Origin of the sequence: Hymenobacter negativus, assembly GCF_017571495.1 — a bacterium.
Classification (GTDB): domain Bacteria; phylum Bacteroidota; class Bacteroidia; order Cytophagales; family Hymenobacteraceae; genus Hymenobacter; species Hymenobacter negativus.
This window is the reverse complement of sequence record NZ_JAGETZ010000004.1, coordinates 56820-169364: the sequence shown is the minus strand read 5'-3', so window position 1 is coordinate 169364 and position 112545 is coordinate 56820. Positions and strand designations below refer to the sequence as shown.

Here is a 112545-nt window from a genome sequence, read left to right as displayed (position 1 = left end):
GAGCCGGGGCGACCAGTTTTTCTTCGTCAACAACCGTTTCATTCGCTCAGCCTACCTCAACCACGCCGTGCTAGCTGCTTACGAAGGCTTGCTGGCCCGCGATACGCATCCATTCTACGTCCTGTTTTTGGAGCTCGACCCCAAAACCATCGACATCAACGTGCACCCCACCAAGACGGAAATAAAGTTCGAAGACGAGAAAACCGTCTATGCCGTGGTGCGCGCCGCTGTGAAACAAAGCCTGGGTATCCACAATATTGCGCCATCGCTGGATTTCGATGGCGACGTAAATTTTGCGCCTATTCGCCCGCTACGAGGTGGCAAGCCTGGTGCCGAAACCGAGGAAAACCTGCCCGTGGTAACTCCCCTGGCCCGGGCCGCTAGCTCCGACGGCTACCGGCCCGATGCCTTGGCGGATGCCGCTGCTTCAGCGGCCACGCGTCCGCCTGCTGGCCCGTCCGGCTTCGCCAATTTCAATTCTGATACCCGCCGCGACGGTTTTGAGCGCCAAGCCCCGTCCCGCCCCACCGAGCAGGCCCGCCGCGAGCTGGAAGCCTTTTACCGCGAGCTGGGTCAGCCCGTGCGCGAGAACTCGGGCGTTGATTCCGTCACGGTCCGTAGTTTCGAAACGGCTGTGCCTTCTGCGCCGAAAGAGTCGTTAGCACTTAATAATGCCACGCCCGAAGCTGCTACTCCTGCTGAATTGTCTCTGGGCCTCACTGTGACCGAAACGGCCACCAGCCGGCCCGCGCCAGCCCGTGAAGGCGGTAGTGGGAGCCGTGCGTTGCAGGTGCAGCAGCGCTACGTGCTGGTGCCTGTGAAGTCGGGCGTGCTGCTGATTGACCAGGAAGCAGCCCGCGAGCGCATTCTTTACGAACAGTACCGGCAGGAACTGGGCCGCGCCGTGGGGACCTCGCAAACGCTGCTGTTTCCGCGCACCGTCACGTTCACGCCCGCTGATTTTGCCGTGCTGCGCGAACTGACCGAACCGCTGCACGCGCTGGGCTTCATTTTCAACGAGTTCGGTCCCAGTACCATTGCCGTGGAGGCCATTCCGGCCGGCATGCCACCGCAGGATGAGAAGGACCTGTTGGAAAGCCTCATCGAGCAGTTCCGCAACACGGCGGGCCCGCTTAAGCTCGACCAGAGCGAGAGCCTGGCCCGTGCCCTGGCCCGCCGCGTGGCGGCCAGTACCGCCGGAACCCGCTTGCCCGAAACCGAGCTCAACGCCCTCGCCGACCGCCTTTTCGCTTGCCAAACCCCTGGCTACACGCCCGACGGCCGCAAAACCCTCGTCCTGCTGGATGGTCAGCAGCTGGCCGATTTCTTCCGTAAGTAATGCCCGGCCGCGTGGCATCTAATTTCGCTTCATGTTCAATCTCACCCCTACGGTTCGCAACCTGCTTATTGCGAATGTTCTTTTTCTAGTCGCCCAAAACAGTGTCCTGCCGCTGCTCACGCAAATAGGTAGCCTATACCCAATTGGCTCGCCCTACTTTTTCCCCTGGCAGTTCTTCACTTATATGTTTCTGCATGCCGGCTGGGGGCATCTTATTTCCAATATGTTCGGTCTGATATCCTTTGGGCCGATGTTGGAGCAGCGCTGGGGGGCGTCACGCTTTCTCACTTTCTGGTTGATTTGTGGGGTGGGTGCGGGCCTACTTTACGAAGGCGTGCGAGGCTACGAGCTGCACAATATGGAACAGGCGCGGCAGGAGTTTCACCAGTCGCCGACCGGCGGCGACTTTGCCAACTTCTTCCATTCTTATTTCCCCGATGCGACTGGCTACGAAAGCCTGGCTGGAGCTATGGAGCGCAATCCGCAAAACCAGGAATACATAAATTCGGCAATTACGTCGGTAGATGCCGCTGTCAGCGAGACCATTAATTCGCGGGGCGGTGGCATGTTGGGCGCTTCAGGCGCTTTGTTTGGTATTCTCTTCGCCTTCGCCTATTTATTTCCGAATACCGAGCTCATGCTCCTGTTTTTTCCGTTTCCTATCAAGGCTAAGTACTTCGTGTTTTTCTACGCTATGTATGAGCTTTACAATGGCGTCCACCGCACGCCCGGCGACAATGTGGCCCACTTCGCCCACCTCGGCGGCCTGCTCATTGGCTTCATCGTGCTCAAATTCTGGGAGCGTGGCCGGGAACGGTTTTATTAGCCGGCGGTTGTTACCGCAACGGCTCAGCATCGGCGGAGTCCTTGTTAAATTCGTTGTTTCCCTCTAATTCGCGCTACGTGCCATGAGTATCGTTCAAGATATCCGTACTGCCTTCAGCCGCCGCGATAATGCGCTCGTTCAGCTCATTTTGCTGAATGTGCTGGTGTTTGCAGCCGTGGTGGTGCTGGAAGCAATTACTTACCTGTCGCAGGCGCCGGTGGTGCTATTCCAGGTTATGCGCCAGTTGGAGCTATCTGCTAACCTGGGCGTGCTGCTCCGGCACCCCTGGACGGTGCTGACCTATGCCTTCACTCATAAGGGTTTCTTTCATATTCTGTTCAACATGCTGAACCTCTACTGGTTTGGACAATTGCTGCGGGAATATCTGGGCGACCGGCGTTTGGTCAGCATCTATATTCTGGGAGCGTTAGCAGGCGCGGCGGTTTTCCTGCTGGCTTACAGCCTGATTCCGATGCTGCAACCGGCAGCGGCAGCGGGCCAGTCGGTATTGGGTGCTTCGGCGGCCGTCACGGCTATCATTGTGGCAGCGGCTACGCTGCTGCCCGACTACACCTTTATGCTGATTCTCATTGGCCCGGTAAAAATCAAGTGGATTGCCGCCGCGGTGGTCTTGATTTCATTGGCGGGTATCAACAGTGGCAATACTGGTGGGGAAGTAGCTCACCTTGGCGGGGCCTTGCTAGGCTTTGTGTTCATCAAGCAGCTACAGGCCGGCCGTGACCTTGGCCGCCCGGTGCAGGCGGTGGGCAACTGGTTCAGCAATCTTACCAGCAGCCGGCCCGCCATGCGCGTGAGCAGCACCACCCGCCGCCCCGAGCCGGTAACGGCTTCCTCAGCTGGCAGCGCCAAGAAACCCGCCGCCCCTGGCCAGCCTCTGCAGGATGAGATTGACACTATTCTCGACAAAATCTCGCGCTCCGGCTACGAAAGCCTATCGAAAGAGGAGAAGCAAAAGCTCTTCCGCGCCAGCCAGCAGTAGCAAGCATTGGTGCCGGTTCATTGACGAGCTACAAACTCGCCTTACCCGTTGGCCGCAGTTATGCGCTTCGCGCTAAACTGCGGCCAGCGCGTTCATGCTTCAGCCGAACCGTATAGAGCATTAGGCGCACCGGTGGCTCAGAACTCCCGCAGCCAAGCTTTAGCTAGCTCAACATCCTGAAAGAGACGTATTTCAAGCTGCTTATTTGCACGAGTCACCATCTCCGCGGCCGAGGCTTGCCCAAAAATACCGGGCGATACAATGTGTGCAAAACGTTGCAGTCCCAGCGCCAGCACCTGTGGCGTCCAGTGCTCGGCAATCCATTCATTGGCAGCACTCCACGACCCTATCACCGCCCGATTATCATTGAGTATGCGTTGACAGGGATGGGCTTGTAGCATTTCGATAGTTGCCAGGCAGCCTTCAATTACTTTCTCAGTGGGGAGCGCACCTATCCAGTTACTATAAATCCACTGGTTAGCCTCATCAAATTCGACGGTCAAATACACTTTGGCAAGTGAATTGGTGAGTTCTTTTCTCATGAAAGAAGGGCCAGGTCAGGTAGGAATATTACAAGGTATACATATTATTTGGGGTGCGGTTGTTCTCTGGATAAGCAGGCATCTAATACTAGCAAGCAGAGCATTTGTGGCTCTATTAACCTGTAGTAGAATTTAGTAAATCTCGTACTTAATATCAGGGCGGTTATGGGTATAGAAATAGGCGTAGTTGGCACACATCTGCTCCCAGCTGGTTTCGGTGGCGAATTTCTCGTGCATTACGTCCTCCCAGGCTAACCGCATCTGGCGGGCGCACACCAGTGGGCGCACCTGCCCTACGCCCGTGCCCAAGCCTGGTATGGCCAGGGTTTTTACTTTCTCCCGTGTGGGCTCACCGCTAAATAGTCGGCCGTAGCGTACCAGTATTAAAATGGCCTTCATGGCCTGGTAGACATTGGGGCCCCGTGTGATGGTCATGGGCGTGCGCATGGTGGGCGCGGCAATCAGGTAGGGGAAGTCGGCATGGCCCGTCGGAATTATCTCGGCCTGCCCGACTAGCAGCTCCCCGTAATATTTCTCGCGGATGACGCGCTGCAGGTCCTTTTCCAGGTGCCAGCCCAGGTTTTTGGAGATGGCAAAATCCAGCCCTCCGTTCATGTAGCCGAAGCTGTTGGCGGGGCTGATGAGCGCATCAGCCGGGTAGTCGAAAATGGAGCCAAGGCGGACCGTGACTTGCGGCACATCGGCAAAAACTTTTTCCCAGGCGTCGGTTACTTCTGGGTTGGTATCAATCAGGTTTAGGTGCATGAATAAGATTTAGCCCACAAGGTACTGGCTTGCGGGCAGAATGCAGCCAAAAAAGGGCCGCCCCGCGCAAAGCGAAGCGGCCCAATAAGCCAAAGCAAGTGCTTCAGGAATTATGCTGGTTGAGCAGTGCTCATTTTGTCAAGGGCGTCCATTACCTCTTTCACGTGGCCGCGCGAGGTTTCCAGCAGCGCTTTCTCTTCGTCGTTGAGCTGCAGTTCAATCACGCGCTCAATGCCATTTTTGCCTAGAATAACCGGGGCGCCCAGGTATACACCGTTGATGCCGTATTCACCTTGTAGCTCTACGCACACGGGGAATACACGGCGCTGGTCGCGCACAATTGCTTCCACCATTTGGGCCGCCGCCGCGCCGGGCGCGTACCAGGCCGAGGTGCCCATCAGCTTCACCAACTCGCCACCGCCTTGGGCAGTGCGCTGCACAATGGCGTCAAGCTCCTCTTTGCCAATCAGTTCGGTAACCGGGATGCCGCCGACGGTGGTGTAGCGGGGCAGGGGTACCATGGTGTCGCCGTGGCCACCCATTAGCACGGCCTGAATGTCTTTCGGGCTCACGTTCAGGGCCTCGGCCAGGAAAGCGCGGTAGCGGGCCGTGTCGAGGATGCCGGCCATGCCGAACACCTTTTCGCGGGGCAGCTTCGAGGTGAGGTGCGCCTGGTAGGTCATCACATCGAGCGGGTTGCTTACCACAATGATGATGGCGTTGGGCGAGTATTTCACTACCTGCTCGGTCACCGATTTCACGATGCCAGCGTTGGTCGAAATCAAGTCGTCGCGGCTCATGCCGGGCTTGCGGGGCAGGCCCGAAGTGATAACCACCACATCAGAATCGGCGGTACGAGCGTAGTCGCTGGTCACACCCACCGTGCGCGAGTCATAGCCGATAATCGGCGCTTTCTGCCAGATATCGAGGGCTTTGCCTTCGGCGATGCCTTCCTTGATGTCGACCAGGATAATTTCGTTGGCAATTTCACGAGTGGCGAGTACATCAGCGCAGGTTGCGCCCACGTTGCCGGCTCCGACTACGGTAACTTTCATTGGGAGGAGTATTGGATGAGAAAACGATGTCGGCCGTAAAAGTAAGGCCGAATGCAGGTTGTGCGGGTAGTAAATCCGTGTTTTTCTGGGACGGTTGATACATTGCCCGTTTGGCTACATGCGCTGCACGGTGAGCACCCGCTCGGTGCTGTCTTCCACCTTAAACCGGTCGTCGACGCGCCAGCCCACCACCCAGCAGATTTTACCATCGGCGGAGGTGAGCACGCGCACTTCGTCTTTCAGGTTCAGCGGCACTTTCTGGTCGATGAGAAAATCGCTGAGCAGCTTTTTGCCCTTCATGCCCAGCGGCATGAACCAGTCGCCTTCCTGCCAGCGGCGCAGCGTGAGCGGAAATTTAATCTTGTCGGCATCGAGTGCGGCTGTGCTTTTCGAGCGCGGAATGATGAAGTGCTTGGCATCATCGTGCAACTCGGCTTTGAGGCGCATGCCATCGGCCAACAAGTCCGTTTGGCCCGCCGCCAGCTGGAAAGTGCCAAACTGCGTGAGCCGGCGGGGCGTGATAACCAGATTCTCACGGTCCTTCACCAGCCGGTGCGTAGGCGAGTCGAACCGTCGGCCCGACTCGCTAGGGAAGGCCGCCACAATGTCCTTCACCATCAGCCAGGAAAAGCCAAAGGGCCGCAGCATCTCATGTAGCACCAGCGTGGTGGCAGCCGTTTTTTGCAGCGTGGCGATGTTCAGGTAGGTCACTTCGGCATCGTCGCGGCGGGCCTGGGCGCTGGTTTCCTCCACGTAGCGGCGCACGATTTCCTCGGCACCGCCCACGCGTTCGGCAGTGCCGTGCATGGTCTGGTCAAGATTAGGGTTGATTTCGCGTAGTACCGGCAGTACCTCGTGGCGCAGCAGGTTGCGTTGGTATACGGGGCTGTCGTTGCTGTCGTCTTCGCGCCAGCGCAGGCCGCGTTCCACTAGGTAGTCGTGCAGGTCATCGCGCCCCAGGCCCAGCAGCGGCCGGATGATGTGGCCATTCTTCACCTGAATGCCGTGCAGGCCGGCCAAACCAGTCCCGTGGGTCAGGTTCAGAATCATCGTTTCGGCCTGGTCGCGCTGGTGGTGGGCTGTGGCAATGTAGGCCAGGCCCTGCACCTGCCGCAACTGCTCAAACCAGCGGTAGCGCAGGAAGCGGGCGGCCATCTGGGTCGAGATGCCTTCCTGCTCAGCATATTCCTTGGTGCGGAAAAACTCAGCAAAGTAGGGGAGGCCATACTGCTTGGCCAGCTTGCGCACAAACTGCTCGTCGGCATCAGCATCTTCGCCGCGCAGGCCGAAATGGCAGTGTGCCACAGCCACCTGCACGCCTATGCGGTGCAGTACATCGAGCAGCACCACCGAATCGAGCCCGCCGCTCACGGCCACTAGAATGGGGTCGTTTTCGAGGGAAAACAGGTTGTGCTCTTCAATGAACTGGCGGACAGATTCTAACATAGGGGAAGCCAAAAGCAGCTGTTGGCGGATGTGTGCGAGCAGCTGAAAGAAGTAAAAAGTAAAATCAGGAAACGGCAGGTAACCACTCCAAGATGCCTTGCAGGCGCTGAGCTACAGTCAGGTCGCCGCGTAGCTCCAGCACCGGACTGGTAAAACGTCCCAGCCAAGCCGTGTGGTTAGCCAACGTGCGACTGCCGCCACAGGAACCGTCCTCATAACCCGCCGCCCAGGTCAGAAACGCCTGGGCTTGCGCAGCCCGGTCAGGAATGGCAAAAATAACGTCGCCGTAGCGCTCCTGCTCGCGCTGTTGCAGCCGGGCCAGGCGCACACCTGGCGGTAGCCACAGAAAAACCACGCCTTCAAAAGCCGTCAGCCAATGCTCGCCCCAGCCCACGATAGAGCCGCCCAGAATCCAGGTTGGGTGCCGGGCCAGGTCTGCGGCGAGGGCTGCGTCGCGCTCTGCTACTGGGCGTCGCACGGTATAAGGCGGGTCGGAAGACACCCAGAAATAGTCGTCGCTGTCGAAATAGGGGATTCCGAGTGCCTCGCTCAGTGCGTGGCCCAGCGTGGTGACGCCCGCGCCGGATGCGCCGAAGATGTGCAGTTTCATAAAGAAAGCAGAAGAACTAAATGGTCGTGGGGCACTATGCCGCAAAGATGGCCGTTAGCGCGGGCCCATCTGTACCTTTGCCTGCCGAATGTCCCTCTCCCGCGTCTTTTTCCTTCTGTTGTTGCTGGTGCCGCTGCTGGGGCGGGCTCAAACCCCCACTGCTGCGCCGGCCCGGCCTGCACCTGCGGTCTCGCGCTCGGCGGGTACTACGCCACCGGCCAGCAGTGGGTCCCCAATCAAGCTGCTCACGGCTGGCGAGTTGGTGGGCGGTGACTTTAATGGCGTGAAAATCCGCAAGCTGCTGACCAACGTCAGCTTCCAGCAGGACGACGTATTTCTGTACTGCGACTCCGCCTATCAGTACCTCGACCGCAACCAGGTAGAAGCCTTCAGCAATGTGCGGGTGGTGCAGAACGACACCATGACCATCACCGGTGACCACGGTTTCTATGACGGTGCCAAGCGCACTGCCCGCATGACCGGCAACGTGGTGATGCGCGACCCGCGCATGACCCTGACTACGCCAGCCCTTGACTACGACCTGAACCGCAAAAGCGCGTCGTACACCGAGACCGGCCACCTAACCGACCCGCAAAACACGCTTGATAGCCAGCAGGGCTTCTACGATACCAATACCAAAGTCTTTGTTTTTAAGCGTAATGTGCACCTCGTTACGCCCGATTCGGAGTTAAACAACGACACGTTGCGCTATAACACGGTGAGCAAGGTGGCCACCTTCAACGGCCCCACGCGCATCAAGGGCAAGCAGGGAAACCTGTATGCTGAGGCCGGGACTTACAACACCAAAACCCGCGTCTCGAACTTCCAGAAAAATGCCAAAATCGACACGCCCAACTACTTGCTGGGTGGTGACCGACTGATATATGACGAGGTAAAGCTCTATGGTGTGGCCAATGGCCACGTCTCGCTCACCTCCAAGAAGGACAACCTAGTGCTGCGCGGCGATGCCGGCAAGTACTGGCGCGGCCTGGGCCGCACCAAGCTCTACGGTGGCCGGCCAGTGGTGCGCAACATCGGCACCCAGAAAGACACGCTATACATGGCCGCCGATACGCTCATCAGCATAGAGGCCCGACCCGGTCAGACCACCACACGCAACATCCTGTACGCCTTTCCGAAAGTGCAGATTTTCCGGGGCAACCTCCAGGGAATCTGCGACTCGCTGACCTACGACCGGCAGGATAGTATCATTTACCTTAATCAGGACCCAGTATTGTGGCAGGCTAAAAATCAGCTGACCGCCGACTCGATACAGATTCGCTCGAGGAAGGGAAAGGTGGATGAAATGCGCCTCTATGCCAATGCATTCGCCGTCAATCAGGACACGCTCCTGAACTTCAACCAGACCAAAGGCCGCAACATGATGGCCTACTTCCGCGACAATAAAATGCGGCGCGTGGATGTGCTGGGCAATGCCGAAAGCATCTTCTACGCCCTCGACGGAGACACCGTGACCACCGGCATGAACCGGGTGCTGTCGGCTAATATGCGCCTGCTGTTTGTGGACAGCAAGCTGAATAAAATCACAGTTCTCACCAATCCGGACGCCAAATTCATTCCACCGCATGAGCTGAAGCCGGAAGACGAGCGCCTGAAGGGCTACACTTGGCGCGCCAAGGAACGACCCACCCGCCGCCAAGTGTTGGGCAAGCAGTTTGATGACCGACCGGTAAAACGCAAGCCCACCAAGAAAAAGGCTGCCCCAGCCAAGTCGAAGAGCAAAACCAAAACACCCGCCCAGAAACTTCCGGCTAAAGCGGCAAAGCCCGCTGCCCAACCCGCCGCGCCTAGACCTGCAGCCCCCAAGTTGCCGGCTGCCGCCGCAGCCAGCAAGCGCTAGCTGCAACCTTTGAGCCACCGGCGGTACTCCTTTGCCGGGCGGACTCGACCCAACCGCCGGCCGGCTTGCCTCCGCCGGCTCAAATCGTTACCTTTGCACCCCTTATGCCGATTTCCCGCCTCACGGTTCTGTTTCTGCTGATTAGCACGCTCGTTTTGGGCTCCTGCGCCAGCGGCTACCAAAAGTTGCTGAAAAGCACCGACGTCAATAAAAAGTACGAAGCTGCTGTCAAGTATTACGACAAGGGCGACTTTTTCCGGGCCGGCACACTGCTCGAAGACCTCATTCCGCTACTAAAAGGCCGCCCCGAGGCTGAAAAGGCTCAGTTCTACTTTGCCAATACGAACTACAAGCAGCGCAACTACGTGCTGAGTGCGTTCTATTTCAAGTCATTTACCGATACCTACCCCAACTCGGAGTACGCGGAGGAGGCAAACTTCCTGCACGCTAAGTCGTTGTTTCTGGACTCGCCCAGCTACGAGCTCGACCAAACTAATACGGTTTCGGCCCTCGAATCCATCCAGGATTTCCTGAACCGCTACGCCGAAAGCAAGTACAAGGCGGAGACCGAGAACATGGCGCAGGAGCTTCAGAAGAAGCTGGAAAACAAAGCGTTCGAAAGTGCCAAGCTGTACTACCAGTTGCGCTACAACCAGGCCGCCGTGGTGGCTTTGACCAATTTTCAATTGCAATATCCTGCTTCAGCCTATGCCGAGCAGGCTGCTTTTCTGCGCCTGACTGCCCAGTACGCCTGGGCCCAGGAAAGCGTAGAATCGAAGCAACGGGAGCGTTTCCTCGAAGCCGTGAACTTCTACCAGCAGTTCATTGATAGCTACCCCAAAAGCAAGAACCTAAAAGCTGCGCAGGACATGTACGACGTCAGTCAAGCAAGCCTGACCAAGCTAAAAGCGACTCCGGCCGCTGCTTCTAACTAACTTTAGTTGTCTGTTGCCAGTTGTTGGTTGCTCGTTTTGTAACCAACCAGTAGCCCCGGCCAGAAGCTGACAACGGACCCCAAACGATTAGCAACTAAAAATATGCCCATGAAACCCAATCCCAACACTCCTTCAAGCTCCATCGTGACGCGCAACATCGCCGACATCACCGGTGACAACGGCAACGTGTACGAAGCCATTGCCGTGATTTCGAAGCGCGCCAACCAGCTGTCGATTAAACTGAAAGAGGAGTTGAACGACCGCCTGGCCGAGTTTGCTTCTACCGTCGACAACTTAGAGGAAGTGTTCGAAAACCGCGAGCAAATCGAGGTTTCCAAGCAGTACGAGCGCATGCCCAAGCCCACCAGCCTGGCCATTGAGGAGTTCCTGCAAGGCAAAGTCTACTACAGCACGCCCGAGCCGGAAGAAGTGCCAGTCCCCCGCGAGCTGTTCTAAACGGCTGGCTGCTTATCAAGCATGCCTACGCAGTTATAGTAAAAGAACGTCATGCTGGGCGCAGCCGAAGCATCTCTCCCGCAACAGTAATTGGTTACTTTGCACCAGAAGATGCTTCGACTACGCCCGGCATGACGTTCTTTGTTGCGTAAAAAAGCTTCGAATCAATGCCTGAAATCAGCCAGCAATTAGCCGCAAGCAGCCTCGCCAGCCGGCGCGTCTTGCTGGGCGTGAGCGGCAGCATTGCCGCTTATAAAGCCGCGCCGCTCACGCGGCTGCTGGTAAAAGCCGGGGCCGAAGTACAAGTTATTCTCACCGAAGCCGCCATGGCTTTCGTTACGCCGCTCACGCTGGGCACCCTTTCCAAAAAGCCCGTCCTGACGGGCTTTTTGCGTGACGCGGCAGCTGGCGAATGGCATAACCACGTTGAGCTGGGCCTTTGGGCCGATGCGCTGCTGATTGCACCCGCCAGCGCCAATACCATCGGCCAGCTGGCCAACGGCCTGTGCCCGAACCTACTTTGCGCGGTGTATTTATCGGCCCGCTGCCCGGTATTTCTCGCCCCAGCCATGGACCTGGATATGTTCGCACACCCGGCCGTGACGCAGAATCTGGCGCGGCTGCGCAGCTTCGGCAACCGCGTTTTCGACTCGCCCAGCGGTGAGCTGGCCAGTGGCCTCAGCGGTGCCGGGCGCATGCTGGAGCCGGAAGACATTGTGGCGGAATTGGAGCAATTTTTTAGAAGTGCTGAGGGTTGAGAACTTCTTGTTGAGTAAGAAGGTAGCTTCGTCGACACTTAACAGTTTTACTTACAAAGTCCTCATTCGACTCAACATTCAATCCTCAAAACGCAGCCCATTCATAACTGATGCACGTTCTCCTCACTGCCGGCCCAACCTATGAGCCCCTCGACCCGGTTCGTTTTCTTGGCAACCGCTCGACGGGTAAAATGGGCTATGCGCTAGCTGCTGCCTTTGCGGCAGAAGGCGCGGAGGTGACGCTGGTGAGCGGCCCCAGCCATCTGCCAGACCCCGCCAGCCCGCGTATTCGCACGGTGCGGGTGGAAACGGCTGCTGAGATGTTTGCCGCCGCTGCCGAAGCGGCTCCTGCGGCTGATGTGTGGGTATTTGCTGCTGCCGTGGCCGACTACCGGCCAGCGCATGTGGCTATTGAAAAGATTAAGAAAACAGGCGAAACCCTGACGCTGGAGCTGGTGAAAAACGTGGACATTGCTGCCACACTCGGTCAAAGCAAGCGGGCTGAACAATTTGCGGTCGGTTTTGCGTTGGAGACTACAAACGAGCTGGCTCACGCACAGGACAAGCTGCATCGAAAAAACTTCGACCTTATTGTCCTGAATTCCTTGCGGGATGCGGGCGCAGGTTTCGGGCACGACACCAACAAGGTGACTGTGCTGGATGCCGCCGGCCAAATCGTTAATTTTGAGTTGCAGTCCAAGGCCGATGTGGCCCGTGGACTGGTTAGCCTGATTCTGGCCCGTTTGGCCCCAACTAGTTGATAACCATGTTGCGAAAAATACTCGCGGCTCTGCCGATGTTCGCCCTGCTGCTGGCTGGTCCTGCTGCCCAGGCCCAGGAGTTGATGGCCGAAGTGCGCGTTTCAACCGAAAACGTGACCATTTCGGACCCCACCATCGTGACGCAGATGCAGAACGATATCCGCAACCTGCTCAACACCCGTGCCTGGACCAACCAGGCCTACCGGCCCGAAGAGCGGATTAAGGTGAAAATGTTTATCGGCATCACGGCCATTCCGCAGAACGGCACCTACAACTGCACCATGCGTCTGATTTCGACGCGCCCGGTGTACGGTACGGGCTATGATACCAACGTGGTCAGCCTCAGCGACCGGAGCTTCAACTTCAATTACTCGCCGCAAAACCCGCTGGATTTTTCACCCAACAGCTTCGTTTCCAATCTGTCGTCGCTGATTGGCTACTATGCCTACCTCGTTATTGGGCTGGACCGTGACACGTTCTCGCGTCTCGGCGGTACTCCGTATTACGAGCAGGCCCGCACCATTGTCAGCTACTCGGCCAACCAAACCCAAACCAACGAGGCCGATGAAGGCTGGCGCGGCACCGGCTCCCGCGAGCGTCATTGGCTGCTCGACAACATCACCGACCCGCAGCTGGAAGCCTTCCGCACGGGCCTGTACGATTATTACCGGCAGGGCATGGACGTCTTCATTGAGAAGCCTGAGCAAGCCCGGGCCTCGGTGATGACCGCGCTGACGGGCGTGCAAAAAGCAGCGCTGACGCGTCCGGGAACCTTATTTGCCCGTGCGTTCTTCGATGCAAAGTCTGACGAGATAGCCAATATTTTCCGCACCAGCCAAGACCAGAGTCAGAAGCAGCAACTGGTGAGTATGCTGACCGAAGTAGACCCTACAAACTCGGCGAAATATCAAACGGTACTTAAATAAATGGGGAGTGAAGAATGAGGAGTGAAGAATTGCTGACGTAGGCATATTCAATTCCTATTCTTCACTCCTCATTCTTCATTACTTATAATGTTAGTCGATTTACGAATTAAGAATTACGCGCTGATTGAGCAACTGGAGTTGCGTCCATCGCCGCTGCTGAATATAATTACGGGCGAAACCGGAGCGGGCAAATCCATTATGCTGGGCGCCATTGGCTTGCTGCTGGGCAACCGCGCTGATTCGCGCATGCTATTCGATACCGAGCGCAAATGCGTGATTGAGGGGCAATTTGATATTGCAACGTATCACCTGCAGGATATTTTTGAGGCCGAGGATTTGGACTACGATACGCACTGCATCCTGCGACGTGAAATCAGCCCGAATGGGAAGTCGCGCGCATTCGTCAATGATACACCCGTAACGCTGGAGGCGCTGCGAAAAATCGGAGCCAACCTGATGGATATTCACTCGCAGCACGACACGCTGCTGCTGGGTGATGGCGTTTTTCAGCTGAACCTGCTGGATTTGTACGCGGGTTTGGTGCCGCAGCGCACCATGTACAGCAGCGCTTTCCGACAGTACCGCAAGCTGGAAGTTGACTTGCAAACGCTGGAGAGCCAAGCGGCGCAGGCGAGTAAGGAGCTGGACTACAACAGCTTCTTGCTGAATGAGCTGGAAGAAGCTCGGCTAGATACCGAAGACCAAGATGCGCTGGAGCAGGAGGTGAAGCAGTTGGAGCACGCCGAGGAAATCAAGTATAAGCTGAGCCAGGCGCTGCACGGCCTGCGCGACAGCGAAACCTGCGCCACTGGCACCATGAAAGAAGCATCGATGCTGCTGGGCCAGGTAGCGAGCTACGCCGACAATTTCAAGGAACTACGCGAGCGCCTCGAAAGCTGCCTGATTGAGCTGCATGACATTGCCGACGAAGTAGAAACCGCCGAGCGCCGTACCGAGGGCGACCCCGCCCGCGCCGAGGAATTGCAAGACCGTCTCAACGTGCTTTACACCTTGCAGCGCAAGCACCAGGCCCGCGACCTGCCCGCCCTTATTGCCGTGCGCGATGGCCTGCGTCAGAAAGTAAGCTCGGTGCTGAACCTGGACAAGGAAATTGCCCGGCTGCGCAAGGATTCGGATGCGGCGCTGGCGGCCGTGACCAAGCAAGGCGGCAAGCTTTCGGACAGCCGCCGGAAGTCGTTCCCGAATTTTGAAAAGCAGCTGGGCTTGTTGCTGGCCGATTTGGGCATGCCCAACGCCCGCATTGTGATTCAGCACAACACCGGTGCGCCCGCCACGAGCGGCATCGACGTGGTGAGTATCCTGTTCACAGCTAATAAAGGCGCACAGCCGCAGACGTTGAGCAAAGCTGCTTCGGGCGGGGAATTCTCCCGCCTGATGCTATGCATCAAGTACATGCTGGCGGATAAAACGGCTTTGCCTACGATTGTATTCGACGAAATTGATACCGGTATTTCGGGCGAAATTGCGGTGAAGGTGGGCCGTATGATGCAGCAGATGGCGCAGAAGCACCAGTTGGTGGCCATTTCGCACCTGCCGCAAATGGCGGCGGCTGGCGACGTGCACTACTTCGTGTATAAGGAAGACCGTGCCGACCGTACCGTGAGCCGCATTCGCGAGCTGAACCAGGAGGACCGGATTAAGGAAATCGCGCACATGATTGCGGGGGCCAAGCCGAGCGAAAATGCCTTCCAGAGTGCCCGCGAGCTGCTGGCGCTGCGCGGGGAAACAGTAGCTGGGTGACCGAGTGACTGAGTGAATTGCTAACTTGCGCTGGAATCCAGGACGGCCCACGTGCTGTCTGCCATCACTCAGTCACTCATTTACTCAGTCACTCAATGGCTAATAACCTCCTCGCCGGCAAAGTCGGTATCATCTCCGGCGCCCTCAACGAGAAATCCATTGCCTGGAAAGTAGCCCAGCGCGCCCACGCCGAGGGTGCCCGCTTTGTACTCACCAACGCGCCGCTGGCCATGCGCATGGGCGAAATCAACAAGCTGAGCGAGGAATGCAACGCCCCCATCATTCCGGCCGATGCTACCTCGACGGAGGAGTTGGAGAAGCTGTTTGCCGGGGCGCAGGAGCAGTTGGGCGGCAAACTTGACTTCGTGCTGCACTCCATTGGCATGAGCCCGAACATTCGAAAGGGCAAGCACTACGGCGAGCTGAACTACCAGTGGTTCCAGCAAACGATTGATATTTCGGCGCTGAGCCTGCACAAAATGCTGGCCGTAGCTGAGAAGCAGGATGCTTTCAACGAGTGGGGCAGCGTGGTGGCCCTGAGCTACATCGCGGCCCAGCGCGCCTTCCTCGACTACACCGACATGACCCAAGCCAAAGCTATGCTCGAAAGCATTGCCCGTAGCTACGGCCAGCGCCTCGGCAAGCTAAAAAAAGTGCGCGTAAACACCATCTCGCAGTCGCCCACCAAAACCACGGCCGGCACCGGCATCAGCGGTTTCGATGCATTCTACGAGTTCGCCGACAAGATGTCGCCCCTCGGCAACGCCCCCGCTGAAGCCTGCGCCGACTACTGCATCTCGCTGTTCTCGGACCTGACCCGCTACGTAACCATGCAAAACCTGATGCACGACGGCGGTTTCAGTACCACCGGCATCTCGGCCGAGATTGTGGAGTTGGTAAGCGCGGCCGCTGGCGCGCAGGAATAGTTTTTACTTGTTGTGAGTACAAAAAGCCCGGCCGCTTGGTCGGGCTTTTTGCATGTGGTGGGGTGCCGGCAACAAGTCGTTACAGAGACTTGGCAAGACATCGCAAAGGTCCGGCAAGTGATAGCAAAGGCGCGGCAAGGTGTTACAAATACCAAGCAAGACGTTCACTGACTAGCGCAAGAGGAGGATGGCACTACGAACAAAGTGGACCTTTGCCGGCAACGATTGCGCAAAAAGAAAGTGCTTTTGGCGGAACGGGCCATTAGGTTTGCATCATCCAAACCCGTTGCGCTATGAAGAATCTGTTGCTGCTTGTGCTGCTGAGTGGCCTGTCCTTATGCCGCGCCTTTGGCTATGATTTTGTGGTGGCGCAGGATGGCAGCGGAAAGTTTCGCACTGTGCAGGAGGCATTCAACGCTGTGCCTGATTTTCGGAAGAAAATCACGACCATCTTCATTAAAAAGGGCATTTATAAAGAGAAACTGGTGCTGGCCGGCTCAAAGCAACTGGTGAAACTCATTGGCGAAGACCGGGACAAAACCATCCTGACGTACGACGACTACAACCAGAAGAAAAACATTTTTGGGGAGGAGAAGGGTACGTCCGGCTCGGCCAGCCTATACATCTACGGTACCGATTTTTCGGCTGAGAACCTGACGTTTCAAAATTCGTCGGGGCCGGTGGGGCAGGCGGTGGCCGTGTGGGTCGATGGCGACAAGGCAGCCTTCGTGAACTGCCGGTTTCTGGGGTTTCAGGATACGTTGTATACGTATGGGCGCGGCAGCCGGCAGTTTTATAAGGGCTGCTACATCGAAGGGACGGTGGATTTTATCTTCGGCTCGAGCACGGTGTGGTTTGAGGATTGCGAGATTTTCTGCAAGAAAAGCGGCTTTGTGACGGCCGCCAGCACGCCCGACACGGCGCGCTTTGGGTACGTATTCAGCCACTGCCGCATTGGCGGCGATGCCCCGGCGGGCAGCTTCGCGCTGGGCCGGCCCTGGCGGCCCTACGCCAAAACCGTGTACCTGAACTGCGAGCTAGGCGCCATGATTCGGCCCGCCGGCTGGGACCCCTGGGATAAGGAATCGAACAAGAAAACGGCTTACTATGCCGAGTATCTAAGCCGGGGCCCCGGTGCGGCTCCTGACAAGCGCGCAACCTGGTCGCACCAACTGACAGAGGCCGAAGCCAAAACCTATACCCGCGACAACGTGCTACGCGGCTGGCAGCCGCTGGGTAATTAAACAGTTTTTCCAATGAAATTATTGAGCCTCACGCTCTGCCTAGCGGCCTTTGCCGCCCACGCTCAAACGGCCCCCCAATCCGGCCCCATCACCGTGGCGCAGGATGGCAGCGGCACCTACCGCACCGTGCAGGAAGCCGTGGATGCGGTGCCCAACCAGCCGCAAAAAACAATCACCATCTTTATCAAAAAAGGCACCTACCGCGAAAAACTGGTGGTACCAACCCTCAAAACCCACATTAAAATGGTGGGCGAAGACGCGGCTACCACCATCCTCACCTTCAATGACCATACCGGCGACGCGGCCGGGCACAATACTTATACCTCGCATTCGGTGCTGGTGCAGGCCAACGATTTTTCGGCCGAAAACCTGACCTTCGAAAACAATGCAGGCTACACGGCCGGGCAGGCGGTAGCACTGCACGTGGAGGGCGACCGCTGCACCTTCCGCCACTGCCGGGTGGTGGGCAATCAGGACATTCTCTTTCTGGCTACCGACCGTACACGCCAGTATTTTCAGGACTGCTACCTCGAAGGAACTACCGATTTTATTTTTGGTGCCAGCACGGCCGTGTTCGACCATTGCATTATTAAGAGCAAGAAAAATTCGTTCATCACGGCTGCCTCTACGCCACCGCAGCAACAGTTTGGCTTCGTATTTCTGGGGTGCAAGCTGACCGCCGACACGGCGCTGGCCAAGAAGGTGCACCTCGGCCGGCCCTGGCGGCCTAGTGCCAAAGTGGTGTACCTCAATACAGAAATGGGTAGCCACATTGCCCCCGCTGGCTGGGACAACTGGAAAAACCCGGAGAATGAAAAAACGGCTTATTTCGCCGAGTACAACTCCACCGGCCCCGGTGCCAAGCCAGCGGGGCGGGTAGGTTGGTCGCACCAGCTTACTGCCAAAGAGGCCAAGCAATACACGATAAAGACCATTTTTGCAGCCAGTGAGCCGTGGGTACCCGGAAAATAGCGGAAAGGTCGTTGCGAGGCGTAGCCGTAGCAACCCGTCTTCCCAACGTGACTAGCTCCAAGATGTGAGAAAGCCCCAATACGGTACCGTATTGGAGCTTTTTGCTTTCAAAAAACGTTTGCTACATTATCGAGCTAGTCGCATTGTCGGGACTGATTGCTTCGTCGTGCCTCCTCACAATGTCAGCTTTGGCCTTAGTACCCCCGGCTCAAGTCTACCAGATTTTCGAATGGCTGGCCAGTGCGCAGGTTTTCCAGGTTGCGGAGCAGCACATCCACCTTGCTCTCATCTTCGAAAGCCTGGCCGCCGCCGGTATGCTGGGTAAGCAACACGTTGGGCAGGCCCCAGAGCGGGCTGTCCAGGGGCAAGGGCTCGGTGGCTGTGACGTCGAGCAGTGCGCCGCCGAGGCGCTGGTTTTGCAAGGCGGCGATGAGGGCGGGCTCGTCGGTAGTGTTGCCGCGGCCTACGCTGGCGTAGATGCTGTCGGGGCGCATGGCAGCAATTAGCTCGGCGGAGAAAAAGCCGTCTGCGCTGCCGGGCAGGGTATTGATGACGATGTCGGTTTCGGGCAGGGCGGCCAGCAGGTCTTCTTTGGAGTGAAGCTCGGCCTGTGGCGACGTACGGGCCAGAAACTGCACCAGGCAATCGAAGCCACCGAGTTGCTTACGTAGGGCTTGCCCAATGGCTCCGGCTCCTAGTACTACAACGCGCTTGCCGCGCAGCAGGCCCGAGCGGTTGCGCACAAACGCGCCGCCCACCCATTTCTTCTCTGCTTGCAACACGGCCAATTCGGGGAGGTGACGGTAGAGGGCCAGCAATCCGCCAACCATGGTTTCGGCGCAAGGCCAGGCAAAAAAATCACCCATATTGGCAGTTGGCACCGCTACATCTACCTTCCGGTAGCGCTCGAAGCCTGCTGAGTCGATTTGCCAGAACTTCAAGCTGGGAGGTGTACCAGCCTCAAACCAAGCTGGTGGCGGGTTGCCGAGCAGGACATCAGCCATTTGAAAGGCCGCTTGCTGCTGCTCAGGTGCTAGGTCGGGGCCGAAAGTCAGGGTCCAGTCAGTGGGCCGCTGCCGCTGCAAATGGGCCCGGGCAGAGGTACTAAGGGGAGAATAAACGAAGAGATGCATAAAGAGGCCGCAGTAGGTGCGGCGGCTGGGATAAGGACGAGGTTGCTATACGGTAGTTGCGTGCGCGGGGACTGCAAAGCTGGCTTTAGACAAAGAAGGGCCAAATTTTGAGCTTTTCTGTATTGGGCGCTAACAGCCAATGCAATGACCGGTGCCAGTGTTAGGGTTGGTAAACAGCGCAACTTTGAGAAAATATAGCTTTCTTGCGCGCCCACTGTTTTGAGCATAGCCGCAACAGCTTATCATACAAAGTTTTTTCGCTGGTGCTGTCCTTGCTTCCTTTCTGATTCGCGTGAGATTTGCTGTTTCTACCCTTGCTGTAGCTCTTGCGCTTTGGATGGTGCCGGGCGAGCAGCTGCTACTGGCGCAGAAGCCAGCTTCGGCCCAGCCCACGACAATACTGTTTGTTGGTAATAGCTTTTTCCATGGCAAATACCAGCCGGTACTGGCCTACAACGCAGCCCATGTCACGGATGAGAATTTTGGCCTGCCCGCCGGGCATCCGCGCTGCGAAACAGCTACCGGTGAGTCCGTGGTGTGGGGTGGAATCCCAGGAATTTTTCAGCAGTTTACGGAAGAGGTTGGGCTGAATTACAAAGTGCATTTCGAGGAAATCAACGCCAAGCCCCTGCAATACCACTACGACCACGCCTTGTCCGTTATCCAGCAGCCGCACTGGAACACGGTGGTGCTGCAGGAGTACAGCACTGGTCCCGTGCCCACTCGCCACGGCGGCCACCCCGCCAGCTTCCGCACCTCCGCCACCCGCTTAGAACAAGCCGTGCACACCGCCAACCGCGAAGCCAAGGTATTCCTGTTCCAAACCTGGCCCCGCGCCGACCTCACATACCCCAGCGGTACGCCCTACGCTGGCCTGCCGCTGGACTCAATGGCACAGGAACTACACGCGGCGTACTACGGCCTGCTGCGGGAAAACCCAGGTTTTGCGAGCGTAGCACCCGTCGGCGATGCCTGGTTGCGTGCTGTGCAAAGCGGCGTGGCAATGCCGAATCCCTATGCTCCTGAAACCGGTAAAATCGACCTGTGGGGTGCCGACCATTACCACCCCAGCAACTGGGGTGCTTACCTCACAGCTTGCGTCCTTTTTGGCGAAATCACGGGCTGCGACCCACGCACGCTGGGTGCCACCGAGCAAGCTGCCACCGCCTTGTGCATTGCTTCCGCCGAAGCTACTGCTCTGCAACGCATTGCCTACGAACAAATACGCATGGCCCGGCCTACAGCTTTTTCTGCGGCAGCGCCCGTCCGTTAACATCGCCGTGCACTGGGCTACGCCGTAAGGCATTGAACACGCCTAAAAAGAAAGCCCGGCCAACTCGGCCGGGCTTTCTTTTTAGGTGAAATGAGACGGCAGCGGGGCCGGGTTATTTCGCGCTTTCGTTGCCGTCAACGGGCTCGCTTTGCTTGTGCACCTGAGCAGCGACCAGCGGGTCGGGGGTTACTTTGCTCATGCCCACCTGCACGTTGTTCATGAAGCCAGAGATGATGCGGCTTTCGCCGTTCATCAGGGCTTTATAGCCGTCCTTGGCAACGTCGGCGGGAGCAGCGCCACCGCCTTCGGCCACGTTTTTGGCGCGGGTCATGTCGGCTTTTTCGAAGAAGTCGGTTTTGGTGAGGCCGGGCAGCAGGTTGGTAATGGTGATGTTGCTGTCCTTGTTTTCCTCCTGAATGGATTCAGCGAAGGAGTTTACGAAGGCCTTGGTGCCGTGGTAAACGGCTTGCAGGGGGCCGGGTAGCTCGCCCGCAATGCTGCCCACGAGCAGAATCTTGCCTTCGTTGCGGGCCTTGAACTCCTGCAGGTACAGCTTGGTAAATACCACATAGGCTCCAATGTTGAGCTGAACGATATCTAACTCGCGCTGGATGTCAGTGGTGTCAAAGGTGCCGTACTGACCCTGGCCGGCGTCGTTCACCAGCACGTCAATAGTGAGGCCTTTGCTTTTGATTTCGTCATAAACTTCAAACGGAGCTTCGCGCTTAAACAGGTCCTTGGCAATGGTAGTGACTTCGATGCCATACTGCTGTTGCAGCGCAGAAGCTGTTTGGTCTAGTCCGGACTGGTCGCGGGCTACGATGACGAGGTTGTACTTGTCTTGCGCAAAGCAATTGGCCAGCTCGCGGCCAATGCCGCTGGTGGCGCCCGTAATGAGGGCAGTTTGTTGGGTTGCCATAAATATGGAAAGGGTTAGGAATGGACTAAATCCTAACGCAGGCCACGCAAATGAGTTATTGTCGGGCTTTGAGTAGATGATTGCAGGATGACGGGTGCCTGCCTATTTAGCGGTGATAAGCTCTTTCGCTACACTCAGCCTGACGGGGGCGCAGTCATCTCCCAACCGGTCCCGGCCGCTGCCGAAACCACCGTTGCATCGCCCGCCCGCAGCTTTGTTGTTGCTACTCGCACGCGCACCATATTTTCCTTTAGCTGGATTTCCACCTCGTAGTAGCTGCCAAAAAACCGCACGGCCTGCACCGTGCCAGGCGCCCCCTTGGCATCGGCCGCACCAAGGCGGAATTGCTCGGGCCGCACCAGCAGCGCGGCGTCTTTGTGGTGGCGTTTGCCTGGGTGCAGGGCCCGGCGGTCGAAGCCGCGCACCAGGTTATAGTCGCCAAACAGCGCAGCGGTGGCTTCGTCTGCGGGTTGGTGATAGAGCTGCGTCGGCGGGCCTTGCTGCACCAGCCGGCCCCGGTGCAGTACCACTATTTCATCAGCCCAGGGCAATACGTCGGTGGCGTCGTGCGATACGAGCAGGCAGGTGATGCCCAGCCGGGTGCCCAGCTCTTCGATGATGCTTTGCAGGATGCGCTTGTGGGTACGGTCGAGGTTGGAGAAGGGCTCGTCCAGCAGCAGCAATTGGGGCGCGCCAAGCAGGAGCCGGGCCAGCGCCACGCGCTGCTGCTCGCCGCCGGAGAGCTGGTCGGTGCGCCGCTGGGCCAGGTGGGCAATGCGGCAGAGGGCATACACGGCCTGGGCTTCGGCTTGGGGACGCTTGTTGGCATAGCGCAGCACCTGCTCCACGCGCAACGAGTGCGGTAAGTCGGATTTTTGAGAGAGGTAGGCCACGCCAGGATGGCCAGGCACCAGGGTTTCCTGCGGCCCGCGCACGCGGCTGCCGTTGGCGTGTACCGCACCGGTGCTGGGCTGAATGAGGCCGGCCACGATTTGCAGCAGGGTGCTTTTGCCGGCTCCGCTTTCGCCGGCCAAGGCTAGCTTCTGCCCCGGCTTTTGGGAAAAACTAATGGGCTGGAGCACGGAAACGCCGTTTTCCTGAAGGCTGATGTTGGTGACAGTAAGAATTTCCATGCAGGGCAAAGAACGCCACAAAGCCGGCACCAGTCGGAGCAGTTGGTGCCGAAAAGTGTTCGGGCTACAAAGCCTGCGCTGCGGTGGTGCCGGAGGTTCGGGGCAACTGGTATCTTAGCCCTGCTGCTCGCCCACGCTTTCCAGCAGCTCAGTTCCTATGCTTTCTGAGAACCTGGCTGATTTTACGCAGAAGTCGAAGTACCTGCCCGATTTAGCGCCCGATGTGGCTTTCCTGATAAAGCCGGACTTCTTCTACGGCTCATTCAACAAGCCGGAGCCCAACGATATGCGCGACAAAGTGGTGAAGCTTTACCAGCCCCGGCAGACGCGCAGCGGGCACCTCGTGCTTAGCGCTGCCGCGCTGGGCCACGAAGCCGAGCTGGTGCGCTACTACATTTCCATCGTGAAGGCGGCCACGCAGCACCGCAAGCAGCTCAAGGACCAGACCCATTATTTCTGGATGCGGCCTGTGCTGCTCAGTCGGGGCGAGGTGTTGCTCTCGTTTCCGTGGTACGACACGTTTCCTGAAAGCGCCTCGTTGCTCAAGAGCCTGCTCGACCCCATTCCCGAAGGCCTGCTCTACAACGACATGGAGCAGGGGTGGACCGGCGCGGCCTACGCCACCGCCGACCGGGTGTATTTCCTGGAAGGCGACGAAGGCGGCCGGGTGCACACCGCCTGCCACACCGACCGCGCCCGCCTGCAACAAGCGGCTACCGCTGCACTGGCCCGCACCCGCCAGATAATGGAAGTACTCGTCAAGCAAGTGGGCCAGGACTACTGGCGGTTTGGCAACGGGAAATAGTGAGGCCTCATCGCGCCTCCGTAACGCGGTGGTGAATGGCGTGGGCTACATCTTGGCCTCGCTTGCTTTCAGCAGGGCAATGTTCTTCTTCTCAATCTCCGTCAACAAGCGGCTGACATCTGTTGTGGAGGGGTCGTACCAGTCTTGCTTTTTGAAGTGGGCCAGCATGCCATTGGCCGTGGAGAAAATATAGCCGTAGCGGGCAAATACCTCGTTGCGCATCAGTACCAGCTGGGCCTTGCTGTACTTGTTAAGGGCAGCTACCTGCAATACTTGATAGGATGCTTGCGGGTATTCGCCCTGGTAGTAGTCTTTTATTGGGTTGGATTTGGTGCCAATTTCGGCCTCGCCTTTGGGGGCAGCGGCGCGCCCGTATTGATTTATTTTTAAGCCGTTTTCGTAGTTTCCCTCGGTCAGGACGCGCACAAATTCGCCAGACATTTCGACGGAACGGAATTTGTTGCCTTCAATCTTCACGTTGGTTAGGTTTTTATAGGAAAACCGCCATTTTTCTACGCCTTTGACTCGTACCCAATCGCCGGATTTTATCTGGGCGGTTACTATTCCTTCGCTTACGGCGAGGGCCAACTCCGACTCGCCTTCGGATTCTCCGAAGTGATAGACGCCTTCGAAGCTTTTGGGGGTCGTTGCCAGCCAAGGCTTGATGTTTTTTGCCGGTATTTTTTCCGAACCAACTACAGCCTGCCCGAAGGCCCGACCCGTACCAAGGAGCAAGAATAAATAGAGAAGTGCCTGTTTCATAGAAAGGCGGGTGAGAATAGCGTGGCACAAATATGCTGCGCTATCTGTGAACCCGGGGTTGGTACCGTCGGGCTTGCTACCCTAGCAGTAGCTGCTTGCCGGGCTTCTCCTGGTGGTAGTCGGCCATAATCTGGTGGAGAATCTGCATGTCTCGGGGGCAGGACTGGGCGAAGGTTTGCCAGTGCTGCAAGACCACACAATCGGGCATTTCGACTACGGCAATAATGGCGTCCCAGAAAGCGTCCCAACTCACGCCGTACCAGTCCGGAAAGCCCAACTCGCGTTTCATCGTCATGTGAAAAGCGGCTTTGGTGTCGACGTGGGTGAGGTCGATGGTCATGGGTGGGTGCCGGCAGGAAGATATTATTCCGGCTCTGCCAGAATACGCTGTTTCTCTTTTTCGTATTCCTGCGGGGTGAGAATCTTCTCATCCAGCAGCTTTTTGTTTTCGCGCAGGCGTTCTGCGCGGGGCTTGTCAGTACGGGGCTTGGCCGAAGGAACGACTACCGGGCCAGGCTGCTGAACGGGCGATAACGGTTTTAGCTCGTACGAATGCACGGGCTTGTACTTCATTGTCCACAGAAAAGGCACCAGCACAAATACACCGCCAATGATGGCCCCTACGTCGGCCTGCTCGTCTCGCGAAAAAGACGTGGTATACGTTTCAAACCCTTCTTTCTCCATGCGCACGGAGGTAGTGCTGCCCACAATCTTCGTGTCGGAATGCCGGTACGGCGTCGTTCCAACTGACTCGCCATCGACGTAAACACGTGCCCCAACGGGCATCGATTGCAGCACGGTCGTGCTGCTGCAGCTGCTCAATAGCACTGTGCCGGATAGCGACAAAGAAGCAACTAAACGGCAGCCGAAAGAAAATTGGACCATGAAAACAGTAGTAGGAATTATGTGGATGGCGTATTGGCCGCAAATCTATGAGCCTCGCAGCAGAGTGACCGTGGCACGTCAAACGCCAGGTCTACTTGCATGGCAGTAGAAGCATTGCATCCACGGCGAAAGCAGTTACGAGTTATGCTGTATTTGCGCCAGTACAGCGGCCATAGGCGGTTATCGCCTCTTATTCAGCCAATGCGTATTGCCCCAGCTACTCAGCCAATAATTCCTGCCGGGCCCACCGGCGCCAGTGGGGTCAATGTCAAAAAAGCCACGTATTGCTTCACCAGATTCAACTGCTTCGGGACGGTTTAGGAAATAGACCAAGCAGCTCAGCATCTTGCTGAAAGAGGAAAATATAATCTCTCCAAGGCCATTCAAATCGTCTACTGATTCGTGGTCGTATACCCGAATTGGAAACTCATTATTAGTAACCGGGTAACGCGCATCGAATACCAACGGATTGCCAGCACCACTGCCATCTGATGCAAAAGGATAAAGTCCCTGGCTAATTAAATTCCCGCCGTAGTTCAGCTGATTTCTTAATTCTTCTAGCGGCTCATTAGGCAAAGAAGCCGGTAACTGGGCAATCAGACAGTCACCATCGCAAAAGAAGAAAGCCTTGTGCCAATCAATAAAACTGGGTGGTAATTGAATTTGATATGCTTCTTCAAGCTGTTGATAGTCTTCATTCGTCAAGGTGCCTCTGATTGGCTTCCATTCAACCCAGCCTTCGTCATCTTCGGGCCCTGCCATCATATCAGGCGACATTCCCTCCGTATAGACTGTCGTCATTCCCGCCCGCCAGTAAGCAGTGAAAAAATCAGCAGTGATACTGTGCATTATGCTTGGATGTGTGAATTAAGGCAAGACATGCGGGTATTCTAACGAAGTTGTGTTAAGCACCTCGTCAAGCAAGTGGGCCAGCATTTCAACCACAGCAATAATGGCATCCCAGCTCACGCCGTACCAGTCGGGAGAGGTGCAACTCGCGCTTCATCGTCGTGTGAAAAGCAGCTTTGGTGTCGACGTAGGTGAGGTTGATGGTCATGAGGGTAGGCTTCATTTGAAGCAACTACTATTTAGAAGTGTTATCTGTCAATTCAGCCTCTGTAATCTGCTTCCTTAATGATTCAAATGCCAGATATTGAATGCTTCCTGAAACATGATTTTTCTTGCCAATGGCTAAAAATTGCTTGGCTTGCTGGTACTGTTTTAGTTTAAGCCGAATCGAAATTATTTCTTTTACCTGCTCTAAATCGTTGTAATCAGGATTAGCTAATAAGTGAGAAAGCCGCTTTCTTATTCTCTGTAATGCCTGACATGAATCGCAACGCACCCGCTCAGCTTGCACCCAAAACACTAGCTTCTCATAGTAGTGAGCTTGCTCTTCTTTTGAAAATTGAAACGTTATGCCACAGTCACGGCAAACTATCTGTTTGTCGAAATAGGCAAAGTGAGGCGCGATGTCGCAGAACAATTGACGCTTGGGTTTGCCTTGGAATGCACGTTTTTGTTGCAGGCAGACATCACAAGCCCAATCAACTTTATTCTTTTGCGCATCAAGCCAATACAGGTTGCCAATTATATCCCCCTTTAAGGTGCAGTAATACTTTTTCGGCACATCGTAGGCAATCTGACTGATAAATACAAAACATTCAGATTCAGGGCGCAACTCGCCGCAGCATGGACACTTGAGTGAATTAAGTTTTCCTGCTTTTTTCATTTTAGACTAAACGACCAATGCAATTCTTAAGCAAAAGGTACACTTATTCTTTAAAGTAATGAATAACTTCTCACGAAGCCGTGTCCAGCACCTCGTCCCCGTCATCGGCCATGGTCTTGGCCAGCTTCTCGATATTTAAGCTACGGGCCGAGGCGTCGAAAATTTCGCGGTAGGTGCCGTGCTTGGCGTAAAGCTCGTCGTGGGTGCCGCTTTCCACCATGTGGCCTTTTTTCATGACGTAGATGCAGTCCGAATCCACGATTTGGGCGAGGCTGTGGGAGATGATGACTACCGTGCGGCCCTGCTTGATGGCATCAAGCGAGTTCTTGATTTGCTCGGTGGCGATGGCGTCGAGGCTGGCGGTGGGCTCGTCGAGGAAGATGATGGGCGGGTTTTTGAGGAAGAGCCGGGCAATGGCGATGCGCTGCTGCTGGCCGCCGCTGAGCTGCTGGGCGTCGGACTCGTACTGGCGCGGCAGGTCCAGAATCTGGTCGTGCAGGTAGGCCTGCTTGGCGGCGGCTTCAATCTGGGCCTGGGTGGCGGTGAAGTCGCCGTAGCGGATGTTTTCTTCGATGGTACCCTTGAAAATGTGGTTTTTCTGGAGCACCAGGCCAATTTCCTGGCGCAGGGCGAAGGTGTCGTACTGCGCCAGCGGGTGGCCATCGAGCAAGATGTCGCCGCTATCGGGGCGGTAGAACTGGCAGAGCAGGGTGATGATGGTGCTTTTGCCTGCTCCGCTGAGCCCCACCAGCGCGGTGGTTTTGCCGGCCTGAATGCGGAGGCTCACGTCGTGCAGGGCGGCGGTGCCGCTGGGGTAGGTGAAGTTCACGTTGCGCAGCTCGAACTGGCCGCGCAGGTTTTCGCCGGGTTCGAGTTGGCCGGGGCGCTCGCGCTGGTCGTCGGCGTCGAGGATGGCGAAGAAGCCTTCGGAGTAGGTGAGGGCCTCATTCATCTCGTCGTAGATGCGGTGCAGCTGCCGGATGGGCGCCGACACGTTGTTGAACAGCAGAATGTGGAACATGATGGCCCCGATGGAAATCTGGCGGCCGAGCACGAGGTAGGCCGTGAGCACGATGATGGCCACCACGCCAATCTGCTCGACGAAGGTTTTGAGGCCGTCGAAGCGGAAGTTGGTTTTGCGGGTCAGGAGCTGGGCGCCTTCGAGGCGGCTTTGCACACTGGCCTGCTTCTGGCCTTCGTACTGCTCACGCACGAAGCTTTTGATGACTACAATGCTGTCGATGATGCTGATGAGGCCGTGGTTTTTCTCCTCACGCAGGCGCTGCAGGCCGCGCCGCACGCCCTGCAGTTTCTCGGCCTGCGCGTAGCTGAGCCAGAAATACACCGGCAATACCGCCAGCGCCACCAGCCCCACCCACTTGTTATTCAGAAAAATGACCACCAGCGCCACAATGGCGTTGGCGAAAAGCGGCATGATGTCGATGAAGAAGTTTTGCACCAGCTTCATAAGGCTCTCCACGCCCCGGTCGATGCGGGTTTGGAGCTTGCCGGTCTGGTTGCCGTCGTCGGAGAAGAAACCGAGCTGGTAGCTCAGAATCTTGCTCACGGCCGTTTGGGCCAGCACGCCGGAAATCTGGATGCGGATTTTCTCGCCGTAGTATTTCTGCCCGAACTGGATGAAGGTGTTGATGATTTCCTTGCCCAGCAGCAGCCCGCTCACCCAGGCCAGCAGGGGCCAGCCCTCGGCCAGGCCCTGGCCCTTGTCCAGCATGCCTTGCACGGTGTCCACGGTGTAGCGCAACACGAAGGGGTTGACCTGCGCGGCCAGCGAGCCCACTAGCGTGAGCAGTAGCGTGGCAATAACGAGGCGGCGGTAGGGCCGCACAAACGGCAGCAGGCGTTGGATAATTTGCCAAAGGCTCATCTAGGGTCGGGCTTGGGTGGAGCCGGTTAGACGAGTGAGGTGGTGGTGGGGTTGGCTATTCTATTTTGCCCACGTCCCAACCATCATATAATTCAACACCACAATGAGTAGCCAATTCATTAAACGCAAGGTTGCGCCTGTGAAGCTTCTCAGGAGTTAAGGTATCTATTTTGGAAACTTGAAGTACCCAGTCCCCACTATCTGCTTGATGGATTTCTTCAATTCGATACGAACTCTCTTCTAATTCAAAAAGTACATCAAGCAGCTTGTCCCTGTCTTTGTCAAAAAAGAAAAACCCCCACTTTAGAGCAGAGCTTGTATTCCACCCGTCTGCTTCCATTTTGTGAAACATCTCTTTCACACTTTCTAGAGAAGCATTCATACACTGAGTTCTATTATTAATCGATAGTTTGTGGTGGCGCAAAATAGCCAGGCATGTCACCTCCGAAATTTATAACTGTGAGTAGGCTTTGAACAGGATATTGCAAATCATCCTGATTGCATCGGTAGTCTTCAAATTCACCATACTGTTTATAAGGCGAAATGTTGAAGCCTTCTTCAATATCATTGTACCAGATGATATTTCGACCGCAAATAGCGACTACCCAAAAGCCGCCGCCTTCTTTGCCATATTCCGGCCCTATCCACTTCTCTGGAAATATCTTAATAAGCTCCCAGAATCGTTGAAGCTCACTATTCATTTCTTCTTCTGCACGAAGAATCTGGTTGTATAATGCTTCGAGTGTGATGGGCTCCCAAATCATGTTGTGGCGTTTTTAGAAGAATGAAGCTACGAGCCTTGTGTAACTAGGCATCTGCTGTTCCAGCCTTCCACTCCCGAAACCGTCGGTCCAGCCGCTTGCTGAGGATGTCGTAGTTTTCCCAAGTGTCTTTGACGTGATAGATGCTGGGCAACTCCTCGGCGAGGGCAGCTATGTAGTCTTCGAAATAAGTGGGGCCGCTGCCTTGGGTCACGTAATACTGCTGCGTGAAAGCCAGGCCTTCCGCATTCAGGTCGCTTTCCCAAAACTTCTCGTCGCACGCTTGGGACAGAAAGTCGCGGCCCGTTATTTCCCGGTTTCTGACTTGCGTCAGAAGTTGCTCCGAAGCTTCATCCTCGTGGTGAATCTCACCTTCCAGGTAGTTATTAATTATCCAGGCGAGGTACATGCCGATGTGGGTACCCCCGTTTTCGTCCGGTAAGTCGTTGGGAAAGTCCCCGCCGTGGTGCCAATCTGCGCGGTCAATAGCCATTTTCTTTCTGAATTAAATTTCGTACTATTTAAATGTAGTCAGTGGTATAACGAGTCAATAAATCATACATGTTCCTGCTCTTCAATCGGTCGGCTCGGTGCCGGACCAGAGAATATTATAACTCGTTCATGGATTTGCCGAACTGAATAGCTGTTTTATAGCCGAATAAGGAAAATAATAATAGCAGCCGATGCCAAAAAGTATAGCCCCGCGGATTTATAATCCTTATTGAAAATAAATATAAAGAGGAGGATTAGGTTGACGATAAGTCCAATAAATATAATAATGAGCATGTAGACGGCTAACCCATACTGGTTGCTGTTTTGCTTCCCGACCAGATACACGATAAGTAATAAAAGCCCATTGAGTAAAAAGGGGGTAAGGTATTTAAGCAAGGGCATGTTATTAATGGGTGCTATATGGTTAATCAGCAACCTATGCTGAAATCTCATGCATAAGCGATGCGCTTAAATACCTGCCAAAACATAACGGCTGCCTAAAGCAGCCAGATGACCCGGTCCCGTTTTGCCGCTGAAGGAGTCTCCTTATCAGAGGTTTCAGGCACAAGGTACGCGTGCTAAGCGCGCGCCAGCAGCTCCGCCAGCGCGGCGGCTTCGGTTTCATAGGCTTCGGCTTGCAGGCGCAGGAGGTGGTATTGGGCAGCGTGGCTGGGCTTGAAGCGGCGGGCCAGGGAGGGGAGCCACCGGCGAATACTGGCGTTCAGGTCCCCGTCTTCCGGGACGGGGGGCAGGAGGGCGGCTGCGGCTTCGAGGTCGGCTAGGATGGTGGGCAGGGCCTGCTGCCAGCGGCTGGCGTACACGGCCCGCGCCGTGAGCTTCATAAGTTCGAGGCGGAGGCCTTGGGCCCTGTGTAGACACACTTTGCGGCGGAATGCCAGGGGGGCAGCCTCTGGTGCGGGAGTAGTGGCGGGCAGCGGCTCATCGTCGGGCGGGAGCAGGGGCGGGGCGGGCAGGTGCCGGAGTAGGGGAAACAAGCGCAGGCGCAGGGCCAAGGTGAGGTCGCGGCGGCCGGCTTCAATGTGGCCGATAATGGCCTTGCCCACATTCAAAAACATAGCTAACTCCTGTTGGCTGAGGCCAAAGTAACGGCGCACGGCCCCAATGGGAGTTTCGGTGGAAAGACGTCGGTGGGTCATGAGGCTAGGGAGTGGCTGTAGACTTATTTTTAAATTTCTGAAAAAAGTCTACAGCCAGGCTCATCCGGCTGAGTGTAGGCGAGGCATCTTTACAACAGTAGTAAATGATGGCTTCTGGCAGTAGAGCTGCCTCGCCTACACTCAGCCGGATGAGCTTTTCCCTTACCGGCTTTCCTTACCCAGACCCATGTTTTTTCGATTTCCCCCGGCGGCTGTTCCAGCCCACGATTCTTCTTTCATCACAGGGAAAGCCGAAGTTTTTGCCAAGCTTAAGATTGAATCCAAGGCGGGCAAGCGCACGGTTTTTCTGACTGAGCACACCGTTATTCTGGTGAATAGGGGCGTGAAGCTGCTCCATTTTCCAGGGCATACCCTGGAAGTGGGGGCCCAGCAAGCGGTGCTGCTGAAACGGGGCATTTACGTGATGGCCGAGTACATTGAAGAAGGCCTGGACTTTGAGGCCTTGCTGCTTTTTATGCCAGCCCGGCACCTGAGGTCCCTGGCCTTGCCCGCGGGCCGGCCGCGCCCACCGGCCGAGGCACCCCCGTATCTGGTATTGCCGGCCGATGCGCTGGTCCAGGACTTTAAAGCCCAACTGCGGCGCTACTTCGACCAGCCCCGGCCGGCCCCCGACCACCTGCTGCCGCTGAAGCAGCAAGAGCTGCTGTTGCTACTCAGTGCCGCCGCTCATGCGCAGCAGCTAGCCGATTTTGTAGCCGAAGCCCTGCGTACAGAACCGGCTGCCCTCGACTTCATTGTGCGTACCCACTTGCTGCAACCCGTGACGGTGGCCGACCTGGCGCAACTCTCCAACCGCAGCCTGGCCTCGTTCAAGCGGGATTTTCAGCGGCACTACCACTGTCCGCCCCGGCAGTGGCTAAACCAACAGCGCCTGGCCCACGCCCGGCTGCTGTTGCAGGACGGGCACAAGCGGGTGGCCGAAGTGGCCCAGGAGTGTGGCTTCGAGAACACCTCCTACTTTATCCGGATTTTCAAAAAGCAGTACGGCCATACGCCGCAGGCCCTGCGAGCCAAAACGGCGATGGATTGAGCTATTTGGGCTATTCCTGGGCTTTGGGGGTCGGGTAGTTTTGCTTTCTCAAAAACAAAACCATTCCGCATGAAAATCTTACTAATTGGTGGCCACGGCACCATCGGCAAACGCGTGGCTGCCGCCTTTGCTGGCACGCACGAACTCATCACGGCTGGCCGCAACAGCGGCGACGTTCGGGTGGACCTGGCATCTGAAGCTTCCATCGAAGCCATGTTTCAGCAGCTCGGCTCCGTCGATGCCTGCATTTGCACGGCCGGCACCGGGTACTACGGCGACTTCCACACCGTGCGCCAGGCCGACCTGATGCCGGGTATTGAAGGCAAGCTGCTCGGGCAGGTGAATCTGGTGCTCATTGGGCAGCGCTACCTGGCCGCCAGCGGGTCTTTCACCCTGACTTCTGGCATTGCGGCCGAACACCCGGCCCGCAACGGAGCCGCCGTGGCCATGCTCAATGGCGCCCTCAACAGCTTTGTGCTGGCCGCCGCGCAGGAGCTCCGGCACGGCCAGCGCATCAACGTGGTGAGCCCCGGCCTGGTAGAGGACAGCCGGGAACGGTACGGCGCCCTGTTTCCCGGCTACAACCTGGTGCCGATGCCCAAGCTGGTAAATGCCTACATCCTCAGCGTGCAAGGAGCCGTGAATGGCAAGATTCTGAAAGTGTATTCCTGAAGCGGAGGGCTAATGGGACCCATTTCGGCGCGGCTGAAATAGGGCAACTTACTCAGCAGCGGTTTGCGTAGAATTCCCAATTTACCGCTTTTGCTCTTTGCCCATGGCTACTGTTATTACCCGCATCTGGCACGGCCTTACGCTGGCCGAGCATGCCGATGCCTACCTGCACTACTTGGAAGAGTCCGGCATTGCGGATTATAAAAACACCCCCGGCAACCTGGGTGTGCAGGTGCTGCGGCGGCTGGAAAACGACCGGTGTCATTTCTGGACCGTCACCCGCTGGAACAGCTACGAAAGCATCAAAGGCTTTGCGGGCGAACAGTATGAGCAGGCCCGCTACTACCCAGAAGATGCCCAATACCTGCTCGAATTCGAACCCACCGTGCTGCACTGTGAAACGTTCGAATTCTAACGCCTTGCTTCATCGGCAGCCTTTCGCTGCTCCCATTCCCGCAATTGCCGTTGCGAGGCCAGGCCGCGCCAGCCGCGCTCCAGCACCTCACGCAGCACGTGTGGGCTGTAGTGTTGGAGCCATAAGGCTACATAAGGGTATTTCCGGAAATGCTCGGGCAGGTGAAACGTTTCGGGGTAGGTTTCCAGGAAATAGTCCCGGTGCTCGAACCCCACATGAATCGGGATAAATTCGCCGCTTTCGTGCAGCCGGCACAGCAATTTGCCCCGCACCTTGATGCTTGGCGTGTCGTTGTGCGACAGGCTGTCCTCAGCGCCGGGAAATAGCAGCGCTGCCTGGCGAATGGGTTCAAAAAGGGCGTGGTCGAGCATGGTGAGGCGAAAATATTATAGCGAGGTAGCGCTACCCACCAGCTCCAGCAGCCGGGCGCGGGTCACGGTTTGGTTGTTCCAAAGCATGGGGTCTTCAAATTCCAGCAAGGCCAGGCTGAGGTCCGACTGTTGGGCCAGCCAGGCCACGAAACCGACGCGGTCGGCAAACGTGCGCTCGGGCTCCAAGCCTCCTTCCCATACGCTGCCATAGCGGTACTGGCCCTCCACCACGTCGAAGCCCATGCCACAGTAGGCCGGGTGCCCGTAGTTGAACCAGCGGCCCTGGGCCAGCGCCTCCGCCACCTGGGCGGCCAGCTCGGGCCCAAAGGAAGCCGGCGAAAGCTCCCGGCGCAGGCGCTCGCGGTAGGCGCGGTCCTGCTCGGCCTGGGCCGTTGCTTTGGCGGCTGCGGCCCCTGCCTCTTTGGACACGCTGGTATGCTGGTAGGTAAACACGGCTTGGCGCAGGTTCACGAAGATGGTCAGGAAGCCAATACCGCCCGGCGTTTCGGCCGCGTACTGGTTCAGCAGCGCCTTTAGAGGTGGCAGAATAGGGTAGACGTTGATTTCCTTGCCGCTTTGGTGGTAGCCCCAGGCGTTGTAGAGCACTTCTCCAGGGGTGGGTTGCATTGCCAAATACCCGCCCCAGCACTCAGCCGTAGCGAAAAGTTCCGTCAGCGCCTCGTTGAGGTCGGTTTGGTTGGGCGTGAAGTCGGTGCTCATCGTACGAAGTCTTCCAGCCGTTGCCGGGTGAGGGTTTGGTCGCCGGGCGTTTCTTCCACGTTCTTGCCGCTGTGGTGGTAGCCCGAAATGCTGACCAGGCCCGCGCCACTGGTGAGCCGTAGCTGCAGGCGGCCACCCCGGCAGCCAGTTGCCTTGAGTTGCTGGGCCAGCAAGTCGTTGACGCGGATTTGGGTGGGAGTGAAGTCAGGGTTCATTGTCCTGAAAACGGGATTGGAGGAATTCAGCTATTGCAGAAAAGCACTTAGGGCCGGGGTAGTTGGGCATGGCCGGCTCAACCCGTTGCCGCCAACCTTTCAGCCGCTCCCTGCGAATAGCCCTAAAAATACGCAACACTCATGCCCTACGTACGCTTACTGCTTCCATTGCTACTAGTGCCACTGGTCGGGCGGGCCCAGGTGAAAGTTAGCCCCCTGGCGCGCACAGCCGTGCCAGCTACCCTGCGGCATGCGGGCAAAGTGGTGCAGGCCCTTCGTTACACCGACCGCACCGGGACCTACACCGTGCTCACCACCGAAACTGGCCCCGTGCCCGCCGCCAACCCCGACGACGGCCAACAGGCCGACCTGTACGCCTACCAATACCAGGTGCCCACCAACGGCGCGCCCACGCTCAGCTGGCAGGTGCACGACTTCGTGCCCGACTGCCCGCTGGACCTCGAAGCCCGGTTCCTGCCCGGCAGCCTCACCGTGACCGACCTCGACCAAAACGGCACGGCCGAAGTCTGGGTGGTGTACCGCACCACTTGCCGAGGCGACGTGAGCCCGAGTACCCAGAAAATCATCATGCGCGAAGGCGCGAAGAAGTACGCCGTGCGCGGTAACAGCCGCATTCAGGTAGGTGCCAAGCAGTACGACGGCGGCGACTATAAACTTGATGCGGCATTTCAGGCAGCTCCGCCCGCATTTCGGCAGCAGGCCGTGAAGCTGTGGCAGCGGTACATGGGCGAGAAACTGGAGTAGCGCGATTAGGCCGTAGGTTGAAGTAACCAGCACAAGGCCGTCATTGAGCAGCACGCGTGCTGCTCAATGACGGCCTTGTGTCGGGCAATTACCGCCGAATTATTTGCCGTACACGCTGGTCAGGTACGTTTTCAAATCCATCGGCTTGCGGCCGAGCAGCTGCTCAAACGTGGTGCTGGGCATCGCAAACTCGCCGTTTTTCATGGCTTGGTGCATGCCCAGCAGTAGGTTGACAAACGGCTCGGGAACCTGGTGCTGGCGCATGCCGGCCGCAATTTCCTCACCCGAAACGGACACGTATTCCACTGGCTGGCCGGTTACTTCGCTCAGCGTGGCGGCTAGGTCCTGGAAGGAATAAGCAGGGCCGGGGGCAATGTCGTACACCTGGTTTTCGTGGCCTTCGGACGTGAGCACATTGGCCAGGGCCTCGCCCATTTCGGCGCGCAGGCCGTAGCTCACCTTGCCATCACCTGCCGAGGAGTAGAGCTTGCTGCTGGGCAGCTTGCCTTCGCCCACCAGCATCGGAATGATGTCGAGGTAAAGCGTATTGCGGAAAACGGTGTAGGCAAGGCCCGAGGCACGCAGGTATTCTTCGGTGCTAAAATGGCTGGGCGAAGCATTGAAGGCCGATTCTGGCGACGGGTTGACGATGCTGGTGTAAATCAGGTGGCGCACGCCGGCCTGCTTGGCGGCGTCAATCACGTTGCGGTGCTCACGTATCCGGGCGTCGTTTTCCAGTTCGCTGCTGGAAATGAGTACGACGGTTTCGACCCCCTGAAAGGCAGCAAGTAGGGAGGCGGGGTCGTTGTAGTCACCGGTGCGCACCGTTAGGCCCTGTGGGAGCGTACTGGCGGCTTTTTGTGGGTCGCGCACTACGGCGACTATTTCGGTGGGTGCTACTTTGGGCAGCAGGGCATTGATGGTGGCGAGGCCGAGGTGGCCGGTGGCGCCGGTGATGGCAATCATACAGTTGGATGTTAAAGGGCCAATAGTTACTTTTGGTAACCCAAAGGTATTTGGCCCTATTGCCACGGCGCAAGAAGGCATTTATTTCTGCTTAAGGCACATGGAAGTAACCGTTGTTGATGCTCAGACCGCTGAAGTTCGGGCGGCGGCCAAAAAAATTATCACCGTCCCTCCCGACAGCTTTGCGCTGTGCCCCGTGCGTGACATTCTGGACCGCATCGGCGACAAATGGTCCCTGCTATCCATCCTGCACTTGGGCAGTACCGAAAGCCTGCGCTTCAACGAATTGCGCAAGCGCATCGACGGCATTTCGCAGCGCATGCTCACCGTCACGCTCCGCGGCCTGGAGGCCGATGGACTGGTGACGCGCACCGTGTACGCCGAGGTGCCCCCGAGGGTGGAGTACGCGCTAACGGAACTGGGCCAGAGCCTGCTAGGGGCGGTGATTCAACTGGGTAACTGGGCTGCGGTACACGCGCCGGCCATTGCCGAAGCCCGCCAGCGGATGACCCTTGCTGCTGCGTAGGCAACGGCGGGGTTATGGCTGAGCCTGCACAAAATCGAGCAGCCGCTGCAGGGTGATGGTTTGGTTGTCCCAGTACCACGAGTCGGCTTCCTCGGCCCGCGAAAGCGAATGGTCAGACTGCTGGGCCAGCCAGTGCGCAAATTTCTCACGGGTGCTGAAGCAGCGCTGCGGCTTCTCCATGTAGTGACCGTCCCACACCTCGCCGTAGCAAAACTGCTGGTTGCGGTAGTGGAAGTCCATGCCGCAATAGTCGCGGTGGGAAGGCGCCAGGGTGCCGCCCCGCGCCACGGCGTCGGCTACTTGCTGGGCCAGGTCGGCGCCGTAAGGCGTACGGGAGCGGGAGCTGTTTTTCTTGGCCATCAGGTCCTGTTGTTTTTCGAGGGTTACGGAGGCAGTCTGCTGCGCCTCGGTGGTAAGTTGGTAGGTGCAGCGACCCGTAAGTACGTTGATATCGATGGTGAGGCGGGCGGTGCCGGTCGGGTAGCCGGCTTCGAGGTAGTCGCCCAACAGTCGATTGAAGATGCGGTCGTTGAATTCCCAGAAGAACACCGGCTGGCCGTTGGTCCGCTCGCCGGTGAGGCTGAGTTGGGCGGCGGCCCCGGTCACGATGAGTCGGCCGCGCACGCAGCCAGCCATTTTCAGCCGGGCAATCAGTAGGTCGTTGATGGGGCGTTGGGCGTCGGTTAGGGTGGCCATGAGCAGTGGAAAAAGAGGCGCTATCAAACTTCGACAATTATTTTTAGCCCGGAAAGAGGCTGGTAACTGTAACTTTTTTTGGGGAGTTGCCAGCGCTGCCTTCTTGCTCATTGTCAGTGGTTCCAGCTCATGGGTTGGTCGATTGCTACATCGAAGCGGTCGAATAAAAAGGGGAAGAGGGAAATAATTTGGGTCTTTCTGAGGTTAGTAGTGCAGTAGCAAGCCGCTGCCGATGGCGAAAACCGCCGTGCATGAGTACCACCATTTTCACCTTTTCTATGCTGCGTACCGCTTTGTTGTTCCTCTGCATGCTGGGGTTCTTTGCCTCCGAAATTCAGGCCGCCCCCGCTGCGGTTTCCACTCGTCCACTACACCGTCGCAAGCCCATGGCTGGCAATTACCGGCCGGTTTACAAACTCTACCGCGGCCACAGCCGGCGTAAGAATGGTTTCCTGGGACTGTTCCAGCACAAGCCTTCGGCCCGCCACGCCACTGGTACTCCAAAGTCGAAATCGCACCGCGGTACGTTGTAACGAAGCCCATTCTCCTGATTTGATTTTGTTGCCAACGGCTGTTCCTGATTCAGGAGCAGCCGTTCTTTTTTGTGAGGTACCCCCAAAGCTGTGCTTCGCTCCGAGTTGAATGATTACCGCCAAGCCGAAGCGTAGCATTGGGATACTAAAACTCGGTGCGGCCATGCTGTTGCAACGGGGCCAGTTGGCTGGCCGTAAAGCCACAGGCCTTCACCACCAGCTATATGGATAACAACTTCCCCGCACCGTCGGCCACCGGCGAGCCGCTCAGCCGCGTCGACGGACGCCTGAAAGTGACCGGTCAGGCCCGCTACGCTGCCGAATGCCAGGTGCCGGGCTGCGTGCATGGTGTGCTGGTAACCAGCAGCATTGCGCGCGGCCGCATCAAGCGACTGGATACCGCAATGGCTGAAAAAGTCCCCGGTGTGCTGGCCGTGGTATCGCACCTGAACGCGCCCAAAGCGCCAGGTTATCAGAGTCCGCAAACCAATAAAAACCCGCGCGTGGAAGGCCAGGAATTTCGCGTGTTTTACGACGACCAGGTTCATTTCAACAACCAGCCTGTGGCCTTGGCTGTGGCCGAAACGCTGGAACAGGCGCAGTACGCGGCCTCATTGGTGAGGGTAGAATATGAAGTGGCCCAGCACCAGACCAACCTGGCGCAGCACCTCGCGGCCAACGTGACTCCGAAGCAGGAAGCCAGCTACTCGCGCGGCCAGCCCGATGCTTACAAAACGGCCCCCGTGCGCGTGGAGCAGGAGTACCGCACGCCCATGCAGGTGCACAATCCCATGGAAATGCACGCCGCCATTGCGCTCTGGGAAGGCGAAAGGCTAACCGTGTACAACAAAACCCAGGGGCCCAAGCTGGCGCAAGGCGACCTGATGCGCATGTGGCAGCTGCCGGCCGAAAGCGTGCGAGTGCACTCGCACTTTGTGGGCGGGGCATTTGGCGGTTCATCGCGCATCTGGCCGCCCGAGATGGCCGCCATTATTGCCGCCAAAAAGCTGGGCCGTCCGGTGAAAGTAATGGGCCGGCGCGACCACGAGTTCAACATGGTGGGCTACCGGCCGCAATCCATTCAAAAAATGGGATTAGGCGCCACGTCCGATGGCACGCTAGTGGGCATCACGCACCAGGCCTACGGCAACACATCCCAGCACGAGCAGTTTGCCGAGCGCATTGTCCACCCCACCAAATCGGCCTACGCGGTACCCAACCTCAACACCAGCTACCGCCTCGTGCCCCTGGACCTGAGCACGCCCTGCTGGACGCGCGGCCCCGGCGAAACCAGCGGTTCCTTCGCCCTGGAATGCGCCATGGACGAGCTGGCCGTAGCCCTGCAACTGGACCCACTGGCCCTCCGCCTGAAGAACTACGCCGAGCGCGACCCCGAAAACGACAAGCCCTGGAGCAGCAAGCACCTGCGCGAATGCTACGAGCACGGCGCCACCCGCTTTGGCTGGAGCAAGCGCACGGCCGCACCCGGCTCCATGCGCACCCCCGATGGCTACCTGCTGGGTTGGGGCATGGCCACGGGCATCTACAAAGCCGAGCGCAGCCCCGCCACCGCCCGCGCCCGCCTATTACCCGATGGCACCCTGCTGGTGCAAAGCGCCACCGCCGACACCGGCCCCGGCACCGCCACCATCATGACCCAGATTGCGGCCGACGCCAGCGGCGTACCCGCCGCCAATATCCGCTTCGAGCTGGGCGACTCGGCACTACCCGAAGCACCGCTGCAGGCCGGCTCGCACACGGCTACGTCAGTAGGCTCGGCCGTGCACGAGGTGTGCGCGGCGCTGAAAAAGCAGCTGTTGGAGCTGGCCGCAAGGATTCCCGGCAGCCCATTGGATAAGGCCACGCCAGCGGAACTGACCACCGAAAAAGGCTTCATCGTGTCAGCGCGTAGGCATGGACGGCGCCTGAGCTACGGCGAGGTGTTGAAGAGGCATCAGTTGCCCGCGCTGGAAGTAACACAGAAGGCGGAAAAGTCACCGGAAATGGAGAAATATTCCGGCAAGTCCTTCTGCGCCAACTTTGTGGAAGTGCAAGTGCATCCGCTCACCCGCGCCGTACGCGTAAGCCGGGTGGTATCGGTGGTGGACGCGGGCACGGTGCTGAACGCCAACACCGCCCGCAGCCAGGTGCTGGGTTCCGTGGTGTGGGGCATTGGCCTGGCCCTGATGGAAGATGCCCGCCTCGACCACCGCTACGGCCGCATCGTGAACCACGACCTGGCCGAATACCACGTCCCCGTCAACGCCGACATTCCCGCCATCGAAGTCGAATTCATCAACCAACCCGACCTGCTGCTCGACCCTATCGGCGCCAAAGGCTTAGGCGAAATTGGCCTGGTCGGTTTCCCCGCCGCTGTAGCCAATGCCGTATACCATGCCACTGGCAAGCGGGTCCGGGAATTGCCGATAACACCCGATAAGTTGATTTGATATGCACTGCGCTCGGTAGACGTTCCTCTGACCGTCAACCACCAAAAAAGCCCCGACCAACCGGTCGGGGCTTTTGCATTTCAGGTGATTCAGAAGGGCTTAGTTTTCGGTTTTGACCTTTACGCCATCGGCCTTCACCTTCAGTTTGTCTTCTTTGGCTTTGATTTTCTCGCCGTCTTTTGTCTTGGCTTTCAGCTTGTCCACATCAGCGCCGGCAGCATCCATGCCGGGACGGCCACCGCCGCGGTTCATGCGGTTGCTTTCCATGCTGGTGTACTTCGTGTACTGGTCGGCAGTCAGCACTTCTTTAAATTGGGCATCGTACTTGGTGCGGTTGGCTTGCATTTGCTCGCGCATTTTGTCGCGGTCGCCGCCACCCTGGCCACGCATGGCCTGCATTTCTTGGGCGCGAGCGGCCTGAATTTGCTGCACTTTGGCGGCTTGGTCAGGGTTCAGACCCAGTTCTTTGGTCATGCGCTCGGTTTGGCGCTTAGCCATCTCGTCGGGCGAGCCTTGCATGCGGCCGTAGCCGCCGCCACCGCCTTGCATTCCGCCACCATCAGGGGGGGACGTTTGGGCTGCCGCCGTTCCAATGGTAAGGGCAAAAGCTGCCAGCAGGGTCAAAAAAGAGGATTTCATTGAATTAGAGGGAAAAGTGAAGAAAAAAGAAGCTAAATCTCCAGTGATATGGGCACCAAGACTCATACGTTAGCGGTGGTCATTCCGATGAGCTTCTTCCCAGCGGGCTCGTTCCTGGGGCGTCACCTTATGGTTTTGCCGAAGCCATAATTAAAGTCCTTGTCATTGTGGTCGTTCAGCCGGTCATAGGGGCCTTGCTGCACGGGCCGGTCATTGTATCTTACCATTGCAGGAACGGTTGCAAATGAACTGGTTGCTAAAAAGCTGGCGACGAATAGGATGGAAAAAAAGGAGGTTTTCATAGGATATTGGGGAGGACGATAAAGGGCAAACCAGTGGCGGTAGCTTGCTAAACAAGAGGTGAAAGCGCTTCCGCCTTGCCAGGAATGGTGCAAACCTGCGACCGAAAGCAGGCGATAAAAAGTAAGGTGGACCGAGCTAGTGGAATCATCGACCAAACCCACTAAGTAGTGGACGAGCCTGGCTGGCTGGGCCAGGGGCGCCGGGCGGGGAGGGCCCGGCGCCCGCTTGGCTTAGCGGCGGCCGTCGTAGCGGTGGGCGGCTTCCCAGCGGGCGCGCTCTTTATCGGTCACGCGGTGGTTGCGGTCGTAGCCGTAGTTGAAATCGCGGCTGTTGCGGTCGTCAAATCGGTTGTCCCGACGGTCATCCCGACGGTCATCGCGGTGGGCGGCTTCCCAGCGGGCTCGTTCCTGGGACGTCACGCGGTGCCTCTTATCGAAACCGTAGTTGAAGTCTTTGTCGTTGCGGTCGTTCAGCCGGTCGTAAGGCCCGTGGTTGTCGAAGGGAAAGGCAGCGGGCGCAGTAGCAAACGAAGGAGCAGAAACGAACAGCGTAGCAGCGGCGAGGATGGAAAACAAAGTGGTTTTCATGATTTCTGAAAAGTGAGTGGTGAGGAATTGAGAGATGCTTTGGGGTTCGGCTGCGGCCGGCAGCGGGCCCTGAAATGGGAGAATCGACTCGTTCTGCCAGGGTATTTGCAAAGCATCGGCCACAAGCGGCCCGGAAATAAACAAGGTGGACGGACCGGCCGGAAACCCCGACCAGCCCGCCCACTTTGCGGACTTATTCCCTCAAATTGCCGTTTCCCACAGCTTCAGCTATTACTCCACCAATCCCAGCGTACGGGTAAGCCCGTTTTTGGGAATGCTCAGCTTGAGGCTCTGGTCACGTTTTTCGGACCGCTCTTTGCGCCGGTCCAGCAGGGCCTGCACCTTGCCTTTGCCATCGGGGTCGCGCGTGAGCAGCACGCCGGCTACGTCCGAGAGCAGCGATACTGCCCGGGGCACGGGCACGCTCACCTGCTGGTAGTCGTCTGGTGTGGGCGGTTTGGCCGTCTGCGCCCTGCCACTGGCTGCTTTCAGGAGCAGCGCAACCAGCAAGACGAACAGTTTTTTAGTTGACATTGGAAGAGGATGGACGCTACAAAGATGCCGCCCAATGCCGTTCCGTTGCCCAGCTATCCTAGTTTTTCCTTGAAAAGACGCAACGTGCGCTCCCAGGCCAGCTTGGCGGCCTCCGCATTGTAGCGGGCGGGCGAGGTGTCGTTGTTGAAAGCGTGGTTCACGCCTTCGTACACGTAGAGCTCATATTTCGTGCCGGCCGCTTTCAGGGCTGCTTCATAGGCGGGAATGCCGGCGTTGATGCGCTGGTCGAGGCCGCCGTAATGCAGCATTACAGCGGCTTTTATCTGGGGCACGTCCTCGGCTCTGGGCTGCTGGCCGTAGTAGGCCACACCGGCGTCCAGCTTCGGGTCGTGCACGGCCAGTTGATTGACCAGGCCGCCGCCCCAGCAAAATCCCACGGCCCCGGTGCGGCCGTTGCAGTCGGGCCGGCCGCGCAGGTAGGAGAGGGCGGCGAGGTAATTATTCAGGTTTTTGGCGGCATCAAGCTGCCCAATTAGTTCGCGGCCCTTGTCTTCATCGGCCGGCGTACCGCCAAAAACCGACAGCGCATCTACGCCCAGCGCTAGGTAGCCCGCCTGGGCCACGCGCCGCGTCACATCCTTGATGTGGGGCGTCAGGCCCCGGTTTTCGTGGATAACAACCACGGCGCCGCGCTTTTTCTTGCCCTTGGGCTTGGCCAGGTAGCCTTTCATGGTCGCCCCATCGCCGGGCCAGCTCACTTCTTCGATGTCCAAATCATCAGCTTCAGGCGCAATGGTCGTGGCCGCTGCATAGCCTGGCTCCAGCACCGAAAGCGCCGAAAAGGCCAGTGCCGTGCCGCCTGCCAGCTTGATGAGCCGCTCCATAAATTCCTTGCGGGTGAGCGGGGCGTGGGTGTATTCGTCGAAAAGATTGATGATGCGCTGGTCCATGAGGCTAAATGTAAAGAGTTTGGCAACAACCAGCCGGCCTGATTTAATGGCTCAGTACTTATTGCAAAGCAGCGGCGGCCTTCAGTGACAAGGCCCGTAGCGTTTCCACCGCACGTACAGCATCAGCCATGGCCACAAATACATGGTCATGATAATACGCGGCCACCATGTTGCAGCTGATATTTTCCTGACCCAAGGCGGCCGCGACTGCGGCTGTCAGGCCCACGGCCACCAACGACGAATGCACTGTCAGCGTCAGCCAGGCCATGATGTGCTCATAAGGCAGGCCGTAAGTGTCGGCTGCCTCGCGGGCCATTATCAGGGTAAGCCCTTCAGGCTCCCGGAATGAGCCTAGTACCATCTCGGCTGGAATAGCAGGCGGCGAGTGAGTCGTGCAAAACACGTATTCACCTGCCTGAAGCACTGGCTGCATGGTGGCCAACAAGCGGCTCAGGTCGTTTTCACCCGCCATTACTCGTCCTCCCGGTTAACCGTGTCGGGGCTGAAGGCGGGTACGCAAATCGACCAGTATTCGCACTCTTCCTCAAACGGATTGGAATACCGTACCCGCGCACCCCCTTTAATGAGCAAGGCCTGCCCGGCCTGCAATTCTACCACGTCGGCATCGATTTCGAACCGCTTCCGGCCGCGTACTACAATGGTGATTTCATCGAAGCTGGGCGTTTGGTGGGGTTCGCTCCAGTGTGGCGGGGCTACCATGTGGGCGAGGCTATAGGCCGTGGTGCTAGTGCTGGCAGCACCCACGTGCTCTTCAATGAGCTTGCCGTCGGTGGTGGGCACGACGAAAGGAGAGGGGTTGAGGATGTAGTTTTTCATGAGATAGGGGTTCTGAAAGTTATTTTATCAGCGGATGAATCACCCTCCGCTTGGACTTCACTCTGTCTCCGGTGCGCTTGAAGCGCGAAGCCAAGAAGAGGATGTATCAGCAATGCCTTAATGGAAATCGTCAGGCTACTCTGTTGCCGGCATCAGGCGGTACGAGATACTAAACCTACGGCTTAACCTTCTCCAGCAACTCAAAAAGCCGCGAATTATACTTCCATACAAAGAAATACGGCGTCTGTACTGCGCCAAACCGCACCCGGATGCGCTCGACGCCGGGTAGCATGCTGCCTTCGAAATCGAAGCAATCCAAGCCCAGTATCTCACTGGCGTAGCAAATGCACTCCCAGGCCAGGAGCACGCCCGCGCCGCTGGCGCGGAGGGCTGGGTCGTCGCCGGCGAGGAGGTAGTAGGCTGTGGTATTGTCCCAAATCAAGTAGGCCACCGAATGCACCCGGTCCTGCTCATCGACGGCGAAAAATAACTGACGGGCCTGCTGCGCCGCCAACGCCGCGTCGAGGCGACGGAACTGGGCTTCCGAATAGGGGGCCGGCAACCCCTGTCGGGTAAAGCTGAGCTGATTGACGGCGTAAAAAGTAGCTAGCGGTAAGTCGTGCACCACGCGCACTTTTTGCCGGGCCAGCCGGATATCCCGCCGGATGCCGGTGCCCAGGCCTGTTTCCACCTGTGCCAGGTTGCGCAACTGGTGCAGGCGGTAAGTATAGAAAGTGGTCTGGCGAAACTTCTCCCAGTAAAAAGGCAGCCAGTTGGTCGTCGTGGGGTAAAAGTTCTGCTTGAAGGCCGCAAAATCGGGTAGTTGCTCAATCAGTTGCTTTAGCAACTCATGCTCCTGTGGCAGCCGGCCCCGGAACTCAGGCAGCATATATGGCCCCAGCCACTTCAGAAAGAGTGGCATCGTGACGTACCGAAACGGTCCTTTCTGCTTACAGAAATAAGGTAATGCGGCCACCACGCGGCCTTTTTCTGCGGCCAGCACCACATCCCAGGTGCCACCTTCGGCGCAGGCGTCCAGGTACCACGGCTGAGCAAACACCGGCACATCAGGCGCAGTGCGGCAGAAATCGTGGTAGCGGGCTTTGGCAGACATTACCAGTTACTTAGTGCCTGCACAGGGACCGGGCGTAGTGGTGCGCACGCCCGCGTTGGTGGCGGCGCAAGGGTTGGCGTAGGTCTTGCCATCGCAGCCGCACACGGGGTTGTATTCCATGGTGCAGATTCCCTGCGGGTTGATTTTGCTTGGGTCGATGCAGTCGGTGGTGGCCGTGGGTACAGCGTGGCGCTGGCAGGCGCCGGCCAGGAGCAGAACTGCGCCCAGAATCCAAGATGCTTTCATAAAACCGGGGTGGGTGAGGGGCGAATCTACGCTGCTTGCCCCATATTGCCCCGTTATAGAAGGGTAGCAGCGCCGAGATATAGCCGATTACGGAAAATTTACCTTTAAGCTCAACCCCTGGCAATGCCCTCCGTATAGTCAGCCAGAATAAACGCTGCCAGAACAGTGCCCTTGGGTATTACTTTGGCCCCGCGCTTCCTCTAGCCCATCTTTCAACCCCCGTTCACCCTTCATTACCCTATTACCATGTCGTACCACGAAGAAGACAACAACGCCGGTAAAATTCTCCTCGCTGCTCTCGCCGGTGCCGGCGCGGGCATCATTGCCGGCATCCTGTTGGCCCCGGACAAAGGCTCGGCCACCCGCGAAAACTGGAAAGGCGCTGCCTCCAAATACAGCGGCCAACTTGGCGAGCAAGCCACCAAACTGGGCTCCGACCTTGAAGCTAAATTCAAAGAATACGCCGGCAAACTCGAAGACCTCGGGGTGTCGCTGCCCGGCAGCAGCCTGAAACTGAAAGGCAACTGGGACGAAATCAAAGGCAAGCTGAAGCAGCAATATGCCCAGCTGACCGATGAGGACCTCACCTACACCGAAGGCAAAGGCGACGAGCTGATTGGCAAGCTGCAAGACAAGCTTGGCAAAGGCAAAGCCGAAATCACCAAATTGCTGAACGACCTGTAAGCCATTGCAAGATGACTTGCTAATAAGCCCCGCGCCACAAGGTGCGGGGCTTTTTTGTATCCAAACCCAGCGAGCCAGTTTCCCGTTATCGAATAAATAAATTCTTCCATTTTCCTGCAAAATCATGAAAGACGACAAAGGCAAAGTCATTTTCTCGCTCATCGCTGGTGCCACCGCAGGCATCGTTGCTGGCCTGCTGCTCGCCCCCGAAACCGGCGATGATACACGGGCCAGCCTGCGCAAGTCCGTCACTAAATGGGGTGGCGACCTCAGTAAGCTTGCCAAGGATACCTTGGCTAAAGCAAAAGGTGAAGCCTCAGGCCATACTAATCCGGATGCTGCCGTGAGCGAAGACAAGGAAGCGGCCGACCGCCTGCTGCAAGGCCTGGGTTCCGGTACTCCCTCCGCCGCTCAGAACTACAACGAAGACGACCCCGACTACGACGGATTCGGCGACGATGCCCGGCACCAGCCCCGGGCATAGAACCCGTAAAATATTTTTGCGCCAGCTGTAACCCGCTTACCAACACGTGCGTAAAACTCCTTACAATCGCCTTGAAAGAAGGCCGAAACGAATTACCAGTAAAATTGCCGGCCGTAGGAGCTTCTACTGAAATTGGTCAAACAATCCAGTAGTAAAATCAGACGTTCCATCGCAAGCTTCTGTTAAAAACGACGGTTTGAAGGGTAAGGAGATTGTAAAAAGAAAAGCCCCGCACGACATTTCGTGTGGGGCTTTTTGATTTTTAGGCTGTTACGTATACCTGCTAACCTGCGCTTGCGAGCCAAAAGTCCTTGGTTATGCCGACCTTCGGTTCGCAAGCGCAGGTTAGCAGGCGGTTTCTACTTCTCTTCCTTTTCTTTCTGCACGTTCTCCGGCTTCATTTGCGGGAAGAACAACACATCCTGAATGGAGTGCGAGTTGGTCATAATCATGCTCAGGCGGTCGATACCGATGCCCAGGCCGGCCGTAGGCGGCATGCCGTACTCCAAAGCACGCAGAAAGTCATCGTCCAACACCATGGCCTCAGTGTCGCCGCGCTTGCCCAGTTCCAACTGGTCCTCGAAACGCTTGCGCTGGTCGATAGGGTCATTAAGCTCCGAGAAGGCGTTACAAATTTCCTTGCCGTTGCATACGGCCTCAAAGCGTTCTACCAGGCCCGGGTGGTCGCGGTGCTTCTTGGCTAGCGGCGACATTTCCACCGGGTAATCAGTGATGAACGTGGGCTGAATCAGCTTGGGCTCCACATGCTCACCAAAGATTTCATCGATGATTTTAGACTTGCCCATGCTCGGGTCAACGTGCACGTTCAGCTCCTGTGCGGTTTCGCGCAAGGCTGCTTCGTCCATCGCACCAATGGCCTTGCCGGTGTACTTCTCAATGGCCTCGAACATGGTGTAGCGCTGCCAGGGCCGCTGGAAGTTGATGAAGTTTTCGCCCACCTTCACCTCGGTCTGGCCGTGTAGGGCCATGGCTACGCGCTCTACCATTTCCTCTACCAGGTCCATCATCCAAGCGTAGTCCTTGTAGGCCACATAGAGCTCCATCTGGGTGAATTCCGGGTTGTGGAAGCGCGACATACCTTCGTTACGGAAGTCCTTGCTAAACTCGTACACGCCATCAAAGCCGCCCACAATGAGGCGCTTCAAGTACAACTCGTTGGCAATGCGCAGGTACAGCGTCATGTCCAGCGTGTTGTGGTGCGTGGTGAAAGGGCGCGCCGCCGCACCGCCGTAAAGCGGCTGCAGAATCGGTGTTTCCACTTCCAGGTAACCCTTGTCGTTGAGGAAATTTCGCATCGACTGCACCAATTGCGTGCGCTTGATGAAAGTGTCGCGCACCTGCGGGTTTACCACCAGGTCCACGTAGCGCTGGCGGTAGCGCTGCTCGGGGTCGGTGAAGGCGTCGTAGGTCGTTACCTCGCCGGTTACTTCGTCTACCACGCGGCGTACTACTGGTAGCGGACGCAAGGCTTTCGAGAGCAGCTTCAGCTCTGTAACGTGTACCGAGGTTTCGCCAACCTGCGTTTTAAACACATGTCCTTTCACGCCAATAAAGTCGCCTAGGTCAAGTAGCTTCTTGAATACGACATTATATAGCGTCTTGTCTTCGCCGGGACAGATTTCGTCCCGATTGATGTAGAGCTGAATGCGGCCCGACGTGTCCATCAACTCCGCAAACGAGGCCTTGCCCATCACCCGCGACGACATCAAACGGCCTGCCAGCGTCACTTCCTGGAAGTTATTCAGCTCCGGATGGTAGTTGTCGTGAATTTCCTTGGCGTAAAACGTCACGTCGAACAATTCCGACGGATAGGCCTCGATGCCCAGCTTTTCCAGTTCTTCTAGTTTCTGGCGGCGCTGTATTTCCTGTTCGCTCAGGTGTTGCATATGAATGTCTGACCACGGATTCGCTCGGATTTTTCGGATTCCACGGATTTTGTGAACGGTTTGTTCAGCAAAATCACGTTGCCTACGAGAGCAAAAGGAGACGTGGTAAATAAAAGTGAACCACAAAAGTACGGCACGAAAAAAGCCGCTCCGAAATCGAAGCGGCTTTCCGTTCACAAAATCCGTGGAATCCGAAAAATCCGAGCGAATCCGTGGTCCAGGTTACGCAGCCATGCGGTACTGTGGAGCCTCGGCGTTGATAGCCGGCGCGCTCGGCGGTGTGGGGGCCAACACCGGCTCGACGCGGGTACGCAACCGCTCCTGCACGAATCCTGCTTGCAAATGCACGGGCAACTCTGCCACCAGCTGGCGGTAGCGCTCTAGGCCCAAAGCCTTGGCCACATACGTTTCATGGATGCCGTTGAGGTAGCTCACAATGTTCAGCAGCGAACCATGGAAAAGACGGAAGTCGATATCTGCTTCCACATAACGCTCAATTTCGCGGCTGGTCTGCGAGATGCGCAGGCGGCCCAGCAAATCGAAAATGGTCGTGTAGCCCAAGCGCCAGGTAATCTGCTGCCAGTGCGAGGCTGTCCATTTATCGAGCGGACGACCGGTCTTCTGGCTGCGAATGGCCGTGTTGGGGTTGGCCTGCACCTGGGCGCGGGTCCACTGCGCTTTCATCTTGCGTGTGGTGCGCAGGAACTGACCAATTTGGGCCTGGGCATCAATCTCCTTGCTGGCGATGTGCAGCCCGGCCTTGTAGCCTGCCAGCGGCAAGCGGTGAATGCTAAAGTCTCCATAAGCCCCAGCCGCATAAAATGATACCGGGCGCGGATAAGCACTCTTCACCACCAGCCGGCCTACCTCCCGATGAATCAGCTGGCTATTGTTGGAATGCACGCCGGTGGTATACAAGAAAGCCTGCAAGCCCGACCAAATGGCGTGGTACGCCTGCGGGAACGTCCAATGCAGGGCATTGCGCAGGAAGTTTTCATCGCCCAGCTCAGCCGTGGCACGCAGGGCATACTCAGTACTCCAACTGGTGTGGAGTAGCTTGGTAATGGCTGCCACGTCGGCATCGCTCAAGTCGGCCGAGTGGCTGCGGAAAAATGGAAGATTCTGCAAGCCGCCCAGCAGGTCCTCGTTTTCCTGAATGTGATAGTTAATAGCAAAGAAATAGTTGAGGAAAACCTGCGCCGGAATCGACTTGCGCCAGTTTTCATCAGCCAGTTTCTGCTGTTGCTCGTCGCTGATGGCCTCCACCTGCGGGTTGAGCGGAATGATGCGGGTTTCCTCTTTCGTAGTCATGACAGGTAAACGTCAGCAGGCACGGTTTAAGTTTCCTTATTGCTAATATTTTTGTCAAATTTTACTAAGTAAATAAGTATTGATTGTCAGTGGTTTGTATTGAAATAGCTCTGTTTGGTTAGTTATTAAAACAGAGTGCTGTTTGCTAATGGTGTTGACGCAGCTAGTTAGCACAAAAAAACGCTCCTGCTCAATCAGAGCAGGAGCGTTTGCAAGAAGCTGAATCGCGAAGATTACTTGCCTATCTCATCCTGAATCACGGCCACAGCCTCGCCAATGGTGATGTCCTTCTTCAGCCCTTTGGTAAATCGAGCAGCCCGGTTCACTTTTAGCGTGTCGCCATTCACAGCGCGTACGTCAGCAGTTAGCGGCGAGAATAGAAGGGCAGTAGCCGTTTTCTGAGCCGCTTCATAGCGGTCCGAAATAGCTTTCGACTGTTGCTGCTCAGCGCGGTAGGTACTCATCTTCAACGATACCGTGGTTTCGTCTTTGCGCTTACGCATGCTGTTCACCATTTCATCCATCACCTTGAAGCTGGAATTGGTTGCTACGCGAGCCTTGCTGCTGGCACGGAGCTTATCAAGATTTGGCGCATCAGCCCAGGAGCGGTAGCGAGCTGGCTGAATCTCATCCCATTTCAAAGGATAGTCCGACTCTTTCTCGCCCTGGTCAAGGTAGGAGTAAAGGTCTGGCACCACAATATCGGAAGCCACGCCTTTAAACTGAGTAGAGCCGCCGTTTACGCGGTAAAATTTCTGGGTGGTGAGTTTAAGCGAGCCAATGGGTTTGATGCTGTTCAACTCCGTTGGCAACGCGTCGTCGAGGTCGAAGATGCGCTGCACGGTACCCTTGCCATAAGTGCTAGTCGAGCCCATGATGATGCCACGGTGGTAATCCTGGATAGCAGCAGCCAGAATCTCTGAAGCCGAAGCACTGTATTTATTTACCAGAATCACAAGCGGGCCACTGTATTGTACACGCGGGTCGTTGTCGGTCAGCACCTGAGTACGGCCCTGGCCGTCGCGCACCTGCACCATCGGACCGCTTTCCAGAAACAGGCCAGCCATTGATACGGCATCGCTGAGCGAGCCACCGCCATTAAAGCGCAGGTCCATCACAAGGCCTTTCACTCCTTCGGCATTGAGCTTGGCCAATTCCTTCTTCACATCATCGGAAGAGCTACGGCCGCCATTGTCGTTGAAGTCGGCGTAGAAGCCGGGCAAACGCAGGTAGCCGATTTTCTGCCCTTTATCAGTAATAACCGACGACTGCGCGTATTTCTCATCCACTACCACTACGTCGCGGATGATGGGAATAATTTTGGTGCTGCCATCCGGCTTTTTTACTGTGAGGCGCACTTCCGAGCCTTTCTTGCCCCGAATCAGTGTCACCGCCTTAGCGGTGTGCCAGCCTTCGATGCTCACCGGCTCGGCAGCGCCTTGGGCTACCCGCAGAATGGCGTCGCCCTTTTTTAAGTCCCCTTGCCGGGCCGAAGCCGAGCCAGGAATAATCTCCTCAATATAAATCAGACCGTCTTTTTCTTTAAGCGTCGCCCCAATGCCTTCAAAACGGCCGGTCATTTCATAGTCGAAGTCCTCCTTGGCCTTGGGCGCAAAATATTCGGTGTGGGGGTCGTAGGTATTGGCAATGGTGTTGGCGTAGGTTGCCAGGCGCTCATTGGCATCAACATCCTTGAGTTCGTCGAACTGCTCGTCGTAATACTTCAGCACACGTTTGCGGGCTTCGGCTTCCATCTGGGCAGGCGTGCGTACGGGTTCAGCCTCGGTGGGTGCGGCGGCATTGGCAGCAGCCGGGGCGGCAGTAGCAGTGGTTGGCTTGGCTTCCTTCGCTTTTTCCTGAGCCTCCATCATTTCCGAAACGCGGCTTAGCGTTTCATACTTCAGCAACTTGCGCCATAACTCACGCTGGGCCGCTTTATCGGCGGGGAAGGCCGCTTTCTCAAAGTCTGTCTGGAAGGTTTCATCCACAGTGAAGTCGAATGGCTTAGCCAACAACTCACGGTAAAGACCCTGCATTTCCTTGGTACGGTCAGCCATCAGCTTGGTGCTGAGGTCGAGGAACTCGTGGGTACCGCCCTTTACCTCGTCATCGATACGGGTCTGGTAGCGCCGCAACTGCTCCACATCAGTAGCCAGCAGAAACTGTTTGCGGTAGTCGAGGTGCTTCAGGTAGAGGTCAAATACGCGTTTAGAAAAGGCGTCGTCAACTTTTTCGGGCTGGTAATGGGCGGCCGAAAGGCCTTGCAACATGGTGCCAATCAGCACCTGGTCCTTGGTCGGAACCGCCGAGTCGGACCGGCGCAGGAGCCGGTATGAAGCCAGAACAAACACGGCTGCCACTAAAAAAGCGTACAGCCCGACCTTCAAGCGGGGAGAAGACATCAGCAAAAAAGAAAACAGGAAGTGAAAACCAAATATACGGAGAGTGCGAAGCAACGCGAGCACTCATTCTCTACGGCAAAAACGCCACTGGGGGTAAAATAAGTGCCCAATTTCACCCCGCTCAGCTACTTCAATAAAACAGACCAGCCGACTAGGAGTTGGGTTGCAAAAAAAGAGCCTTTCCCGACTGGGAAAGGCTCTTTGAAACTATGCAGGCCGAGGCCTGAAGGTCAGACTAGTACTTATAAATCTTGTCGCCGTTGTTGCGACGGAACTCGTCTTCAAAGTATTTGGCGTCTTCTTCGTTGCGGGGCTTCACACCCATTACGATGCCACCATTCTTGATGCCGCTTTCGTACTCAGCAGCATGCTCTTCGGGAATACCCGAGCCTACCAGAGCGCCTACCAGGCCACCGGTGAGGCCACCAGCACCAGCACCGGCCAGTGCGGCTGCCAACGGGCCAGCAATAATCAGGCCCAGACCGGGCAGTGCTACCGAAGTACCGATAGCAGCAATGGCACCAATGACAGCGCCAGCCGTGCCACCAATGGCCGAGCCTACGCCTGCGCCTTCCATGGCTTTATCGCCGAGGTCGGTATGGGCGGTTTCATCACCGAAATGAGTTTTGCGGGTTTCGTCCGACATGAGTAGGTTCACATCGTCCTTGCCATATCCACGCGAATGCAGCGACTGATAGGCCTTCTCGGCGCTGCTACGGTCGCGGAACATGCCGGTCATCGTGCTGCCATCGCGGTAGGGCTCGCCAGTTACAGCATGGGCTGCGCTGTCAGCAGTGTTTTGCACACCATCGATGGCGCGGCCTACGACGGCACCAGCCGTGCCTGCTACTGCGGCACCTTTTGCAGTGGCGCTGAAGTCATCGCCGTCAACATTATTGGTAGGGTTAGCTGCTGAAGCACCCGAAGCCGAATTAACACCCGTGCCCGACGTAGAGCCAGTACCGGCATTGTAGCTCGTGCCTTCATTGCTGAGGCCAGTGCTGTTGCCGAGGCCGGTGCCAGTAGTGCTAGTGCCATAATTAGCGCCAGCGCCGGTACCAGAATTTTGCGGGTTGTTCGAATCGTTGGTATTCATGGGAATGGAGTTGAAATGTGAAAAAGAAATCAGCGTTTCCAGCCGATATGTGTCCCTTAACGGGGCCTATTCAGCAGGGGTTACGCCAAGCCCAAATTCTATTTCACCGTGTTAGAATACTATTGAAACGCAATATAAACAGCCTTAGACGCCGTAAAGCCGTGTTGCACACTTGCAACACGGCTTTACGGTTGGGTTTAATGTATAAAATTGTAAATCAGGCGAATTGCTGGAAATTAGCCTCGTCGCGCCAAAAGGCGCGGCATTCGCTGATGAGGTTTTTCAGGAATTCCTCGTCCTGCTTTAGGCTACGCCATTCGCCCATGCCCATTTTCTCGCAGAGCTTGTAAAAATTGTCACCTTGCCCTTTTGAGCCTTGCACCTTTACAAGCGCACTGAGAGGTGGCCGGCCAGCTTCGAATTCCGCTGTTGAAATCTCGGCGAGCATTTCATTGAGGCGAGATTTTTCGTGAGAAATTTCCAGGTTGAGTCCCAACTCAGCTTCCTGCACTAGCGTGAGGTAGCTTACGGTTCCGGTTTGTAGCCGGGAGTAGCGAATTAAGTACGTGCGAATACGACCAATCATGGCAGGGTTACAAGTGAATAAAAACCGTTTTGGGGGCTGAAAATTAGTGATTTTTAATTGCGAAATCCTACATGTCGGAAACGTTTACACTACTAATTTTTGGCCCAGCGGCTTCTACCATACCACAATCGTTCCTAAATTCTACGAAGCCCTTTTTTAGTGCCAAAAAATGGGCTTTGGGCACCTTTCCAGGCTATATAATTTCGGTGCCGATTGTACAGAATTATTGCCATTTATATCCACAGATTCTCTTCAGAATTCCTTGTTTAGAAAAGACAGACTTTCTTCAGAATTAATGGCTTTTACGGCGCTGAATTTCTTTTTGAATAAGAAGGAATTCACGACTGCTCTGACCCGCAATTGCTGTATTCTCATCGGCCCGGCGTAACAAATAAGGCATTACCGCAGCTACCGGGCCATAGGGTAGGTATTTGGCGGTGTTATATCCGGCATTGGCCAAGTTGTAAGTCAAGTTATCACTCATGCCATAGAGCTGTGCAAACCACATGCGCGGGTCGTTGGGTGTGAGACCGGCTTCCTGCATCAGCTGGGTGAGGAGGAGTGAGCTGGCCTCGTTGTGAGTTCCGGCGCAGATGCTGATGCGGTCGACGTGCTGCACGCAGTAGCGTAGCGTTTCGTCATACAACTCGTCGGTGGCCTGCTTGGTGGGATTGATGGGGTTTTGGTAGCCACGCTGCTTTGCTACGCGGGCTTCCTTTTCCATATAAGCACCGCGTACCAACTTGGCCCCAATATAGTAGCCGGCTTCAGCAGCAGTATCGTGAGCGGCTTTGAGGGCATCGAGGCGGTCGTGACGGTAGAGCTGGTAGGTGTTCCAGACAATGGCTTTCTGGCGGTTGTATTTGGCCATCATGTCGTAGGCCAGCAGGTCAATGGTGTGCTGAAACCAGCTTTCCTCCGCATCAATAAACAGACGGACGCCGTGTTGGTGAGCGCGGGCGCAAATGGCTTCTACCCGGGCTATAGCGCGAGTGTGGGCAGCTTCTTCGGTAGCGGTGAGTAGCTGGCCGGCCTGAATCTTCTCCAGAATGGCTACATCGGCCACGCCGGTTACCTTAAAAACCGAGAAAGGAATGTGCTTGGAGCGGTGAGCTTCCTCAATGGTGGCCAGAATTTCGTCGCGGGTATGGTCGTAGCTCTTATCGCTGCCTTCTCCTTCTACCGAGTAGTCGAGGATGGTGCCGATGTTGTATTTGCCCAGCTCGGCTGTGACCAAGCGGCATTCCGCAATGGTTTCACCACCGCAGAATTGCTCAAAAATACTGTGCTTGATGAGAAACTTGGTGCCGGGCAGGTGCCATTTCAGGGCCGATTTCATCAGGCCGCTGCCGACTTTTACCAGGCTGCCGTTGTTCATGGCGGCAAACAGGGCATAAACTTTACGCAGCTGCGCATCGGATTTGGAAGCGAAGGCTACGCGGGTGTCTTCGAACGAAATGGGTGGGGCTTGAACGAGAGGGACGGAGGGCATGGCAAAGACTCTTTGGTGGGAAGCTGGACCGTACGCGACGGACCGGCGAAGGTAATCGGTAAACAACGTTTCGAGGAAACGAGTTACGTTTGTCCTACTTTCTGGTCGTTTGGCCGAGAAAATTCCCAGTCTTGTTCGTCCGCGTGATGCCTGCTACCCCTAATACGTTCTTTACCCGCCTTTTGGCTCAGAAAGGACAACCTATTCTCATTGCCGGACCCTGCTCGGCCGAAACCGAAGAGCAGGTGATGACTACGGCCCACGGGTTGAAGGCGCTGGGAAAAATTGACTTGTTTCGGGCCGGCATCTGGAAGCCGCGCACCCGGCCGGGCTCGTTTGAAGGCATGGGCACCGTGGCTTTGCCCTGGTTGCAGCGCGTGAAGGCCGAAACGGGTATTCCGACGGCCATTGAGGTTGCCACGCCCCGCCACGTAGAAGAGGCCTTGGCCCACGGCATCGACGTGCTTTGGATAGGTGCCCGCACCACCGTAAATCCTTTTGCCGTGCAGGAGCTGGCCGACGCACTGGCCGGCACCGGCGTGCCCGTGATGGTAAAAAACCCGGTCAACCCTGATGTGGCCCTGTGGGCCGGTGCGCTGGAGCGCATGGAACGGGCCGGGATTACGGATTTAATGGCCATTCACCGGGGCTTTAGCACGTTTGCGCCCAGCCGCTACCGCAATGCGCCGACCTGGATTCTGCCTATTGAGCTGAAAACGCGTTTCCCACACATCCCGCTGATTTGTGACCCCAGCCACATTGGCGGGCGCCGTGATTTGCTGCTGCCAATTTCCCAAAAGGCTTTGGATTTGGACTACGATGGCCTCATTATCGAAACCCATCCCGACCCGGACCACGCCCTGAGCGATGCTGAGCAGCAGGTGACACCCCAGCGCCTGGGCGAAATCCTGAACGAGCTGAAATACCGCTACCGCTCTTCTAACAACGCCGACTACCTTAACAAAGCTGAGGAGCTTCGCTTGAAAATGGACGTGGCCGACCGCGAAATCGTGGAGGCGCTGGCCCGCCGCATGGCGCTGGTAGAAGAGCTAGCCGAATACAAAAAGGAAAACAACGTGAAAATCCTGCAATTCGACCGCTGGCAGGAAATATTCAATACCCGTACCGACTGGGCCTCTAAGCTGAATGTAAACGACAAGTTTGTGGCCGAACTCTACAAGCTCATTCACCTGGAGAGCATCCGCAAACAAACCGAAGTCCTGAACGGCCGACCCCAGGTGGATGGCGTGACGCACTTAGGCCCAGGTTTGTAGAGCATAATAGCGTAGGCTAAGCCAGACTTAGGGCAGGCGCTGATACGTATCAACGGGTGCATCGCAGGGGCCGCCGTAGTCGAGTACAAGCGTGGTGTCGGTGAGCGTAACGGCCGCTTCCCGCTGACTGGCCGAGCCGGTGAAGCGGAGTCCCGCCGCTGGACTACTGGCTCCACAAAAAGACGTTACCAATGTATTGGAATAAGTACCACTATTTACAGGTTGCCCATTGCTATAAAAGGTAAAGCCGCTGGTTGTGAACGTGATGACTTCATTTGGCAAAGGGCCTGGCATGCAATAGCACTGCCGATTGGTGAGCTGCCACGAGCCCACGAGGCCAGAATCAGCCTTTGGCTCCTGTTCTTTTTTGCAGCCACTAAGCCAGGCGGCCCCTATTAGTAATGCGGAAAAAACTGTGGTTCGGGTCATTGGGAAATGAGGAGAAACGTGAAAGGAATTATAGCCGCCTAGTAAAAAAGGATTGAATGCAGTCTTGACCACCGACCCCTTGCAATGGTTGCGCCGGGTGTGCGCATGCCACAACTTTTTGTGCCGACTTTTGCCCTATGGATAATTCCGTCATTATTGGCCCCGAGGCCCTGCCTGCGCTGGGCGAACTATTGCATCGCCCGGCAGTGAGCCGCGTTTTCGTATTGGTCGACGGCAATACGGCCCGCCAGTGCCTCCCGCTGCTGGAGAAGCAACTGCCTGCTGACTATAAGCTCATTGAAATTCCGGCTGGCGAAGAATATAAAACCCTGGCTAGCTGTGATGTATTGTGGGGAGAGCTAACTGAGCAGCGCGCCGACCGCCACGCCGTGCTGGTAAACCTGGGCGGCGGCGTAGTGACGGATTTGGGCGGCTTTGCGGCAGCCTTGTATAAGCGTGGCATTCGCTTCGTGCAGGTGCCTACCACATTGCTTGCGCAGGTAGATGCCAGTGTGGGCGGCAAAACCGGCGTCGACTTTCAGGGCTATAAAAACCAGTTGGGCGTATTTCAGGAGCCGGCGGGCGTGTTCATTGAGCCCAGATTCCTGCAAACCCTGGACCCGCGTCAGGTCAAATCCGGTTATGCGGAAGTCATCAAGCACTGGCTCATTGCTGATGCCGACGCCTTCAACACCAACCGCCGCCTGGGCTGGCTGACCGATGACTGGACGCCCATCATCCGTGCCTCGGTGGCGCTCAAGCAGCGCATTGTGGCCGAGGACCCGCTCGAAAGTGGCCCGCGCAAGCTGCTCAATTTTGGTCACACTGTGGGCCATGCCTTGGAAAGCTACCTGCTGACGCAGCCCAGCCGTGAAATTCTGCACGGTGAAGCCGTAGCTGCTGGCTTGGTTTGCGAAAGCTGGATTTCGGTGCAGCACGGCTTGCTTACCGCTGAAGAGCTGGATAAAATCGAAACCTTCGTGTTTTCGGTGTTTGATAAAATTCCATTCGTCAGCCTCGAAACCGAAGCCATTGCGGAATTCGCGCTGCAAGACAAAAAGAATACGGGTACAACAATTAACTGCACGTTGCTCCAAGGCATCGGTACCGGCGTATTTGACCAGCCCGTGACCCTGGCGGAAATTGCCGAGTCGTTGCGCTATTATCATCGCCTGCAAGCGTAGCGCAAGCTCTCACCTGCTCCCGTCAGAATATTCTGAACCCTCAAAAGCGCAAGCAGAAGCCTGCGCTGCTATTCTATGTACCTCACTTGGACTGGCGGCCCGCTAAGCGGCATCGCCCAACTCCCAGCTTCCAAAAGCGAAGCCAATCGTGCCCTCATTCTGCAAGCCTTGGCTGGCGGCGGTACGCTCGATAACCTCTCCGATGCGAATGACACGCAGCTCATGCAGCGTCTGCTGGCCATTGCGCCCAATGCTACGGAGCTTAGCGCCGAAGACGCCGGCACCGTTATGCGCTTCCTCACGGCCTATCTCAGTGTGACGAACTGGCGCGGCCGTCTCACGGGCACTGCCCGCATGCAGGAGCGCCCCATTGCCGTGCTCGTTGATGCCCTACAGCAAGCCGGGGCCAGCATTTCCTACTTAACTAACAAAGGCTATCCGCCGCTGGAAATTGGTGGTTTCACTAGCACCAAAACCACTGGCGCGCTCACTGAGTTGGCCGTGCGCGGCGATATCAGCAGCCAGTACATTTCGGCCTTGCTGATGGTGGGGCCGTACCTGCCCGGCGGCCTGCGCCTCACCCTGACCGGCCACGTCGGCTCACGGCCTTACATCAATATGACTGTGGCCTTGATGCAGCTTTTCGGCGCTAATTGTGTTGCCGAAGGCGACATGCTTACTGTCCAGGCCGGCACCTATTCGCCGACCAACTACACCATTGAATCGGACTGGTCGGCCGCCAGCTACTGGTACTCGCTGGTAGCGATGGGGCCGGCCGGCTCTGAAATTATGCTGCCTCGCCTGCGCCGAAAGTCTTTGCAGGGCGACCAGGCCATTGCGGAAATAATGACGCATTTCGGCGTAGAAACTTCCTTCTTGCCCAATGCCGTGCATTTGAAACAACAGCCACTTGCGCCGCAGAGTGAAATACAGACGCTGGATTTCACCGATTGCCCCGACCTCGCCCAAACTGTAGCCGTAGTAGCCGCTGCCCTCGCGCGTCCTGTTGACATGACGGGTCTGGAAAGCCTGCGCATCAAGGAGACCGACCGCATCGCGGCTTTGCAAACCGAGCTGGCCAAATTTGGCGGCGACTTGCGGGAAGTAGCAGCAGGCCGCTTCCGGGCCGAGTCAACGGATTTCGCGGTAGATAATCAGACTGTCGCTACTTACCACGACCACCGTATGGCCATGGCTTTCGCACCGCTGGCCATGCGCGGCCCGCTCAACATTGAGGCCCCCACGGTAGTGAGAAAGTCGTATCCGCAATTCTGGAAAGAATTAACAAAAAGCGGTTTCGTAATTAGCGAAGCTGACTAAAATAAGCCGCTGATTTCCGGAGCCGGCTGCCATACCAGCTAAATAATTCGCCATCCACTATTTCGACTTGAGCATCGGGACAAATAGCCTGAAATTCGGCAATATGCTTGTTGCCAAATGGGTAAGGCTCGGAAGACAGCAGGATGCGGTGCGGTGCGGCAGCCGCTAGTTGTTCGGCCGTTATTTCCGGGTACCGAGTTTGCAAGGCAAAGGCATTGGTGAAGCCAATCCGGCATAGCATGTCATCGATGAATGTGCCTTGAGCAGCAACCATGTATGGCTTGCGCCAAATAAAATAAGCAACTGTAACAGGTGCTGCCTTGTCTTGCGTAGGTATTAGCGTTGAAAAAGAAGCATCGATTTCGGCTGCTAAACCTTCTGCCTTTTCTTTCGCGCCTGCAATAAATCCGACCCGGCGAATCATATCCAGGGCGTCTGGCAGATTGTTAATGTCGCTCAGCCAAACGGGGAATTTAGTAGCTAATTGCTCAATCCCGGTTTGATAGTTTTCCTCTTTATTTCCGATAATTAAATCCGGTTTGAGAGCAGCTATTTTCTCGAAATCGAAATTCTTCGTGCCGCCAATTATGGTGGCATGCATACGTGCTTCGGCAGGATGAATGCAAAACTTAGTGACGCCAATTACCTTCTTGCCCAATCCCAAATCAAATAGCAGTTCCGTTTGAGATGGCACCAGCGACACAATACGTTGGGGCGGAAACGGTGTCTCCACGCGCCGCCCCATTTGGTCAGTTACATTGAGGGGAAGTCTGAGCCACAGATTTTGCGGATTGGTCGGATTCATCGGATTTTGTAGAAGACTGGATGGCGTGAATTAAGCAGTCAGGTCAGGTTAAAAAAGCGTTAAAGAAAAAGCCCGCAAGCGCGGGCTTTTTAATGTAAATCGTTCACTAAATCCGATTGATTCAACCAATTCGCAAAATCTGTGGCTCAAACAAAGTAGCGAAAATCCTGACCATTCTCAATGCGCAGCAGGGTTTCGTAAATCAACTTGGTTACACTTTCCACATCGTCTTTATGCACCGTTTCTACGGTGGTATGCATGTATTTCAGCGGTAGCGAAATCAGCGCCGAGGCCACACCCGAACCGGAGTAGGCAAATGCATCCGTATCCGTGCCAGTGGCGCGGGTAGCGGCAGCTCGCTGGAATGGAATATCGGCTTGTTTGGCCGTTTCGATGATGAGGTCGCGCAGATTGTTTTGCACGGCCGGACCATAGGTAATTACCGGGCCTTTGCCGCAGCTGATGTCCCCAGCCGTCTTTTTCTCATACATCGGCGACTGGCTGTCGTGCGTTACATCGGTGATAATTGCCACGTCGGGATTGATGCGGTGTGCCACCATTTCGGCACCGCGCAAGCCTATTTCCTCCTGCACTGCATTCACAATGTAGAGGCCAAAGGGCAGGGTTTTATTGTTCTCCTTCAACATGCGGGCCACTTCGGCCACCATGAAGCCACCCACCCGATTGTCGAGTGCCCGGCCTACGTAGAACTTGTCATTGAGCACCGTGAATTCATCCTCAAACGTGACCACACTGCCCACGTGAATGCCCATCTCGGCCACTTCGTCGGCGCTGCTGGCGCCGCAGTCCAGAAAAATGGTTTCGATGGTTGGGGCCTTGTCCTGTTCCACCTTGCGCACGTGAATGGCGGGCCATCCAAAAATGCCTTTCACAATTCCTTTTTCGCCAAAGATATTTACCCGTTTGCTGGGTGCTACCAAGGCATCAGAGCCGCCGTTCCGGCGCAGGTACAAGTAGCCTTCTTTGGTAATGTAATTCACGAAATAGGAAATCTCATCGGCGTGTGCTTCGATGACGACTTTGTATTTCGCTTCGGGATTAATTACCCCAACCACTGTGCCGTAAGTATCCACGAAATACTCGTCGATATACGGCTTGATGTATTCCAACCACAGTTTTTGGCCTTCTTTTTCGAAGCCGGTAGGGGAAGGATTGTTGAGGTAGTTTTGGAGGAAGGTGAACGATTCAGGGCGCATACGCGAGAGAAAAAATAATTAAATCGATTTGCTGGCCAGTGTACGAAATCCAAGCCCGAGCAATGCACAAATGCCACCGCCTATCAACCAGTAGCGACTGGCCTTGTGCGGATTAGTGCCAATATCGGGGTTGCTATCGGCCAGTGAGTGCCAATCGCCGCTCAGTAGTGAGCCGAGTGTAATTAGCACCAACAGCGCAGCCAAAAGCCACCGGCCCGCCTTAAACCGCAACAGCAGGCCCACTCCCAAGGCAAAGGCACCTATGCCCAGTAGAATATTGCCGTTGGCCTGCCAGTTCATGTGGTTGAGCTTATAGCGGAATGTTACCGTGCTTCTTACGTGGCATGGTATCCACTTTGTTTTCGAGCATCTTAAATGCCCGAATCAATTTCTGACGCGTTTGCGAGGGCAGAATAACTTCATCTACAAACCCGCGGTGAGCAGCACGGTAGGGGGTAGCGAATTTTTCCTGGTATTCGTCCACCTTTTCCTGGAGCTTGGCTTCGGGGTTCTCGGCTTGGGCAATTTCGCGCTTGAAGATGATTTCGGCCGCGCCTTTGGCACCCATTACCGCGATTTCGGCCGTGGGCCAGGCGTAGTTCATATCGGCCCCAATGTGCTTGGAGTTCATCACGTCGTACGCGCCGCCGTAGGCTTTGCGGGTAATCACGGTGATGCGCGGCACGGTGGCTTCGCAGAAAGCATAGAGTAGCTTGGCGCCGTTGGTAATGATGCCGCGCCACTCCTGGTCGGTGCCGGGCAGGAAGCCAGGCACATCTTCCAGCACCAGCAGCGGGATATTGAACGAGTCGCAGAAGCGCACAAAGCGAGCAGCTTTGGTGCTGGCATTGATGTCGAGCACTCCTGCCAGTACAGCGGGCTGGTTGCCCACAATGCCGATGCTACGACCGGCCAAGCGGGCAAAGCCGACGACAATATTCTCCGCGAAATTCTGGTGTACCTCCATGAACGAGCCCTCGTCGATGATACCTTCCACCACCTCGCGCATATCGTAAGGCTGGTTGGCATTTTCGGGAATCAGCTTGTCAAGTACCGGGCGGCTTTCATCGCCATTGGCCTCGTAGGGCTGGCGTGGTGCCGTTTCTTCGCAGTTCTGCGGCATGTAGCTCAGCAGCTGCTTGATGTGGTTGATGGCCACCACCTCATTCGCGCAGCTAAAGTGCGTAACGCCGCTCTTGGCCGAATGCGTGCTGGCCCCGCCAAGCTCCTCGCTGGTCACATTTTCGTGGGTCACAGTTTTCACCACGTTGGGGCCGGTCACGAACATGTAGCTCGTATGCTCCACCATCAGAATAAAATCCGTAATGGCTGGCGAATAGACTGCGCCGCCTGCACACGGTCCCATAATGGCCGATAGCTGCGGGACCACGCCCGAAGCCAGCGTATTCTTATAGAAGATGTCGGCATAGCCGCCGAGGCTCACTACACCTTCTTGGATGCGGGCCCCACCGGAGTCGTTCAGGCCAATGACGGGCGCGCCATTCTTCATAGCGAGGTCCATGATTTTGACGATTTTCTCGGCGTGGGTTTCGCTCAGCGAGCCGCCAAAAACCGTGAAGTCTTGCGAGAAGACATAGACTAAGCGGCCATGCACTGTGCCGTAGCCCGTTATCACGCCATCGCCGAGGTAATGTTCCTTGTCCAGACCAAAGTCCTTAGAGCGGTGCATTACAAACTTGCCAATTTCCTCAAATGAGCCTTCGTCCATCAGCAAGTCGACCCGTTCGCGGGCGGTGAGCTTGCCTTTTTTGTGTTGGGCATCGATGCGAGCTTGGCCGCCGCCAAGGAGGGCTTCTTCGTTTTTGCGGGCCAGCAGTTCAGTTTTGGAAAGGTGGGCGTGGGCGTGTGGGTCGGGCATGGGTAAGGGTTAGCGCGCGGGTGGGAATGATGCGCGGGAATGAGTAGTTCAAAGGTAGGTTATCGGTAGATTATGAGCCGACACCCTTTTGTCGGGCAGTGGTTTCGGGACGTCGAGCGGTAGCTCACCATCTGTGAAAATGTGCGCCTACGCCAGTCATCAATTAATTCCGCTGCACATCGGCAACTACTATTTTGCCCGTCGCAGCATCGACCTCGGCAAAAGTGCGAGTCCCAACCACTACAAAAAGCGTTTTAGGGCTGAGGGTCACTTTCCGAATCTTGTGCTGTCCGACGATGGTAGGGCAAGCCTCTACCACGTTGGCTTTCCAAACCAGGCGGTTGCCTTGGTAAGCCGAAAGCGACTTGTCATCGGTCGAAACCAAATAAACTTTACCATCCGATAGCGCTTTCATACCGCGTATCGTGGCCGAAGGCTGGAAGGCGGGATTACCGGTTCCGGCCTCGGGCTGGAGTGTAACAAGACTCGCATTATAGGGCAGCTCGGGCTTCTGATGTTGCGCCAGCGCGATACCAGGGAGGAAGAGGAATAAGCTGACTCTTAGAATCTTCGTGATTTGCTTGCTCATTGCTTAAGGTGTAGGTGAGAACAGGGTATACCACCAAGATATAAAAAACGGCTGGCTCCCTTGCGGAAACCAGCCGTTTCTAGTTGCTGCGAGCAGCTTACTTCTTTGTATCAGCGTCGGGTGCTTCCGGCTTGTCGGCCGGGCGCTCGTCGCTGGCAAGGTTCTGGGCCTCGCCGCTCTTGCTTACGGCAAAGGTCAGTTCCTCAGCACCTTCAGCATAGTCTGCGGTGATGACGTCACCGTGTACTACCTGGGCTTTGAGAATCTCCTCAGCAATCGGGTCTTCGATGTATTTCTGGATAGCACGGTTCAGCGGACGGGCACCGTATTTCGGGTCGTAGCCTTTGTCAGCCACGAAATCCTTAGCAGCTTCCGTCAACTCAACACGGTAGCCCAAGGCCTGCACCCGCGAGAGGAGCTTGCTGAGGCTGATGTCGATGATGCGGTGAATGTCCTTTTTCTCGAGCGAGTTGAAGACAATAACATCATCCAAGCGGTTCAGGAACTCGGGCGAGAAGGTCTTCTTCAGGGCATTGGTGATGGTGCCTTTAGTCAACTCGTCCATGTTCTCCTGACGGGCCTTGGTGCCAAAGCCGATGCCGGCGCCGAAGTCCTGAAGGTCACGTGCCCCAATGTTCGAGGTCATGATGATGATGGTGTTTCGGAAGTCCACCTTGCGGCCGAGGCCGTCGGTTAGGATGCCGTCGTCCAGCACTTGCAGAAGTAGGTTATACACGTCTGGGTGCGCTTTCTCAATCTCGTCGAGCAGGATAACCGAGTACGGTTTGCGGCGGATTTTCTCCGTCAACTGGCCGCCTTCTTCGTAGCCTACGTAGCCGGGAGGCGCGCCTACCAAGCGCGATACGCTGAATTTCTCCATGTACTCCGACATGTCGACACGCACCAGCGCATCTTCTTTATCGAAGAGATAAGTGGCAAGCACCTTAGCCAGCTCTGTTTTACCCACACCCGTCGGGCCGAGGAATACGAACGAGCCGATGGGCTTCTTGGGGTCTTTTAAGCCAACGCGAGTACGCTGTATGGCTTTCACCAACTGTTTGATGGCTTTGTCTTGGCCAATTACTTTGCCTTGCAACTCCTCGTTCATGTTGAGGAGTTTCTGGCTTTCGTTCTGGGCCACACGCGAAACAGGGATGCCGGTCATCATGGCAATAACCTCGGCCACGTTCTCCTCTTTAACCGTGTAGCGCTTCTTCTTGGTTTCCTCTTCCCACGACTTTTTAGCCGTGTCGAGCTGGTCCAGCAGTTTCTTCTCGGTGTCGCGGAGCTTAGCGGCTTCCTCGTATTTCTGCGATTTCACCACGCGGTTTTTCTCGCCTTTGATGTTCTCAATCTGCTCTTCGAGCGTGAGAATATCCTCGGGCACCACAATGTTGTTGATATGCACCCGGGCACCAGCTTCATCAAGAATGTCGATGGCCTTGTCTGGCAGGAAACGGTCGCTCATATAGCGGTCCGACAGCATCACGCACTGCTCAATGGCCTTATCGGTGTACACCACGTGGTGGTGGTCCTGATACTTGTCCTTGATGTTGTGCAGGATTTCGATGGTTTCCTCGGGGGTGGTGGGGTCCACCATCACCATCTGGAAACGACGGGCCAAAGCACCATCTTTCTCGATGTACTGACGGTACTCATCCAGCGTGGTGGCGCCGATGCATTGAATCTCGCCGCGGGCCAAGGCCGGCTTGAACATGTTGGAAGCATCCAACGAGCCAGAAGCACCGCCGGCGCCAACAATGGTGTGCAACTCGTCAATGAACAGAATCACGTCGGGCGACTTCTCCAGCTCGTTCATCACGGCCTTCATGCGCTCTTCAAACTGGCCGCGGTACTTGGTACCTGCCACCAGCGAAGCCAAATCGAGGGTCACAACGCGCTTGTTGAAGAGCACACGGCTTACTTTCTTCTGGATGATGCGCAGGGCGAGGCCTTCGGCGATGGCCGTTTTACCCACGCCCGGCTCACCAATGAGGATGGGGTTATTCTTTTTGCGGCGGCTCAGGATTTGGGCCACGCGCTCAATTTCTTTTTCCCGACCTACGATAGGGTCTAGTTTATCGTCTTCGGCCAACTTAGTGAGGTCGCGGCCGAAGTTGTCGAGCACCGGGGTGCGCGATTTTTCGCCGGGCTTCTTGGCAGCACCAGCACCAGCAGCGCCACCACGGCCACCACCGGGGCCGGAAGCGCCAAAGAGGCGGTCGTTATCGTCGTCGTCCGTATCGGGCGTGCGGTTTTGCGGAGCCGCGCCGGCGTTACCGTGGTAATCCAGCGAGTCGCGCACAGTTTCGTAGTTCACGTTGAATTTGCTGAGAATTTGGGAAGAAATGTTGTCCTCATCCCGCAGGATGGACAACAGCAGGTGTTCGGTGCCGATGATTTCGGACTTGAAAATTTTGGCCTCCAAGTAGGTTATTTTCAACACCTTCTCGGTCTGCTTGGTGAGCGGAATCGAGCCGGTGATGCTGGTGCCCTGGGTAGCGGTGTTGCGGGTGGCCTGCTCCAGCGAAAACTTCAGCTCGTCGATGCTCACGCCCAGCTTGCGCAATAGGCCGAGGGCAGTGCCTTCGGCTTCGCGAATCATGCCAAGCAGTAAGTGTTCGGTGCCGATGTAATCGTGGCCGAGACGGATGGCCTCCTCCCGACTGAGGGAAATAACCTCTTTGACGCGGTTTGAGAATTTAGCTTCCATGCCAATAAACGTAGTGAAAAATCTAATAAGCCCCGCGTCGGGCGAGTAACACGAATGACGGGTTGGGCCGAGGTGACTTGAAAACAAGCCGGTTCGGGCGAAGGTTCGGACAGCCTGTGGTAAGCTTGCGCTGGCCGCAGGAGAAAACAAGCGGGAAGAATTACTCCTAAATACGTTGGCCGGCAAGCTAAAGCTTACTACACAATAAAAAAACTGCCGGCCGCCGGTCCCTGCGAAAACAGCAGGTCCAGCACACTTAGGCCGGGCTCAAAACCTGGGCCAAACACCTGCGGATAGGGCCGCACGAGGGCGGAGGCTGCCGGAGTGTCAGGTTCGGGGGTTTTTACGCTGGCTTTGGGTGTCAGCCAGTCGCGCCGGTCGGCGATGCTGGGCTGGGTAGAAAGAAGACCAGTATTATCGGCAGAAGGTTGCGCAGGGTAGTAGGCGTGGTATTTGGTGGTAAGCTGCACTGGCAGCGTGAGCCGGAAACACTTCAGCAATAAACGTAAAAACTGCTGGTTTAGGTCAAAAAGCAATGCTGGTTTACTTACGTAGATATCATGCAGGTAGTCGGCATAGTACTCGAAATACGGGCTATTACCGTAGGCCGTTTGCAGGGTACGCCAGTGCCGGTGAATCCAGTTCTGCCGGTAGTCGATTTCAATTGCCGAAATGCTGACCTTTTCGGCCCGGTTGCCATCGATAACCGGCACCGTGAGCGGCTGCACGCCCTGCGCGGTGCGAATGAGGCAGCGGTTGCGATAGGTTTGCTTGCGGTAGTGCTCGTGGGCTTCCAGCAACAGGCCATCGGCGTGCATAAGGGTTGCAAATAAGGCGGCGGGCGGGTGGTAGTGGAGCTCGGAGAGAATAATCATCAGTGGGTTAGGGCAGGGATATTGGTTAACAAAAGAACGTCATGCAGCGCGTAGCGAGGCATAACGTTCTGTGCGTCCTAATCATCACCGCCTTGACCTTTGTTGCGTTCAGCGTCCAGAAAGTAGGCCCCTTTGACAACCAAATGGGTGGTGTCGGATAGTTTATCCAGCAGCCGCACGGCTACTTGGCCTTGGTCAGTGGCGCCGGGACGGAGGCTGAAACGGCGGAAAGTGCTGCCGCTTTCATCCGTTTTAATCTGGTAATAGCCGTAGCTGACTTCGCCGCCGGGCACGAGGGCATCTTCGGGCAGGGTGCGCTGGGGCGTGCGGCCGGTGAGGATGCGGGCACTGACGTATTGGCCGGGTAGGAGGGCGGCAGTGGCAGCCGCATCGGGGCCGGTGTCGTGCAGATGGGCGTGGACGGGGACGGTGCGGCCGTCGTCATCAAATGATTTGCCGACCAGAAACACCGTGGCGGGCAGCGGCTGGGCATCGGCACCCTGGGCGGGCACCCGGAACAGAATATCCTGGCCAATTTTTATTTTGGCAATGTCGCGCTCAAATACTTTTAGCTCCAGGTGCAGGTCGGAGCGGTCCACGAGTTCAATCAGGACATCCTGCGGGCTCACAAACTGGCCGGGGTTAGCCAGTACTGCCTTCACGTAGCCGCTGATGGGGGCAGTGAGTGGCACATTTGGCTTGATGTGCGTAGCGCTAAGCGACTCCGGTCTCAGACCAATGAGGCGGAGCTGGGCGGCGAGGCTGCCAGCCGCGGCCTGCTCGGTGCGCAACTCGGAAGTGGCTTGCTGAAGCTTACGGCGGGCTCCCACGTCCTCGTCGTTGAGGATTTGCTGGCGGCTGGTTTCCTGCTTTAGAAACACGATGCGCGCCTGGCTTTGCAGGTAGTCCTGTTGCAGCTTGAGGTATTCGGGGCTGCGCAGGGTAGCCAGGACGGTGCCTCGCGTCACGTATTGGCCGGGTAGTATCGGCAGGCGCTCCACGTAGCCGCCCATAATGGCCGTGACGGACACGCGGTGGCTGGGAGGCACGTCTATCTGGCCCGTGGCCTGCACTTCGGTGCCCAGGTCGCGCCGGGTGAAAGTGCCCAGCTCGATGCCGGCAGCTTGCAACTGGGCTTTACTGAGCAAAACTTCATTGGGCGCGCGGGGCGGTGGGGTGGCGGGCTTTTCGGCGGTGGATGTTTCAGCTTCTTTACCGCAGGCAATGAGGAATAAGAGGAAGGGGAAATATTTCATCGGAATTTCTATTGACAGGCTTGCACAGCGTTAAAGGAGCCTTCGATGTTTTGCGGAACTCATATAAATCAGTGAGCTATGTGCAAAAAGATTAATCGTTGCCAGTTAGGGATTTGACATTGGCAGCCAACTCGTTGTATTGGCGGAGCTGCTCCAGATAGGCCTCCTGGATTTGCCAGGCAGGCTGGGTGTTCACCACGTATTCCACGTACTCGATATCTCCGGAGCGAAAGCTTTTCTCCGCGGTATTGAGGATGAGGCGGGCTTGCGGAAGGGCGTAGGTTTCGTAGTAAAGAAGGGAGGCCTGGGCGCGAGCCAACTGCTGGCGGAAGGTACTGAGCTGGGTGCTGAATTGGGTGTTGGCGTAAGCTAGCTGGACTTGAGCGGCTTCCTCACCCAACTTGGCAGCGGCAATACGGCCACGTTGCACGCCCCCCAACAGCGGCACCGCAATGCCAGCCTGCGCCACCTGGAAACTCTTTTCTTGATTGATGCTTTGATTGAAATAGCCAGCGCGGAGGTCGGGCAGGCGGCGCAGCTTCTCAACTTTGGTTTGCTGCTGGCTGAGGGTTAGCTGTTGCTGGTAAAGGGCCAGCGTGGGGTTAGTGGCGGGCGTGAGGGTGGCTGTATCGGCGGGCAGCAGAGTGGCGCGCGGGCTAGCGGTGGTGTCGATGCTGGCCAGGCTGGACTGGCCAAGAAGCAGAGCCAGCTGGCGGCGCTGTACCACTAAATCGGAACGCAGGGTAGCAAGGCGGTTTTGCAGCTCGTGGGCGCGGGCTTCGGCCGAGACTTGTTCCAGGCGGTTGGTTTCGCCTACCTGGTAGCGGATGCGAGCGGCGCGGGCGGCCCGCTGGTAGAGGCTGTCCTGGCGGCGCAACAGGGCCTGCAGGCGGTAGGTCACCAGCAGGCCATAGTAGCTGGAGCGGATGCTACGGGCTAGCTCGCGGCGCTGAGCACTGGTCCGGATACTGGCACCTTCGGCGGCGGTTTGGAGCACCTTGCGCTGAGCGGCATACAAGGTGGGAAAGGCCGACTGCTGCAAGATATTGAACGTTTGGTCGTTGAGCCGGCCCTGAATTTGGCCGTATTGGTAGTCGATGGTCAGACGGGGCAGGTCGTAGCCGGTGCGGGATAAGGCAGCTTGCTGCTGCGCTTGTAGCGTGGCGGCTTGAATGAGCGGGCTTTGAGCCAAGCCGGTGGTGAGGGCCTGCGAGATGCTGAGCGGGGCATCGGTCGGGGCTTTGGTTTGGGAGCGGGCGGCAACCGGAACCAGCGCCGCCAGTGCAAACAGTACCACTGCTGACGTTCCGGCCGCACCTACGCCCGTACTGTTAGGATAATCCGGACTTTTCGCATCCGGCTTATTGGGGTCAGTTTTAGGCTTACGGCCGGTTTCTTCCGCGACTTTGGCTTCGTGAGCTGCTTCGGCGGCTTCCAGCGGACTGGGCTCGTCGTCCTTCACAAAGAAGGTGTAGAGCACTGGCAGTACCACCAGCGTGAGCAGCGTGGCCGTTATCAGCCCGCCAATGACGACAGTAGCCAAGGGCTTTTGCACCTCCGCGCCGGCCGAGTTGGATAAGGCCATTGGCAAAAAGCCCAGCGAGGCTACCGAAGCCGTGAGCAGTACCGGCCGAAACCGCTCCTCAGTAGCCCGTAGCACCCGCTCACGGATTTTTGTGAGGCCTGCTGTGGCCAACTCATTGAGGCTGGCCACCAATACAATACCATTCAAAACGGCCACACCAAACAGTGCGATGAAGCCCACGCCGGCCGAAATGCTGAACGGCATCCCGCGTAGCGCCAGTGCCAGCACACCGCCAATGGCTGCCAGCGGAATACCCGTAAAAATCAGCAATGCTTCCTTCACTGAGCGAAAGGCCAGGAACAACAGCATGAAAATGAGCACCAGCGACACCGGCACAGCCACCGCCAACCGCTCTTTCGCATGGTTAAGGTTCTCGAACTGGCCGCCGTAGACGATGCTGTAGCCAGGCGGTAGGCGCAGGCTCGTTTTCAGCTTGGCCTGGATTTCCTGCACGAGGCTTTGCACGTCGCGGCCGCGTACATTCACGCCGATGTTGACGCGGCGGCGGGCGTCGTCGCGCGAGATTTGGGCGGGGGCGGGGTGCAGGGCCACAGTAGCTACCTCGGCCAGGGGAATCTGGCCGCCATCGGGCAGCGACACAAGGAGTTGGTTGAGGTCGTCGGGGCCACGGCGATGCAGAGAATCAAGGCGCAGCACGAGGTCGAAGCGGCGCTCACCTTCGTACACCTGGCCGGTGGTTTGGCCCGCAAAAGCGGTTTGCAGCAGGGTGTTGAGGTCCGAAACCCGCAGGCCGTACTGGGCCAGTCGGGCGCGGTCGTAGCGCACACGCAGCTGCGGCAAGCCAATTATTTGCTCCACTTTGAGGTCGCCCACGCCAGTCAGCGGGCGGATAAGGGCGGCCGCTTCGTCGGCTTTGGCTTTGAGCAGGTCGAGGTCGTCGCCATAAATCTTGACCGAAATGTCCGACTTCACGCCGGAAATCAGCTCGTTAAATCGCATCTGGATGGGCTGCTGAAACTCTAGGTTGACGCCGGGCACACCGGCCAGGGCCTTCTGCATCTTGTCGGCCAGCTCCTCACGGGTGTGGGCGCTGGTCCAGTCGGCACGGTCTTTTAGGATAATCATCTGGTCGCTGTCTTCCAGCGACATGGGGTCGGTGGGGATTTCCGAGGTGCCGATTTTGCCCACCACTTGCAGCACTTCCGGAAACTGGCTTTTCAGAAGGCGCTGAATCCGGGATGTCAGCAGCACGCTTTCATCCAGCGACGACCCCGGCGACAAGGTCACATTCACGGCAAAATCACCTTCGTCAAGCTGCGGAATAAACTCGCCGCCCAAGCGCGAAAACACGAAGCCACCCAGCGCCAGCAGTGCTACGGCCCCGCCCAGTACCGGCCAACGCGCCCCCAGCGCTGCCCGAATAATGGGGACGTACAAGCGATGCAAAAAGCCCACAATGCGGTCGGCCAGGTTGGGCTTCTCGCTGATATTTTTTTTCAAAGCCCAGGCCGTGACAGCCGGCACGTAGGTGAGGCACAGAAGCATAGCGCCCATGATGGCGAAACTCACAGTGAGGGCCATGGGCCGGAACATCTTGCCCTCCACGCCGGTGAGCGAGAGGATGGGCAAATACACAATCAGGATGATGAGCTGGCCAAACAGGGCCGAGCGCATGAGCCGCGCGGTCACGTCCTGAGTGATGTCGTCCATGGTTTCGTGGGCGGCCTTGGCGCGCTCGTGTAGCAGGTGGGCGATGACGGCCTCCACGATAATCACAGCCCCGTCCACGATGAGGCCAAAGTCCAACGCCCCGAGGCTCATAAGGTTAGCCGATACACCAAAGGTGTTCATCAAGCCCAGCGCAAAGAACATGCACAGCGGAATCATGCCCGCCACCACCAGCCCGGCCCGCAGGTTGCCGAGCAGTAGCAGCAACACCGCAATCACGATAATACCACCTTCTACCAGGTTTTTGACCACGGTATGAATGGCCTTGTCCACCAGCTTGGTACGGTCAAGAAAGGGCTCTATTTCCAGGCCTTCGGGCAGCGTTTGCTGAATTTCGGCCACTCGGGCCTTCACGTTTTTAATGGTGGCTTCCGAGCTAGCCCCTTTCAGCATGAGCACTACGCCGCCCACGGTTTCGCCTTGGCCGTCGCGGTTCATGGCACCGTAGCGCACGGCGTGGCCAAAGCGCACAGTTGCGAGGTCGCGCACGAGCAGCGGCGCGCCACCCCGGCCGGGCGTGCCCACCGGTTTCACCACGATGTTGCCGATGTCGGCCAGCGAGGTGGCCCGGCCCTCGCCCCGAATGAAAAATGCTCGCGGCCCACGCTCCAGGTAGCTGCCGCCAGCATTACCATTGTTGGCTTGCAGGGCCCCGTAAAGCTCGGCCATGCTCACGCCCGCGCCCGCCAGCCGCGCCGGGTCCACGCTCACTTCGTACTGCCGCACGTAGCCGCCGAAGCTGCTCACGTCCACTACGCCGTTTACGCCGGCCAAGCGGCGCTTCACCAGCCAGTCCTGAATTTCGCGCAGCTGGGACAGGCCGTACGTTTTCTCATAGCCGGGCTGAGCTTTGAGGGTATACTGATAAATCTCCCCCAGACCTGTGGTGATGGGCGCCATACCCGGTGCGCCCAGGTTCTGGCCAAGGTCGGCCTCAGCCGTTTTGAGCTTTTCGGCCACCAGCTGGCGGGTGTGGTAGGTATCCACGTCTTCCTCAAAAACCACCGTAATCACCGAAAGGCCGAATCGGGAAATCGAGCGAATTTCCGTGACGCCGGGGATGGTACGCAGTTCCAGCTCCAGTGGCACAGTGATGAGCTGCTCGACCTCCTGTGCGGCCAGCGCCGGGCTTTGGGTAATGACTTGGACCTGGTTATTGGTAACATCCGGAATGGCGTCGAGCGGCAGGTTCGCGGCCGAAAAAATGCCCCAGGCAATGAGGCCCGCCAGCATCAGGCCCACCAGTAGCTTGTTGCGAATGCTGAAATTAATAATCGCCGAAATCATGCGAAACGGTGCAATGCGACCCGGCCCGAACGCGGCAAATCAGCCGGCCCGAGAGGCGCTAACAATCCAATAAGAGAGGGAAGAGGGGCCGGAAATCGGAGCCAGGACCAAGTCTGGTGCGGGCACACTGCGTCCGGAGGCGCGGGGAGGCTACGCTCGGGGCGGTTGGGCCAGCGAGGTGCTAAAAATAAAGGCGTAGCGTGGCGCCGCCGCCACCCGATAAGCCCGCACCAGGACCTGAACCGGCCGCTCTACAAACACCAACCGCGTCACAGGCGCTACCACAAAGCTTAGCGTGATGCAGCCATGATGGCAGCGTAAGGGGAGGTTGTGATGGTCCTGCTGGTGCCGCTGCGAGAGGCTGTAGCCATCGTAATGCTTGGTGCCCGCGCCGTAGTGCTCCACCATAAACTGGCCGAACGTGAGCCCGCCACCAGCCGATGAGTGGTGAAACTGGTAGTGCTTCGCCAGTTCCGGCAGCTTGGCCAGTTCGCCGAGGTCGTTGTCGGGCACGAGGCTGCCCAGCAGCATCAGCAAACCCAGAACGAAGGCGATGGTGGCACGCATAGCGGGACGAGAACGGTGCGGCACGGTAAATGTTTACCGTAGCTGGCCACAAAAATAGTGTGTTAGTAAAGAAGGGTCGTCATGCTTCGCCTGCGCTCAGTATGACGACCTGTTATCAACCGGGGCTTTCCCAACGCCAGCCCTCCACCCGCCGTACTTTTGTCCCATGCGCTACCTGCTCACCATCCTCATTGCCCTTGCCACGCTGGCTGCCCAAGCCGGCCCACCCCAGATTCTGCTTGATGTAGCCCGTTTTCGCAACCTGAATAAGGTGGAGAAAGGCGCGGAGGTAGAAATCTATGTCACCGTGCCCACGCAGCCGCTCACCTACCGGCAGCGGGCACCGAAATCCTTCCAGTCGTCGGCCGTGGTGACGCTCGATATTCTGAAAGCTGATGGCACCTCCGCCTACCACGAAGTCGTGACTCTGAAGCCGCCGGTGCTCACCGACACCACCATTGCCATCAAAAATCCGCTGAGCTTCCTGAAAAGAGTCATGCTGCCCGATGGCAAATACACCCTGCGCGGCACCGTGAAAGACCAGTACCGCAGCGCCAACGGCGAAACGACCCTCGAAAAGCCGCTGGTGCTCGAAGCGCCGACCGGCCCGTTCATGACAGATATCGTGTTGCTTTCGCGCCCGGCCGTGAAAGGTGGGAGCGACGATAACTTCAGCCGAGGCGGCTACCGTCTCACCCGCGCCCCAAGTGGTAGCTACGGCCGAGGCGCCGATAACGTATTCTTCTATACCGAGCTGCACAATGCGCCCGTGGGGCAGGAGCTGCGCGTGCATTATCACCTCACCACCCCCGACGGCTCGGCTGCCGATGCCGATGCGGCCCTGACGCCCCAGGCCGGCCGGCCGACCCCCGTAGTGGGCCAATTGCCCATGGGCCCGCTGCCCGATGGCCCGTTCACGCTGTTTATTGAAGTGTACGGCGGGCCCGGCAACAAGAAGCTGCTGACCGGCCACCGCGCCATCGGCCAGCACAGCACAGCTGAATTTGCCCCCGGCGCGGCTGCTGCCCCTCACTAAACATGGCAACAAAAGGCGCTATTAAAGCCAGCGGGCGGCCCTACGCGTGGTACTACAAGCCGTTGCGCTGGCTGCTGCTGGGCCTGGCGCACCTGCCACTGGCGGTGCTGTACCTGTTTGCGGAGTTCATCTATTTCCTGCTGGCTTATGTGGTGCGCTACCGCTGGCGCGTGGTCACGGAAAACCTGCGCAACTCTTTTCCTGATAAGTCACCAGCCGAAATCGAGCGCACGGGCAAGGCATTCTACCGCCATTTTGCTCAGGTAATAGTTGAGATTTTGAAAGCCGCTGCCATTTCGCCCGAAGAGTTGCGGCAGCGCATGCGCTTCACCAATCCCGAATTGATGACGCGCCATTTTGCCGAAAAGCGGTTGGTGCTCTCCCTTGGCTCGCACATGGGCAACTGGGAATGGATTCTGTCTGGCGCCGCACTGGAGTTTCCCGGCCGGGCTGCCGGCGTATACAAGCCCCTGAACAACCTGTTTTTCGAAAGCTTTATGCGCCGCCTCCGCACCCGCCTCGGCGCCGATGCTGTGCCCATGCTGGCCACCCTGCGCTACTTGGTGGCACACCGCGGCGAAGGCCGCACCCTCAGCCTCCTCACCGACCAGGCCGCCGGCCCCGAGGACAAACCCTACTGGACCGACTTCCTCAACCAAGATACCAGCTTTTACACCAGCGCCGACCGCCTCGCCGTGCAGCTCGACTGCGCAGTCCTTTACGTTGGTATCCGGCGCGTGCGGCGTGGTTATTACGAAGTTACCTTCACCGAGCTGCCCGATGGCCGGGAGGCAAAGCTGGCCCCGGCCGGTGCCTTTCCAGTTACTGAAGCCTTCGCCCGCGAACTCGAAAAGGACATGCGCGCCTCGCCCGAGCAGTACTTGTGGACGCATAGAAGATGGAAGCACAAGCGCTAGCGACCGTTTGTCATCGCGGGCTGAACACAGCAACCTTCTAACGTGACCAGCCTTGAGAATTGAGGAAGCCGTTTCGATGAGCAAAAAGCCCCGACTCTGGATAGAGTCGGGGCTTTTTATATCTTATAATGCGGTCGCATTGAGCGGACAGATTGCTTCGCTCGCGACGACAGGCGAGCCTACAAATAGGGCTCGATGTCGCCGGCGCCTTCGCGCACAATGTCGAAGTCGTCGTTGGTGCAATCTACTATGGTGCTGGGGGTGTTGCCACCAAAACCACCGTCAATTACGAGGTCCACGAGCAGGCGGTATTTCTCGTAAATCAGGTCCGGGTCGGTCACATATTCTTCCAGCGTTTCCTCACTTTCGCGCACCGAGGTGCTCACAATTGGGTTGCCGAGCTCTTTGACCAACTGACGAATAATCTGGTTATCGGGCACGCGGATGCCGACAGTTTTGCGCTTCACACCGCCGAAACGAGGAGCGTCGGCGCTGGCTTCGAACAGGAACGTGAAGGGGCCCGGCAGCGCTTTTTTAATAACCTTGTAAGTCGCGGTTGTGATGCCGTGAGCATAGTCGGAGATGTGCGACAGGTCGTAGCAGATGAAGCTCAGGTTGGCTTTTTCGGGCTTAATGCCTTTGATACGGCATACTCTTTCCACGGCCTTGGCATTGGTCACGTCGCAGCCGATGCCATACACCGTATCGGTTGGATAGATGATAACTCCACCTTTACGCAACACATCAACAGCTTGTTGGATACGGTTTTGGGGTGGATTTTCGGGATGAATGCGGAGGAGGGTGGCGGGCATAAAGGAACAAATAAATTAAGTGGTTCAAGGACCGGCAGGGGCCGACAACAGACGGGCGAGCACAGCGTGGGGTTGCTGGCTGGGCGCGAAGGCGCGGGCAAGGTACTACGCCCGGCCGAAATGCACCACGAACCCACCCTCATTTGCGGCTCCGTTTGCCGCCCTTCGTACTTTTGAGGCTGCTCCCTGGATTTCCTATCTAACGCCATGTCTGAACCCGTCCGCAAGTCGGCCATCGAATACCGCAACCAATCCCTGAAGCGCCGCCGGCGCTGGGCCACCGTTAGCGTGGTCATCACGCTCGCGCTGGTATGCTTCTCGTATTATTTCTACCAGATTTTCTTCACTTCCAACGTCGAAACCAAGGGCAAGCCCAGCTACGTGGTAATCCCCCGCGGAGCCGACTGGAAAACTGCCCTGAATGCCATCGACAAAACCGGGGCCGTAGTGGATAAACTTTCGCTGCACTTCGTGGCCCGGCTGATGAAATACGACAAGCCCGGCGCCGTGAAGCCCGGCAACTACGAGCTGAAGGATGGCTTCACCAACCGCCAGCTCATCAACGTGCTGAAGAGCGGGGCCCAGTCACCGGTACGTCTCACCTTCAATACCGTGCGCCTGCGCAGCGAGTTAGTAGCGAAGCTGGCCAGCCAGGTTGACGTGCCGGCCCAGCAGCTCGATTCGCTGCTGCGCGACCCGGCTTACACCCGCAGCCTGGGTTTCGATACCACCACGGTGCTTACCATGTTCATTCCAAACACCTATGAAATGTATTGGAACACCACGGCCACTCGCCTGATGCAGCGCATAAAAACCACCTACGAGCAATTCTGGACGCCCGCCCGCGATGCTGAGCGCGAGAAACTCCACCTCACCCGCGCTGAAGTAACCACCCTAGCCAGCATCGTGGAAGCCGAGCAGCAGCAGCACGCCGACGAGCGCCCGCGCATTGCCGCCGTTTACCTCAACCGCCTCAAGCGCGGCATGAAGCTGCAGGCCGACCCCACCGTAGTCTACGCTAACCACGACTTCACCATCAAGCGCGTGCTCAATGTGCACCTGCAAAAAGACTCGCCCTACAACACCTATATGTATGCCGGCCTGCCGCCCGGCCCCATCAACCTGCCCAGCATCGCCAGTATCGACGCGGTACTGAAGCCGGAGCAGAACAACTACCTCTACTTCTGCGCCAAAGAAGATTTCAGCGGCTACCACGCCTACGCCGTGACCGAAGCCGAGCACATTATGAATGCCAAACGCTACCAGGCGGCACTGAACCGGGCGGGGATTAAGTAGATAATCATTTGCAGACGAACCAATTAACTGCTGAAGAATTCCAGCGCACATGTGGGCTGACAATGCTTAATGTAACTGAAACAGCAGAAGTTAGACTCGACATTTGGCCGTATGTAGATGCTATTCCTACTGCCGAATTACAAGGTTGGAACTTGTCTGATGGTATTGTTCGCCACGTGTACCAAAGTTCAACGAAGGAGTTCGAGCACATTCTTATTGGTACTGAGAATGTGGATGTCTTCTTGGTTATAATTCTTAGCCTGCATCCGCTGGGGATTTACGGTCATTACCTGTTGAATCTGCCTAAGGAATACGGGCTAATAGCATAGTTATCAACCTCAAAACTTAACCCTTCTTGTACACCTCCGACATCCAAATCCGCGTGCGCTACGCTGAAACCGACCAGATGGGCTACGTCTATCACGGCAACTATGCGGCTTACTTTGAAGTAGCCCGCACCGAGGCGTTTCGCAAGCTGGGCATCAGCTACAAAGAACTGGAGGCTGATGGCGTGGGCATGCCGGTAGGGGAGCTGCGCACCCGTTTCCGCCGTCCGGCCCGCTACGATGACCTGCTGACGGTGCGGCTCCTGCTTCGCCAGCCACCCGAAGGCACGCGGGTGCTGTTCGAATATGAGATTTATAACGAGGCCAATGAGCTGCTGACCGAAGGACACACGCTGATGGTGTTCGTGAAAACCACCACGGGCCGGCCTGTGCCCATCCCCGAAAGCATCCAGCAGCAGCTGATGCCGTACTTTAGCGAGGACGACCTGGATAGCCCCGTCCTGCCCAAACCTGGTGCCATTCCGCCCGACGCGCCCGCCCCGGCCGCGTTTCGAAAGTAACGAAGTTTATGAAAGCACGTCATGTTGAGCACAACGGAAGCATCTCACGTACTGAAGTAATCAGTTAGTTGCGTAACAGGAAGATGCTTCGACTGCGCTCTGCCTGATGTGCCTTTCCCGTTAGTTACTCACCATCCAACCAATCAGTGAAAGCCCCCGCTGCCATCCGCCGAGCCCGCTTTCCCGATGTGCGTCAGCAGCGCACCTATCGGCGGGTGATTGTGGGCCTGAAGCGGCTGCGGCTGCGCGGTGGCCGGGCTTCGGTGTACGATGTGCTCGACCGCATCCTGCACGAGCTACGCCTGGACTCGCTGGAAAAGCGGGCCGCCTACATGGCCTTCAACCTCACTGTAGCGCTGTTTCCAACCATCATTTTCCTGTTCACGCTCATTCCGTACATCCCCGTACCGAACCTGAACGTGGACATCCTGCAGTTCTTGGCCGACTTCATGCCGCGCGAGCTATATGCGGCCACGGCCTCTACCATCGAGGATATTGTGAATATCCCGCACGGCGGCCTGCTCTCCTTCGGTTTCGGTACTGCCCTAGTGCTCAGCTCCAATGGCATCATGGCGCTGCTCGATGCGTTTGAAAAGAAGTATCCGTGGTTTAAGCATCGCAGCTACTTCCGCAAGCGCCTGATTGCTACGGCTCTCACCTTCGTGCTCTCGCTGATTCTGGTGCTGGCCATCGCCGGCATCTTCTTCGGCACCTACCTGATTGACGGACTGGTGTTCTATGAAATTGTGCCCGAACGGTTCACCGATTTGGTGCTTACCCTCATCCGCTACGGCTCGCTGCTGGGGCTGTTTCTAAGCACGACCTGCGTTATTTATTATTTCGTGCCGCCGGTGCACGACAAGTGGCCGCTGGTATCGGTGGGGGCTATTGTAGCCACGCTGCTCATCTTCCTGGTTTCGTTTTTATTTACGCTCTACGTCCGCATTTTCGATTCTTACAACCACTTTTATGGCTCCATCGGTGCGCTGGTGGGCTTCATGGTCTGGCTCGAATTTGTGTGCATGACGCTCATTATCGGCTTTGAAGTGAACGTGAGCATGGATGCCATCACCGGCCGCCGCCGCCAGATGATGCGCGAGCAGTTGAGAATAAAGTAGTGAGTAATTGATTTTGAGAGGAATAAGAAAAAAGCTGAAAAAAATTCCTCATTCCCCATTCTTCCTACCTCATTCCTTTTTACTTTTGCACTCCCCAATCACTCGGGGACCTGTATAGAGAGGTGGCAGAGTGGTCGAATGCGACGGTTTCGAAAACCGTTATACCGGCAACGGTATCGGGGGTTCGAATCCCCCCTTCTCTACAGAAAGGCTTTTTCTGCGCTGGAAAAGGCCTTTTTTCTTGATTCACACATACCAGCGCACCAGAGTAATTGACCCAGAGAGCTGGCAGAGTGGTCGATTGCGGCGGTCTTGAAAACCGTTGAGGGTCAAACCTCCGGGGGTTCGAATCCCTCGCTCTCTACAAAAAGCCCCATTTCCAATCTGGAAATGGGGCTTTTGCTTTTCCGGGAGATGGCTGAAAATGCGTGCACTACTCTTATTCTACTTTGCTTCTACCAGCGAATACCTTTCTAATTAGTGAAGCATGGGGCGTAAGAAGCGAGGGTATCGCAGGGTTTTCGGTTGCCTCTGTAATGTTTTCTCCTGTTAGCTAGCTACTTATTCGGTTGCCAGGTTTAGTAGTGGCATTTAGAGGGTAATGGGCTGATTAGGCGGCTTAATTTTGCGCTGGCTAGTAATTGCATATGAATTCATTGCGCTCGCAGAACCCTTTTCTACTGGTTCTGCTCACGGTTGGCTTGCTGGGCCTGCTTTCCTTTCTAAAACCAGGCCTGACGGTGGGCAGTATTGAGTTGCGACCCGTGCGCCTGTTGGCTGATGTGCTGCGCAAAGACGCTACGGCAACTGCCAAGCTGACAATTCCTCCTCCAAACGGACCTGTCGACCGTTTGCCGAAAGTGACGGCATCGGGCAACGACACCGTTGCTTCCGTTGCCCCTGATTCGATTGCTGCTGATGAAGAAGTGGAAGCAAAGCCGGCCGCTCCCAAACTGGCCAACCTGCCCGGCCTCGAGCAGTTTGTGGCCGCTCTGCATCAAACCAAGGCCACTGGTAGCAAAACGCGCATTGCGTATTTCGGCGACTCGATGATTGAGGGCGACCTGCTAACTGGCGACTTGCGCAATAGCCTGCAGATGGCCTTTGGTGGAAGCGGCGTTGGTTTTGTACCCATCAATTCGGTTACGGCAGAATTTCGGGAGACCATCCACGAAACGTTTTCGTCTGATTGGTATGAGTATAACTTGGTTTCGGACCGTCGGCCCGCCGCCGTGCCGCTGGGGATATCGGGCCATGCTTTCCTGCCCAGCATCGTTTCAAACCCCGACAGTTCGCGTGTGGTAACCGATACTAGTTGGGTACAGTTTCAGGCGGGGCAGCACTTTGCTCCCACGCGACGCTTTACAGAGGCCCGGCTTTTTTATGGTCCCGGAAGCCGCCGCGACCAAGTGCTGGTAACCACCGATGGCCGCCGCGTACCCCACGCTCTGGATGGCACAGCGCGGGTCAACGAGCTGCTGCTGAAGCCTGGCACGCCAGCGCGCCGAATGCGCTTGGCCTTCGCCACCCACGGTCCCCGCCCGGTTTACGGCGTCAGCTTTGAAAGCCCGCAAGGGATAACGCTGGACAACTTTTCCTTTCGCGGCAACAGCGGTATGTCGCTCACGCGCATTCCATTCGAGCAGCTTGCGGCGTTTGGAAAGGCGTTGGACTACCGCCTCATCATCCTGCACTACGGGGTGAACATTGCCGATGCGCGCAACAAAAACTACGTTTTTTACGAGCAGGCCATGACCCGGGTGGTCGACCGCATGCAGCGCGCTTTTCCCAATGCCAGTATCCTTATCGTTGGCATGAGCGACAAAAGCTCACGCATCGACGGTGAGTTTGTGACGGACCCCAGCGTGCCCTTGCTGGTAGCGGCGCAGCAGCGGCTGGCCCGCCGCAATCATGCAGCATTCTGGAATTTATTTGCAGCAATGGGGGGCGAGAATTCGATGACGAGTTGGGTGGAGCAGTCACCGCCTCTGGCCAACAAAGATTACACGCACATTAATAGCCGGGGGGGCGTTCGAATGGCCAGTTTGCTTTACGCGTATCTTATGCAGGAATACGCGCATGCCAGCACCACGCCGGCTGCCCCGCCTGATAGCAGCAGCGCCAGCAGTAAGGTCGAGTAGCACGAGCTTTGTAGCCCGGGGCACTCAATTTATTTTTCATTTGCGGCCATTTATTCGCCTGTTTGTAGTCTGCTTGCTGTTGGGAAACAGCTGGCCGGCGCGTGCCCAGGCAGTGGCACCGCTCGATAGCCTGCAGGCGACCTATCCGTTTCTGCGCACCGCGGCCAATCACATTGAGAATGCTCAACTGGGCTTGCAGCATTTTTATCGGCGGCTGGCGCAGCTGCCCTTACTCCCGGCGGTGCTGCCGGGGGGGCGGGTGAGCGTGGTGCACATTGGCGACTCTCACCTGCAGGCCGACGAGTTTTCGGGGCGGACGCGCCGGGAACTGCAGCGCACCTACGGCAATGCGGGGCGCGGCCTGGCTTTTCCATTCCGGGTGGCCAAGACGGGTGGCTCGCCCACGTTCCGCACCGTTGCTACCGGTGGACAATGGCGCGCCCGGCGGGTATTAGCTGCTCCCGACAGCACACTGCCGATTGGCCTGAGTGGCCTTTCCCTGATTACCAACGATACGGGCGCTGCCTTCACGCTGCGTATTCCGGCGCAGCACCAGCCCAATTACGGCTTTACCAAGCTGACCCTGCTGCGCCAGCCGGGGCCGGCGGCCTTCGACTGGCAGGTGCGCACGGCGCAGGGCCGTCTACTTGGCACCTTGCGCGGCAGCGCGCCTGGCCTGGCCGCACCGCTGCTGCTCGACTCGGTGCGCAGCTACGTGGAGCTGAACACGGTGCGGGGCAGTGCGCGGCAAACCACGGGCTTGCTCTACGGTTTGCTGCTCGAAAACGGCCATTCGGGGTTATTGTATCATGCCATTGGTGTAAACGGGGCCGCCGTGCGCCACTACAATCGTGCGCCGTTGTTCTTTGCTCAGCTTCCGGTGCTGCAGCCCGATTTGTTCATCGTTTCGCTCGGCACCAACGACGCATACGACGCGGGTTTCGACCCGATAGTATTTGGCCAGCAGCTCGATACGCTGGTGAGCCGCTTGCGTCACCGCTGTCCGCACGCCGATGTGCTGCTGACCGCACCCGCTGACTCGTACCGCGCCCGGCGCTACCGCAACCCCGACCTGGCCCGGCTGCGCACCGTGTTGCGCGCTTACTGCACCGAGCACGACCTGGCCTACTGGGATTTTGCAGTCGTGCAAGGCGGCTACGGCTCGATGCGGGCCTGGCAGCAAGCCGGCCTGGCCCAACCCGACCTCGTTCATTTCACTACCAAAGGCTACGAACTGCAGGGCCTTTTGCTTTACCTCGCGCTTCAGGATGGATATGCTTCACCGTCTTCTCGATAGACTGGACTTTGACAAATTGCTCGGCCAGTTTGTCTACCACCCCAAAAGCCCGCTGATTTTTAACACGGGCTTTTTCCTATTGCTTTTTCTGGGATTTCTGGCGGGCTACCAATTGCTGCGCAACCAGCACCGGGCCCGGCTGCTGTACGTCACGCTGTTCTCGCTGTTTTTCTACTACAAGTCGAGCGGGCTGTATTTCCTGCTGCTGGTTTTTTCCACGATTGTGGAATACAACTTCGCCCGTTGGATTGAAGACTCGTCTAGCCAGTCCCAGCGCAAGCTGCTACTCACCCTTAGCCTGTTGGTGAACCTGGGGATGCTGTTCTATTTCAAGTATACCAACTTCTTCCTCAGTGGCTACCACGCCCTGACGGGGCAGCCAGTGCCGGTGCTACATGTGCTGCTACCGGTGGGCATTTCGTTCTACACGTTCCAGACCCTGAGCTACACCATCGACGTGTACCGTGGCCAGATTAAGGCCCTGCGCAACATCTGGGACTTCGCATTTTTTGTGTCATTTTTTCCGCAGCTGGTGGCCGGGCCCATTGTGCGTGCCTCCGATTTTATCCCGCAAATCCCGAAGCCGCCCTTCATTTCGCGGGAAGACATGGGCCGGGCGGTGATGCTCATTGCGGCTGGCTTATTTAAGAAGGCCGTTATTTCCGACTACATCAGCCTGAATTACGTCGAGCGCATTTTCGACAACCCCGGGCTATACAGCGGTATCGAAAACCTGCTCGGTGTGTATGGCTACGCCCTGCAGATTTACTGCGACTTTTCGGGGTATTCCGACATTGCCATCGGCATTGCGCTGCTGCTGGGCTACCGGTTGCCACCCAACTTTCTCTCGCCCTACCAAAGCACCAGCATCACCGAATTCTGGCGGCGGTGGCACATTTCGTTGTCGTCTTGGCTGCGCGACTACCTATACATTCCGCTGGGCGGCAACCGAAAGGGCGTGGTGCGGCAGTACATTAACCTGTTTCTCACCATGCTGCTCGGGGGCCTGTGGCATGGCGCCTCGCTCACGTTTGTGGCGTGGGGCGCGCTACACGGCGCCGCGCTGGCCATCGATAAGCTATTTCAGAAAGTGTTCAAGCCGGGTAATAACTGGCTGGTTAAGCTTTTGGGCTGGCTCATCACTTTCCATTTCGTGTGCTTCTGCTGGATTTTCTTCCGCGCTGGCACCTTCGAAGTTGCGCTGCAGGTTATCCACCAGATTTCGCACAACCTACGGCCCGATTTGCTGCCGGCCGTAGTGGGCTCGTTCCGGCCAGTATTTGCGCTGGTGGCACTGGGCTACATCCTGCATTTTTTGCCCGACGGCCTAACGTTCCGTCTCGAAGGCGCCGTGGCGCGGCGCTCGGTGCTGGAGCAAGCGGTGCTGCTTACAATGGTTATCTGGCTGGTTATCCAGATAAAATCAGCCGAAATCCAGCCGTTTATATACTTCCAGTTTTAGGCTGTAGGGGCGGGGCTTGCCTACGCCTGGACGCTAACTCCGTTTCATTAATTCCGTTCAATGGCGGGGGCAAGCCCCGCGCTTACATTACATCGTAACCTTGAGACTGCTTTAAAACAAAAAAGCCCCGCCATTTGGCGGGGCTTTTTTGCGAACCAACCAAGCTTACTTGGCCAGTTTGGCTTTCAGGTTTTCATCCAGCGCTGCCAGGAACTCCTCGGTGTAGAGATAGTCGCGGCCGTGCTCCACCTTGTTGCCATGGATGCAGACGGCGAGGTCCTTGGTCATTTTGCCGCTTTCCACGGTTTCAATGCACACAGCTTCCAGGGCGTGGCAGAAGTCGATGAGCTCCTGGTTGCCGTCGAGCTTTCCACGGAACTCCAGGCCGCGCGTCCATGCGAAGATGCTGGCGATGGGATTTGTGCTGGTGGGTTTGCCAGCCTGGTGGTCGCGGTAGTGGCGCGTCACGGTGCCGTGGGCAGCTTCGGCTTCCATCACGGTGCCATCGGGCGTCACCAGGGTGGAGGTCATCAAGCCAAGCGAGCCAAAGCCCTGGGCCACGGTGTCGCTCTGCACGTCGCCGTCGTAGTTTTTGCAGGCCCACACGAAGTTGCCGTTCCATTTCAGCGCCGAAGCCACCATGTCGTCAATCAGACGGTGCTCGTAGGTGATGCCGGCTTCCTTGAACTTGGCCAGGTAGTCCTGCTCGTAAATCTCCTGGAAGATGTCTTTGAAGCGGCCATCGTACTTCTTCAGGATGGTGTTTTTGGTGCTCAGGTACAGCGGCCAGCCCTTCATCAGGGCCTGGTTGAAGCAGGCGTGTGCGAAGCCGCGGATGGACTCGTCGGTGTTATACATGGCCAGGGCTACGCCGTCGCTCTTGAAGTTGAACACTTCAAACGACTGGGTTTCGCCGCCGTCTTCGGGCTGGAAGGTGATGGTGAGCTTGCCCTTGCCTTTGGTCACGAAATCGGTGGCGCGGTACTGGTCGCCAAATGCGTGGCGGCCGATGCAAATCGGGGCCGTCCAGTTGGGCACTAGACGGGGCACGTTGCTCATCACAATGGGCTCGCGGAACACGGTGCCGTCCAAGATGTTGCGGATGGTGCCGTTCGGCGACTTCCACATCTGCTTCAGGCCAAACTCCTTCACGCGCTCCTCGTCGGGGGTGATGGTAGCGCACTTAATACCCACGCCGTACTGCTTAATGGCATTGGCCGAGTCGATGGTCACCTGGTCGTTCGTCTCGTCGCGGTACTCAATACCCAGGTCGTAATACTTGATATCGAGGTCCAGGTAAGGCGTAATCAGCTTGTCTTTGATAAACTTCCAGATGATGCGCGTCATTTCATCGCCATCGAGCTCCACTACGGGGTTGGCTACTTTAATTTTAGTCATTGCTGCTTCAGATTTACGTTTGTGTTGGCAGTATATAGGCTGGGTTCTCCAGTTCGGCAGCAATATTACGGGAGGAAAACGGGGCAGCCCAGCGTCTGCGCCCCGGTACTTGCAATATGATGGTGAATGCCTGTGCTGGCCGGAAAGAGAAGATTGCTGATATGCTGGAAGCATACCCTTGATTTCCAGTAGCTGACTGGGCTAATGCCTGATGTTTCTCGCGCAGTTGTAAACATGGATATCTGATAGCTACACAATAGTCGCGTCGCAGCGGCCGGATTACAGCGAATCTTGCTTCTGTGGTTTAAACGCGGCGTAGTAGTAACAGAACTCACCGGTCCTCCGCTTTTTCCTGTCTAGAAGTAGGGATTTTATGCGAAGTGGTTTGCGAGAATGAAGACGCGACTTCCCGTGGCTCCCAGCATGCGCATCGTTCCATGCCGAGACGCGAAGGGCTACGACTCTACATCTGCCAGCCGATTTCCGCACACCAAACTCACGCTGAGCATACAGCCTGCCGCCGTGTTGACTACCTCATGATTTGGGCTAATCAGCGCATGAATTTGGGCCTTTAGAGCCTTTTTTTATCTTTGTATACACAATCGTTTGTGTGAGTGTTTTCTTTGCGGAAGCAATGGCTGCTGAATAATTCTGGCGCCGGTTATCTCATTAGATAATGCCCGCGCTGCAAGGTGTTCTGTCGTCTGTCATGTAGCTTCACTCATTCACCTTAAAAACCCACCCTATGAATTCATTTCGCCGTTCCGGGCTACTGGCCGTAACACTACCCGGCCTGCTGTTGCTAGCCGCCTGCGGGTCCAACCAATCTGCAGAGCAATCCACCACGACGGCCCCAGCCGCCGATTCCACTCAAACGAAATCCGCCACCATGCCTACCTCCGCCTCTTTCGGCAAAACGCCCGACGGCACTGAAGTGCAGCTTTTCACCCTCACTAATAAGCAGGGCGCCAAAGCTGCCATCACCAACTACGGTGGCACGCTTGTGAGCCTGATGATGCCCGACAAGGACGGCAAGATGGGTGACGTCGTGCTCGGTTTCGATGACGTGAATGGCTATGCTGGTCCGGCTTTCCGCAAGGCCAATCCCTACATCGGCGCGCTGATTGGGCGTTATGGCAACCGCATCAAGAACGGCAAATTCACCATTGACGGTAAGGCCTACCAAGTGGGCGTGAACAACGGCCCGAACTCGCTGCACGGCGGCAAAGTGGGCTACGACCAGAAAATATGGGAAGCTCAGCCCGGTACCTCAGCCGACGGCCAGAGCCTGACCCTCAAGTACCTGAGCAAGGACGGTGAGGAAGGCTACCCCGGCAATCTGCAAGTGACGGTGGTGTACACCCTCACCGATAGCAACGCCCTGCGCATCGACTACACGGCCACCACTGACAAAACCACGCCCGTCAACCTCACCAACCACGCCTACTTCAACCTGAGCCACGGCGTGAGCAAAGACGTTCTGAATCACGAAGTGACCCTGCCAGCCGACCGCTACACCGTAGTCGACGCCACCCTGATTCCGACCGGCGAACTGAAGCCGGTGAAGGGCACGCCGTTCGATTTCACCACGCCGCACGCCATCGGCGAGCGCATTGCGCAGGTGCCCGGCGGCTACGACCACAACTGGGCATTGAATGGCAGCGGCGAAGGCCAGCACGCCGCCGCAACGGTATATGACCCAGCTTCGGGCCGCACTATGGAAGTGACCACCGACCAGCCTGGCATCCAGTTCTACACCGGCAACTTCCTCGACGGCAGCCTGAAAGGCAAAGGCGGTACTGTTTACGGCCTGCACGGCGGCTTCTGCCTCGAAACCCAGCACTTCCCCGACTCGCCGAACCAGCCCAAGTTCCCCAGCACCATCCTCAAGCCGGGCGAAACCCTGCATTCCACCAGCGTCTACACCTTTGGCGTGCGGAAATAAACGCTTCGCTTAATGAAGAATGAAAGACGGACCTCATTCTTCATTCCTCATTCTTCATTCCTCATTATCAATGGAACAAACCCCCGCCTACGTCATTGGCGTTGATTACGGCACCGACTCCGTGCGCGCCTTACTGGTTGATGCCCGCACCGGCACCGAGGTGGCCCAGGCCGTGCATAACTACGCCCGCTGGAAAACCGGCCAGTACTGCAACCCCACCAAAAACCAGTTCCGCCAGCACCCGCTCGACTACATCGAGGGCCTGGAAGCCGTGGTACGCCGTGTGGCCCAGCAAGTGCCCGTAGCGCAAATCGTGGGTTTGGCGGTGGATACCACCGGCTCGACGCCCGGCCCGGTAAATGCTGACGGTGTAGCCCTGGGCCTGCTGCCCGAGTTTGCTGAGAACCCTAACGCGCTATTCGTGCTTTGGAAAGACCACACGGCGCTGGCCGAAGCAGCCGAAATCAACCACAAAGCCCGGACTTGGGGCGGGGAGGATTTCACCAAGTTTGAGGGTGGCATCTATTCGTCAGAGTGGTTCTGGGCCAAGATTACGCACATTCTGCGGGAGGACGAAGCCGTGGCGGAAGCTGCATACTCTTGGATGGAGCACTGCGACTGGCTCACGCTGCTGCTCACCGGCGGCACGTTGGCCAGCAGCAAGCGCAGCCGCTGCGCCGCTGGCCACAAGGCCATGTGGCACGCAAGCTGGGACGGCCTGCCCGCCGAGGAATTTCTAACTCATCTCGAGCCAAAGCTGGCTGGTTTACGCAATCGATTATCTAACGAAACCTACACTTCTGACGAGGTGGCTGGCCACCTTTCCGAAGAGTGGGCTGGGCGCCTGGGCTTGACCACTAGTACGGTGGTGGCCGTGGGCACATTTGATGCCCACGCCGGCGCAATTGCTGGCGAAATTGAGGCCTATTCGATGGTGAAAGTGATGGGCACCAGCACCTGCGATATTGTGGTAGCGCCAACGGCTGAGGTCGGCGACCACCTTGTGGCGGGCATTTGCGGGCAGGTGGATGGCTCGGTGATTCCAGGCATGCTGGGCCTGGAAGCCGGTCAGTCGGCTTTCGGCGACTTGCTGGCCTGGTTCCGCAACATGGTAGAATGGCCGCTGCACCATGTGCTGCCGCATTCCAAAGTCCTGACTCCAGAGCTGCAAGCCGCCCTGCGCGAAGAAATGAGCGACGCGCTGCTGGTGAAGCTGAGCGAAGCCGCCGCTGCCGTAAATCCTGAAGAGTCGCACGTCCTGGCCCTCGACTGGGTGAACGGCCGCCGTACTCCCGATGCCAATCAGGCCCTGAAAGGTGCCCTGATGAACCTGACCATGGGGACCAACGCACCCCAGATTTTCCGGGCGCTGGTGGAGGCCATCTGCTATGGCTCAAAGCAGATTGTGGAGCGGTTTGAGGCTGAGGGCATTCCCGTGAAGCAGGTAATTGGCATCGGCGGCGTGGCCAAGAAGTCGCAATTCGTGATGCAGACGCTGGCCGACGTGCTCGACCGGCCCATCAAAATTGCGGTGTCGGAGCAGGCGCCGGCGCTGGGCACGGCCATGTACGCAGCTGTGGCCGCCGGTATCCAGCCCGATGTGCAGACGGCTCAAAAGGCGTTAGGCTCGGGCTTCGCCGAAACCTACACGCCCAACCCGGCCCGCGTGGCCGACTATGCCGCCCGCTACGCGCAATACCAGGCCTTTGGCCAGTTTGTGGAGAATGCTACCACCGGCCAATCTGAGCCGGTAATGGAAACCGAAACGCCTGCCATCACATCCGCATGAGCCAATACCAAGCCCTTAAACAAGCCTGCTACGAGGCCAATATGCAGTTGCCCAAGCTTGGGCTAGTGCTCTTCACTTTCGGCAATGCCAGCGTGGTAGACCGCGAAAACCGCGTGTTTGCCATTAAGCCCAGTGGTGTGCCGTACGAGCTGCTGAAGGCGGAAGATATTGTCATTCTTGACTTTGCCAACAACGTGCTGGAAGGAGAGAAGCGGCCCTCGTCGGACACCAAAACCCATGCTGTGCTCTACAGCAACTGGGAGCACATCGGCGGTATTGTGCACACCCACAGCACCTACGCCACCGCTTGGGCCCAGGCCCAGCTTGATATACCGATTCTCGGAACTACTCATGCCGACCACCTCACGGCCGATATCCCCTGTGCGCCGCCAATGAGCGACGACATGATAGCCGGCGACTACGAGCACCAGACCGGCTGGCAAATCCTCAACGAATTCCAGCGCCGCGGCCTCTCGCCCAGCGAAGTGGAGATGGTGTTGCTGGCCAACCACGCGCCATTCACCTGGGGCAAAACTGTGGACAAAGCCGTTTACAACAGCGCGGTGCTCGAAGAAGTAGCTCGCATGGCTTACCTCAGCTGTACCCTGCGCCCGGAAGTGCCGCGCCTAAAGGACGCCCTCATTCGCAAGCACTACGAACGCAAGCACGGCGTGAATTCCTACTACGGGCAACAGTAGCGCGGACTTTTAGTCCGCAAATGCACGAAACACCATTCTATTTTCTTCACTCGCGGACTAAAAGTCTGCGCTACATCTATGATTGACATTTCGCATTACGAAGCCTGGTTCATCACTGGCACCCAACACCTCTACGGGCCCGAAACGCTGGAAGAAGTGGCCCGCCACTCCCAGCAGATTGCCGAGGAACTAGGCACGAAACTGCCCATCAAAATTGTCTATAAGCCCATTCTGAAAACGCCGCAGGAGATTTACAAGCTCATGCAGGAGGCCAACACCACCGAAAATTGTGTGGGCCTTATTGCTTGGATGCACACCTTCTCGCCGGCCAAAATGTGGATTAACGGCCTGAAAATCCTGCAAAAGCCGCTGGCGCATTTGCACACGCAGTTCAACCGCGACATTCCGTGGGCCGACATCGACATGGACTTCATGAACACCAACCAATCGGCGCACGGCGACCGGGAGTTTGGCTTCATTGGGGCCCGCATGCGCTTGAAGCGCAAGGTCATAGTGGGGCATTGGCAGAGCGCTGCGGTACACGAGAGCCTCAGCATCTGGAGCCGTGTGGCCTGCGCCTGGGCCGACTGGCAGGGCGCTAAGTTCGTGCGCTTCGGCGACAACATGCGCTACGTGGCCGTGACCGAGGGCGACAAAGTAGAAGCCGAAATCAAATTTGGCTACGAGGTAAACACCTACGGCATCGGCGACCTGGTGGCCGTGGTGAACGAGGTGAGCGACGCCCAGATTGACGAGCTGCTGCGCACCTACGAGCAGGAATACGAGCTGGCCGAGGACCTAAAAGCCGGCGGTGCCCAGCGCGACAGCCTGCGCGAAGCCGCCCGCATCGAGGCCGGCATGCGTAAATTCCTACAAGACAAAGGCGCCAAGGGCTTCACCGATACCTTCGAGGACCTGCATGGCATGGCCCAGCTGCCCGGCATCGCCACGCAGCGGCTCATGGCGGAGGGCTACGGATTCGGCGGCGAGGGCGACTGGAAAACGTCGGCTCTGGTGCGCGCCATGAAGGTGATGGGCGCCGGCCTGCCCGGTGGCAACTCCTTCATGGAGGACTACACCTACCACTTCGAGCCCGGCAACGAGCAGGTACTCGGCTCGCATATGCTGGAAATATGCCCGAGCATTGCCGAAGGCAAGGTGAAAGTGGAGGTGCACCCATTGGGTATCGGCGGCAAGGCCGACCCCGCCCGCCTGGTGTTCAATTGCCCCGCCGGCCCGGCGCTGAACGCGACCATTGTGGACCTTGGTAACCGCTTCCGCATGATTGTGAACGAAGTAGAAGCCGTGCTGCCCGCTGCCGACCTGCCCAAGCTGCCCGTGGCCCGCGTGCTCTGGAAAGTTCAGCCTAGCTTGGCAGTTGGTGCGGCAGCCTGGATTCTGGCCGGTGGCGCCCACCACACCGGCTACAGCCAAAACCTGACCGCCGAATACCTGGAAGATTTCGCCGAAATGGCCGGCATCGAGTTCTTAATAATCGACGCCGATACCAAGCTGCGCACGTTCAAGAACGAGCTGCGTTACAACGAGGTAGCTTTCGGTAGCCGCTAGGCGAAACCGTCAGCAAAGCAAACCGGCCCGGTCTGTCCAGCGCGACGGGCCGGGCCGGTTTGCTTTGCTACTGCTGGTGCACCAAAGCCGCCATGACCGGCGACGACAACGCAGCACCCTGGTTTATCGTTGCAAGCCCGCCAACGTTCTGCTTACCCGTTTTCTTCATGTTCCGATTTTACTCTTTTCTGCTAGCGCTATTGCTGGCTGTTGCCGCCCGGCCCGCTGCTGGGTACGCCGTGCTGACGCACGAGGCCAACATCGACTCAACCTGGGAGCGTTGCCTAGTGCCGGCCATTCTCAAGCGCTACCCCACCACCACTCCCCAGCAGCTGATTGACGCCAAAGCATATGCCTATGGTGGGGCCATTATTCAGGATATGGGGTACTATCCTTTTGGCTCCGTGTTGTTTACGAACCTAACGCACTACGTGCGCTCCGGCGACTTTGTGCACAACCTGCTGGCCGAAGCCCAGGACCGCAACGACTACGCCTTTGCGCTGGGCGCGCTGGCCCACTATTCAGCCGACCTCAAGGGTCATTCCGAGGGTACCAACCGCGCCGTGCCCATGGTATATCCCGATTTGAAAGCCAAGTATGGCGACGTGGTGACCTATGAACAGGGCAAAGTGCAGCACGGTCAGCTTGAGTTTTCGTTTGATGTGGTGCAGCTGGCTAGCGGCAAATACCACAGCCAGGACTACCACCAAAAAATAGGTTTCCAGGTGAGCAAGGCGGCGTTGGAGCGAGCTTTTCTGAAAACATACGGCCTGGAGTTAGGCCAGGTGATTGCGAACGTAGACCTGAGCATTGCCAGCTTCCGGTTTGCTGTGAGCCAGCTGATTCCAACGGCGGCCCGCGCAGCCTGGCATTACAAGCGCAAGGAGATTATGAAAATCAGCCCCGGCGCCCGGCGGCGCGATTATATGAAGCGGAACCACCCCAAGGCATTCCGCAAGGAGTACGGCACCGAATACAAGGAGCCTGGTTTTGGGGCCCGCATCCTGTCGTACTTCATTCGGGTGATGCCCAAGATTGGGCCGCTCAAGCCCTTTGCTTTCCGCCTGCCCTCGGCTGAGGCGCAAAAGGTATTCCGGGCCAGCTTCCGGGAGGTGATGGCCAGCTACTGCGCCAACATCAGCCGCCAGCCCGCCGACACAGCCGCCGTGCCCATCAATCTGGTCAATTCGGACTTTGATACCGGCCACCCTACCCGCGCCGGCGAGTACGGCTTGGCCGACGAAACCTACGGCGAGTGGGTGCGCAAGCTGGCTGATAAAAAGTTTGAGAAGACCAACTCCGCCATGCGCGAGAACATACTAGCCTTCTTCGGCTCGGCTCCCAAAACGCCGGCTTCCGAAGAGGAGAAAGAAGGTGACAAGCAGCGCGAAACCCAGGAGGCCCTGACGCAACTGCGCGCCCTGAAGCAGTAGCGCAGTTGCTATTGCCGGAGGTAGTGGCTGCCTGGTGCAGGCAATCCTGATGCAGGCAATTAGGTGTGCTGATTGAAAAGTTTACGCTGAAGCTATTTCTGCAAAGCGGGCGGCTTAAACCTCTCGCTGGAGTCCGCGTCTATAAGGCCGGAAGCAGATAACTCATTGTTTAACTACATCATCATGAAACCAAGCAAACTCACCACAATAGCATTGTTGCTGCTGGTAGTGCTGTCTACCAGCAGCATTGGCGTGGCGCGGGACGGGCGGCACCGGGGCGACCATCACCCAATGGGCCGCGAAGTCCGGAGCTACGTCGAAGCCAACGTGCTGCCCGTGTTGCGGCAGCAGCGGCAGAAGTTGGAACCTCAGCTCTCAGCCGCCGACCAGGCCCAGCTGGTCGCCTACCGCGCCCAGCTCCGCGCCCTGAAGGAGCTGGGCCAGGCCTTGCGCCACAGCATCAACTCCAGCGGAGAGCGGCCGACCACCCGGCCCACACTCACCGAAGCGCAGCAAAAGCAAGCGCACGAGCTGCGGTCCCAGACCCACAGCATCATGCTAAACGTGGCCCAGATGGCGCAGAAATACGACGGGGCCATCACCCAGCTCGCTCAGGAAGTGCAGCCTCAGAAGGAGAAGTGGAGCACCGACATCAACGCTATTGTGGTTAAAAATGCCATGCCCGAGCAGCAGCGTATGGCAGAACTCGGCAGCCACAGGCCCGACCACGGCCACCTGCATGGTCCCAAAGGCTTGCGTCACTTCTTTCGGCCCAGTATGTTCCTGCTGATGGAACCCACTGCAACTACCACCGAGCGCACGCTGGGCAATACCAGCTTCTACCCCAACCCCGCCACCGCCACTAGCCAGCTGGAATACGAGGTGAAGAAAGCCGGCCCGGTTTCAGTCGATTTGCTGGACAAAAATGGCAACAAGCTCCGCACCCTGCTAACCGAGCCCAACGCCGAAAAAGGCCCTCATACCCAGCCGCTGAATCTGAGCGACCTGCCTACTGGCACGTACTACTATAAGATTACCACCAAGAGCGGCAGCGAAACCAAGCGTTTCGTAAAAGAATAGAGCCCCGTCTGTCATTGCGAGCAAAACCTGCAAACGAAGTCAGCATAGCTAATCCGACTAACTTGATAATGTAAAAAGCCCCGATTCTGCGTAGAGTCGGGGCTTTTTACATTATCAGGCTTGCTCACTTTCCGTAGATTAATCAGCTGGGAAAACGGACTAGCTACGCTGAAGTGCGTTTGCAGCGTTTTGCTCGCAATGGCAGAGGGTATTATTCCCTTACCAATTCTCCGCTCAGCCGGCGCAGGGCAATTTCGGCTTGTTTGGCCGAGTAGCGGATATCCAACAGGCGGGTTTCGGCGTCGAGCTGGTTGCGTTGGGCTTCCCGCAGGGCCAAGGGCGTGAGCAGACCCAGGCGGTAGCGCTCCAAGGCAATATCCACGTTTTGGCGGGCCAGCTGGATGTTGGTTTCTTCGAGTTCGAGCAACTGGAGGAAATTCTGGTACTGAGCGAAAGCGGTAGCGGCGTCGGCATCGAGCTGCAGGTCGGTTTGGGCCAGGCTAAGCTTGCTTTGCTCCTCCACTACGCGGGCATTTTGTTCTTGGCGGCGAATGTTAAATCCGTTGAAGATGGGCACAGAGGCCGTGATGCCGTAGTTGAGGCCCGTAGTGGTGTTGGTGCTGGTGCTGAGTACCGGGCCCGTGGGCAACGTAATAAACTGCGCATTGTTGATGTTGCGGTTGGTGCCGTAACCCGTCACGAGGCCGATTTGCGGGAAGCGCGACGCACGGATAAGGCGACGGTCATAGGCCGCTACATCCACGCCCAGCCGGGCCTGGGCCAGGCGTGGGTTGTTGGCCTTGATGCCAGCCGTGATGGTTTCCTCGCGCAATTCGCGGTTCACCATCAGGCTGTCCGAGGGCTCGAAGTTGGTGCGTGGCGTGCGGCCCAGTAAGTTGTTGAGGGTGATTTTAGCGGCGGCCAGGGCCTGTTGCTGCTGTAGAAACAGGCTGCGGTCGGCGTTGTAGTCCACGCGGGCGGTCAGAACTTCCACCTTTGCGCTCACCCCCACATCTACCTGCGCCTGGGTGAGGTCGATGCGGGCTTGACCGATTTTCAGCGCTTCCTCCAGCGAGTTAATTTTGCCGGCCTGGCGCACCACGTCGTAATACGCGTTGGTCACGGTTTCTACCGTTTCCTCCACCGTGGCGCGGGTTAGTTGCTGCTGCTGCTGCCGCAGGGTTTTCAGCCGGTCGTAAGCGATGAACATGCCCAAGCCATCGAACAGGGTCCAGCCCAGCGTCACGTTGGCATTCAGGAGATTGGAAGTGCCGCCGTTTATCACGCGTGGGTCGTTGTCGCCCACCCGAGAGGTAATATTGTTGTTGTTAAAAGTACGCGTGAGGTTGCCGCTGATGTTGGGCAATTGGCCAGCATTGCCACGAGTGACGTTGTTCTGAGCAATCTGCTCATCCTGGCGCGAAAGCAGGATGCCGTAGTTGTGCTGCAAAGCCTCTGCAATAGCCTGCTGCAGCGACAGCGCTGGAGCCGTCGCCACCGAAGCCGGCCGCTTCAGCTGGCTGGGCCGGGCCGTGGGAACCTGCTGGCCCAAGCTGGCGAGTGGAAGCAGTGAAAGAAGAAGAAGCTGGGGAAATTTCATGTAAAAAAGGCGGTCATGCTTCGGCTGCGCTCAGCACGACGTTCTGGAAAATAATTTATGCCGTTACCGCCTCTGGCTTGGCTTCTGCTTTTTTAGCCGAATGCTTCTTGGCCGTGGCGAAGTATGAGTACATCACCGGCACTACGAACAGCGTGAGCGCCGTAGCAAACAGCAGCCCACCTACCACGCCAATGCCCATGGCGCGGCGGCCCAAAGCCCCCGCACCCTGCGCTAGCGCAATGGGCAGAATGCCCAGCACAGCGCACAAGCTGGTCATAAGAATGGGACGGAAGCGGGCGGCTGAGCCTTCAATCAGACCGGTCATATAATCAGCACCTTTCTCCACGCTTTGGTTGGCAAATTCCACAATGAGAATGCCGTTTTTCGTGACGAGGCCCACCAGCATGATGATGCCGATTTGCGAGAACAGGTTCATGGTTTGGTTGAAATACCAAAGGCTGAACAAAGCACCGGAAAGGGCCAGCGGCACCGTAATCATGATGATGCCAGGGTCGCGGAAGCTTTCGAACTGCGCGGCCAGAATAAGGTAAATCAGCACCAGTGCCAGGCCAAAGGCAAAGAGCACCGAAGAAGAGCTTTCGGCAAAGTCACGTGACTGCCCCGTGAGGGCCGTGGAAAAAGAGTCGTCCAGCTGCTTGTCGGCAATGGCCTGCATGGCCGCGATGCCTTCGCCCAAGGTCTTGCCCTTGGCCAGCGAGGCCGAGAAAGTAGCCGCATTGTAGCGGTTGAAGCGGTAGAGCTGCGGCGGCGTGCTTTTCTCTTCCAAGCGAATCACGTTGTCGAGCTGCACCAGCTTGCCGTCGCGGCTTTTCACGTTCAGCGTCCGCACATCGAGTGGCTGATTGCGGTTTTCGCGGGCCACTTGGCCGATAATCTGGTACTGCTTGCCGTTGCGGATAAAGTAGCCGTAGCGCTGCCCGCTGAGGCCGGCCTGCAGGGTCTGGCTGATGTCCTGCACGCTCACACCCAGGGTCTGGGCTTTTTCGCGGTCAATTACTACGCGCAGTTCGGGCTTGTTGAACTTCAGGTTCACGTCCACGAAGCTGAAGGTTTTATCGGCCTGGGCAGCTTCTAGAAACTTAGGTACGGCAGAGGTCAGCTTCTCAAAATCCTGGCTCTGCACCACGAAGCCTACGGGGAGGCTACCGCCCTTGCCCCCGGAGCTAATGCTTTGGTCCTGAGCTACCGATACCCGCGCGCCGGTGTATTTCTTCACCGTGCCCGTGAGAATATCGGCTAGCTGCTGCTGCGAGTGTGGTCGCTGGTCAGGGTCTTTGAGCAGCACCCGCATGATGGCCGAGTTGGCCGCGCCGCCACTGCTGCCGCCACCCGGCGAGGTCACGGTTAGAATGTTGTCGGCGTCCTGGCGGGAGCTGTCGGTCAGGGCTTTCGTAAGCTGGTTCACATAGTCGTCCATGTACTCGAACGACGCACCTTCCGGCGCCGTAGCGTTGATGCTGAGGCGGTTTCGGTCTTCCACCGGCGCCAGTTCTGAGGGCAGGGTTTTCATGAAAAACCAAATGCCCACGCCCGTCAGCGCTACCAAGCCCCAGGCCAGGTAGCGGCGGTCGAGGAACGTGATGAGGGCGTCGCGGTAGCCGTTGGTTAGGGCCTGGAAAAATGGCTCGGTCTTGCGGTAAAACCAATTGTGCGTTTCCTCCTTTTTCAGCAGTTTCGAGCACATCATTGGCGTGAGTGTGAGCGACACGAAGGCCGAAATCAGTACCGAGCCGGCTAGCACGATGCCGAACTCCCGGAAGAGCTTGCCCGTGATGCCCGACAGGAACACTACCGGCAAAAACACTGCCGCCAGCACAATGGTGGTCGAAACAACGGCCATCAGAATTTCCTCCGACCCGTTTTTGGCCGCTTCGAGCGGGGTTTCTCCTTCCTCGATTCGACTGTAGATGTTCTCCAGTACTACAATAGCATCATCAACCACCAAGCTGATGGCTAGTACGATGGCCAATAGCGTGAGTACGTTGATGGAGAAGCCCATCAGGTCCATCACGAAGAAGATGCCAATCAGTGAAACCGGGATGGCCACCACCGGAATGATGGTGGAGCGCCAGTCACGCAGGAATAGAAAAATTACGACGACCACCAGCCCGAAGGCCTCAATAATGGTATCTTCCACTTCCGCAATCGAAGCCCGGATAAAGACCGAGTTATCAAAGCCCGTGCTGATTTTCAAGTCCTTGGGCAAGTCGTTCTGGTATTGCTTCATCCGCTTGTTGAACTCGTCGGTGATGGCAATCTGGTTGGCGCCCGGCTGCGGAATAGCCATTACACCCACCATCGGGATACCATTGCGGCGCAGAATGGTCTGGTCGTTTTCGGGGTACAGCTCGGCATAGCCCACGTCCGTCAGGCGCACCAGCGAGGTGGGGTCATTGCGGATAATCAGGTTGTTGAAGTCCTCTACCGATGAAAGGCGGCCCATGGTACGCAGCGACAGCTGCGTGCTCTGGCCCTGCACCGCGCCGCTTGGCAGTTCCACGTTTTCGCGGGCCAGAGCCTGTTGCACGTCCACCGGCGAGATGCCGAGGGCGGCCATTTTCACCGGGTCGAGCCAGAGGCGCATGGAGTACTTGCGCTCGCCCCACACCCGAATTTCACTCACGCCGGGAATGGTCTGCAGGCGCTCTTTAAGCACGTTGTTGGCGTAGTCGGTCAGCTCCAGCAGTGTGCGTGAGGAGCTGCTCAAGTAGCTCAGAATGATAGGGGATGAGTCGGCATTGGCTTTGCTCACGGTGGGCGGGTCCACATCGCGCGGCAGCTTGCCCTGAGCGCTCGATACCTTGTCGCGCACGTCGTTGGCCGCCGCTTCCAGGTCCACGTCGAGGTCAAACTCGACTGTGATGGTAGAAGCGCCGTCACGGCTGGTGCTCGACAGGTTACGGATGCCCGCGATGCCGTTGATGCCTTCTTCGAGTGGCTCGGTTATCTGGCTCTGAATGACATCAGCCGAGGCGCCGGTGTAGCTGGTTTGCACCGTGATGATGGGCGGGTCGACGCTTGGGTACTCGCGGATGGCGAGCGAGCGGAAGCCGATGGCACCGAAAATCACAATGAGCAGGCTCATTACGATGGCCAGCACGGGCCGATTAATGCTAACTGAGGAAAGACTCATAATATGGATGGAGCTAACGGAACGTCATGCCTTGGCTAGCCTTGGCATGACTTCCTTCTGTTCTGGCTTTGTTACTTCTGAACGGCCACCCGGTCGCCCTCTTTCACCTGCAAGATGCCGGTGCGAATAACCGAGTCGCCTACAGCCAGGCCCTTCGTGATTTGAATCAACTTATCCGAGCGCACGCCGATGTTGACGGTTTGCACGGCGGCCTTGCCTTTTCTCACCACAAACACCGTATAGCCACTAGCTATCGGTACCACGGCTTCGGTCGGAATTTGCAGGGCATCGGCGGTTTCGCCTAGCTCCAGGTTCACTTTCACGAAGCCACCGGGGCGCAGCTCCATGTTTTTATTGGAGTAGATAGCCCGTACCGGTAGGGTGCGCGAAACCGGGTCAATCTGCGGGTTAATGGCGTAGACTTTGGCCTCGATTTTCTTGGTCGTGGCCTCATCGGTCACCAGCACCGGGTCGCCCACGCGCACCGATTGGGCAAAGCGGCTGGGCACGTTGAAGTCGATTTTTACTGGCTTCACCCGCGAGAGGGTGGTAATGGCCGTGCCCGGCGATACGTAAGCGCCCACCGAGGTATTGCGCAGGCCCAGAATGCCATCGAACGGGGCGCGGACGTAGGCTTTTTGCAAGGTTACGCGCAGGGCGGCGAGGTCGGCCTGGGCCGTGAGCAGGGCGTTTTGCGACTGCTCGTATTCCTGGCGGCTGATGTATTCCTTCGCCAGTAGGGTGCGTTGGCGCTGCTCTTGGTCACGGTAGAGCTTGATGTTGTATTCCTGCTTTTGCAGCTGGGCCTGCACATCGGCCGCGTTGATGGTGAAGAGCAGTTGGCCCTTGCGCACCGGCTGGCCCTCCTGAATATTAAGACTGGTAATTTTGCCCGAAATCTCGCTCTGAATGGTTACCGACTCGTCGGCTATAACAGAGCCGGTGGAAGTTACTTCGTCGGAAAGCTTGGTGGCGGCCACTACGTACACCTGCACCGGTACTTTGGCCCCCGCGCCGCCTAGACCACCCTTGCCACCGCTGGCGCCACCCTTGCCGCCGCCTTTTTCGCCAGCCGTGGGGCTGGGGAAATACTTCATTTTGGCCCAGGCCATGCCGCCAATGATGACGGCTGCCAGCAGCCAGCCCAGCCAGCCGCGCCCACGCTTCGGCGGTGAAGCAGGAGTGGCGGGCGGTGCGGCAACGGGGGGAGCAGAGGTAGTGGTATCCCAGGTTTTGGGCGAGGCAGCAGTGGGAGTTTCTAAAGACATAGGGAGCAAAAACGCACGCGCGGCGTGGGGAAGTTCATCTCTTAAGCAGAGTGGTTTAGCTATACGACAGCCAGCACTCTCGGGTGCGAGAAAAGGGGGGCAGAGTGGTCATATAGTGCAAATTTCATTGGTAAGGTTGCGTACGTCTGCCAGAAATAGACGTAGAACGGCATCACCCTGACCGAGACTATCTTCGTCCCGATGAAGCCAGCTGCCCCTGCCGCGCCCGAACCGCGCAATTTCTTCCAGGATGTGCACGAAGTCGTGCGCCTCGTGCCGTCCGGCCGCGTTACCACCTATGGTGCTATTGCGCATTACCTTGGTGCCCGGCACGGCGCCCGTACCGTGGGCTACGCCATGATGGCCGCCCACACCGCCGACCAGTACGTGCCCGCCCACCGCGTGCTCAACCGGCTTGGCCACCTCACCGGCCGGCTGCACTATGCCACCCCCTTCGCCATGCAGGAAGCCCTCGAAGCCGAAGGCATTCGGGTGGAAGAAGACCGGGTGTTGGATTTCAGCAAGCTGTTCTGGGACCCCAGCGTGGAATTGGCGTAGCGGGCTTACTTACCCGGCTTTTCCAGCGCATCTACTTCGGCTTCGCCCTGTCGGGCGGGCATCACCTGCCAGGGAGTGAAGGCCGAGCTAGGTTGTAGCCGGACGTAGTTGGCAGTAGCGGTGCTAGGGGCCAGCAGCAGGGCCGGTCCGCCTGGGGTGCCAGCTCCAATGCGCATGGCGCGGCCAAAATGCGGCCAGGGTATTTCCAGGGACTCGCCCGGCCGCAGCTGGCCAATCTGGTGGTCATCTACCAGCACCCGTTGCGGCTCGGGGCTGCCACCAATGGGGCGGTACACGTATACAAACGCAGTGTCGTGCTTTACCAGCTGGCCAGGCGCCGGGAAGAGACCAGTTTGGCCGGTACGGATGTCGAGTGCATAGACCGTGGGTTGACCGGTATTGCCCATGGGGCCAGAGGCATAGGCCCCGACGGCGCCACCCATCACCGCATTGTTGCGGGCGCGTTGATTGGCAGCCGTTACATCAACGGGCGCTGCCCCAACGAAGAGGTAGAAGTCGCCTTGCCGCGTGAGCGGGCGGTAGTAATTTATCTGACGGAAATACGCCTGGCGGCCATCCGAAAAGCCCCACACCTGCCTGGGTGGAATCCGGTCGCCTTTGGCAGTGTGCATTCGGGCGCGCAGCACGGCGGTGCCCTTCCACTCGGAGTTGTTGCCGGTAGGCACGCCCGGTTCCAGAATAGTGGTTACCCCGTGCACGCCCACGGTGTCGATGCGCAGCTCTGCCGTGGTGTCGGGTTGGTTGGTCAGAAACTGTTCGAGGTTGAAGTAAATGCCTCGCTGGGGCACAGCAACTTGCAAAATAGCTGGGCGCGCCATGCCATGCGGCTTATCAGTTGAGAGTTGGGCTAGGGTGCGGGCTGGTTGGGGCCGTGCCCAGTCCGTGTCGAGCACCTGGAACAGGCAGCTTTGCAGCACTTTGGCCAAGTGCGCGGCGTGGTTGCTATTGATATAGATGCCATTACCAGCGACTTGGTCGGCCACGGTGCGCACAAAATGGTAGCCATCAGGCTGGTGGGCGTAAATGTCGGCTATCAGGTCGGCGCTGGCCACCGCGCCTTTGGTGGTCCCGTGCACAGTTTCGCTCACACTCAGCTGGCGCACGCACAGCACCACGGCGTGGTCGGTGGACCGGCTAGGCAGCTGCTGTTGCAACCAAGCCGTGAGGTCCATTTCCAGGCTTTTTCTGAACAGCACGGGGGCCTGCTTGTCGTACATCCCGCGGTATATTATTCCGATGACCGGGTGGCCTACGCGGGCATCCAGCACTTGTTCTACATACAGGGTGCGTGCTGGAAGGCTAATGGTTTCCTTGCTAAGGTCAAGGTAATAGGACTGGGCATGTGGCTGCGTGGCGGTTACCTGAGCATGAGCTGGCTTGATTGATGGCAGCAGGGAAAGCAGCAATAGCTGGCAAAACGAAGAGGGTAGAAAGCGGCGCATAGCGTGCATAGTAGCGTCTTTCGAAGTTAGCCTCCGTTAGTTAAAACAGGCTTATTGCTTATTTATTCGCTTTGGCCAAGCGCTGAATGCGTTTCATCTCAAATTGTCCTTCCTTCGCCAGTACCGGCTTGAGCTCGGGCGCGCCACCCCCAGCGGGCACCACGCACTCCAAGTAAGTGGGTTGGCTGAAATCGGGCACAAACTCGCGGCAGGTGGCGGGGGCGTTGCCAAACTGCGCGCACACCTTTAGCTCCTTCCGCCGGTCAGTCCAGGTAATGAGTGTCCATTGCCAAGTGCGCAGCGGCTGAGCCGGCTGGTTGGCTCCGCTAATGGCCACGGTCTGGTCCTTGGCAGGGTCGTTGCGGCGGTACACATACACCTTAGCGGTGTCCGGGCCAATGACGAAGCCGTCGGCATCGGTCTGGCCGGCCTGCTCTACCGGCACCACGCGGCCACTGGCCAGGTGCAGCTCGTACACATCAGGCGCACCAGCCGAGTTGGCCGCGCCCGCAATGGCTGCCCCCAGCAAGCCTCCTACGGCGGCCGCGCCGGCCATGTTGGCGGCTGCTTTCTCATCAAACACCGGAGGACCCAGGAAGGTGTAGCTGCGCCCGTCAGCTGCCGCTAGCAGCTTGTAAAAGCGGTTGCGATAAATAATCAATAGCTCGTTGCCATCGCACAGGCCCCATAGCTTAGAGGTGTTCATTGGCCGCGTGGGGTGGGCATCATCCGTGTTCAGGTAGTTGACCTGCACTTCGTCGGTGCCAGCCCAGCGCTTGCCGGTGCGGGCAATGTGCTGCACGGCAAACGGGTATTCCGGCTCACTCGGGTTATTGTCCCGGAATTCCTGAAAGCTGCGGTAGAGGCCCCGCTTCAGCTCCGCGGCTTTCTGGATGGGAAAGCGCTGAGCCATGGCACCGCCCCGGCCAGCCAGGGCATCGGCCCCACTCATGGTTTCGGTGGCGGCGGCGGTGGCGGGCAACGCCTCCAGCTTCAGCATGGCTTGCTGCAGCAGCAGGGCAATATTGGCGGCGTGGTGCTTGGTCACGTCGAGGCCACCGCGCTGAGTGGTTTCGCCTACCGTTAGTAGTACCCGATATGTGCTGTCGGGCTGGGGTTCCAAAAAATCAGCCACCAGTTCGGCTTCGGAATGCTCGGCGCTGGCGCGAAGCTCCTCGTTCAGCACCAGCGTGAAAATACGCATTGTGACCGGGCGGGCCCCCGGGCTGGCCGGCAACTGCGCCTTCAGAAACTGGAGCAGTTCCGGGGCAAGGGGCTGGTTGAAATTGGCCGAGACCACTTCGTTGTTCATGCCCTTGTGCACAGTACCCAGGCGGCTGCGGTCGGCGCGCAGGTCGAGCACACGGGTCACCTGCCAGGGGCCGGCGGGCACGCTGAGTTTTTCAGCTTTCAGGTCGAGACGAAAAGCAGGGGACTGCGCATGGCTGAGAGTAGCAGCCAACAGAAGCCCGACAACAAATGGAAAGAAAGGTAGCAGTCGATTCATCCGTCAAAACTACGGCTGCGGCCCCCACCAAAAAAGCCGGGATTCAGTCCAAGGTGCTACTGGTTAGGCACTGGGGGATTTAAGCAGGGGCGGCGTTTCTTCATCCAACCTTTACACCTCATCCGCAATGGCCGGCCCCGGCTATACAGTATATTTGTAGTCCCCGGAGCGTGCCGGAGGAATTTTCATTGGTATGAAGCACTTTGTTACTGTTCTTTTTGCGGTCTTGCTTACCCTGCCGGCCGTGGCCCAAAACACGTTTTCCATTCGTGGGCGCGTGATTGATAAAGTAAGTGGCGAAACCCTGCCCGGTGCCACGGTGCAGGTAACCGGCAATGGCCAGAATACCGGCGGCGGTGCCGATAGCGACGGCAGCTACAAAGTGGGCAACCTGCCCGCAGGTACCTACAAGGTACAAGCCAGCTTCATCGGCTACAAGCCCTCTACCCAAACGGTAAAAATTACCACCCAGAACGCAGTAGCTACTTTCCCGCTGGATGCCGACAATGCCAGCCTCGACGAAGTGACGGTAGTAGCAGCCCAGGCCCAGGAACGTTCTACACCCGTGGCTTTCTCGGCTGTGAACGAGGTGAAGCTCCGCGAGACGCTCTCCAACCGCGACCTGCCGATGATTCTCAACGAAACGCCCGGCGTGTACGCCACTGCCAGCGGCGGCGGCACCGGCGACTCCCGCATCAACGTGCGCGGCTTCGACCAGCGCAACGTAGCTGTGATGGTGAACGGCGTGCCCGTCAACGACATGGAAAATGGCTCGGTATACTGGTCCAACTGGGACCTGGGCGACGTTACCAAGTCCCTGCAGGTGCAGCGCGGCCTGTCGGCTTCCAAAATTGCCGTGCCCTCGGTGGGCGGCACCATCAACGTGATGACCAAAGGCGCTGACGCCAAGAAATCGGTATTGGCCCGCGTTGAAACAGGTTCTAATAACTACCAGAAATACTCGCTCATGCTCAGCTCGGGCGAGCTAAAGGGCGGCTGGGCCTTCACCGCCTTTGGCTCTCGCCGAACTAGCGATGGCTGGGTGCAAAAGGCCTTTGACGATGCCTGGACGTACTTCGGAACGGTGAGCAAGCAGGCTGGTCGGCACAATTTGTCGCTTACGGGCATGGGCTCGCCCCAGAGCCACGGCCAGCGGGCATTTCCGTTGCTGGTAGGCGTGTACTCCGACGAGAAAGCCCGCGAAATCGGGGCCAAAGTTCAAGTGAATGGCAACAAAGGCTTCGACTACAACCCGTATTGGGGCTACCTCGACCGCTACAACATCGTGGGTACCAATAACAAGGTAAGCCGGGGCCGGGAAGTGCTCAACGAGCGCACAAACTACTACCACAAGCCCCAAATCAACTTCAACGACCTGTGGCATGTGAGTGATAAGTTGTACATCTCCACCGTAGCCTACGCTTCATACGGTACCGGTGGTGGTACCAGCGGCCTAACCAGCGGCAACTCCACCACCATTTCAACCAACAACGTAACTGGCCAGACCGATTTCCAGAAAATCTACGACGATAACTACAACAGCGTCAGCAATCCCACACGCAAAGCCACGCAGTTCCTTATCAACAGCGTGAACAGCCACCGCTGGTACGGTTTCGTGGTGGGCGGCGACTACCTGCTGAATGAGAAGCTGACCCTCTCGGCGGGCGTGGACGGCCGCGACTACACCGGCCTGCACTACCGCGAAATCCGCGACCTGCTGGGGGCCGACTACGCTTCGCCCATCTCCACCGATAAGAATACGCCCGGTACGGCTCGCCTCGGAGTAGGCGACAAAATTGGCTACAATTACGACGGCAAAACCCGCTGGATTGGCGGCTACTCGCAGCTTGAATATAAGACGCCGCTACTTTCGGCGGTTATCAGCGGTACGCTCTCGCAGGTGGCCTACAAGCGCATCGACTATTTCCAACTGCCCCAGGCCGATGGCAGTGCGCAGGAAACCGACTGGACCCGTTTCACGGGCTACAGCGTGAAAGCCGGCGCTAACTACAACCTCACCGAGAACGACAACCTGTTTGTGAACGTGGGCTACAATAGCAAGGTGCCGTTCTTCAACCTGCTCTACACCAACAACGGCCGCAAGTACGACAACGTGAAGCCCGAAGGCATCACCAGTGCCGAAATTGGCTACGGCATCAACTACCCCAGCCTGAAAGTGACCCTAAATGCTTACTATACGCTGTGGGCCAACAAAACCACCACTTCCGTTTCTACGGCTACGGGCGAGGCTATCTACAGCAACGTGCGCAACGTGAATGCCCGCCACATGGGCGTGGAAATGAGCGTGGCTCAGGAGATTAGTCGCAGCCTGCAGCTGAACGCCGCCATCTCGCTGGGTGACTGGCGCTGGACCGGTCAGGGCCTGTTGAACCAAACCAAGGAAGATGGCACGCCTACCGGCCTGCTCGACCAGCCGGTGTACCTCAACGGTGTGCACGTCGGTGATGCCGCCCAGAACCAGTTCCAAATAGGCCTGCGTTACGAGCCATTCCGCGGCGCGTTCATTCGCCCATCGTTCCTACTCTTCACCAAGTACTACGGCGACTTCAACCCCGAAACCATTCTTGACCCCACGAGTAGCAGCGATTCCTACCGCCTGCCCACTTCGCGTAACCTCGACCTGCACATGGGCTACGACTTCAAGCCGACCATTCACAACAAGGTGCGCTTCGGCCTCAAAGGTTCTATTCTGAATGTGCTCAATGAGTTCTATTTCACGGATGTATCGAACCGCTCCAACTCTAACTCCGCTAGCCTCGACCTGTTGCAAGCCTTCTTCAACCGGGGCCGCACGTTCACGGTCGGTCTGTCGGCCACGCTGTAGCAGCAAATTGATAAAAGGTGAGGGGTGGGTTTGGGGTTCGATTTGCGCAAATCGAACCCCAAACCCACCCCTCACCTTTACTGCTATTAGCGGGTGCCAGCAGCGGCGGCCGCTAGTACAGCGCTGCGCATCTCTTCGGGCGAAGTGTTTTTAACCAAGTAGCTGTGAGCACCCTCGGCTAGCACAGTACTTACCAGCGAGGGGTCGTCGTGCATGGAAATGATGACAACGCGCACGTTGGGGAACTGGGTGCGAAGCAGGCGAGTGGTTTGCAAGCCGTCGAGAATGGGCATTTGCATGTCCATCAGTATTACGTTGGGGTTGCTGCCTTGGTCGAGGAGTTCAAGCAGCTCTTGGCCGTTGCCGGCCTCGCATACTACTTCAATGCCAGCGTAGCCGCTGAGGAGGGCGCGCAAGCCCTTTCGGAATAAAATATGGTCATCGACGATGGCCAGGCGGACGGCGGGAGTGCCGGCAGCGGAAGAGGAAGGAGAGGTCATGAATTAAGTGAAAAAGACGGGGGAGGAGCGCCGGTGGGCAGCAGCGTAACGGGCAGCGTCGCCTCGACGCGGGTGCCACCACCGGGCTCAGAATGATAGTTAAGCTGGCCGCCGAGTACGGCTACTCGGCTACGTAAATTTATGAGGCCCATGCCCACAGGCTGGCCGTGGGGACCGGGTGGAGGTAGTTCCTCCAAGGCCGCCACATCAAAGCCTTGGCCGTCGTCGGAATACACGAGGTTGAGCAAGCCGGGAGCCGTTGCCACCCGCAGCACAATGTGCCGGGCCTGGGCATGCACTAGCCCATTGGCAAGCAGCTCCTGAGCGATGCGATACACCATAAGTTCGTGCGGCGGGATGAGGCGGCCCAGGGTGCCTTCTTGCTCGAGGTGCACTTCGGGCCCGGTTTCGGTAGGCACGGCCTGTACCAGCGCCCGCAGCGCCTGCGTCAGGCCCAGCTGCTGCAAGGTGGCGGGCTGAAGGTTGCGCGAAATGCGCCGCACCTCGGCCACAGCCTGGTCGATGAGGGCACTGGCTTCGGGCGAGGGCGAACTGCCAGGGGCGTAAAGATGCAGCTTGGCCAGCGCCAGAATGGTCCCCACGCCGTCGTGCAGCTCGCCGGCGATGCGCTGGCGCTCGTCTTCCTGCGCCACCAAGGCGGCGGCCAGGGCTTGCTGCTGGGCGGCCTCCTGTAGTTGCGCTACTTCCTGCTGCTGCCGGAGTTGCACCCGCTGGTAGCGTACCACAAACCACACCAGCCCAAGCACAAGCAGGAGCAATGTCGGAGTGATGAGTAGCAAGGGGAGAAGGGTGTTCACATGAATGCCCCTGGCGGGCAGGTAGCGCAAAGAAGCGGAAAAAACCTCATCTGGCCGCAAAATCGAGCTGCCGAATGGACGTAGAGCAAAAAAACGACGCGGCACGGGTTGCAACAGATGCTACAACCCGTGTCGCTCAAGCCTCGGCCAAGGCTGCCAGGGGGCTATCAGTAGCCGATAGCGTTACCTCATCGGCTTGGGACCGCAACAGGGCAAGCGTAAGAAAGCCGTTGAAAATCGTGTTTGAAAAGATAATAAAAACGGCATTAATCGATATGTGGTAATGCGTGAGGTCGAATAAGGTCAGGCTTGAGGCCGTGATGGTAAAGGCCGTGCCTAGCAGCAAGCCAATGCTTAGTAGCCAGATGGGGGAGTAGCTGCCGTTGGCAGCGCGGCGCGGAATCGCGTTTAGGTTTTGGTCAAGATAAAGCAGCGCGTAGGCCGTTAGTATCGTTGTCTGGCAAATGCGGGCTGCCGTAAATGCCATGGGCCAGTCGTAAAGCAGCAAGCCGCCCACGCCGCATAAGGAGCCAAACAGGGCAATCCGAAGCAGCTCAGTCCATCGTGTTGGCGCCAGAACCTGACGGTACACGGCCGCAAAAAGCAAAAGCTTGCCAATGTTAAAGCCCACGATAACCAAGTGATTATTGTGGAAAAAATACTGCACGAGGTAGCCCGCTATCACACTGCCGCCCGAAACGTATACATACCAACTGGCCAGCCGCATGGGCGCAGAAAGGCGCTGCCAACGCTGCCACACCACCACCATCGGTGCCAGGATGCTGGCGTGCATGAAGGCAAAAAGCCAGGACATGAGCTTTAATTGCAACTCAATACTCATCGGGAGTGGCAATAAAGTGGGGACTAACTGTTCAGAATGTTGTGCTGGCTGGCATGCGGCGGGTCGGCAGGGAAGTCATCGGCGACAATGAATCCATCTCCCAACAGGTCGTTTTCCTTGCTATCGGCGCCCACGGCTACGAGCTGGGGCACGCCACTATTGATGCCATAATAGAACCGAATACCCATGCAGCCCGGCTGGTTGAGGATTTGCTGCAGAATTTCCCGCCCGACAAAATAGGCACTTACTTGCCCAGGGTACATTTCACGGTAATTCTGAGTCCATTGCCCAGCTTTTTGTTGGTCAATGGGATTGCCTTCGTTGCCAGTAAACGCCATGTAAATGTGCGAAATAGAATTTAAAAAAAGAAGTTAGAACGAGATGAAGAAGCCAAATATAGGCGGCTCATCTAAAAAACGATATTGCTGTTCGAAAATACTTACCACCCCCGGCCGGGCCCACCTGGAAGGTGGTCATGGGCGTCGGGGTCCTCCTCTTCTTCATCCTCTGTTTCGTCATCCGGCTCAGTCTCTTCTTCCTCATCCAGCGTATCAAATACGCGGTCGAGGGAGGCTTCAGCATGGCGCAGCTTGTGGCGGCACAGCCGAATAAGCTCGGCCGAGCGCTCCACGCGGCTAGTCAGGTCATCTACATCCACAGCATCCGTTTCCAGCGCCCGGAGGATGGTTTCCAGTTCCTCGATGGCTTCGCGGTAAGTCATATTTATTAGGTAACAATTAGCAGGTATTAGTGTAGCAGTGAACAATTAGCAGGCGGCAGCGAACAATCACGAGGAGCGAGACAGGGTTCAATGCTTACCACTCACTGCCAGTTGCTGGAGCCGCAACTCGGCACGGTGCAGCTGGCGCTCCATGGCCAGTTGGAGCTGGTAGCGGCGGCGCAGAAGGGTTTCGCGGCGTTTCTGGTGGTGGCGGGCGAAGCGGCGGAGCAGCAGGCGGCCGCGCTGACGCAGGCGGCGCTGCTCCTGAGCCAGTGCGCGGCGGGCGGCGCGGGGCAGCTGGTGCCGGAAGCGCCCGAGACTCAAGCCGAGCTGCCGTAGCTGCTCGCGCGGGGCCACGGTGGCTTGGCGGGCGCGCTCACGAAGGGCGTCGCGGGCATTGTCGAGCTGGCGGTGGGCAGCGTAGCGCCCGCGACCACTCAGCTGGTCGAGGCGGGCATGGCGCTGGCTGAGCTGGCGGCGAGCCTGGGCCACTACCTGTTCGCCCAAACCGAAAATGGCGGCTTCGAGGCGGGCCAGGCGCTCGACCAGAAAGGCGGCCACGGCGGTGGGCGTTTTGAGGGCGCGGTGGGCGGTAAGGTCCACCACAGCTTCGTCGCGCTCGTGGCCAATGCCTGTGAGCACCGGCAGTAGAAACGACCCCACGGCCGCCGCCAAGCCATATTCATCGAAAGCCAGCAAATCGGTCCGGCTGCCGCCGCCCCGAATAATTACGACGGCATCGTAGTGCCCACGCCGGACCCGGATACCGTCCAGCGCCGCCCGAATGCTGGCCGGTGCCTCATCGCCTTGCATGCTGGCCGGAAATAGCGTGAGCGCAAAGTCATACGGAGCTTCCTGCAACTGCTGCACAAAATCCTGGAAGCCGGCGGCGGTAGGAGAGGAAATGACGGCCAGCCGCTGTGGTGCCAGGGGCAGCGCCAGGAGCTTCTGGCGTTCGAGTAGGCCTTTTTCTTCCAGCAGTTGCAGGGTTCGCAGGCGGAGCAGGGCCAGCTCGCCCACAGTATAGCTGGGGTCGATGGCTACCACGTCGAGGCTCAGGCCATACTGCTCGTGGAAACGTACCTGCACTCGCAGCAGCAGCTTGAGGCCAGCGCGCAGAGGCTGGCCGGTGGCGCGCTCAAAGGCCGGGGCCAGCTGCTGGTAGCGCTGGCTCCAGAGCGTGGCACGGGCCTGCGCCTTGAGCGGGGTGCCGCGGCCGTCGATGGTTTGCTCGGTGAGGGTGAGGTAGCAGTGGGCTCCTGCAAAGCGCGGGACCGTGAGCTCAGCTACTTCGGCCACCACCCAGTAGGAATCGGCCAGTTGTTGGTGCAGGGCCAGGCGCACGTAGCCCAGCAGCTCGGCCAGGCCCAGCGGGGCCGGCGCAGGTGGGGGCACAAGCTCGGGACGACGGTTGTAGAGCGGCATCGGCGCAAGTTACGGCGGGCGGCAGCAGCGAAGGCGGCATTACGCGAATGTTTCGGAACATGTGCTAATCTTTGTGGCGTGGGTGCAACCGTGCCAGACGGCTAGTGTCTGTACCTTCACGGCTTAAACTCCCATCCCATCATTTCCCATTTTCATGTTTTCAACTTCTATTGTGCGGCGGCTCACCTTGGCTGCCCTCGGTCTTGGCAGCACGGCAGCTTTCGTAGCAGCCGGCCCACCCACCACTCCGCCCCAGAAAGGTGTGGGCATCAACATTGCCAACATCGACCCGTCGGTGAAGCCCTGCGAGGACTTTTTCCACTACGCCTCGGGCAATTGGTTGAAAAACAACCCAATTCCGGCTGCGGAGTCGCGCTGGGGCTCGTTCAACGAGCTGGCCAACAACAACAACGCCACCCTGCGCACCATTCTGGAGCAGGCTGCCAAAAACGCCTCAAAAGCCCCCAAAGGTTCTAATGCCCAGAAAGTAGGCGACTACTACGCTTCAGCCATGGACTCGGCCGCCATCGAGGCAGCGGGCCTGAAATACCTGCAACCCTACCTGAATCGCATCGCAGCCATCAAGGACCTGAACGAGATGCAGCGCTTCCTCGCCGACCCTAAGTCGCAGGCTGGCAATGCCTGGTATGGCGCCGGTGTGGGCCAGGACGACAAAATCAGCACCCAGTACGCCGTGCAGATTGG

The 112545-nt window shown here is 57.5% G+C and carries 108 protein-coding genes and 2 tRNA genes (2 of these 110 running past the window's edge); 47 read left to right on the top strand and 63 right to left on the bottom strand.

What is annotated here, in order from left to right:
• The 3 genes from mutL to J4E00_RS10500 all read left to right on the top strand — a co-directional run.
• On the top strand, positions 1-1339 hold the 3' portion of the coding sequence (gene mutL / locus J4E00_RS10510) for a DNA mismatch repair endonuclease MutL (RefSeq protein ID WP_208175111.1). Its footprint begins 734 nt before the window's first position; the window shows 1339 of its 2073 coding nt (coding positions 735-2073); its start codon lies off the left edge, out of view; it ends in the stop codon at positions 1337-1339.
• Positions 1340-1370: 31 nt separating this feature from the next.
• The gene (locus J4E00_RS10505) at positions 1371-2165 is read left to right on the top strand and encodes a rhomboid family intramembrane serine protease (protein ID WP_208175110.1); all 795 of its coding nucleotides are present in this window, start codon (positions 1371-1373) and stop codon (positions 2163-2165) included.
• An 82-nt stretch (positions 2166-2247) separates the two neighbouring features.
• Complete coding sequence (locus J4E00_RS10500; protein WP_208175109.1) at positions 2248-3165, top strand: rhomboid family intramembrane serine protease; 918 nt, start codon at positions 2248-2250, stop codon at positions 3163-3165.
• A 137-nt stretch (positions 3166-3302) separates the two neighbouring features.
• Here the strand turns inward: J4E00_RS10500 and J4E00_RS10495 are convergent, their stop codons facing one another.
• From J4E00_RS10495 to J4E00_RS10475, 5 genes are all read right to left on the bottom strand, one after another.
• Positions 3303-3707, bottom strand: coding sequence for a hypothetical protein (locus J4E00_RS10495; protein WP_208175108.1), 405 nt, complete (start codon positions 3705-3707; stop codon positions 3303-3305).
• Between the two features lie 132 nt (positions 3708-3839).
• The gene (locus J4E00_RS10490; protein WP_208175107.1) at positions 3840-4472 is read right to left on the bottom strand and encodes a macro domain-containing protein; all 633 of its coding nucleotides are present in this window, start codon (positions 4470-4472) and stop codon (positions 3840-3842) included.
• A gap of 110 nt (positions 4473-4582) precedes the next feature.
• Positions 4583-5527, bottom strand: a complete 945-nt coding sequence (gene mdh, locus J4E00_RS10485) for a malate dehydrogenase (RefSeq protein ID WP_208175106.1) — start codon at positions 5525-5527, stop codon at positions 4583-4585.
• A gap of 114 nt (positions 5528-5641) precedes the next feature.
• Positions 5642-6973: a tRNA lysidine(34) synthetase TilS gene (tilS, locus tag J4E00_RS10480; protein WP_208175105.1), complete on the bottom strand. Its 1332-nt coding sequence runs from the start codon at positions 6971-6973 to the stop codon at positions 5642-5644.
• A 64-nt stretch (positions 6974-7037) separates the two neighbouring features.
• Positions 7038-7583: an adenylate kinase gene (locus tag J4E00_RS10475; RefSeq protein WP_208175104.1), complete on the bottom strand. Its 546-nt coding sequence runs from the start codon at positions 7581-7583 to the stop codon at positions 7038-7040.
• 88 nt (positions 7584-7671) lie between these two features.
• Here J4E00_RS10475 and J4E00_RS10470 point away from each other — a divergent pair, with 88 nt between their 5' ends.
• The 10 genes from J4E00_RS10470 to J4E00_RS10425 all read left to right on the top strand — a co-directional run bounded on the left by J4E00_RS10470 (position 7672) and on the right by J4E00_RS10425 (position 18183).
• Entirely contained in the window at positions 7672-9444 is a 1773-nt protein-coding gene (locus J4E00_RS10470) for an OstA-like protein (RefSeq protein ID WP_208175103.1), read from the top strand.
• A 104-nt stretch (positions 9445-9548) separates the two neighbouring features.
• Positions 9549-10379: an outer membrane protein assembly factor BamD gene (locus tag J4E00_RS10465; RefSeq protein ID WP_208175102.1), complete on the top strand. Its 831-nt coding sequence runs from the start codon at positions 9549-9551 to the stop codon at positions 10377-10379.
• Between the two features lie 108 nt (positions 10380-10487).
• Complete coding sequence (locus J4E00_RS10460; RefSeq protein ID WP_208175101.1) at positions 10488-10835, top strand: DNA-directed RNA polymerase subunit omega; 348 nt, start codon at positions 10488-10490, stop codon at positions 10833-10835.
• Positions 10836-11002: 167 nt separating this feature from the next.
• Positions 11003-11593, top strand: coding sequence for a flavoprotein (locus tag J4E00_RS10455; RefSeq protein ID WP_208175100.1), 591 nt, complete (start codon positions 11003-11005; stop codon positions 11591-11593).
• A gap of 110 nt (positions 11594-11703) precedes the next feature.
• The gene (locus J4E00_RS10450; RefSeq protein WP_208175099.1) at positions 11704-12354 is read left to right on the top strand and encodes a phosphopantothenoylcysteine decarboxylase; all 651 of its coding nucleotides are present in this window, start codon (positions 11704-11706) and stop codon (positions 12352-12354) included.
• Between the two features lie 5 nt (positions 12355-12359).
• A complete protein-coding gene (locus J4E00_RS10445) occupies positions 12360-13280 on the top strand; it encodes a DUF4835 family protein (RefSeq protein WP_208175098.1) in 921 nt (306 codons plus the stop codon).
• A gap of 87 nt (positions 13281-13367) precedes the next feature.
• Entirely contained in the window at positions 13368-15041 is a 1674-nt protein-coding gene (recN, locus tag J4E00_RS10440; protein WP_208175097.1) for a DNA repair protein RecN, read from the top strand.
• A gap of 95 nt (positions 15042-15136) precedes the next feature.
• Positions 15137-15967 carry an enoyl-ACP reductase gene (locus tag J4E00_RS10435; RefSeq protein ID WP_208175096.1) on the top strand — a complete coding sequence of 277 codons (831 nt, stop codon included), beginning with the start codon at positions 15137-15139 and terminating at the stop codon, positions 15965-15967.
• Between the two features lie 293 nt (positions 15968-16260).
• Positions 16261-17211: a pectinesterase family protein gene (locus J4E00_RS10430; protein ID WP_208175095.1), complete on the top strand. Its 951-nt coding sequence runs from the start codon at positions 16261-16263 to the stop codon at positions 17209-17211.
• 12 nt (positions 17212-17223) lie between these two features.
• Positions 17224-18183 carry a pectinesterase family protein gene (locus J4E00_RS10425; protein WP_208175094.1) on the top strand — a complete coding sequence of 320 codons (960 nt, stop codon included), beginning with the start codon at positions 17224-17226 and terminating at the stop codon, positions 18181-18183.
• A 194-nt stretch (positions 18184-18377) separates the two neighbouring features.
• On the opposite strand, the gene J4E00_RS10420 is transcribed toward J4E00_RS10425, so the two are convergent.
• Positions 18378-19316 carry a D-2-hydroxyacid dehydrogenase gene (locus J4E00_RS10420; RefSeq protein ID WP_208175093.1) on the bottom strand — a complete coding sequence of 313 codons (939 nt, stop codon included), beginning with the start codon at positions 19314-19316 and terminating at the stop codon, positions 18378-18380.
• A 292-nt stretch (positions 19317-19608) separates the two neighbouring features.
• Between J4E00_RS10420 and J4E00_RS10415 the strand changes: the two genes are divergently transcribed.
• Entirely contained in the window at positions 19609-20589 is a 981-nt protein-coding gene (locus tag J4E00_RS10415) for a hypothetical protein (protein WP_208175092.1), read from the top strand.
• A gap of 112 nt (positions 20590-20701) precedes the next feature.
• Here the strand turns inward: J4E00_RS10415 and J4E00_RS10410 are convergent, their stop codons facing one another.
• Positions 20702-21508 carry an SDR family NAD(P)-dependent oxidoreductase gene (locus J4E00_RS10410; RefSeq protein WP_208175091.1) on the bottom strand — a complete coding sequence of 269 codons (807 nt, stop codon included), beginning with the start codon at positions 21506-21508 and terminating at the stop codon, positions 20702-20704.
• Positions 21509-21642: 134 nt separating this feature from the next.
• Positions 21643-22641 carry an ABC transporter ATP-binding protein gene (locus J4E00_RS10405; protein WP_208175090.1) on the bottom strand — a complete coding sequence of 333 codons (999 nt, stop codon included), beginning with the start codon at positions 22639-22641 and terminating at the stop codon, positions 21643-21645.
• A gap of 157 nt (positions 22642-22798) precedes the next feature.
• On the opposite strand from J4E00_RS10405, the gene J4E00_RS10400 reads away from it, so the two are divergent.
• Positions 22799-23446 (top strand): hypothetical protein, encoded by a 648-nt coding sequence (locus tag J4E00_RS10400; RefSeq protein WP_208175089.1) that lies wholly within the window; start codon positions 22799-22801, stop codon positions 23444-23446.
• Positions 23447-23491: 45 nt separating this feature from the next.
• On the opposite strand, the gene J4E00_RS10395 is transcribed toward J4E00_RS10400, so the two are convergent.
• The 11 genes from J4E00_RS10395 to J4E00_RS10350 form a co-directional block, all read right to left on the bottom strand.
• The gene (locus tag J4E00_RS10395) at positions 23492-24208 is read right to left on the bottom strand and encodes a YARHG domain-containing protein (protein ID WP_208175088.1); all 717 of its coding nucleotides are present in this window, start codon (positions 24206-24208) and stop codon (positions 23492-23494) included.
• Positions 24209-24284: 76 nt separating this feature from the next.
• The gene (locus tag J4E00_RS10390; protein ID WP_208175087.1) at positions 24285-24548 is read right to left on the bottom strand and encodes a barstar family protein; all 264 of its coding nucleotides are present in this window, start codon (positions 24546-24548) and stop codon (positions 24285-24287) included.
• A 23-nt stretch (positions 24549-24571) separates the two neighbouring features.
• On the bottom strand, positions 24572-25093 hold the full coding sequence (locus J4E00_RS10385) for a PEGA domain-containing protein (RefSeq protein ID WP_208175086.1): 522 nt from the start codon (positions 25091-25093) through the stop codon (positions 24572-24574).
• A 180-nt stretch (positions 25094-25273) separates the two neighbouring features.
• A complete protein-coding gene (locus J4E00_RS10380) occupies positions 25274-25942 on the bottom strand; it encodes an SMI1/KNR4 family protein (protein WP_208175085.1) in 669 nt (222 codons plus the stop codon).
• A gap of 88 nt (positions 25943-26030) precedes the next feature.
• Positions 26031-26165: a hypothetical protein gene (locus J4E00_RS29820; RefSeq protein ID WP_262898398.1), complete on the bottom strand. Its 135-nt coding sequence runs from the start codon at positions 26163-26165 to the stop codon at positions 26031-26033.
• Between the two features lie 12 nt (positions 26166-26177).
• Positions 26178-26825: a zinc-ribbon domain containing protein gene (locus J4E00_RS10375; protein WP_208175084.1), complete on the bottom strand. Its 648-nt coding sequence runs from the start codon at positions 26823-26825 to the stop codon at positions 26178-26180.
• A 70-nt stretch (positions 26826-26895) separates the two neighbouring features.
• Complete coding sequence (locus tag J4E00_RS10370) at positions 26896-28710, bottom strand: ABC transporter ATP-binding protein (protein WP_208175083.1); 1815 nt, start codon at positions 28708-28710, stop codon at positions 26896-26898.
• A 55-nt stretch (positions 28711-28765) separates the two neighbouring features.
• On the bottom strand, positions 28766-29092 hold the full coding sequence (locus J4E00_RS10365) for a ribonuclease E inhibitor RraB (RefSeq protein WP_208175082.1): 327 nt from the start codon (positions 29090-29092) through the stop codon (positions 28766-28768).
• A gap of 16 nt (positions 29093-29108) precedes the next feature.
• On the bottom strand, positions 29109-29474 hold the full coding sequence (locus J4E00_RS10360) for a hypothetical protein (RefSeq protein WP_208175081.1): 366 nt from the start codon (positions 29472-29474) through the stop codon (positions 29109-29111).
• Between the two features lie 43 nt (positions 29475-29517).
• Positions 29518-29964 (bottom strand): hypothetical protein, encoded by a 447-nt coding sequence (locus J4E00_RS10355; protein WP_208175080.1) that lies wholly within the window; start codon positions 29962-29964, stop codon positions 29518-29520.
• Positions 29965-30541: 577 nt separating this feature from the next.
• Positions 30542-31120, bottom strand: a complete 579-nt coding sequence (locus tag J4E00_RS10350; RefSeq protein ID WP_208175079.1) for a hypothetical protein — start codon at positions 31118-31120, stop codon at positions 30542-30544.
• A 187-nt stretch (positions 31121-31307) separates the two neighbouring features.
• Between J4E00_RS10350 and J4E00_RS10345 the strand changes: the two genes are divergently transcribed.
• The 3 genes from J4E00_RS10345 to J4E00_RS10335 all read left to right on the top strand — a co-directional run bounded on the left by J4E00_RS10345 (position 31308) and on the right by J4E00_RS10335 (position 33258).
• A complete protein-coding gene (locus tag J4E00_RS10345) occupies positions 31308-32171 on the top strand; it encodes a helix-turn-helix transcriptional regulator (RefSeq protein ID WP_208175078.1) in 864 nt (287 codons plus the stop codon).
• Between the two features lie 69 nt (positions 32172-32240).
• A complete protein-coding gene (locus J4E00_RS10340) occupies positions 32241-32843 on the top strand; it encodes a short chain dehydrogenase (protein ID WP_208175077.1) in 603 nt (200 codons plus the stop codon).
• 103 nt (positions 32844-32946) lie between these two features.
• Positions 32947-33258 (top strand): antibiotic biosynthesis monooxygenase, encoded by a 312-nt coding sequence (locus J4E00_RS10335; RefSeq protein ID WP_208175076.1) that lies wholly within the window; start codon positions 32947-32949, stop codon positions 33256-33258.
• On the opposite strand, the gene J4E00_RS10330 is transcribed toward J4E00_RS10335, so the two are convergent.
• The 3 genes from J4E00_RS10330 to J4E00_RS10320 are packed head-to-tail and all read right to left on the bottom strand — an operon-like array spanning position 33255 to position 34564.
• Positions 33255-33629: an MmcQ/YjbR family DNA-binding protein gene (locus J4E00_RS10330; RefSeq protein ID WP_208175075.1), complete on the bottom strand. Its 375-nt coding sequence runs from the start codon at positions 33627-33629 to the stop codon at positions 33255-33257. The two genes, J4E00_RS10335 and J4E00_RS10330, sit on opposite strands and share 4 nt — an antisense overlap.
• Positions 33630-33644: 15 nt before the next feature.
• Entirely contained in the window at positions 33645-34349 is a 705-nt protein-coding gene (locus J4E00_RS10325; protein WP_208175074.1) for a hypothetical protein, read from the bottom strand.
• Complete coding sequence (locus tag J4E00_RS10320; protein WP_208175073.1) at positions 34346-34564, bottom strand: hypothetical protein; 219 nt, start codon at positions 34562-34564, stop codon at positions 34346-34348. Before J4E00_RS10320 ends, J4E00_RS10325 begins: the two co-directional genes overlap by 4 nt.
• Positions 34565-34705: 141 nt before the next feature.
• Here J4E00_RS10320 and J4E00_RS10315 point away from each other — a divergent pair, with 141 nt between their 5' ends.
• Positions 34706-35329, top strand: coding sequence for a M949_RS01915 family surface polysaccharide biosynthesis protein (locus J4E00_RS10315; protein ID WP_208175072.1), 624 nt, complete (start codon positions 34706-34708; stop codon positions 35327-35329).
• 99 nt (positions 35330-35428) lie between these two features.
• Here J4E00_RS10315 and J4E00_RS10310 read toward each other — a convergent pair whose 3' ends face one another.
• Entirely contained in the window at positions 35429-36295 is an 867-nt protein-coding gene (locus J4E00_RS10310; RefSeq protein ID WP_208175071.1) for an SDR family oxidoreductase, read from the bottom strand.
• A 100-nt stretch (positions 36296-36395) separates the two neighbouring features.
• Here J4E00_RS10310 and J4E00_RS10305 point away from each other — a divergent pair, with 100 nt between their 5' ends.
• Entirely contained in the window at positions 36396-36821 is a 426-nt protein-coding gene (locus J4E00_RS10305; protein ID WP_208175070.1) for a winged helix-turn-helix transcriptional regulator, read from the top strand.
• 12 nt (positions 36822-36833) lie between these two features.
• Here J4E00_RS10305 and J4E00_RS10300 read toward each other — a convergent pair whose 3' ends face one another.
• Positions 36834-37517, bottom strand: coding sequence for a hypothetical protein (locus J4E00_RS10300; protein WP_208175069.1), 684 nt, complete (start codon positions 37515-37517; stop codon positions 36834-36836).
• A 278-nt stretch (positions 37518-37795) separates the two neighbouring features.
• Between J4E00_RS10300 and J4E00_RS10295 the strand changes: the two genes are divergently transcribed.
• Positions 37796-38050 carry a hypothetical protein gene (locus tag J4E00_RS10295; protein ID WP_208175068.1) on the top strand — a complete coding sequence of 85 codons (255 nt, stop codon included), beginning with the start codon at positions 37796-37798 and terminating at the stop codon, positions 38048-38050.
• Between the two features lie 224 nt (positions 38051-38274).
• Positions 38275-40500, top strand: coding sequence for a xanthine dehydrogenase family protein molybdopterin-binding subunit (locus J4E00_RS10290; RefSeq protein WP_208175067.1), 2226 nt, complete (start codon positions 38275-38277; stop codon positions 40498-40500).
• A gap of 99 nt (positions 40501-40599) precedes the next feature.
• Here the strand turns inward: J4E00_RS10290 and J4E00_RS10285 are convergent, their stop codons facing one another.
• From J4E00_RS10285 to J4E00_RS10245, 9 genes are all read right to left on the bottom strand, one after another.
• The gene (locus J4E00_RS10285; protein WP_208175066.1) at positions 40600-41139 is read right to left on the bottom strand and encodes a Spy/CpxP family protein refolding chaperone; all 540 of its coding nucleotides are present in this window, start codon (positions 41137-41139) and stop codon (positions 40600-40602) included.
• A 122-nt stretch (positions 41140-41261) separates the two neighbouring features.
• Complete coding sequence (locus J4E00_RS10280; protein WP_208175065.1) at positions 41262-41441, bottom strand: hypothetical protein; 180 nt, start codon at positions 41439-41441, stop codon at positions 41262-41264.
• A 231-nt stretch (positions 41442-41672) separates the two neighbouring features.
• The gene (locus J4E00_RS10275; protein WP_208175064.1) at positions 41673-42029 is read right to left on the bottom strand and encodes a hypothetical protein; all 357 of its coding nucleotides are present in this window, start codon (positions 42027-42029) and stop codon (positions 41673-41675) included.
• A 231-nt stretch (positions 42030-42260) separates the two neighbouring features.
• A complete protein-coding gene (locus J4E00_RS10270; protein ID WP_208175063.1) occupies positions 42261-42563 on the bottom strand; it encodes a hypothetical protein in 303 nt (100 codons plus the stop codon).
• A 53-nt stretch (positions 42564-42616) separates the two neighbouring features.
• Positions 42617-43474 (bottom strand): dienelactone hydrolase family protein, encoded by an 858-nt coding sequence (locus J4E00_RS10265; RefSeq protein WP_208175062.1) that lies wholly within the window; start codon positions 43472-43474, stop codon positions 42617-42619.
• A 58-nt stretch (positions 43475-43532) separates the two neighbouring features.
• Positions 43533-43946, bottom strand: a complete 414-nt coding sequence (locus tag J4E00_RS10260) for an ACT domain-containing protein (protein WP_208175061.1) — start codon at positions 43944-43946, stop codon at positions 43533-43535.
• Positions 43946-44311, bottom strand: coding sequence for a cupin domain-containing protein (locus J4E00_RS10255; protein WP_208175060.1), 366 nt, complete (start codon positions 44309-44311; stop codon positions 43946-43948). Before J4E00_RS10255 ends, J4E00_RS10260 begins: the two co-directional genes overlap by 1 nt.
• Positions 44312-44486: 175 nt before the next feature.
• Positions 44487-45425, bottom strand: a complete 939-nt coding sequence (locus J4E00_RS10250; protein ID WP_208175059.1) for a GNAT family N-acetyltransferase — start codon at positions 45423-45425, stop codon at positions 44487-44489.
• 6 nt (positions 45426-45431) lie between these two features.
• Positions 45432-45671, bottom strand: coding sequence for a Kazal-type serine protease inhibitor domain-containing protein (locus J4E00_RS10245; protein ID WP_208175058.1), 240 nt, complete (start codon positions 45669-45671; stop codon positions 45432-45434).
• 246 nt (positions 45672-45917) lie between these two features.
• On the opposite strand from J4E00_RS10245, the gene J4E00_RS30255 reads away from it, so the two are divergent.
• Positions 45918-46355, top strand: a complete 438-nt coding sequence (locus J4E00_RS30255; protein ID WP_208175057.1) for a YtxH domain-containing protein — start codon at positions 45918-45920, stop codon at positions 46353-46355.
• 124 nt (positions 46356-46479) lie between these two features.
• Positions 46480-46839, top strand: a complete 360-nt coding sequence (locus J4E00_RS10235) for a YtxH domain-containing protein (protein WP_208175056.1) — start codon at positions 46480-46482, stop codon at positions 46837-46839.
• A 359-nt stretch (positions 46840-47198) separates the two neighbouring features.
• Here J4E00_RS10235 and lysS read toward each other — a convergent pair whose 3' ends face one another.
• From lysS to J4E00_RS10205, 6 genes are all read right to left on the bottom strand, one after another.
• On the bottom strand, positions 47199-48746 hold the full coding sequence (gene lysS, locus J4E00_RS10230; RefSeq protein ID WP_208175055.1) for a lysine--tRNA ligase: 1548 nt from the start codon (positions 48744-48746) through the stop codon (positions 47199-47201).
• A 222-nt stretch (positions 48747-48968) separates the two neighbouring features.
• The gene (locus J4E00_RS10225) at positions 48969-50057 is read right to left on the bottom strand and encodes a hypothetical protein (protein ID WP_208175054.1); all 1089 of its coding nucleotides are present in this window, start codon (positions 50055-50057) and stop codon (positions 48969-48971) included.
• Between the two features lie 233 nt (positions 50058-50290).
• Complete coding sequence (locus J4E00_RS10220) at positions 50291-52459, bottom strand: carboxy terminal-processing peptidase (RefSeq protein ID WP_208175053.1); 2169 nt, start codon at positions 52457-52459, stop codon at positions 50291-50293.
• Positions 52460-52694: 235 nt separating this feature from the next.
• Entirely contained in the window at positions 52695-53555 is an 861-nt protein-coding gene (locus J4E00_RS30250) for a hypothetical protein (protein ID WP_410779752.1), read from the bottom strand.
• Positions 53556-53772: 217 nt separating this feature from the next.
• Positions 53773-54066: a hypothetical protein gene (locus J4E00_RS10210; protein WP_317196609.1), complete on the bottom strand. Its 294-nt coding sequence runs from the start codon at positions 54064-54066 to the stop codon at positions 53773-53775.
• A 367-nt stretch (positions 54067-54433) separates the two neighbouring features.
• The gene (locus tag J4E00_RS10205; RefSeq protein WP_208175051.1) at positions 54434-55633 is read right to left on the bottom strand and encodes a proline dehydrogenase family protein; all 1200 of its coding nucleotides are present in this window, start codon (positions 55631-55633) and stop codon (positions 54434-54436) included.
• A gap of 146 nt (positions 55634-55779) precedes the next feature.
• Between J4E00_RS10205 and J4E00_RS10200 the strand changes: the two genes are divergently transcribed.
• On the top strand, positions 55780-56907 hold the full coding sequence (locus J4E00_RS10200) for a chorismate mutase (RefSeq protein WP_208175050.1): 1128 nt from the start codon (positions 55780-55782) through the stop codon (positions 56905-56907).
• Positions 56908-56934: 27 nt separating this feature from the next.
• On the opposite strand, the gene J4E00_RS10195 is transcribed toward J4E00_RS10200, so the two are convergent.
• Positions 56935-57099, bottom strand: coding sequence for a hypothetical protein (locus tag J4E00_RS10195; RefSeq protein WP_208175049.1), 165 nt, complete (start codon positions 57097-57099; stop codon positions 56935-56937).
• 374 nt (positions 57100-57473) lie between these two features.
• On the opposite strand from J4E00_RS10195, the gene aroB reads away from it, so the two are divergent.
• On the top strand, positions 57474-58520 hold the full coding sequence (gene aroB / locus J4E00_RS10190) for a 3-dehydroquinate synthase (RefSeq protein ID WP_208175048.1): 1047 nt from the start codon (positions 57474-57476) through the stop codon (positions 58518-58520).
• 75 nt (positions 58521-58595) lie between these two features.
• Complete coding sequence (locus J4E00_RS10185) at positions 58596-59840, top strand: 3-phosphoshikimate 1-carboxyvinyltransferase (protein WP_208175047.1); 1245 nt, start codon at positions 58596-58598, stop codon at positions 59838-59840.
• Here J4E00_RS10185 and J4E00_RS10180 read toward each other — a convergent pair.
• The 10 genes from J4E00_RS10180 to J4E00_RS10135 all read right to left on the bottom strand — a co-directional run bounded on the left by J4E00_RS10180 (position 59824) and on the right by J4E00_RS10135 (position 74302).
• Complete coding sequence (locus tag J4E00_RS10180) at positions 59824-60645, bottom strand: ABC transporter substrate-binding protein (RefSeq protein WP_236049695.1); 822 nt, start codon at positions 60643-60645, stop codon at positions 59824-59826. The genes J4E00_RS10185 and J4E00_RS10180 overlap by 17 nt on opposite strands.
• A 146-nt stretch (positions 60646-60791) precedes the next feature.
• Positions 60792-61862, bottom strand: a complete 1071-nt coding sequence (locus tag J4E00_RS10175; protein WP_208175046.1) for a M42 family metallopeptidase — start codon at positions 61860-61862, stop codon at positions 60792-60794.
• 18 nt (positions 61863-61880) lie between these two features.
• Positions 61881-62162: a hypothetical protein gene (locus tag J4E00_RS10170; protein ID WP_208175045.1), complete on the bottom strand. Its 282-nt coding sequence runs from the start codon at positions 62160-62162 to the stop codon at positions 61881-61883.
• Between the two features lie 10 nt (positions 62163-62172).
• Positions 62173-63741 carry an acyl-CoA carboxylase subunit beta gene (locus tag J4E00_RS10165; protein ID WP_208175044.1) on the bottom strand — a complete coding sequence of 523 codons (1569 nt, stop codon included), beginning with the start codon at positions 63739-63741 and terminating at the stop codon, positions 62173-62175.
• Positions 63742-63904: 163 nt separating this feature from the next.
• Entirely contained in the window at positions 63905-64330 is a 426-nt protein-coding gene (locus tag J4E00_RS10160; RefSeq protein ID WP_208175043.1) for a hypothetical protein, read from the bottom strand.
• Between the two features lie 97 nt (positions 64331-64427).
• Positions 64428-67043 carry an ATP-dependent Clp protease ATP-binding subunit gene (locus J4E00_RS10155; protein WP_208175042.1) on the bottom strand — a complete coding sequence of 872 codons (2616 nt, stop codon included), beginning with the start codon at positions 67041-67043 and terminating at the stop codon, positions 64428-64430.
• 197 nt (positions 67044-67240) lie between these two features.
• Positions 67241-67918: a WbqC family protein gene (locus J4E00_RS10150; protein ID WP_208175041.1), complete on the bottom strand. Its 678-nt coding sequence runs from the start codon at positions 67916-67918 to the stop codon at positions 67241-67243.
• A gap of 77 nt (positions 67919-67995) precedes the next feature.
• The gene (locus J4E00_RS10145) at positions 67996-69174 is read right to left on the bottom strand and encodes an efflux RND transporter periplasmic adaptor subunit (protein WP_208175040.1); all 1179 of its coding nucleotides are present in this window, start codon (positions 69172-69174) and stop codon (positions 67996-67998) included.
• A 91-nt stretch (positions 69175-69265) separates the two neighbouring features.
• On the bottom strand, positions 69266-73735 hold the full coding sequence (locus J4E00_RS10140) for a CusA/CzcA family heavy metal efflux RND transporter (RefSeq protein ID WP_208175039.1): 4470 nt from the start codon (positions 73733-73735) through the stop codon (positions 69266-69268).
• Positions 73736-73885: 150 nt separating this feature from the next.
• A complete protein-coding gene (locus J4E00_RS10135) occupies positions 73886-74302 on the bottom strand; it encodes a hypothetical protein (RefSeq protein ID WP_208175038.1) in 417 nt (138 codons plus the stop codon).
• 166 nt (positions 74303-74468) lie between these two features.
• On the opposite strand from J4E00_RS10135, the gene J4E00_RS10130 reads away from it, so the two are divergent.
• Together J4E00_RS10130 and J4E00_RS10125 are read left to right on the top strand one after the other, a co-directional pair.
• A complete protein-coding gene (locus J4E00_RS10130) occupies positions 74469-75338 on the top strand; it encodes a hypothetical protein (protein ID WP_208175037.1) in 870 nt (289 codons plus the stop codon).
• A 2-nt stretch (positions 75339-75340) separates the two neighbouring features.
• Positions 75341-76255: a lysophospholipid acyltransferase family protein gene (locus J4E00_RS10125; RefSeq protein WP_236049693.1), complete on the top strand. Its 915-nt coding sequence runs from the start codon at positions 75341-75343 to the stop codon at positions 76253-76255.
• A 179-nt stretch (positions 76256-76434) separates the two neighbouring features.
• Here the strand turns inward: J4E00_RS10125 and J4E00_RS10120 are convergent, their stop codons facing one another.
• The gene (locus J4E00_RS10120; RefSeq protein ID WP_208175036.1) at positions 76435-77067 is read right to left on the bottom strand and encodes an L-threonylcarbamoyladenylate synthase; all 633 of its coding nucleotides are present in this window, start codon (positions 77065-77067) and stop codon (positions 76435-76437) included.
• A gap of 207 nt (positions 77068-77274) precedes the next feature.
• Between J4E00_RS10120 and mltG the strand changes: the two genes are divergently transcribed.
• From mltG to J4E00_RS10075, 9 genes are all read left to right on the top strand, one after another.
• Entirely contained in the window at positions 77275-78363 is a 1089-nt protein-coding gene (gene mltG / locus J4E00_RS10115) for an endolytic transglycosylase MltG (protein ID WP_208175035.1), read from the top strand.
• Positions 78364-78371: 8 nt separating this feature from the next.
• Positions 78372-78692: a hypothetical protein gene (locus tag J4E00_RS10110; RefSeq protein WP_208175034.1), complete on the top strand. Its 321-nt coding sequence runs from the start codon at positions 78372-78374 to the stop codon at positions 78690-78692.
• Between the two features lie 26 nt (positions 78693-78718).
• Positions 78719-79210: an acyl-CoA thioesterase gene (locus tag J4E00_RS10105; RefSeq protein ID WP_208175033.1), complete on the top strand. Its 492-nt coding sequence runs from the start codon at positions 78719-78721 to the stop codon at positions 79208-79210.
• A 146-nt stretch (positions 79211-79356) separates the two neighbouring features.
• Complete coding sequence (locus tag J4E00_RS10100) at positions 79357-80328, top strand: YihY/virulence factor BrkB family protein (protein WP_317196608.1); 972 nt, start codon at positions 79357-79359, stop codon at positions 80326-80328.
• A 116-nt stretch (positions 80329-80444) separates the two neighbouring features.
• A tRNA-Ser gene (locus tag J4E00_RS10095) sits at positions 80445-80531 on the top strand.
• Between the two features lie 76 nt (positions 80532-80607).
• Positions 80608-80692: transfer RNA gene (locus J4E00_RS10090), tRNA-Ser, on the top strand.
• Between the two features lie 283 nt (positions 80693-80975).
• Positions 80976-82469, top strand: a complete 1494-nt coding sequence (locus J4E00_RS10085) for a hypothetical protein (RefSeq protein ID WP_208175032.1) — start codon at positions 80976-80978, stop codon at positions 82467-82469.
• A gap of 40 nt (positions 82470-82509) precedes the next feature.
• Positions 82510-83766 (top strand): GDSL-type esterase/lipase family protein, encoded by a 1257-nt coding sequence (locus J4E00_RS10080; protein ID WP_208175031.1) that lies wholly within the window; start codon positions 82510-82512, stop codon positions 83764-83766.
• The gene (locus tag J4E00_RS10075; protein WP_208175030.1) at positions 83744-85228 is read left to right on the top strand and encodes an MBOAT family O-acyltransferase; all 1485 of its coding nucleotides are present in this window, start codon (positions 83744-83746) and stop codon (positions 85226-85228) included. The genes J4E00_RS10080 and J4E00_RS10075 overlap by 23 nt, the downstream gene beginning before the upstream one ends.
• 165 nt (positions 85229-85393) lie before the next feature.
• Here J4E00_RS10075 and J4E00_RS10070 read toward each other — a convergent pair whose 3' ends face one another.
• Complete coding sequence (locus J4E00_RS10070; RefSeq protein WP_208175029.1) at positions 85394-86626, bottom strand: NADP-dependent isocitrate dehydrogenase; 1233 nt, start codon at positions 86624-86626, stop codon at positions 85394-85396.
• Positions 86627-87371: 745 nt separating this feature from the next.
• On the opposite strand from J4E00_RS10070, the gene J4E00_RS10065 reads away from it, so the two are divergent.
• From J4E00_RS10065 to J4E00_RS10040, 6 genes are all read left to right on the top strand, one after another.
• Positions 87372-88571 (top strand): aldose epimerase family protein, encoded by a 1200-nt coding sequence (locus J4E00_RS10065; protein ID WP_208175028.1) that lies wholly within the window; start codon positions 87372-87374, stop codon positions 88569-88571.
• 70 nt (positions 88572-88641) lie between these two features.
• On the top strand, positions 88642-90360 hold the full coding sequence (locus tag J4E00_RS10060) for a ribulokinase (RefSeq protein WP_208175027.1): 1719 nt from the start codon (positions 88642-88644) through the stop codon (positions 90358-90360).
• On the top strand, positions 90357-91058 hold the full coding sequence (locus J4E00_RS10055; RefSeq protein ID WP_208175026.1) for an L-ribulose-5-phosphate 4-epimerase: 702 nt from the start codon (positions 90357-90359) through the stop codon (positions 91056-91058). The genes J4E00_RS10060 and J4E00_RS10055 overlap by 4 nt, the downstream gene beginning before the upstream one ends.
• Positions 91059-91136: 78 nt before the next feature.
• Positions 91137-92627 carry an L-arabinose isomerase gene (araA, locus tag J4E00_RS10050; protein WP_208175025.1) on the top strand — a complete coding sequence of 497 codons (1491 nt, stop codon included), beginning with the start codon at positions 91137-91139 and terminating at the stop codon, positions 92625-92627.
• Positions 92628-92794: 167 nt separating this feature from the next.
• Positions 92795-94060 (top strand): zinc dependent phospholipase C family protein, encoded by a 1266-nt coding sequence (locus J4E00_RS10045; protein ID WP_208175024.1) that lies wholly within the window; start codon positions 92795-92797, stop codon positions 94058-94060.
• A 183-nt stretch (positions 94061-94243) separates the two neighbouring features.
• Positions 94244-95140, top strand: a complete 897-nt coding sequence (locus J4E00_RS10040) for a T9SS type A sorting domain-containing protein (RefSeq protein WP_208175023.1) — start codon at positions 94244-94246, stop codon at positions 95138-95140.
• 211 nt (positions 95141-95351) lie between these two features.
• Here J4E00_RS10040 and J4E00_RS10035 read toward each other — a convergent pair whose 3' ends face one another.
• From J4E00_RS10035 to J4E00_RS10025, 3 genes are all read right to left on the bottom strand, one after another.
• Positions 95352-96740 (bottom strand): TolC family protein, encoded by a 1389-nt coding sequence (locus J4E00_RS10035; RefSeq protein ID WP_208175022.1) that lies wholly within the window; start codon positions 96738-96740, stop codon positions 95352-95354.
• Positions 96741-96795: 55 nt separating this feature from the next.
• The gene (locus J4E00_RS10030) at positions 96796-99894 is read right to left on the bottom strand and encodes an efflux RND transporter permease subunit (protein ID WP_208175021.1); all 3099 of its coding nucleotides are present in this window, start codon (positions 99892-99894) and stop codon (positions 96796-96798) included.
• Between the two features lie 71 nt (positions 99895-99965).
• A complete protein-coding gene (locus J4E00_RS10025) occupies positions 99966-101162 on the bottom strand; it encodes an efflux RND transporter periplasmic adaptor subunit (protein ID WP_208175020.1) in 1197 nt (398 codons plus the stop codon).
• Between the two features lie 201 nt (positions 101163-101363).
• On the opposite strand from J4E00_RS10025, the gene J4E00_RS10020 reads away from it, so the two are divergent.
• On the top strand, positions 101364-101720 hold the full coding sequence (locus tag J4E00_RS10020; RefSeq protein ID WP_208175019.1) for an MGMT family protein: 357 nt from the start codon (positions 101364-101366) through the stop codon (positions 101718-101720).
• 5 nt (positions 101721-101725) lie between these two features.
• On the opposite strand, the gene J4E00_RS10015 is transcribed toward J4E00_RS10020, so the two are convergent.
• Both J4E00_RS10015 and J4E00_RS10010 read right to left on the bottom strand, forming a co-directional pair.
• A complete protein-coding gene (locus J4E00_RS10015) occupies positions 101726-103183 on the bottom strand; it encodes a hypothetical protein (protein ID WP_208175018.1) in 1458 nt (485 codons plus the stop codon).
• A 58-nt stretch (positions 103184-103241) separates the two neighbouring features.
• The gene (locus J4E00_RS10010; protein WP_208175017.1) at positions 103242-104645 is read right to left on the bottom strand and encodes a hypothetical protein; all 1404 of its coding nucleotides are present in this window, start codon (positions 104643-104645) and stop codon (positions 103242-103244) included.
• A 238-nt stretch (positions 104646-104883) separates the two neighbouring features.
• On the opposite strand from J4E00_RS10010, the gene J4E00_RS10005 reads away from it, so the two are divergent.
• Positions 104884-107535 (top strand): TonB-dependent receptor, encoded by a 2652-nt coding sequence (locus J4E00_RS10005; RefSeq protein ID WP_208175016.1) that lies wholly within the window; start codon positions 104884-104886, stop codon positions 107533-107535.
• An 86-nt stretch (positions 107536-107621) separates the two neighbouring features.
• On the opposite strand, the gene J4E00_RS10000 is transcribed toward J4E00_RS10005, so the two are convergent.
• The 6 genes from J4E00_RS10000 to xseA form a co-directional block, all read right to left on the bottom strand.
• Complete coding sequence (locus J4E00_RS10000; RefSeq protein WP_208175015.1) at positions 107622-108035, bottom strand: response regulator transcription factor; 414 nt, start codon at positions 108033-108035, stop codon at positions 107622-107624.
• Positions 108032-108853, bottom strand: coding sequence for a sensor histidine kinase (locus tag J4E00_RS09995; protein WP_208175014.1), 822 nt, complete (start codon positions 108851-108853; stop codon positions 108032-108034). Before J4E00_RS09995 ends, J4E00_RS10000 begins: the two co-directional genes overlap by 4 nt.
• Before the next feature lie 136 nt (positions 108854-108989).
• Positions 108990-109667, bottom strand: a complete 678-nt coding sequence (locus J4E00_RS09990; RefSeq protein ID WP_208175013.1) for a hypothetical protein — start codon at positions 109665-109667, stop codon at positions 108990-108992.
• A 50-nt stretch (positions 109668-109717) separates the two neighbouring features.
• Entirely contained in the window at positions 109718-110032 is a 315-nt protein-coding gene (locus tag J4E00_RS09985; RefSeq protein WP_208175012.1) for a hypothetical protein, read from the bottom strand.
• Between the two features lie 101 nt (positions 110033-110133).
• Positions 110134-110415, bottom strand: coding sequence for an exodeoxyribonuclease VII small subunit (gene xseB, locus J4E00_RS09980; protein WP_208175011.1), 282 nt, complete (start codon positions 110413-110415; stop codon positions 110134-110136).
• Positions 110416-110502: 87 nt separating this feature from the next.
• Positions 110503-111840: an exodeoxyribonuclease VII large subunit gene (gene xseA, locus J4E00_RS09975; protein WP_208175010.1), complete on the bottom strand. Its 1338-nt coding sequence runs from the start codon at positions 111838-111840 to the stop codon at positions 110503-110505.
• A 154-nt stretch (positions 111841-111994) separates the two neighbouring features.
• On the opposite strand from xseA, the gene J4E00_RS09970 reads away from it, so the two are divergent.
• Positions 111995-112545: the 5' portion of a M13 family metallopeptidase gene (locus tag J4E00_RS09970; RefSeq protein WP_208175009.1), read on the top strand. It continues 1510 nt past the right edge of the window; the window shows 551 of its 2061 coding nt (coding positions 1-551); its start codon is at positions 111995-111997; the stop codon falls past the right edge of the window.

Excerpts from the sequence above, each read along its gene's own strand:
- J4E00_RS10355 (WP_208175080.1), bottom strand. The coding sequence starts at position 29,964 with ATGGCTATTGACCGCGCAGATTGGCACCACGGCGGGGACTTTCCCAAC.
- J4E00_RS30250 (WP_410779752.1), bottom strand. The coding sequence starts at position 53,555 with ATGAATACCAACGATTCGAACAACCCGCAAAATTCTGGTACCGGCGCT.
- J4E00_RS10375 (WP_208175084.1), bottom strand. The coding sequence starts at position 26,825 with ATGAAAAAAGCAGGAAAACTTAATTCACTCAAGTGTCCATGCTGCGGC.
- J4E00_RS10405 (WP_208175090.1), bottom strand. The coding sequence starts at position 22,641 with ATGGAAATTCTTACTGTCACCAACATCAGCCTTCAGGAAAACGGCGTT.
- J4E00_RS10455 (WP_208175100.1), top strand. The coding sequence starts at position 11,003 with ATGCCTGAAATCAGCCAGCAATTAGCCGCAAGCAGCCTCGCCAGCCGG.
- J4E00_RS10005 (WP_208175016.1), top strand. The coding sequence starts at position 104,884 with ATGAAGCACTTTGTTACTGTTCTTTTTGCGGTCTTGCTTACCCTGCCG.
- J4E00_RS10450 (WP_208175099.1), top strand. The coding sequence starts at position 11,704 with ATGCACGTTCTCCTCACTGCCGGCCCAACCTATGAGCCCCTCGACCCG.
- J4E00_RS10475 (WP_208175104.1), bottom strand. The coding sequence starts at position 7,583 with ATGAAACTGCACATCTTCGGCGCATCCGGCGCGGGCGTCACCACGCTG.
- J4E00_RS10495 (WP_208175108.1), bottom strand. The coding sequence starts at position 3,707 with ATGAGAAAAGAACTCACCAATTCACTTGCCAAAGTGTATTTGACCGTC.
- J4E00_RS10165 (WP_208175044.1), bottom strand. The coding sequence starts at position 63,741 with ATGCCCGACCCACACGCCCACGCCCACCTTTCCAAAACTGAACTGCTG.
- J4E00_RS10180 (WP_236049695.1), bottom strand. The coding sequence starts at position 60,645 with ATGAATCCGACCAATCCGCAAAATCTGTGGCTCAGACTTCCCCTCAAT.
- J4E00_RS10500 (WP_208175109.1), top strand. The coding sequence starts at position 2,248 with ATGAGTATCGTTCAAGATATCCGTACTGCCTTCAGCCGCCGCGATAAT.
- J4E00_RS10020 (WP_208175019.1), top strand. The coding sequence starts at position 101,364 with ATGAAGCCAGCTGCCCCTGCCGCGCCCGAACCGCGCAATTTCTTCCAG.
- J4E00_RS10505 (WP_208175110.1), top strand. The coding sequence starts at position 1,371 with ATGTTCAATCTCACCCCTACGGTTCGCAACCTGCTTATTGCGAATGTT.
- J4E00_RS10200 (WP_208175050.1), top strand. The coding sequence starts at position 55,780 with ATGCCTGCTACCCCTAATACGTTCTTTACCCGCCTTTTGGCTCAGAAA.
- J4E00_RS10030 (WP_208175021.1), bottom strand. The coding sequence starts at position 99,894 with ATGAGTCTTTCCTCAGTTAGCATTAATCGGCCCGTGCTGGCCATCGTA.
- J4E00_RS10205 (WP_208175051.1), bottom strand. The coding sequence starts at position 55,633 with ATGCCCTCCGTCCCTCTCGTTCAAGCCCCACCCATTTCGTTCGAAGAC.
- tilS (WP_208175105.1), bottom strand. The coding sequence starts at position 6,973 with ATGTTAGAATCTGTCCGCCAGTTCATTGAAGAGCACAACCTGTTTTCC.
- J4E00_RS10045 (WP_208175024.1), top strand. The coding sequence starts at position 92,795 with ATGTTCCGATTTTACTCTTTTCTGCTAGCGCTATTGCTGGCTGTTGCC.
- J4E00_RS10150 (WP_208175041.1), bottom strand. The coding sequence starts at position 67,918 with ATGATTATTCTCTCCGAGCTCCACTACCACCCGCCCGCCGCCTTATTT.
- J4E00_RS10245 (WP_208175058.1), bottom strand. The coding sequence starts at position 45,671 with ATGAAAGCATCTTGGATTCTGGGCGCAGTTCTGCTCCTGGCCGGCGCC.
- J4E00_RS10015 (WP_208175018.1), bottom strand. The coding sequence starts at position 103,183 with ATGCGCCGCTTTCTACCCTCTTCGTTTTGCCAGCTATTGCTGCTTTCC.
- aroB (WP_208175048.1), top strand. The coding sequence starts at position 57,474 with ATGGATAATTCCGTCATTATTGGCCCCGAGGCCCTGCCTGCGCTGGGC.
- J4E00_RS10085 (WP_208175032.1), top strand. The coding sequence starts at position 80,976 with ATGAATTCATTGCGCTCGCAGAACCCTTTTCTACTGGTTCTGCTCACG.
- J4E00_RS10360 (WP_208175081.1), bottom strand. The coding sequence starts at position 29,474 with ATGATTTGGGAGCCCATCACACTCGAAGCATTATACAACCAGATTCTT.
- J4E00_RS10345 (WP_208175078.1), top strand. The coding sequence starts at position 31,308 with ATGTTTTTTCGATTTCCCCCGGCGGCTGTTCCAGCCCACGATTCTTCT.
- J4E00_RS10445 (WP_208175098.1), top strand. The coding sequence starts at position 12,360 with ATGTTGCGAAAAATACTCGCGGCTCTGCCGATGTTCGCCCTGCTGCTG.
- J4E00_RS10220 (WP_208175053.1), bottom strand. The coding sequence starts at position 52,459 with ATGTCTTCTCCCCGCTTGAAGGTCGGGCTGTACGCTTTTTTAGTGGCA.
- J4E00_RS10315 (WP_208175072.1), top strand. The coding sequence starts at position 34,706 with ATGCCCTACGTACGCTTACTGCTTCCATTGCTACTAGTGCCACTGGTC.
- J4E00_RS29820 (WP_262898398.1), bottom strand. The coding sequence starts at position 26,165 with ATGAAGCCTACCCTCATGACCATCAACCTCACCTACGTCGACACCAAA.
- J4E00_RS10305 (WP_208175070.1), top strand. The coding sequence starts at position 36,396 with ATGGAAGTAACCGTTGTTGATGCTCAGACCGCTGAAGTTCGGGCGGCG.
- J4E00_RS10295 (WP_208175068.1), top strand. The coding sequence starts at position 37,796 with ATGCTGCGTACCGCTTTGTTGTTCCTCTGCATGCTGGGGTTCTTTGCC.
- J4E00_RS10430 (WP_208175095.1), top strand. The coding sequence starts at position 16,261 with ATGAAGAATCTGTTGCTGCTTGTGCTGCTGAGTGGCCTGTCCTTATGC.
- J4E00_RS10260 (WP_208175061.1), bottom strand. The coding sequence starts at position 43,946 with ATGGCGGGTGAAAACGACCTGAGCCGCTTGTTGGCCACCATGCAGCCA.
- J4E00_RS10000 (WP_208175015.1), bottom strand. The coding sequence starts at position 108,035 with ATGACCTCTCCTTCCTCTTCCGCTGCCGGCACTCCCGCCGTCCGCCTG.
- J4E00_RS10340 (WP_208175077.1), top strand. The coding sequence starts at position 32,241 with ATGAAAATCTTACTAATTGGTGGCCACGGCACCATCGGCAAACGCGTG.
- J4E00_RS10255 (WP_208175060.1), bottom strand. The coding sequence starts at position 44,311 with ATGAAAAACTACATCCTCAACCCCTCTCCTTTCGTCGTGCCCACCACC.
- J4E00_RS10125 (WP_236049693.1), top strand. The coding sequence starts at position 75,341 with ATGGCAACAAAAGGCGCTATTAAAGCCAGCGGGCGGCCCTACGCGTGG.
- J4E00_RS10270 (WP_208175063.1), bottom strand. The coding sequence starts at position 42,563 with ATGTCAACTAAAAAACTGTTCGTCTTGCTGGTTGCGCTGCTCCTGAAA.
- J4E00_RS10380 (WP_208175085.1), bottom strand. The coding sequence starts at position 25,942 with ATGCACAGTATCACTGCTGATTTTTTCACTGCTTACTGGCGGGCGGGA.
- J4E00_RS10250 (WP_208175059.1), bottom strand. The coding sequence starts at position 45,425 with ATGTCTGCCAAAGCCCGCTACCACGATTTCTGCCGCACTGCGCCTGAT.
- mdh (WP_208175106.1), bottom strand. The coding sequence starts at position 5,527 with ATGAAAGTTACCGTAGTCGGAGCCGGCAACGTGGGCGCAACCTGCGCT.
- J4E00_RS10070 (WP_208175029.1), bottom strand. The coding sequence starts at position 86,626 with ATGACTAAAATTAAAGTAGCCAACCCCGTAGTGGAGCTCGATGGCGAT.
- J4E00_RS10390 (WP_208175087.1), bottom strand. The coding sequence starts at position 24,548 with ATGACCATCGACCTCACCCACGTCGACACCAAAGCCGCTTTTCACATG.
- mltG (WP_208175035.1), top strand. The coding sequence starts at position 77,275 with ATGTCTGAACCCGTCCGCAAGTCGGCCATCGAATACCGCAACCAATCC.
- J4E00_RS10310 (WP_208175071.1), bottom strand. The coding sequence starts at position 36,295 with ATGATTGCCATCACCGGCGCCACCGGCCACCTCGGCCTCGCCACCATC.
- J4E00_RS10135 (WP_208175038.1), bottom strand. The coding sequence starts at position 74,302 with ATGCGTGCCACCATCGCCTTCGTTCTGGGTTTGCTGATGCTGCTGGGC.
- J4E00_RS10130 (WP_208175037.1), top strand. The coding sequence starts at position 74,469 with ATGCGCTACCTGCTCACCATCCTCATTGCCCTTGCCACGCTGGCTGCC.
- J4E00_RS10285 (WP_208175066.1), bottom strand. The coding sequence starts at position 41,139 with ATGAAATCCTCTTTTTTGACCCTGCTGGCAGCTTTTGCCCTTACCATT.
- J4E00_RS10055 (WP_208175026.1), top strand. The coding sequence starts at position 90,357 with ATGAGCCAATACCAAGCCCTTAAACAAGCCTGCTACGAGGCCAATATG.
- recN (WP_208175097.1), top strand. The coding sequence starts at position 13,368 with ATGTTAGTCGATTTACGAATTAAGAATTACGCGCTGATTGAGCAACTG.
- J4E00_RS10335 (WP_208175076.1), top strand. The coding sequence starts at position 32,947 with ATGGCTACTGTTATTACCCGCATCTGGCACGGCCTTACGCTGGCCGAG.
- xseA (WP_208175010.1), bottom strand. The coding sequence starts at position 111,840 with ATGCCGCTCTACAACCGTCGTCCCGAGCTTGTGCCCCCACCTGCGCCG.
- J4E00_RS10465 (WP_208175102.1), top strand. The coding sequence starts at position 9,549 with ATGCCGATTTCCCGCCTCACGGTTCTGTTTCTGCTGATTAGCACGCTC.
- J4E00_RS10175 (WP_208175046.1), bottom strand. The coding sequence starts at position 61,862 with ATGCGCCCTGAATCGTTCACCTTCCTCCAAAACTACCTCAACAATCCT.
- J4E00_RS10365 (WP_208175082.1), bottom strand. The coding sequence starts at position 29,092 with ATGAATGCTTCTCTAGAAAGTGTGAAAGAGATGTTTCACAAAATGGAA.
- J4E00_RS10280 (WP_208175065.1), bottom strand. The coding sequence starts at position 41,441 with ATGAAAACCTCCTTTTTTTCCATCCTATTCGTCGCCAGCTTTTTAGCA.
- J4E00_RS10075 (WP_208175030.1), top strand. The coding sequence starts at position 83,744 with ATGCTTCACCGTCTTCTCGATAGACTGGACTTTGACAAATTGCTCGGC.
- J4E00_RS10460 (WP_208175101.1), top strand. The coding sequence starts at position 10,488 with ATGAAACCCAATCCCAACACTCCTTCAAGCTCCATCGTGACGCGCAAC.
- J4E00_RS10320 (WP_208175073.1), bottom strand. The coding sequence starts at position 34,564 with ATGAACCCTGACTTCACTCCCACCCAAATCCGCGTCAACGACTTGCTG.
- J4E00_RS10265 (WP_208175062.1), bottom strand. The coding sequence starts at position 43,474 with ATGGACCAGCGCATCATCAATCTTTTCGACGAATACACCCACGCCCCG.
- J4E00_RS10160 (WP_208175043.1), bottom strand. The coding sequence starts at position 64,330 with ATGAGCAAGCAAATCACGAAGATTCTAAGAGTCAGCTTATTCCTCTTC.
- J4E00_RS10140 (WP_208175039.1), bottom strand. The coding sequence starts at position 73,735 with ATGATTTCGGCGATTATTAATTTCAGCATTCGCAACAAGCTACTGGTG.
- J4E00_RS10350 (WP_208175079.1), bottom strand. The coding sequence starts at position 31,120 with ATGACCCACCGACGTCTTTCCACCGAAACTCCCATTGGGGCCGTGCGC.
- J4E00_RS10155 (WP_208175042.1), bottom strand. The coding sequence starts at position 67,043 with ATGGAAGCTAAATTCTCAAACCGCGTCAAAGAGGTTATTTCCCTCAGT.
- J4E00_RS10290 (WP_208175067.1), top strand. The coding sequence starts at position 38,275 with ATGGATAACAACTTCCCCGCACCGTCGGCCACCGGCGAGCCGCTCAGC.
- J4E00_RS10490 (WP_208175107.1), bottom strand. The coding sequence starts at position 4,472 with ATGCACCTAAACCTGATTGATACCAACCCAGAAGTAACCGACGCCTGG.
- J4E00_RS10470 (WP_208175103.1), top strand. The coding sequence starts at position 7,672 with ATGTCCCTCTCCCGCGTCTTTTTCCTTCTGTTGTTGCTGGTGCCGCTG.
- J4E00_RS10370 (WP_208175083.1), bottom strand. The coding sequence starts at position 28,710 with ATGAGCCTTTGGCAAATTATCCAACGCCTGCTGCCGTTTGTGCGGCCC.
- J4E00_RS10300 (WP_208175069.1), bottom strand. The coding sequence starts at position 37,517 with ATGGCCACCCTAACCGACGCCCAACGCCCCATCAACGACCTACTGATT.
- J4E00_RS10235 (WP_208175056.1), top strand. The coding sequence starts at position 46,480 with ATGAAAGACGACAAAGGCAAAGTCATTTTCTCGCTCATCGCTGGTGCC.
- J4E00_RS10040 (WP_208175023.1), top strand. The coding sequence starts at position 94,244 with ATGAAACCAAGCAAACTCACCACAATAGCATTGTTGCTGCTGGTAGTG.
- araA (WP_208175025.1), top strand. The coding sequence starts at position 91,137 with ATGATTGACATTTCGCATTACGAAGCCTGGTTCATCACTGGCACCCAA.
- J4E00_RS10025 (WP_208175020.1), bottom strand. The coding sequence starts at position 101,162 with ATGTCTTTAGAAACTCCCACTGCTGCCTCGCCCAAAACCTGGGATACC.
- J4E00_RS10395 (WP_208175088.1), bottom strand. The coding sequence starts at position 24,208 with ATGAAACAGGCACTTCTCTATTTATTCTTGCTCCTTGGTACGGGTCGG.
- J4E00_RS10400 (WP_208175089.1), top strand. The coding sequence starts at position 22,799 with ATGCTTTCTGAGAACCTGGCTGATTTTACGCAGAAGTCGAAGTACCTG.
- J4E00_RS10385 (WP_208175086.1), bottom strand. The coding sequence starts at position 25,093 with ATGGTCCAATTTTCTTTCGGCTGCCGTTTAGTTGCTTCTTTGTCGCTA.
- J4E00_RS10410 (WP_208175091.1), bottom strand. The coding sequence starts at position 21,508 with ATGGCAACCCAACAAACTGCCCTCATTACGGGCGCCACCAGCGGCATT.
- J4E00_RS10275 (WP_208175064.1), bottom strand. The coding sequence starts at position 42,029 with ATGAAAACCACTTTGTTTTCCATCCTCGCCGCTGCTACGCTGTTCGTT.
- J4E00_RS10035 (WP_208175022.1), bottom strand. The coding sequence starts at position 96,740 with ATGAAATTTCCCCAGCTTCTTCTTCTTTCACTGCTTCCACTCGCCAGC.
- J4E00_RS10120 (WP_208175036.1), bottom strand. The coding sequence starts at position 77,067 with ATGCCCGCCACCCTCCTCCGCATTCATCCCGAAAATCCACCCCAAAAC.
- J4E00_RS09985 (WP_208175012.1), bottom strand. The coding sequence starts at position 110,032 with ATGGCGTTTACTGGCAACGAAGGCAATCCCATTGACCAACAAAAAGCT.
- J4E00_RS10060 (WP_208175027.1), top strand. The coding sequence starts at position 88,642 with ATGGAACAAACCCCCGCCTACGTCATTGGCGTTGATTACGGCACCGAC.
- J4E00_RS10145 (WP_208175040.1), bottom strand. The coding sequence starts at position 69,174 with ATGAAATATTTCCCCTTCCTCTTATTCCTCATTGCCTGCGGTAAAGAA.
- J4E00_RS10185 (WP_208175047.1), top strand. The coding sequence starts at position 58,596 with ATGTACCTCACTTGGACTGGCGGCCCGCTAAGCGGCATCGCCCAACTC.
- xseB (WP_208175011.1), bottom strand. The coding sequence starts at position 110,415 with ATGACTTACCGCGAAGCCATCGAGGAACTGGAAACCATCCTCCGGGCG.
- J4E00_RS10420 (WP_208175093.1), bottom strand. The coding sequence starts at position 19,316 with ATGCATCTCTTCGTTTATTCTCCCCTTAGTACCTCTGCCCGGGCCCAT.
- J4E00_RS09990 (WP_208175013.1), bottom strand. The coding sequence starts at position 109,667 with ATGTCCTGGCTTTTTGCCTTCATGCACGCCAGCATCCTGGCACCGATG.
- J4E00_RS10325 (WP_208175074.1), bottom strand. The coding sequence starts at position 34,349 with ATGAGCACCGACTTCACGCCCAACCAAACCGACCTCAACGAGGCGCTG.
- J4E00_RS30255 (WP_208175057.1), top strand. The coding sequence starts at position 45,918 with ATGTCGTACCACGAAGAAGACAACAACGCCGGTAAAATTCTCCTCGCT.
- J4E00_RS10425 (WP_208175094.1), top strand. The coding sequence starts at position 17,224 with ATGAAATTATTGAGCCTCACGCTCTGCCTAGCGGCCTTTGCCGCCCAC.
- J4E00_RS10435 (WP_208175096.1), top strand. The coding sequence starts at position 15,137 with ATGGCTAATAACCTCCTCGCCGGCAAAGTCGGTATCATCTCCGGCGCC.
- J4E00_RS10170 (WP_208175045.1), bottom strand. The coding sequence starts at position 62,162 with ATGAACTGGCAGGCCAACGGCAATATTCTACTGGGCATAGGTGCCTTT.
- J4E00_RS10225 (WP_208175054.1), bottom strand. The coding sequence starts at position 50,057 with ATGACTACGAAAGAGGAAACCCGCATCATTCCGCTCAACCCGCAGGTG.
- J4E00_RS10330 (WP_208175075.1), bottom strand. The coding sequence starts at position 33,629 with ATGCTCGACCACGCCCTTTTTGAACCCATTCGCCAGGCAGCGCTGCTA.
- J4E00_RS10065 (WP_208175028.1), top strand. The coding sequence starts at position 87,372 with ATGAATTCATTTCGCCGTTCCGGGCTACTGGCCGTAACACTACCCGGC.
- lysS (WP_208175055.1), bottom strand. The coding sequence starts at position 48,746 with ATGCAACACCTGAGCGAACAGGAAATACAGCGCCGCCAGAAACTAGAA.